General features: G+C 36.1%; 117 protein-coding genes, 1 pseudogene, 2 riboswitches and 3 other annotated features (1 of these 123 cut by a window edge). Of the genes and pseudogenes, 40 read left to right on the forward strand and 78 right to left on the reverse strand.

The genetic code is table 11. The features are described 5' to 3' along the window. On the forward strand, positions 1-419 hold the 3' portion of the coding sequence (locus tag CQ058_RS14280) for a YhcN/YlaJ family sporulation lipoprotein (protein WP_002191082.1). 160 nt of this gene lie to the left of the window's left edge; the window shows 419 of its 579 coding nt (coding positions 161-579); its start codon lies off the left edge, out of view; its stop codon occupies positions 417-419. A 37-nt stretch (positions 420-456) separates the two neighbouring features. On the opposite strand, the gene CQ058_RS14285 is transcribed toward CQ058_RS14280, so the two are convergent. After that, entirely contained in the window at positions 457-1,188 is a 732-nt protein-coding gene (locus tag CQ058_RS14285; protein ID WP_002191083.1) for a MerR family transcriptional regulator, read from the reverse strand. Between the two features lie 99 nt (positions 1,189-1,287). On the opposite strand from CQ058_RS14285, the gene CQ058_RS14290 reads away from it, so the two are divergent. Then, entirely contained in the window at positions 1,288-2,103 is an 816-nt protein-coding gene (locus CQ058_RS14290) for a YhfC family intramembrane metalloprotease (RefSeq protein WP_002191084.1), read from the forward strand. Positions 2,104-2,401: 298 nt separating this feature from the next. Here CQ058_RS14290 and CQ058_RS14295 read toward each other — a convergent pair. Beyond that, positions 2,402-2,716 (reverse strand): annotated as a pseudogene (locus CQ058_RS14295) (hypothetical protein); the annotation flags it as partial. Between the two features lie 133 nt (positions 2,717-2,849). Here CQ058_RS14295 and CQ058_RS14300 point away from each other — a divergent pair. Together CQ058_RS14300 and CQ058_RS14305 are read left to right on the forward strand one after the other, a co-directional pair. Next, entirely contained in the window at positions 2,850-3,404 is a 555-nt protein-coding gene (locus CQ058_RS14300) for a histidine phosphatase family protein (protein ID WP_105589775.1), read from the forward strand. A 74-nt stretch (positions 3,405-3,478) separates the two neighbouring features. Beyond that, complete coding sequence (locus CQ058_RS14305; RefSeq protein WP_105589776.1) at positions 3,479-3,958, forward strand: YbaK/EbsC family protein; 480 nt, start codon at positions 3,479-3,481, stop codon at positions 3,956-3,958. Between the two features lie 20 nt (positions 3,959-3,978). Here CQ058_RS14305 and lipA read toward each other — a convergent pair whose 3' ends face one another. Continuing rightward, positions 3,979-4,875 carry a lipoyl synthase gene (gene lipA, locus CQ058_RS14310; protein ID WP_002034580.1) on the reverse strand — a complete coding sequence of 299 codons (897 nt, stop codon included), beginning with the start codon at positions 4,873-4,875 and terminating at the stop codon, positions 3,979-3,981. 189 nt (positions 4,876-5,064) lie between these two features. Between lipA and CQ058_RS14315 the strand changes: the two genes are divergently transcribed. Next, the gene (locus CQ058_RS14315; protein ID WP_002034579.1) at positions 5,065-6,048 is read left to right on the forward strand and encodes a M23 family metallopeptidase; all 984 of its coding nucleotides are present in this window, start codon (positions 5,065-5,067) and stop codon (positions 6,046-6,048) included. 56 nt (positions 6,049-6,104) lie between these two features. Here the strand turns inward: CQ058_RS14315 and yunB are convergent, their stop codons facing one another. The 18 genes from yunB to CQ058_RS14405 form a co-directional block, all read right to left on the reverse strand. Beyond that, the gene (gene yunB / locus CQ058_RS14320) at positions 6,105-6,836 is read right to left on the reverse strand and encodes a sporulation protein YunB (protein ID WP_002129745.1); all 732 of its coding nucleotides are present in this window, start codon (positions 6,834-6,836) and stop codon (positions 6,105-6,107) included. A 55-nt stretch (positions 6,837-6,891) separates the two neighbouring features. Next, entirely contained in the window at positions 6,892-7,194 is a 303-nt protein-coding gene (locus CQ058_RS14325; RefSeq protein WP_002015926.1) for a YunC family protein, read from the reverse strand. Between the two features lie 65 nt (positions 7,195-7,259). Then, positions 7,260-8,675, reverse strand: coding sequence for a bifunctional metallophosphatase/5'-nucleotidase (locus CQ058_RS14330; protein WP_206764595.1), 1,416 nt, complete (start codon positions 8,673-8,675; stop codon positions 7,260-7,262). A 594-nt stretch (positions 8,676-9,269) separates the two neighbouring features. Continuing rightward, entirely contained in the window at positions 9,270-10,667 is a 1,398-nt protein-coding gene (gene sufB, locus CQ058_RS14335) for a Fe-S cluster assembly protein SufB (RefSeq protein WP_002015928.1), read from the reverse strand. A gap of 48 nt (positions 10,668-10,715) precedes the next feature. Then, on the reverse strand, positions 10,716-11,147 hold the full coding sequence (gene sufU / locus CQ058_RS14340) for a Fe-S cluster assembly sulfur transfer protein SufU (RefSeq protein ID WP_002089369.1): 432 nt from the start codon (positions 11,145-11,147) through the stop codon (positions 10,716-10,718). Further along, positions 11,137-12,357, reverse strand: coding sequence for a cysteine desulfurase SufS (gene sufS, locus CQ058_RS14345; RefSeq protein WP_002015930.1), 1,221 nt, complete (start codon positions 12,355-12,357; stop codon positions 11,137-11,139). Before sufS ends, sufU begins: the two co-directional genes overlap by 11 nt. Further along, positions 12,357-13,649: a Fe-S cluster assembly protein SufD gene (sufD, locus tag CQ058_RS14350; RefSeq protein WP_105589777.1), complete on the reverse strand. Its 1,293-nt coding sequence runs from the start codon at positions 13,647-13,649 to the stop codon at positions 12,357-12,359. Before sufD ends, sufS begins: the two co-directional genes overlap by 1 nt. A 15-nt stretch (positions 13,650-13,664) precedes the next feature. Beyond that, positions 13,665-14,450, reverse strand: a complete 786-nt coding sequence (gene sufC, locus CQ058_RS14355) for a Fe-S cluster assembly ATPase SufC (protein WP_002034576.1) — start codon at positions 14,448-14,450, stop codon at positions 13,665-13,667. A 237-nt stretch (positions 14,451-14,687) separates the two neighbouring features. Continuing rightward, positions 14,688-15,494 (reverse strand): methionine ABC transporter substrate-binding lipoprotein MetQ, encoded by an 807-nt coding sequence (metQ, locus tag CQ058_RS14360; RefSeq protein WP_002034573.1) that lies wholly within the window; start codon positions 15,492-15,494, stop codon positions 14,688-14,690. A 71-nt stretch (positions 15,495-15,565) separates the two neighbouring features. Beyond that, positions 15,566-16,378 (reverse strand): methionine ABC transporter substrate-binding lipoprotein MetQ, encoded by an 813-nt coding sequence (metQ, locus tag CQ058_RS14365; protein ID WP_002015935.1) that lies wholly within the window; start codon positions 16,376-16,378, stop codon positions 15,566-15,568. Between the two features lie 22 nt (positions 16,379-16,400). After that, positions 16,401-17,066: a methionine ABC transporter permease gene (locus CQ058_RS14370; RefSeq protein ID WP_002129754.1), complete on the reverse strand. Its 666-nt coding sequence runs from the start codon at positions 17,064-17,066 to the stop codon at positions 16,401-16,403. After that, positions 17,059-18,084, reverse strand: coding sequence for a methionine ABC transporter ATP-binding protein (locus CQ058_RS14375; protein ID WP_002015938.1), 1,026 nt, complete (start codon positions 18,082-18,084; stop codon positions 17,059-17,061). Before CQ058_RS14375 ends, CQ058_RS14370 begins: the two co-directional genes overlap by 8 nt. A gap of 308 nt (positions 18,085-18,392) precedes the next feature. Continuing rightward, a riboswitch (SAM riboswitch) is annotated at positions 18,393-18,500 on the reverse strand. Between the two features lie 125 nt (positions 18,501-18,625). After that, positions 18,626-18,970, reverse strand: coding sequence for a hypothetical protein (locus CQ058_RS14380; RefSeq protein ID WP_002192357.1), 345 nt, complete (start codon positions 18,968-18,970; stop codon positions 18,626-18,628). A gap of 152 nt (positions 18,971-19,122) precedes the next feature. Then, complete coding sequence (locus tag CQ058_RS14385; protein WP_105589778.1) at positions 19,123-19,431, reverse strand: thioredoxin family protein; 309 nt, start codon at positions 19,429-19,431, stop codon at positions 19,123-19,125. Between the two features lie 3 nt (positions 19,432-19,434). Further along, complete coding sequence (locus CQ058_RS14390) at positions 19,435-19,779, reverse strand: toprim domain-containing protein (RefSeq protein ID WP_000640865.1); 345 nt, start codon at positions 19,777-19,779, stop codon at positions 19,435-19,437. 495 nt (positions 19,780-20,274) lie between these two features. After that, entirely contained in the window at positions 20,275-20,658 is a 384-nt protein-coding gene (gcvH, locus tag CQ058_RS14395) for a glycine cleavage system protein GcvH (protein WP_000026895.1), read from the reverse strand. A gap of 41 nt (positions 20,659-20,699) precedes the next feature. After that, positions 20,700-21,065: an arsenate reductase family protein gene (locus tag CQ058_RS14400; RefSeq protein ID WP_002129756.1), complete on the reverse strand. Its 366-nt coding sequence runs from the start codon at positions 21,063-21,065 to the stop codon at positions 20,700-20,702. Positions 21,066-21,714: 649 nt separating this feature from the next. Further along, a complete protein-coding gene (locus CQ058_RS14405) occupies positions 21,715-22,242 on the reverse strand; it encodes a hypothetical protein (protein WP_002191092.1) in 528 nt (175 codons plus the stop codon). 144 nt (positions 22,243-22,386) lie between these two features. Here CQ058_RS14405 and CQ058_RS14410 point away from each other — a divergent pair, with 144 nt between their 5' ends. Further along, positions 22,387-23,034 (forward strand): phosphatase PAP2 family protein, encoded by a 648-nt coding sequence (locus CQ058_RS14410; RefSeq protein WP_002192356.1) that lies wholly within the window; start codon positions 22,387-22,389, stop codon positions 23,032-23,034. A 55-nt stretch (positions 23,035-23,089) separates the two neighbouring features. Here the strand turns inward: CQ058_RS14410 and CQ058_RS14415 are convergent, their stop codons facing one another. From CQ058_RS14415 to CQ058_RS14455, 9 genes are all read right to left on the reverse strand, one after another. After that, positions 23,090-24,103 carry a PTS sugar transporter subunit IIC gene (locus CQ058_RS14415; RefSeq protein WP_105589779.1) on the reverse strand — a complete coding sequence of 338 codons (1,014 nt, stop codon included), beginning with the start codon at positions 24,101-24,103 and terminating at the stop codon, positions 23,090-23,092. Positions 24,104-24,125: 22 nt separating this feature from the next. Then, the gene (locus CQ058_RS14420) at positions 24,126-25,076 is read right to left on the reverse strand and encodes an L-lactate dehydrogenase (RefSeq protein ID WP_002034621.1); all 951 of its coding nucleotides are present in this window, start codon (positions 25,074-25,076) and stop codon (positions 24,126-24,128) included. A gap of 247 nt (positions 25,077-25,323) precedes the next feature. Continuing rightward, positions 25,324-25,572, reverse strand: coding sequence for a spore coat protein (locus tag CQ058_RS14425; protein ID WP_002034620.1), 249 nt, complete (start codon positions 25,570-25,572; stop codon positions 25,324-25,326). A gap of 13 nt (positions 25,573-25,585) precedes the next feature. After that, positions 25,586-25,771: a hypothetical protein gene (locus CQ058_RS14430; protein ID WP_002112687.1), complete on the reverse strand. Its 186-nt coding sequence runs from the start codon at positions 25,769-25,771 to the stop codon at positions 25,586-25,588. Positions 25,772-26,015: 244 nt separating this feature from the next. Then, complete coding sequence (locus CQ058_RS14435) at positions 26,016-26,573, reverse strand: TetR/AcrR family transcriptional regulator (RefSeq protein WP_002192353.1); 558 nt, start codon at positions 26,571-26,573, stop codon at positions 26,016-26,018. Between the two features lie 3 nt (positions 26,574-26,576). Beyond that, complete coding sequence (locus tag CQ058_RS14440; RefSeq protein WP_105589780.1) at positions 26,577-27,299, reverse strand: MBL fold metallo-hydrolase; 723 nt, start codon at positions 27,297-27,299, stop codon at positions 26,577-26,579. 138 nt (positions 27,300-27,437) lie between these two features. Next, on the reverse strand, positions 27,438-29,222 hold the full coding sequence (locus CQ058_RS14445; protein WP_002089410.1) for an acyl-CoA dehydrogenase family protein: 1,785 nt from the start codon (positions 29,220-29,222) through the stop codon (positions 27,438-27,440). 139 nt (positions 29,223-29,361) lie between these two features. Then, positions 29,362-30,534: an acetyl-CoA C-acetyltransferase gene (locus CQ058_RS14450; protein ID WP_001206332.1), complete on the reverse strand. Its 1,173-nt coding sequence runs from the start codon at positions 30,532-30,534 to the stop codon at positions 29,362-29,364. Between the two features lie 21 nt (positions 30,535-30,555). Beyond that, positions 30,556-32,937, reverse strand: coding sequence for a 3-hydroxyacyl-CoA dehydrogenase/enoyl-CoA hydratase family protein (locus CQ058_RS14455; protein WP_002191102.1), 2,382 nt, complete (start codon positions 32,935-32,937; stop codon positions 30,556-30,558). 237 nt (positions 32,938-33,174) lie between these two features. Between CQ058_RS14455 and CQ058_RS14465 the strand changes: the two genes are divergently transcribed. Continuing rightward, entirely contained in the window at positions 33,175-33,321 is a 147-nt protein-coding gene (locus CQ058_RS14465; protein WP_002034611.1) for a YuzL family protein, read from the forward strand. A gap of 97 nt (positions 33,322-33,418) precedes the next feature. After that, the gene (locus tag CQ058_RS14470; protein ID WP_002143652.1) at positions 33,419-34,258 is read left to right on the forward strand and encodes a D-alanyl-D-alanine carboxypeptidase family protein; all 840 of its coding nucleotides are present in this window, start codon (positions 33,419-33,421) and stop codon (positions 34,256-34,258) included. 22 nt (positions 34,259-34,280) lie between these two features. On the opposite strand, the gene CQ058_RS14475 is transcribed toward CQ058_RS14470, so the two are convergent. The 4 genes from CQ058_RS14475 to CQ058_RS33070 all read right to left on the reverse strand — a co-directional run bounded on the left by CQ058_RS14475 (position 34,281) and on the right by CQ058_RS33070 (position 38,183). Continuing rightward, on the reverse strand, positions 34,281-35,198 hold the full coding sequence (locus CQ058_RS14475; RefSeq protein WP_002015957.1) for a proline dehydrogenase family protein: 918 nt from the start codon (positions 35,196-35,198) through the stop codon (positions 34,281-34,283). Between the two features lie 310 nt (positions 35,199-35,508). After that, positions 35,509-35,754, reverse strand: coding sequence for a YusU family protein (locus CQ058_RS14480; protein ID WP_105589781.1), 246 nt, complete (start codon positions 35,752-35,754; stop codon positions 35,509-35,511). Between the two features lie 48 nt (positions 35,755-35,802). After that, a complete protein-coding gene (locus tag CQ058_RS14485; RefSeq protein WP_001018862.1) occupies positions 35,803-36,105 on the reverse strand; it encodes an MTH1187 family thiamine-binding protein in 303 nt (100 codons plus the stop codon). A gap of 77 nt (positions 36,106-36,182) precedes the next feature. Next, complete coding sequence (locus tag CQ058_RS33070; RefSeq protein ID WP_012261940.1) at positions 36,183-38,183, reverse strand: methyl-accepting chemotaxis protein; 2,001 nt, start codon at positions 38,181-38,183, stop codon at positions 36,183-36,185. 208 nt (positions 38,184-38,391) lie between these two features. Here CQ058_RS33070 and CQ058_RS14495 point away from each other — a divergent pair, with 208 nt between their 5' ends. Further along, positions 38,392-39,150 carry a TrmB family transcriptional regulator gene (locus CQ058_RS14495; protein ID WP_002143655.1) on the forward strand — a complete coding sequence of 253 codons (759 nt, stop codon included), beginning with the start codon at positions 38,392-38,394 and terminating at the stop codon, positions 39,148-39,150. A gap of 181 nt (positions 39,151-39,331) precedes the next feature. Here CQ058_RS14495 and CQ058_RS31835 read toward each other — a convergent pair whose 3' ends face one another. From CQ058_RS31835 to CQ058_RS14510, 3 genes are all read right to left on the reverse strand, one after another. Next, on the reverse strand, positions 39,332-39,505 hold the full coding sequence (locus CQ058_RS31835) for a hypothetical protein (RefSeq protein ID WP_002034605.1): 174 nt from the start codon (positions 39,503-39,505) through the stop codon (positions 39,332-39,334). Positions 39,506-39,582: 77 nt separating this feature from the next. Beyond that, a complete protein-coding gene (locus tag CQ058_RS14505; RefSeq protein WP_002143657.1) occupies positions 39,583-40,878 on the reverse strand; it encodes an MFS transporter in 1,296 nt (431 codons plus the stop codon). After that, a complete protein-coding gene (locus tag CQ058_RS14510; RefSeq protein ID WP_002143658.1) occupies positions 40,878-42,191 on the reverse strand; it encodes an APC family permease in 1,314 nt (437 codons plus the stop codon). Before CQ058_RS14510 ends, CQ058_RS14505 begins: the two co-directional genes overlap by 1 nt. Before the next feature lie 65 nt (positions 42,192-42,256). Next, positions 42,257-42,493 (reverse strand) — a binding site (T-box leader). 165 nt (positions 42,494-42,658) lie between these two features. Between CQ058_RS14510 and CQ058_RS14515 the strand changes: the two genes are divergently transcribed. Further along, positions 42,659-42,886 carry a hypothetical protein gene (locus CQ058_RS14515; RefSeq protein ID WP_002015964.1) on the forward strand — a complete coding sequence of 76 codons (228 nt, stop codon included), beginning with the start codon at positions 42,659-42,661 and terminating at the stop codon, positions 42,884-42,886. 90 nt (positions 42,887-42,976) lie between these two features. Here the strand turns inward: CQ058_RS14515 and CQ058_RS14520 are convergent, their stop codons facing one another. The 3 genes from CQ058_RS14520 to CQ058_RS14530 form a co-directional block, all read right to left on the reverse strand. Further along, complete coding sequence (locus tag CQ058_RS14520; protein WP_078175893.1) at positions 42,977-43,939, reverse strand: hypothetical protein; 963 nt, start codon at positions 43,937-43,939, stop codon at positions 42,977-42,979. 129 nt (positions 43,940-44,068) lie between these two features. Then, the gene (gene yidC / locus CQ058_RS14525; RefSeq protein WP_002015966.1) at positions 44,069-44,851 is read right to left on the reverse strand and encodes a membrane protein insertase YidC; all 783 of its coding nucleotides are present in this window, start codon (positions 44,849-44,851) and stop codon (positions 44,069-44,071) included. Between the two features lie 28 nt (positions 44,852-44,879). Continuing rightward, positions 44,880-45,164 carry a hypothetical protein gene (locus tag CQ058_RS14530; RefSeq protein WP_002015967.1) on the reverse strand — a complete coding sequence of 95 codons (285 nt, stop codon included), beginning with the start codon at positions 45,162-45,164 and terminating at the stop codon, positions 44,880-44,882. Between the two features lie 274 nt (positions 45,165-45,438). Here CQ058_RS14530 and CQ058_RS14535 point away from each other — a divergent pair, with 274 nt between their 5' ends. Beyond that, entirely contained in the window at positions 45,439-46,332 is an 894-nt protein-coding gene (locus CQ058_RS14535; RefSeq protein ID WP_000530031.1) for a YitT family protein, read from the forward strand. Positions 46,333-46,672: 340 nt separating this feature from the next. Next, positions 46,673-47,059 carry a DUF3938 domain-containing protein gene (locus tag CQ058_RS14540; protein WP_002034640.1) on the forward strand — a complete coding sequence of 129 codons (387 nt, stop codon included), beginning with the start codon at positions 46,673-46,675 and terminating at the stop codon, positions 47,057-47,059. Positions 47,060-47,284: 225 nt separating this feature from the next. Here the strand turns inward: CQ058_RS14540 and CQ058_RS14550 are convergent, their stop codons facing one another. The 5 genes from CQ058_RS14550 to CQ058_RS14570 all read right to left on the reverse strand — a co-directional run bounded on the left by CQ058_RS14550 (position 47,285) and on the right by CQ058_RS14570 (position 50,445). Further along, the gene (locus CQ058_RS14550; protein ID WP_000404757.1) at positions 47,285-47,425 is read right to left on the reverse strand and encodes a DUF3985 family protein; all 141 of its coding nucleotides are present in this window, start codon (positions 47,423-47,425) and stop codon (positions 47,285-47,287) included. Positions 47,426-47,510: 85 nt separating this feature from the next. Continuing rightward, a complete protein-coding gene (locus CQ058_RS14555) occupies positions 47,511-48,563 on the reverse strand; it encodes a site-2 protease family protein (protein ID WP_142396356.1) in 1,053 nt (350 codons plus the stop codon). A gap of 42 nt (positions 48,564-48,605) precedes the next feature. Then, positions 48,606-49,313: a DUF3169 family protein gene (locus CQ058_RS14560; RefSeq protein ID WP_033728257.1), complete on the reverse strand. Its 708-nt coding sequence runs from the start codon at positions 49,311-49,313 to the stop codon at positions 48,606-48,608. Next, complete coding sequence (locus CQ058_RS14565) at positions 49,303-49,554, reverse strand: helix-turn-helix transcriptional regulator (protein WP_105589783.1); 252 nt, start codon at positions 49,552-49,554, stop codon at positions 49,303-49,305. Before CQ058_RS14565 ends, CQ058_RS14560 begins: the two co-directional genes overlap by 11 nt. A gap of 276 nt (positions 49,555-49,830) precedes the next feature. Continuing rightward, entirely contained in the window at positions 49,831-50,445 is a 615-nt protein-coding gene (locus CQ058_RS14570; RefSeq protein ID WP_002143668.1) for a DedA family protein, read from the reverse strand. Between the two features lie 414 nt (positions 50,446-50,859). Between CQ058_RS14570 and CQ058_RS14575 the strand changes: the two genes are divergently transcribed. From CQ058_RS14575 to CQ058_RS14600, 5 genes are all read left to right on the forward strand, one after another. Further along, positions 50,860-51,303 (forward strand): DUF3978 family protein, encoded by a 444-nt coding sequence (locus tag CQ058_RS14575; protein WP_033728196.1) that lies wholly within the window; start codon positions 50,860-50,862, stop codon positions 51,301-51,303. A gap of 30 nt (positions 51,304-51,333) precedes the next feature. Next, a complete protein-coding gene (locus CQ058_RS14580) occupies positions 51,334-51,795 on the forward strand; it encodes a L,D-transpeptidase (RefSeq protein ID WP_002191115.1) in 462 nt (153 codons plus the stop codon). Positions 51,796-52,158: 363 nt separating this feature from the next. Beyond that, on the forward strand, positions 52,159-52,824 hold the full coding sequence (locus CQ058_RS14585) for a response regulator transcription factor (protein WP_002191116.1): 666 nt from the start codon (positions 52,159-52,161) through the stop codon (positions 52,822-52,824). Next, entirely contained in the window at positions 52,802-54,229 is a 1,428-nt protein-coding gene (locus CQ058_RS14590) for a sensor histidine kinase (RefSeq protein WP_002191117.1), read from the forward strand. Before CQ058_RS14585 ends, CQ058_RS14590 begins: the two co-directional genes overlap by 23 nt. Positions 54,230-54,494: 265 nt before the next feature. Then, positions 54,495-55,397 (forward strand): EamA family transporter, encoded by a 903-nt coding sequence (locus CQ058_RS14600; protein WP_002015976.1) that lies wholly within the window; start codon positions 54,495-54,497, stop codon positions 55,395-55,397. 195 nt (positions 55,398-55,592) lie between these two features. On the opposite strand, the gene metG is transcribed toward CQ058_RS14600, so the two are convergent. Continuing rightward, on the reverse strand, positions 55,593-57,227 hold the full coding sequence (gene metG / locus CQ058_RS14605; RefSeq protein WP_105589784.1) for a methionine--tRNA ligase: 1,635 nt from the start codon (positions 57,225-57,227) through the stop codon (positions 55,593-55,595). A 50-nt stretch (positions 57,228-57,277) separates the two neighbouring features. Next, positions 57,278-57,548 (reverse strand) — a binding site (T-box leader). Between the two features lie 113 nt (positions 57,549-57,661). On the opposite strand from metG, the gene CQ058_RS14610 reads away from it, so the two are divergent. The 3 genes from CQ058_RS14610 to CQ058_RS14620 all read left to right on the forward strand — a co-directional run bounded on the left by CQ058_RS14610 (position 57,662) and on the right by CQ058_RS14620 (position 60,711). Beyond that, positions 57,662-58,480 carry a class I SAM-dependent methyltransferase gene (locus CQ058_RS14610; RefSeq protein WP_002191119.1) on the forward strand — a complete coding sequence of 273 codons (819 nt, stop codon included), beginning with the start codon at positions 57,662-57,664 and terminating at the stop codon, positions 58,478-58,480. Positions 58,481-58,938: 458 nt separating this feature from the next. After that, the gene (locus tag CQ058_RS14615) at positions 58,939-60,273 is read left to right on the forward strand and encodes a methyl-accepting chemotaxis protein (protein ID WP_087946936.1); all 1,335 of its coding nucleotides are present in this window, start codon (positions 58,939-58,941) and stop codon (positions 60,271-60,273) included. Between the two features lie 120 nt (positions 60,274-60,393). Beyond that, positions 60,394-60,711, forward strand: coding sequence for a metal-sulfur cluster assembly factor (locus tag CQ058_RS14620; RefSeq protein WP_000082522.1), 318 nt, complete (start codon positions 60,394-60,396; stop codon positions 60,709-60,711). Positions 60,712-60,755: 44 nt separating this feature from the next. Here CQ058_RS14620 and CQ058_RS14625 read toward each other — a convergent pair whose 3' ends face one another. The 7 genes from CQ058_RS14625 to CQ058_RS14655 form a co-directional block, all read right to left on the reverse strand. Further along, a complete protein-coding gene (locus CQ058_RS14625; RefSeq protein ID WP_002191121.1) occupies positions 60,756-62,405 on the reverse strand; it encodes a M4 family metallopeptidase in 1,650 nt (549 codons plus the stop codon). Between the two features lie 207 nt (positions 62,406-62,612). Further along, positions 62,613-63,311 (reverse strand): pirin family protein, encoded by a 699-nt coding sequence (locus CQ058_RS14630; protein WP_002191122.1) that lies wholly within the window; start codon positions 63,309-63,311, stop codon positions 62,613-62,615. A gap of 50 nt (positions 63,312-63,361) precedes the next feature. Beyond that, positions 63,362-63,772, reverse strand: a complete 411-nt coding sequence (locus tag CQ058_RS14635; RefSeq protein WP_002129828.1) for a MarR family winged helix-turn-helix transcriptional regulator — start codon at positions 63,770-63,772, stop codon at positions 63,362-63,364. Positions 63,773-63,885: 113 nt separating this feature from the next. Continuing rightward, positions 63,886-64,320, reverse strand: a complete 435-nt coding sequence (locus CQ058_RS14640) for a DUF3920 family protein (RefSeq protein WP_002015986.1) — start codon at positions 64,318-64,320, stop codon at positions 63,886-63,888. 136 nt (positions 64,321-64,456) lie between these two features. Then, the gene (gene uptA / locus CQ058_RS14645; protein ID WP_000900199.1) at positions 64,457-65,050 is read right to left on the reverse strand and encodes an undecaprenyl phosphate transporter UptA; all 594 of its coding nucleotides are present in this window, start codon (positions 65,048-65,050) and stop codon (positions 64,457-64,459) included. Between the two features lie 80 nt (positions 65,051-65,130). After that, positions 65,131-66,330, reverse strand: a complete 1,200-nt coding sequence (locus tag CQ058_RS14650) for a cation:proton antiporter (protein WP_002191123.1) — start codon at positions 66,328-66,330, stop codon at positions 65,131-65,133. Next, positions 66,331-66,828, reverse strand: a complete 498-nt coding sequence (locus tag CQ058_RS14655) for a cation:proton antiporter regulatory subunit (protein ID WP_001026068.1) — start codon at positions 66,826-66,828, stop codon at positions 66,331-66,333. Positions 66,829-67,237: 409 nt separating this feature from the next. On the opposite strand from CQ058_RS14655, the gene CQ058_RS14665 reads away from it, so the two are divergent. The 3 genes from CQ058_RS14665 to CQ058_RS14675 all read left to right on the forward strand — a co-directional run bounded on the left by CQ058_RS14665 (position 67,238) and on the right by CQ058_RS14675 (position 70,085). Continuing rightward, the gene (locus tag CQ058_RS14665) at positions 67,238-68,671 is read left to right on the forward strand and encodes an alanine/glycine:cation symporter family protein (protein ID WP_002129834.1); all 1,434 of its coding nucleotides are present in this window, start codon (positions 67,238-67,240) and stop codon (positions 68,669-68,671) included. A 239-nt stretch (positions 68,672-68,910) separates the two neighbouring features. Then, positions 68,911-69,351: a Dps family protein gene (locus CQ058_RS14670; RefSeq protein WP_002015990.1), complete on the forward strand. Its 441-nt coding sequence runs from the start codon at positions 68,911-68,913 to the stop codon at positions 69,349-69,351. 536 nt (positions 69,352-69,887) lie between these two features. Beyond that, entirely contained in the window at positions 69,888-70,085 is a 198-nt protein-coding gene (locus tag CQ058_RS14675) for a hypothetical protein (RefSeq protein WP_105589785.1), read from the forward strand. Positions 70,086-70,190: 105 nt separating this feature from the next. Here the strand turns inward: CQ058_RS14675 and CQ058_RS14680 are convergent, their stop codons facing one another. The 3 genes from CQ058_RS14680 to CQ058_RS14690 all read right to left on the reverse strand — a co-directional run bounded on the left by CQ058_RS14680 (position 70,191) and on the right by CQ058_RS14690 (position 72,090). Further along, a complete protein-coding gene (locus tag CQ058_RS14680) occupies positions 70,191-70,694 on the reverse strand; it encodes a DinB family protein (RefSeq protein WP_105589786.1) in 504 nt (167 codons plus the stop codon). 416 nt (positions 70,695-71,110) lie between these two features. Next, a complete protein-coding gene (locus CQ058_RS14685) occupies positions 71,111-71,392 on the reverse strand; it encodes a hypothetical protein (RefSeq protein ID WP_061673690.1) in 282 nt (93 codons plus the stop codon). Between the two features lie 119 nt (positions 71,393-71,511). Continuing rightward, positions 71,512-72,090, reverse strand: a complete 579-nt coding sequence (locus tag CQ058_RS14690) for an LOG family protein (protein ID WP_033707925.1) — start codon at positions 72,088-72,090, stop codon at positions 71,512-71,514. Between the two features lie 73 nt (positions 72,091-72,163). Here CQ058_RS14690 and CQ058_RS14695 point away from each other — a divergent pair, with 73 nt between their 5' ends. The 3 genes from CQ058_RS14695 to CQ058_RS14705 all read left to right on the forward strand — a co-directional run bounded on the left by CQ058_RS14695 (position 72,164) and on the right by CQ058_RS14705 (position 74,367). Continuing rightward, positions 72,164-72,487 carry a MazG nucleotide pyrophosphohydrolase domain-containing protein gene (locus CQ058_RS14695; protein ID WP_002089472.1) on the forward strand — a complete coding sequence of 108 codons (324 nt, stop codon included), beginning with the start codon at positions 72,164-72,166 and terminating at the stop codon, positions 72,485-72,487. Positions 72,488-72,540: 53 nt separating this feature from the next. Then, on the forward strand, positions 72,541-73,047 hold the full coding sequence (locus CQ058_RS14700) for a ferritin (RefSeq protein WP_002034655.1): 507 nt from the start codon (positions 72,541-72,543) through the stop codon (positions 73,045-73,047). Between the two features lie 147 nt (positions 73,048-73,194). Further along, a complete protein-coding gene (locus CQ058_RS14705) occupies positions 73,195-74,367 on the forward strand; it encodes a DUF418 domain-containing protein (RefSeq protein ID WP_078175886.1) in 1,173 nt (390 codons plus the stop codon). 19 nt (positions 74,368-74,386) lie between these two features. Here the strand turns inward: CQ058_RS14705 and CQ058_RS14710 are convergent, their stop codons facing one another. The 5 genes from CQ058_RS14710 to CQ058_RS14730 form a co-directional block, all read right to left on the reverse strand. Beyond that, positions 74,387-74,617 carry a hypothetical protein gene (locus CQ058_RS14710; RefSeq protein ID WP_078175914.1) on the reverse strand — a complete coding sequence of 77 codons (231 nt, stop codon included), beginning with the start codon at positions 74,615-74,617 and terminating at the stop codon, positions 74,387-74,389. A 95-nt stretch (positions 74,618-74,712) separates the two neighbouring features. Next, entirely contained in the window at positions 74,713-75,894 is a 1,182-nt protein-coding gene (locus CQ058_RS14715; protein ID WP_078175885.1) for a NupC/NupG family nucleoside CNT transporter, read from the reverse strand. A gap of 488 nt (positions 75,895-76,382) precedes the next feature. Beyond that, complete coding sequence (locus CQ058_RS14720) at positions 76,383-77,564, reverse strand: NupC/NupG family nucleoside CNT transporter (RefSeq protein ID WP_016121020.1); 1,182 nt, start codon at positions 77,562-77,564, stop codon at positions 76,383-76,385. A 299-nt stretch (positions 77,565-77,863) separates the two neighbouring features. Beyond that, positions 77,864-79,306 (reverse strand): alanine/glycine:cation symporter family protein, encoded by a 1,443-nt coding sequence (locus CQ058_RS14725; protein ID WP_033713841.1) that lies wholly within the window; start codon positions 79,304-79,306, stop codon positions 77,864-77,866. Positions 79,307-79,638: 332 nt separating this feature from the next. Then, positions 79,639-81,069, reverse strand: a complete 1,431-nt coding sequence (locus CQ058_RS14730) for an alanine/glycine:cation symporter family protein (RefSeq protein WP_002167417.1) — start codon at positions 81,067-81,069, stop codon at positions 79,639-79,641. Positions 81,070-81,369: 300 nt separating this feature from the next. Here CQ058_RS14730 and CQ058_RS14735 point away from each other — a divergent pair, with 300 nt between their 5' ends. Then, positions 81,370-82,008: an NAD(P)-dependent oxidoreductase gene (locus CQ058_RS14735; protein ID WP_105589787.1), complete on the forward strand. Its 639-nt coding sequence runs from the start codon at positions 81,370-81,372 to the stop codon at positions 82,006-82,008. A 42-nt stretch (positions 82,009-82,050) separates the two neighbouring features. On the opposite strand, the gene CQ058_RS14740 is transcribed toward CQ058_RS14735, so the two are convergent. The 3 genes from CQ058_RS14740 to CQ058_RS14750 form a co-directional block, all read right to left on the reverse strand. Beyond that, on the reverse strand, positions 82,051-82,989 hold the full coding sequence (locus CQ058_RS14740; RefSeq protein WP_002184692.1) for a thioester domain-containing protein: 939 nt from the start codon (positions 82,987-82,989) through the stop codon (positions 82,051-82,053). Between the two features lie 123 nt (positions 82,990-83,112). Then, entirely contained in the window at positions 83,113-83,952 is an 840-nt protein-coding gene (locus tag CQ058_RS14745; RefSeq protein WP_002068247.1) for an aldo/keto reductase, read from the reverse strand. A 16-nt stretch (positions 83,953-83,968) separates the two neighbouring features. Continuing rightward, positions 83,969-85,132, reverse strand: a complete 1,164-nt coding sequence (locus CQ058_RS14750) for an MFS transporter (protein ID WP_161939635.1) — start codon at positions 85,130-85,132, stop codon at positions 83,969-83,971. Positions 85,133-85,526: 394 nt separating this feature from the next. Between CQ058_RS14750 and CQ058_RS14760 the strand changes: the two genes are divergently transcribed. From CQ058_RS14760 to CQ058_RS14770, 3 genes are all read left to right on the forward strand, one after another. Continuing rightward, complete coding sequence (locus CQ058_RS14760; RefSeq protein WP_000760478.1) at positions 85,527-85,874, forward strand: winged helix-turn-helix transcriptional regulator; 348 nt, start codon at positions 85,527-85,529, stop codon at positions 85,872-85,874. Positions 85,875-86,304: 430 nt separating this feature from the next. Continuing rightward, positions 86,305-86,745: a DUF1641 domain-containing protein gene (locus tag CQ058_RS14765; protein WP_002016003.1), complete on the forward strand. Its 441-nt coding sequence runs from the start codon at positions 86,305-86,307 to the stop codon at positions 86,743-86,745. 44 nt (positions 86,746-86,789) lie between these two features. Then, entirely contained in the window at positions 86,790-87,968 is a 1,179-nt protein-coding gene (locus CQ058_RS14770; protein WP_002016002.1) for an NAD(P)/FAD-dependent oxidoreductase, read from the forward strand. A 264-nt stretch (positions 87,969-88,232) separates the two neighbouring features. Here CQ058_RS14770 and tyrS read toward each other — a convergent pair whose 3' ends face one another. The 5 genes from tyrS to CQ058_RS14795 all read right to left on the reverse strand — a co-directional run bounded on the left by tyrS (position 88,233) and on the right by CQ058_RS14795 (position 94,280). Beyond that, positions 88,233-89,495, reverse strand: coding sequence for a tyrosine--tRNA ligase (tyrS, locus tag CQ058_RS14775; RefSeq protein WP_002129849.1), 1,263 nt, complete (start codon positions 89,493-89,495; stop codon positions 88,233-88,235). 57 nt (positions 89,496-89,552) lie between these two features. Next, positions 89,553-89,769: a binding site (T-box leader), on the reverse strand. A gap of 107 nt (positions 89,770-89,876) precedes the next feature. Beyond that, a complete protein-coding gene (gene murB / locus CQ058_RS14780; RefSeq protein ID WP_105589788.1) occupies positions 89,877-90,794 on the reverse strand; it encodes a UDP-N-acetylmuramate dehydrogenase in 918 nt (305 codons plus the stop codon). A 386-nt stretch (positions 90,795-91,180) separates the two neighbouring features. Further along, positions 91,181-91,576, reverse strand: coding sequence for an SET domain-containing protein (locus CQ058_RS14785; RefSeq protein ID WP_002129853.1), 396 nt, complete (start codon positions 91,574-91,576; stop codon positions 91,181-91,183). A 108-nt stretch (positions 91,577-91,684) separates the two neighbouring features. Next, the gene (locus CQ058_RS14790) at positions 91,685-93,187 is read right to left on the reverse strand and encodes a DUF4077 domain-containing protein (RefSeq protein ID WP_105589789.1); all 1,503 of its coding nucleotides are present in this window, start codon (positions 93,185-93,187) and stop codon (positions 91,685-91,687) included. A 34-nt stretch (positions 93,188-93,221) separates the two neighbouring features. Next, a complete protein-coding gene (locus CQ058_RS14795) occupies positions 93,222-94,280 on the reverse strand; it encodes an endonuclease/exonuclease/phosphatase family protein (RefSeq protein ID WP_105589790.1) in 1,059 nt (352 codons plus the stop codon). Positions 94,281-94,578: 298 nt separating this feature from the next. Beyond that, positions 94,579-94,638, forward strand: a riboswitch (Fluoride riboswitch). A gap of 53 nt (positions 94,639-94,691) precedes the next feature. On the opposite strand from CQ058_RS14795, the gene crcB (CQ058_RS14800) reads away from it, so the two are divergent. Next, entirely contained in the window at positions 94,692-95,096 is a 405-nt protein-coding gene (gene crcB, locus CQ058_RS14800) for a fluoride efflux transporter CrcB (protein WP_078175879.1), read from the forward strand. After that, positions 95,093-95,449: a fluoride efflux transporter CrcB gene (gene crcB / locus CQ058_RS14805; RefSeq protein WP_002144957.1), complete on the forward strand. Its 357-nt coding sequence runs from the start codon at positions 95,093-95,095 to the stop codon at positions 95,447-95,449. Before crcB (CQ058_RS14800) ends, crcB (CQ058_RS14805) begins: the two co-directional genes overlap by 4 nt. Positions 95,450-95,481: 32 nt before the next feature. On the opposite strand, the gene CQ058_RS14810 is transcribed toward crcB (CQ058_RS14805), so the two are convergent. Next, positions 95,482-95,721, reverse strand: a complete 240-nt coding sequence (locus CQ058_RS14810; RefSeq protein ID WP_078175878.1) for a DUF3947 family protein — start codon at positions 95,719-95,721, stop codon at positions 95,482-95,484. Positions 95,722-95,886: 165 nt separating this feature from the next. On the opposite strand from CQ058_RS14810, the gene CQ058_RS14815 reads away from it, so the two are divergent. Continuing rightward, a complete protein-coding gene (locus CQ058_RS14815; RefSeq protein WP_002144954.1) occupies positions 95,887-96,165 on the forward strand; it encodes a hypothetical protein in 279 nt (92 codons plus the stop codon). 34 nt (positions 96,166-96,199) lie between these two features. Here CQ058_RS14815 and CQ058_RS14820 read toward each other — a convergent pair whose 3' ends face one another. From CQ058_RS14820 to CQ058_RS14845, 6 genes are all read right to left on the reverse strand, one after another. Beyond that, a complete protein-coding gene (locus CQ058_RS14820; protein WP_078175877.1) occupies positions 96,200-96,415 on the reverse strand; it encodes a DUF3955 domain-containing protein in 216 nt (71 codons plus the stop codon). Positions 96,416-96,613: 198 nt separating this feature from the next. Continuing rightward, positions 96,614-97,807, reverse strand: a complete 1,194-nt coding sequence (locus CQ058_RS14825; protein WP_078175913.1) for an MFS transporter — start codon at positions 97,805-97,807, stop codon at positions 96,614-96,616. Then, positions 97,800-99,362 (reverse strand): ABC-F family ATP-binding cassette domain-containing protein, encoded by a 1,563-nt coding sequence (locus tag CQ058_RS14830; protein WP_105589791.1) that lies wholly within the window; start codon positions 99,360-99,362, stop codon positions 97,800-97,802. Before CQ058_RS14830 ends, CQ058_RS14825 begins: the two co-directional genes overlap by 8 nt. Before the next feature lie 437 nt (positions 99,363-99,799). Next, entirely contained in the window at positions 99,800-100,315 is a 516-nt protein-coding gene (speG, locus tag CQ058_RS14835; protein ID WP_078175876.1) for a spermidine N1-acetyltransferase, read from the reverse strand. Between the two features lie 137 nt (positions 100,316-100,452). Next, a complete protein-coding gene (gene psiE, locus CQ058_RS14840; protein WP_002129862.1) occupies positions 100,453-100,857 on the reverse strand; it encodes a phosphate-starvation-inducible protein PsiE in 405 nt (134 codons plus the stop codon). Between the two features lie 71 nt (positions 100,858-100,928). Further along, on the reverse strand, positions 100,929-101,285 hold the full coding sequence (locus CQ058_RS14845) for a winged helix-turn-helix transcriptional regulator (protein WP_016121030.1): 357 nt from the start codon (positions 101,283-101,285) through the stop codon (positions 100,929-100,931). A 164-nt stretch (positions 101,286-101,449) separates the two neighbouring features. On the opposite strand from CQ058_RS14845, the gene CQ058_RS14850 reads away from it, so the two are divergent. From CQ058_RS14850 to CQ058_RS14860, 3 genes are all read left to right on the forward strand, one after another. Beyond that, positions 101,450-102,097: a nitroreductase family protein gene (locus tag CQ058_RS14850; protein WP_078175875.1), complete on the forward strand. Its 648-nt coding sequence runs from the start codon at positions 101,450-101,452 to the stop codon at positions 102,095-102,097. Positions 102,098-102,231: 134 nt separating this feature from the next. After that, entirely contained in the window at positions 102,232-102,471 is a 240-nt protein-coding gene (locus CQ058_RS14855) for a DUF896 domain-containing protein (RefSeq protein WP_105589792.1), read from the forward strand. A 282-nt stretch (positions 102,472-102,753) separates the two neighbouring features. Continuing rightward, complete coding sequence (locus CQ058_RS14860; protein ID WP_105589793.1) at positions 102,754-103,311, forward strand: cysteine hydrolase family protein; 558 nt, start codon at positions 102,754-102,756, stop codon at positions 103,309-103,311. A 40-nt stretch (positions 103,312-103,351) separates the two neighbouring features. On the opposite strand, the gene CQ058_RS14865 is transcribed toward CQ058_RS14860, so the two are convergent. Continuing rightward, the gene (locus CQ058_RS14865) at positions 103,352-103,786 is read right to left on the reverse strand and encodes an Lrp/AsnC family transcriptional regulator (protein ID WP_002099310.1); all 435 of its coding nucleotides are present in this window, start codon (positions 103,784-103,786) and stop codon (positions 103,352-103,354) included. Positions 103,787-104,215: 429 nt separating this feature from the next. Here CQ058_RS14865 and CQ058_RS14870 point away from each other — a divergent pair, with 429 nt between their 5' ends. Beyond that, positions 104,216-105,181, forward strand: coding sequence for a DUF4822 domain-containing protein (locus CQ058_RS14870; RefSeq protein WP_105589794.1), 966 nt, complete (start codon positions 104,216-104,218; stop codon positions 105,179-105,181). Positions 105,182-105,449: 268 nt separating this feature from the next. On the opposite strand, the gene CQ058_RS14875 is transcribed toward CQ058_RS14870, so the two are convergent. After that, a complete protein-coding gene (locus CQ058_RS14875; RefSeq protein WP_002016035.1) occupies positions 105,450-105,881 on the reverse strand; it encodes an Lrp/AsnC family transcriptional regulator in 432 nt (143 codons plus the stop codon). Between the two features lie 167 nt (positions 105,882-106,048). Between CQ058_RS14875 and CQ058_RS14880 the strand changes: the two genes are divergently transcribed. The 3 genes from CQ058_RS14880 to CQ058_RS14890 all read left to right on the forward strand — a co-directional run bounded on the left by CQ058_RS14880 (position 106,049) and on the right by CQ058_RS14890 (position 108,519). Continuing rightward, positions 106,049-106,630 carry a beta-class carbonic anhydrase gene (locus CQ058_RS14880; protein ID WP_002129867.1) on the forward strand — a complete coding sequence of 194 codons (582 nt, stop codon included), beginning with the start codon at positions 106,049-106,051 and terminating at the stop codon, positions 106,628-106,630. Between the two features lie 31 nt (positions 106,631-106,661). After that, positions 106,662-107,111, forward strand: a complete 450-nt coding sequence (gene cynS / locus CQ058_RS14885) for a cyanase (protein WP_001081567.1) — start codon at positions 106,662-106,664, stop codon at positions 107,109-107,111. A 127-nt stretch (positions 107,112-107,238) separates the two neighbouring features. Continuing rightward, positions 107,239-108,519 (forward strand): purine/pyrimidine permease, encoded by a 1,281-nt coding sequence (locus tag CQ058_RS14890; protein WP_105589795.1) that lies wholly within the window; start codon positions 107,239-107,241, stop codon positions 108,517-108,519. Positions 108,520-108,659: the final 140 nt, after the last annotated feature.

Genomic DNA, 108,659 nt, shown 5'->3' on the forward strand with positions numbered 1-108,659 from the left:
GAGTCGGTTATTCTTCTAAACAGAAGCATGAAGTATCTAATAAACAAGTAGGCGCTATTAACCGTGAGAAAGTCGCCGAAATGATTACGAGCATGACAGTCAAACTTCCTGACGTTACAAACGCTGCTACGCTCGTTACCGATGATGAAGTATTTGTCGTATACCGTGCAAACACAACGGATCCAAAACTCGTAGCGGATCAAGTATATAAAGCTGCTTTGTCCATCGTCCCTCGCTATTATAAAGCATATGTATCTACAGACCAAAAGTTGATTTCTCAAATTCAAGGGCTTCAATCTGGCGCGTTAAATGATACAGAATATACACAGAGCCTTGATATGCTAAAGCGAGAAATGAGCAAAAATCCTCATTTGAACAATACGGGGGATCAAACTTTGAATGATATGATTAAAAAATAAAGAAGATGGAGAAAACCTCCACCTTCTTTATTTTTGACTATTTCTTACGATCCGCATAAACCGCCATCGCATCACACATAAACTGCGCTAACCCCTCACCAAACTTATCGATATTTTTCGTGAAGCGCTCATCGGCGACGTACATTTGACCGAGTCCCTTAAAAGCATCTAATGAATATTCTCCGAAGTTTTGCAAGTAATCGTACCATACCCCGATTGCTTCTTGTGCCTCTTTAGAATTTGGTGCGCCGTGTCTAAGCGCCGCCAAATTTCTATAAATAGTATTAAACTCTTCTTGGTTGTCTTTTGACATACCTTTCGCGTATTCATTCGCTTTATCTACAGCTGCGTCTCCCCATCGTTCACGCGCTTCTTCTTCGTACGGATTATGGCTGAAATCGAAGCCTTCAAATTTCTCTTTATTCGTCATTTCAATCTCTCCTTTTGTATGCTGAATTGTTTTATCAATCGTCGCAATCACTTTATCTAACCTAGCACGCTTTTCAAGAAGCATTTTCTTATGAAGCTGTAGTGCTTCTTCGTGGTCAAATGATGGACTCATGATAATTTCTTTAATTTTCTTTAAAGGGAAGCCTAGCTCTTTAAAAAATAAAATTTGCTGCAATGTCTCTAAATTTTCATTGGAATATAGACGATATCCAGACTCTGTCGTCTCGTCTGGGGTTAATAACCCAATTTCATCGTAATGATGCAGTGTGCGCACACTAATTCCAACTAAATTAGCTACTTCTTTTACCTTCATTGTCATGTGTATCTCCCCCTTAGTACATACGATAAAGTATGACGCAACGTTAGAGTCAATAAGTAAATTCATTTTTTGTTAAAAGTTTCATCTCTCCCATATTTCATGCATAATAGATATGTACATATATTAGAAAGCGGTGAAAGTATGGTTTCAAATACTGTAATTGCCAGCATCATATTTCAACTCGTTGTTTCGGTTCTGGTCCCAATTATTGTACTCGTTTATTTCCGTAAAAAATATAATATTAATTGGAAAGTGGTCGGCGTTGGTGTTCTTATCTTTATTGGATTTACCCAAATTCTCGAAACACCGTTCCACCTATTTATGCGTGGTAATCCAGCAATCGCTCCATTTTTAGAAAATCCGTTTGTCTTTGCAATTTATGGCGGACTAACTGCTGGTATTTTTGAAGAACTAGGTCGTTTCGTTGCCTTTTACTACTTACTGAAAAAATATCGAGATTATAAAGACGGTCTTGCGTACGGAATTGGACACGGCGGTATTGAATCGATTTTAGTCGGCGGATTCGCGGGGCTTCAAACTCTTACCTTTGCAACATCTATTAATAATGGTAGCTTCGCTCAAATGGTTGAACAATACCCACAGCTGAGCCATATTAAGGACTTGTTAATAGAGCAACCTGCCTATTTATACTTACTCGGTAGCCTAGAAAGAATTATGGCACTCGTGCTGCAAATTGCCTTCACAATGCTTGTCTTATACGCTGTAAAACAGAAGAAATATATTTTCCTTATTTACGCTATATTATTCCACGCATTTGTAGACTTTTTCGCGGCACTTTACCAAACAAAAACAATTAACATCTTTGTTGCAGAAGGAATTACTCTTCTCTTCGCGATTGGTGGTTTCATTCTTATTCGTAAAATGAAAGAGAAATTAGTAAGTGTGCCAGAGTAAAAAATAACCCACCAGTTGGTGGGTTATTTTTTATATGGATTTTCGTAGTGATGATAACTTTTCCCCCCTTGCAGCTCCCTCTTTGTTTCCGCATCTATAACGATGTACTTATGAAACTCATCTACTTCATCTTGAGAAAAGGAACCAAAAAAATAAAGTGAAACTTTAATCAGTGGGGGTTTATCCACTGATTATTAGTTGAACCAATCGGGCTTTTACGGGCAGTTGATCTCCCATTTAACTACTTTTCTTTAAAACTGAATTTTGCGGTGGGAGTCTTACTGCCCGTTAATGCGGGGTAAACTTGGCGATCAGGGTGAATAAAAAAATCTTGAAACACCACGCTACTCCGACAACCCACGGCTGTTTTTTGTCTGAAAGAAAATTCTTCATCGGGCACTTCTTTAAATAAAATCTTTTTCCGAACACTATATGCTGCATTTTTATATTCTTTATACACCTTTTTATCTAACTGTTCGTAAAACACATCCTCACTCACAAATGGCTTATTTCGATTGCTTGGATTGTCTAATTTTTGATTTGATTGTGCATATGTTGTGGACAATTGCGCGAGAAAACAAATACTGAATACAATGCATATCATTTTTTTCATAATTGCACCTCAAATTTTCATTATCCACATTACTTTTCCACATACTTAGATCACTATTCCATTTCCAATAAAAAGGAATTATTTCCACATTTGTCGAAGTATATAGCGTCAACTTGAAAGATGGGGATGAATTATGAAGAAAATTATTTTAATACGACATTGTTCCGCAACTGGACAAAAACGTGATGCCGAATTAACGTTTGCCGGAAAAGATCAAGCTAACACCCTTGCTGCATTCCTCTTAGAAAATCAGCTACAAATAGATCATATTATTTCGAGCCCATTTGTCCGAGCTATCGATTCCATTCGGCCCTATGCGATTCAAGCTAACCTATCTATCGAAGAGGATGAACGATTAGCTGAACGTATATTAAGCAACGTTCCGATGGATGATTGGATGCAAAAACTAGAATCTACTTTTACAAACATAGATATTGCCTTTTCAGGCGGAGAGTCAATAAAACAAGCAACGGACCGTGCTATATCGCTTATCCAAGACGTTTTAAAGTTAAACCATACTACAACACTACTCGTTACACATGGAAACTTACTTACGCTCATTTTAAAGCACTTTGATCGTACGATCGGCTTTAGTGAATGGAGAACTTTAACGAATCCTGATGTTTACGAAATTACAATCGATGAACAAAGTTTCATAAAACGATTATGGGAAGCATCGTCCAAGTAGTATCCCTTTCCAAAACACTCAGTTGACGCCACGAGAAGAGACTGTATTAACAATAGAGAGGGGTATCATTCCATATGTATGAAGATGTACTTTCTTTACTACATAAAACAAATGCTTCTTATGAAAAATTTGAACACGAACCAGTACTTGACTATGAAACAGATCGTATCGTTCGTGAAAGACTTGGTTTGCAAGGCACTCCAAGTAAAAGCTTATTTTTAAAATCAAAATCCGGGGAGCATTACGTATTCTTTACGTTAGAAGGCACTCGCTTCAACCGAGGAGAGATGAAGGAAATAACAGGAGAGAGCTTATCTCTCTGTTCTCCTAATGAGCTAAGAGAAGAGACTGGTTGCACTCCTGGATGTGTAGCTCCTTTCGGTTATTCACAAGATGTAACGATTATTGTGGACAGTTCAATTTATACTTACGATAAAATTTTAATTACACCTGGTGTACCTGAATTTACAATTGAATTATCCACAGAGGAATTAAAAAAGATTTTATCCACATGTCAAAATAAAGTTTTAGAGTATAAGAAAAAAGAGAGCTAATGATTAGCTCTCTTTTTTCATTATTTCGCTTCTGCTGTTTTTTCTTTTGCAGAACGTACTTGCTCGTCCGCATGATAAGAAGAACGTACAAGTGGGCCAGCTTCACAGTGGCTAAATCCTTTGCTAAGTGCAATTTCTTTTAGCTCTGCAAATTCTGCTGGTGGGTAATATTTAATAACTGGTAAATGCTTCTTAGATGGTTGTAGGTATTGTCCAAGAGTTAAAATATCCACATTGTTTGCACGTAAGTCATCCATTGCTTCAATTAAATCTTCTCTCGTTTCACCTAAGCCCAGCATAATGCTCGATTTAGTTGGAATATCAGGCTGCATTTCTTTTGCTCGACGTAAAAACTCTAATGAACGGTCATATTTTGCTCTAGCGCGAACTCGGTTAGATAATCGACGTACTGTTTCAATGTTATGGTTCAAAATATCTGGTTTTGCATCCATTAACATTTTTAAGTTTTCTTCTACCCCACCCATATCAGATGGTAATACTTCGATAGACGTGAATGGATTTTCACGACGAACAGCGCGTACTGTTTCAGCAAAAACAGCTGCTCCGCCGTCCTTTAAATCATCACGTGCAACCGCTGTTATAACAACGTGCTTTAAGCCCATTTGTACTACAGAATCTGCTACGCGTTCTGGCTCTTGTAAATCAAGCTCAGTTGGTAAGCCTGTTTTAACCGCACAAAAACGACAAGCACGTGTACAAACCGCACCTAAGATCATAAATGTTGCTGTTTTCCTTACAGCCCAGCATTCATGAATATTCGGACATTTCGCCTCTTCACAAACTGTATGAAGATTCTTAGAACGCATCATTTTCTTTAAGCCTGTATAGTTTTCATTCGTGTTTAACTTAATTTTCAACCATTCGGGCTTGCGCTTATACTCTGTTTGTTTTGTCATGGTTATCAACTCCGCACAATATGAAATAGTTTACCGTGTTCGCTTCTTTCAATGTAACATATCTATTCTAACGTATGAAAGCGATTTGCTCAAATGAAGATTCTAAGATTTTTTCCAATCGTTCCCTATAATGAAATACTCCGTATATCCCACACTAAAAAGAGTGATGTTGTGAAAGGAGTCTATTTCATGCTTCGAAAAATTTCTCTTTTGCTTTCGATTTGCTTTCTTCTCCACCAAAACATCGCTTACGGTGAAGATAATCAGCAAAGCATATATGAAAAGCGCATGGCACTATATAAAGAAACTGAGCAATCTTCCGGTATTCCGTGGTATTACTTAGCCGCAATGGATCAATACGAAAGAAACATACGGAGCGTAAGAAAAGATATACCGAAAAAACCAGATGCCATCATTTCCCTTTATTTCAAACCTGAAATATGGGCTGGACCTGTTAATAGTAATGATACTCTCCCCCATACAATTTCTCTATTTGGCGGAATGGGTTTAGATGGTGACAAAGATGGATTTGCAAATGCAAATAACGACCGTGATCTTCTGCATACAGCAGCAACTATTTTAAAGAAACAAGGAACGTCGGAAGACCGTATTAACATTATGCTTTGGGAATATTATAGACGTGCAAAAACAGTTGAATTAATTACAGAATACGCCCGAATTTATAAACATTATGGACGCATTAATTTAGAAGGTAATGCTTTCCCTCTCCCGATTCGCAGTGACCATAGCTATCGTAGTACTTTCGGTGCTGGTAGAAGCTTTGGCGGCAGGAGGATTCATGAAGGAACCGATATTTTTGCTGGATATGGCGTACCAGTACGATCAACTTGCTATGGCGTTATTGAAACAAAAGGATGGAATCGTCTTGGTGGATGGCGCATTGGTATTCGTGACCTTCATAATAATTACCACTATTACGCTCATTTAGGCGGGTTCTCTAAAGAAATACAGCTCGGACAAATTGTCGAACCAGGAAAAGTAATCGGATTTGTCGGTAGTACCGGCTACGGTCCTCCTGGTACAGCTGGAAAATTCCCGCCCCACTTACATTTCGGCATGTATAAAGACAATGGCTATACAGAATGGGCTTTCGATCCATACATGCATTTAAGCCTTTGGGAACGAAAAGAACGAGCAAATACAAAACGATAACCGTAGCAAATTGCTACGGTTATTTTTATAAATATAAATCAATAGAACACTACTGACTAATTATCCGTTTTCTTTTTATCTGGTACAACAACTCCCCCGCTTCCGTAATAAGTAGGCACTTCACCTTGAACGATGCGCGTCGCAATCGGAATGTTTTGCTTCACTTTAATTTCTTTCGTGCGTAACGGAATCATAACTTGTAACGTCACTTCCACTTCCATAATAATTTTGATCGCTGTATTATTAATTCCTTGCGGCTCAACTAATTGTTTAATATCCGTATTCACATGACCAATTGGCGTAAAATTAATCGGAATATCTGGTCCTATATTACCAAGAAGCGCATTATCAGTTATGCGTCCAAAAGGAACTGACATAGATACCCCATTCTCTTCAAAAATACCAAGTGCTTTCGTATCCCCTTTTTCTACTTGTTGTAAATATTTTTCTATGTATGCAGTAGTCGATGTTAATATTTCATTTACTTGTTTTGTATTTAAATCAATTGTAGATACTTTCCCGTTCCTATCCGTTTGTACTTTCATTAATGAATCTACATCAAACCCTTCATTAATCCGGTCTTTTACCGCTTTCGTCATAACTGCTGTTGCCATTTTATGAGTCTCTGTTTCCCCATACTTAATTAACGTTGGCTGAATACTTTTATTTACAATCCATAAACCTTGAACTACCATTACGATAAAAATAATAAATGAAATAAGCAGTATATACCGAAAGGAAATCGGTCCCCTTCGAAACCGCGAATTTTTCGAACGAAATATGCCCATCAGAAAACCCTCCTTCTTATATTATTTCTATGCAAGAAAGAGGGATGATATATGCTTATCTCATTTTTAATAGTGCATCTTTTCCGATTGTGCCTACCGGAATACCTAAAGCTTCGGCTCCAGTCGTTACTGATTCCAGCGGTGCTTCAAGAAGTTGTTCAATCGTTCTTACACCAACCGCACGGCCAGCAATAATTCCTCGATCACCTAACTTCTCATTTAGAAGACCTACATCTAAAGCACCGCACATAATATATCCTTTATCGCTCATTACAGCTAGCAAATTTGTCTTTGGAAGTTTTACGCTAACAGCAATGAACGTATAGTTATCAATTATAATTGGCTCTACATTAACCATAGTTCACACTCCTCTCTTTCTTATCTTTATGACAAGAGAAAAATGAGTGTTACAAGTTAACTAGCCTATAGTTTGACTGAAGATGTATAAGTTATCAACATGTCTGTTAATACATCTCTAAGCAATTCCGGCATATAATATTGTTTGTCAGAAAGTGTGGATAGCTCTGGGTATAAGTATCCGAATGTAAACATATCAATCGTTCCTACCGTATATATCCGGTCTAATTCCAGCGATTCGCCGTTAATCAATACATCTTCTAGTAAAATTTTATTCCCTGGAATCGTATCTGGAATCACTTCCAAACCATCGTAAATCATTTTCCCCATTACTTTTCCACGAAATCCGAATCCTTTCACCTCTAGATTTTCCATATTCGGACGGCGCGCTTTCAAAATAACTTCTCTTAACGTTTTCCCTGGTACTTTTAACAGACATGGATTAATTGGATGTGGACAAATCCGATGAATATCTCCGCGCGTCACAACACCTTCATTTAATCCCTCAAGAAGTACACCAGCATTCACCATCCCAACATCCGCATTACACCACTCTTTAAGTGCACTTGCCAACATATGAGAAAACGTCGTCTCCTTAAACCAATCAACCGGCAATGATTCTTTTAAATGAACGACAGGCTCGGCCATTATCTGTTTACTTTCTTCCTTTAGCATTTCAATTGTGGATAACGGCTCGCTATAAGCACCTAACCGTTCTGTCTTAATCGCTCTACCGTCTTTTTTCAACAGTCTCTTCGTCTCTTTATCCACAGTAAGCTGAACGTGACCAACGTAATGTCCCCACTTTTCACAACAGCAAAGCAAAGTATTATCCACAAGAACGCCACGCTCAAATAAATGATGCGTATGTGCCCCTAAAATAACATCTATATCATAATGCTCCGCCATATACTCATCCATACTTTTTCCAAGATGAGAAAGCACAACAGTAATATGAGCTGTATCCTTAACTTCTTCTAAAATAGACTCTAAATGGATGATTGGATCTTCAATATGCCAATCTAACATATGATAAAACTCTGGATAAGCTACCGTTAATCCAATAAAGGCAATCGTAATCCCATCTGTCGTTGTATGTAATTTATAAGGCTGCGCCCACGCCGGACGTACACCCTCTTTTTCAAATAAGTTCGCTACGAGCACCTCAAACCCAGCATCATCATATAGACGATTCAAATGCTCTTTCGCCAATGTAATTCCTTCATTATTTCCGATCGTTACATAATCATATAACGCCTCATTTAATAATTTTGTATTCCCAAGTCCATTTGTCGCTTCCGAAATACTATGAAAACGATCCACATGATCGCCAATATCCACAGTTAAAACAGTCTCTCCCGCTTCCTGTCTTCGCCTTTTCTCCCCTTGTACAAACCGAGAAATTTGCGGCCAATTTTCAAAATGACTATGTATATCGTTTGTATGATAAAGGTGGATGATTGTTTCTTTATTTATATTCAGAGAAAAAACCTCCTCTCAGTTCCTTACTGCCATTTACGCTATACGTACGCAATAATCCTGTAAATACTTTTCGTCTTTTCTTGCTATTCTACATTGTACTCGCATTATAAGAAAAAGCCAAAGATTGCCCTTTTAATATGGAAAACTTTATATTACTTTTTCTAGTCTGTTGATTAGTTTGAGGGGGGAATTTTTGTGAAATGATTCTAGTTGGTGGGGGAGGAGATTTGTCAGTATCTTTGTCTTACTTCCATATAGGTGCTCCTCTCGTATTTAAATGTTGAGGGGGATATGAGGGATTTCTTTTGTCTTACTTTGTCGACAAATCGATATTCCTTGTCGAACCGCTGATATATTGAAATAATCGCCGATATATTTCATTAAACACCCACCCGGGTATCTTACAGTCGAACCCGAATATACAACATAAAAAAGCGCCCTGCTATGCAGGGCGCTTTCTTCATACATATATTATCCAGTTCCAGCGGATAGAATGTTCGGTGGCTTCACTTCTTCCTATGAGGCAAAAAGCGCCTCTACGTCAGAAGCTCCATCCCCCTCACATTCTGAACGAGCCGCTTCCACTTTTAAATATTAACCAATAGAACCTTCCATCTCAAACTTGATTAGACGGTTCATTTCAACTGCGTATTCCATTGGAAGTTCGCGAGTGAATGGCTCGATGAAGCCCATTACGATCATTTCTGTAGCTTCTTGCTCAGAAATACCGCGGCTCATTAGGTAGAATAATTGTTCTTCTGATACTTTAGATACTTTCGCTTCGTGCTCAAGTGAAACGTAATCGTTTTTGATTTCGTTGTAAGGAATTGTATCAGATGTAGATTGGTTATCCATGATTAACGTGTCACACTCGATGTTAGAGCGAGAGTTTTTCGCTTTTGGTCCGAATTGTACGATACCACGGTAAGTTACTTTACCACCATGCTTCGCAATCGATTTAGAAACGATTGTTGAAGACGTGTTTGGTGCTAAGTGAATCATTTTCGCACCAGCATCTTGGTGTTGGCCTTTACCAGCAATCGCGATAGATAATGTTAAACCACGAGCGCCTTCGCCTTTTAAGATAACTGCTGGGTATTTCATCGTTAATTTAGATCCGATGTTACCGTCAATCCATTCCATCGTTGCGTTTTCTTCACAAACCGCACGTTTTGTAACTAGGTTGTATACGTTGTTCGCCCAGTTTTGGATTGTTGTATAACGGCAATATGCATCTTTCTTAATGATGATTTCTACTACCGCACTATGAAGTGAGTTAGTCGTGTAAACAGGTGCTGTACAACCTTCTACGTAGTGTACGTGTGCGCCTTCGTCTACGATGATAAGCGTACGCTCGAATTGTCCCATATTTTCAGAGTTAATACGGAAATACGCTTGAAGTGGTGTATCAACTTTAATACCTTTTGGAACGTAGATGAATGATCCACCAGACCAAACTGCAGAGTTTAATGCAGAGAATTTGTTGTCTGTTGGTGGGATTACTTTTCCGAAATGCTCACGGAAAATATCTTCGTTCTCTTTTAATGCGCTATCTGTATCTTTGAAGACGACTCCTAGATCTTCTAGGTCTTCTTTCATGTTGTGGTATACAACTTCAGATTCGTACTGTGCAGATACACCAGCTAAATATTTTTGCTCAGCTTCAGGAATACCTAATTTATCAAATGTCGCTTTAATTTCCTCAGGTACTTCATCCCAAGACTTCTCAGATTTCTCAGATGGTTTTACGTAGTACGTAATTTCATCGAAATCTAAGTCGTTTAAGTCGCCGCCCCATTGTGGCATTGGCATTTCATAGAACTTATCCAGTGATTTTAAACGGAAGTCTAACATCCACTGTGGTTCTTCTTTCATACGTGAAATCTCTTCAACGATTTCTTTTGTTAAACCGCGTCCAGCACGGAAAATCGAAACGTCTTTATCCTTGAAACCATATTTATAATCGCCGATATCTGGCAGTTGCTTCGCCATGTTGGTGTGTCCCTCCTTATATAACCTCGTTTTTAGGAACCTTTAACATTACTTATCTTCGTTTAAGCCCTTTTCTAACGCTTTCCACGCTAATGTTGCACATTTAATACGTGCCGGGAACTTGCATACGCCTTGTAATGCTTCAATATCTCCTAAATCAATGCTGTCATCATACTCTTTTCCTAGCATCATGTCAGAGAAAATTTTAGAAAGCTTAAGGGCCTCTTCAATTTTCTTTCCTTTTACTGCTTGTGTCATCATTGAAGCTGAAGACATTGAAATTGAACATCCTTCGCCTTCAAACTTCGCTTCTTGTACAATACCCTCTTCTACTTTCATCGTAAGTTGAATACGATCGCCGCAAGTTGGATTGTTCAAGTTAACGGTAACACTATCTTCTAACACGCCATGGTTACGAGGATTTTTATAATGATCCATAATAACTTGACGATATAACGTATCTAAATTATTAAATGACATTTGTGAAATACTCCTTTGTCTTGATTAGTGATTCAACAAATGTATCAATTTCTTCTTTTGTATTATATAAATAGAAGCTCGCACGTGCTGTAGAAGAAGCTTTTAGCCACTTCATAAGCGGTTGTGCACAGTGATGTCCTGCGCGAACCGCAATGCCTTCTACATCTAATACAGTTGCTACATCGTGAGGATGTACGTCTTCAATATTAAATGTAACTAGACCAGCGCGATGCTTTGGACCATAAATTGTAACGCCATCTACTTCTGATAGTCTCTCTAAAGCGTATTGCGCTAATTCATGTTCATGCTTTTCAATATTATGAAGACCGATTTCTTCTAGGAAATCAATTGCCGCACCAAGTCCGATTGCATTACCGATAATCGGTGTACCTGCTTCGAACTTCCACGGAAGCTCTTTCCAAGTAGACTCTTGTAAGTCTACGAAATCAATCATTTCACCACCAAATTCAATTGGTTCCATATTGTTTAGCAATTCTTTCTTACCATATAATACGCCGACACCTGTTGGTCCGCACATCTTATGAGCAGATAATGCGTAGAAATCACAGTTTAAATCTTGTACATCCACTTTCATATGAGGTGCACTTTGTGCTCCATCAACGATCATGATTGCACCGTTTTCATGTGCGATTGCTCCGATTTCTTTTACAGGGTTAATCGTTCCAAGTACGTTAGAAACGTGCATGATAGAAACGATTTTTGTATTCGGTGTAACTGTTTGACGAACATCTTCTAAAGAAATTGTACCGTCTAGTTGAAGCGGAAGGTATTTTAAAGTTGCACCAGTTTTCTTCGCAACTTGTTGCCACGGAATGATGTTACTATGGTGCTCCATGTAAGAGATGACGATTTCATCGCCTTCTTTTACATTATCAAGACCATAGCTAGCTGCTACTGTATTTAATGCAGTTGTCGTTCCGCGCGTGAAAATAATCTCTTCCATTGATTTCGCATTAATAAACTTGCGAACTTTCTCACGTGCACCTTCATACGCGTCGGTAGCTTTCGTACCGAGCGTATGAACACCGCGATGCACGTTAGAATTATATTCTTTATAATAACGTTCTAACGTTTCAATGACTTGAATTGGTTTTTGAGAAGTTGCTGCACTATCGAAATAAACAAGTTGTTTGCCGTTCACTTTTTGATCAAGAATTGGAAACTGTTTGCGTATTTCATGAATATTCATTAGCGAACTTTCCTTTCAATTACCTCAACAAGCTGTGCCTTTACTCCTTCAATTGGAAGCTCATTTACTACAGGTGCTAAGAATCCATGGATGACTAAACGTTCTGCTTCGCGTTTTGGAATCCCACGGCTCATCAAGTAGTATAATTGGTATGGATCTACGCGGCCTACTGAAGCTGCGTGACCTGCCATTACATCATCTTCGTCGATTAAAAGAATTGGGTTTGCATCACCGCGAGCTTTCTCATCTAACATAAGAACGCGAGAAGATTGTTGTGCATTTGATTTAGATGCACCGTGTTCAATCTTACCAATTCCGTTAAAGATAGATGTTGCACTATCTTTTTGTACACCGTGTTTTAAAATCCAACCTTCAGAGTGTTTACCGAAGTGAACAACTTTAGTTGTAAAGTTTTGTGTTTGGTTACCACGACCAATTGTTACTGTTTTTGTATCAGCATATGATCCGTCGCCCATTAAGTTCGTAACGTTCTCTGAGATTGTATTTCCGTCATTCATAAGGCCTAGAGCCCAATCAATGCGGCCGTCGCGTCCAACAATTCCGCGGCGGTTAACGTAAGTTGTTACGTCTTTTGCTAATAGATCAACCGCACCGAATTTCACTTGTGCGCCTTGTTCCACGATTACTTCTGCTACGATATTTGCAATACCTTTAGCATTTTCATTTGCAACGTAGTTTTCTACATATGTTACAGTACTGTTCGCATCAGCTACGAATAATACGTGGTTATATACGTTAGCTTCTTCGCCGTCTACTAAGAATACAGCTTGAAGTGGAGTTTCAAGAACAACGTTTTTCGGAACATATACGAATGCACCGCCGTTGATTAATGCAGCATGAAGTGCAGTTAGACGATGCTCGTCTACTTTCACGCCGTCTTTCATTAAGTACTTTTGTACTAATTCAGCATGCTCTGTTGCAGCTGTTACGATGTCTGTAAAAATAACACCTTTTTCTTTTGCTTCTTCTGCTAAAGAAACGAAAGCAGTTGTACCAGTACGTTGTACTAATACGCTGTTATTTTCATCGATTAAGTTTTTCACTGCTTCTGGAAGCTCTGTTAAAGAACTTACAGGCTCTTGCTTAGCAGCGTCGCCTTTTCCGATAAAGTCCCATTTTTCAATTTTCGTTTTATCAGGCGTTGGCATTGGAAGTTCAGTTGCTTGTGCAAGAGCTTGTAAGCGGAACTCAGTCAACCAAGCAGCTTCGTTTACTTCGCTTGCGCGCTGACGGATTGTTTCTTGATCGAAAGGTAATGTACCGATTGTCATGTTTATGCTCCTCTCTTACGCTTCTTGCTCTGCTGTTTCGTCTTCAATACCTAATTCTTTTTTAATCCAGTCGTAACCTTCAGCTTCTAGACGTTGTGCAAGCTCAGGGCCACCAGATTTAACGATACGACCGTTCATCATAACGTGAACGAAGTCTGGAGTGATGTAGTTTAATAAACGTTGGTAATGCGTAATCATTAGGCAGCCGAACTCTTCGCCGCGCATTTGGTTAATACCTTTAGATACAACTTTTAATGCATCGATATCAAGACCTGAGTCGATTTCATCTAAGATTGCGATTTTTGGCTCAATCATCATTAATTGAAGAATTTCGTTACGTTTTTTCTCTCCACCAGAGAAACCTTCGTTTAAGTAACGTTGTGCCATTTCTGGATCCATTTCTAGGAATTCCATGTTTTTATCTAAAGTACGGATAAATTTCATAAGAGAAATTTCATCGCCTTCTTCACGACGTGCATTAATTGCAGAACGTAAGAAGTCCGCGTTTGTTACTCCGCTAATTTCACTTGGATATTGCATTGCTAAGAATAGACCTGCTAGCGCACGCTCATCTACTTCCATTTCTAATACATCTTCACCGTCGATGATGATGCTACCTTCTGTTACTTCATACTTTGGGTGACCCATAATCGCAGAAGATAAAGTTGATTTACCTGTTCCGTTAGGTCCCATAATTGCGTGGATTTCTCCACCTTTTACTTCAAGGTTTACACCTTTTAAAATTTCTTTGCCATCGATTGATACGTGTAAGTCTTTAACCGTTAATGTAGAACCAGCCATCTCAATACCTCCATTAATCCTCTATATACATTTTAAAAATTACTAAAACGTTCATATTCTCATTTTATTCTCATTCTAATCTTATATCAAATAAAATGATATCGCAAACACTAAGAAAATGTAACAATTTTTTCACAAATGTATATAAGTATTTCCTTTACATCCTCTTATGATACACCTTTCTTCTTATATATATAAAGAAAAAAGGACTGGGTTATTCCCAGTCCTTCCCAGCACCTATTCATTTACTGGAAGTACAGCACCTTTATATTCTTTATTGATAAAGTCTTGAATTTCTTTTGAATGCAATACGTCTACTAACTCTTTAATTTCTTTTTTCTTCTCGTCACCTTTACGAACTGCGATAATATTTGCATAAGGAGAGTCTGATCCTTCAATTGCAATTGCATCCTTTGTTGGATTTAATTTCGCATCAATTGCGTAGTTTGAATTAATAAATAAAGCATCACCTTCATTGTTTTCGTACAGCTTGGGTGAAAGTCCAGGTTCTACATCTGTTTTAAACTTTAAATTTTTCGGATTTTCTACAACATCTTTTACTGTTGCTTTAACAACATCTACACCGTCTTTTAATTTAATAACGCCGCCTTTTTGTAACAATGCGAGCATACGGCCACGCTCCGCTACGTTATTACTCATAATAACTGTTCCGCCATCTGGAAGTTCTTTTAAGCTTTTATATTTCTTAGAATAAATGCCCATTGGCTCTAAATGAATTTTTCCTGCATTTACAATTTTGTATCCTTTTTCTTGAATCTCTTTATCTAAATAAGGGATATGTTGAAAATAATTTGCATCGATTTCTTTATCAGCTAATGCCTTATTTGGTAAAACATAATCCTGGAATTTTTTTATCTCTAACTTAATGCCCTTTTTCTCTAATATTGGCTGTGCCTTTTCTAAAATAACAGCGTGCGGTATATTAGAAGCGCCAACGACAAGCTTATTCTCATCTTTCCCCCCGCAAGCAGCTAATGTAAATACAGACAGTGCTGTAACAACTGACAATAGAATCTTTTTCATATGATGTCCCCTTCTCCCCTATAGTTATGTAGTAAAAAAAGGACCGGCATACACCAGCCCTTTTTCCGCAATTATTCTTTTACAGGAACAACTGCCCCTTTATATTCTTTAGTAATAAAGTCTTCAATTTCTTTAGAATGCAGTACTTCTATAAGAGCTTTAATCTCTTTTTTATCTTTATCGCCTTTACGAACAGCTACTACGTTTGCGTATGGAGAATCATTTCCTTCAATTGCAATCGCGTCTTTTTCTGGGTTTAATTTCGCATCAATTGCATAGTTAGAATTAATTAGAACCGCATCGCCTTCTTTATTGTTATACACTTGTGGCAATAAACCAGGCTCGATATCTGTTTTGAACTTTAAGTTTTTCGGATTATCCGCAATATCTTTTGGAGTTGCTTTAACTGGCTCTACTCCGTCTTTAATTTTTAAAATGCCTTCTTTTTGTAAAATTGCTAAACCACGACCATGATCAGTAACAGAATTACTCATAATAATTGTCGCCCCGTTTGGAAGTTCTTTTAAGCTCTTATATTTTTGAGAATACACACCAATCGGTTCTAAATGAATTTTTCCTGCTATTTCAAAATCATATTTCTTATCTTTAATCTCTTTTTCTAAATACGGAATGTGCTGGAAGTAGTTTGCATCTAATTCCTTATCCGCTAACGATTTATTCGGTAATACGTAGTCTTGGAATTTTTTAATTTCTAACTCAATTCCTTTTTTCTCAAGTAACGGTTTTGCCTTTTCTAAAATTTCAGCGTGCGGTACGTTAGAAGCACCAACAACAAGTTTCTTTTCATCTTTATCTTTCCCGCCACAAGCAGCTAACCCAAAAATTGAAGTTGAAATAAGTGCTGTAAGTAATAATTTTTTCATTTGAAATATCCCCCTGTTTTCATTATCTTTTATCTATTCGAGTCGTTAAACTATCACCAATCCACTGAATTAAAAATACAACGAGTAATACACAAATTGTCGCAACGATTGTTACATCGTTATTTCCACGCTGGAATCCCTCTAAGTAAGCAAGTGTTCCAAGACCACCAGCACCAACAACACCTGCCATTGCTGTATAGCCTACTAAAGCAATTGTCGTTACCGTAATACCAGATACTAAAGCTGGTAACGATTCTGGAATTAACACTTTCAAAATGATTGTGCTTGTTTTTGCTCCCATTGCTTTTGAAGCTTCAATTACACCTTTATCAATTTCACGAAGTGCGATTTCAACCATTCTCGCGTAAAATGGTGCCGCTCCAATAATTAAAGCTGGCAGCGCTGCACTCGCTCCGAGAATTGTTCCAAGAAGAATCTTTGTGAATGGGATTAATAAAATAATTAAAATGATGAACGGTATAGAACGGAAAATGTTTACGAACGCTCCAATCACCGTATTAATCGCTTTATTTTCCCATAAATTATCTTTCGCTGTCATAAAGAGTAATAATCCTAAAATAAGTCCTAAAACAAATGTGGCAAGCGCTGCGATTGCCGTCATATATAACGTTTCACCAGTTGCTTCTAACATTTGATTCCAATCAATATTTGCGATTAACTTATCCATGTGCAATCACCTCCAGCTCTACTTGATCTTGATGAATCCCTTCTATTGCTTGCTGGATCGCTGTTTCTTCACCATTTAAATGAACGACTAAACTTCCGTAAGATCCGTTATTCGTTTGCGCGATATTTCCTTGCAAAATGCTAACTTCTATATCACCGCGCTGCATTAACCTTTGAAGTACCGGTCTTTCTACCGCTTCACCGACAAACTGCAAACGAATTACTTTTCCATCTGGATACTTTTCTATTAAACTTTCAATCGTTTCATTCGTATCTTCAGAATCAGTTAACTGCTGTACAAATCGTTTTGTAATGTCTTGCTGTGGATTACGGAATACGTCAAGTACTGGACCCGTTTCTACGATTTTCCCTTTCTCCATTACAGCAACTCGATTACAAATTTTGCGAATAACGTGCATCTCATGCGTAATCAATACAATTGTTAAGCCGAGACGCTTATTAATATCTAACAATAAATCTAAAATTTGATCTGTCGTTTCCGGATCAAGAGCTGACGTTGCTTCATCACATAAAAGTACTTGTGGATTATTTGCTAACGCTCTTGCAATCCCGACGCGCTGCTTTTGTCCACCACTTAGCTGAGATGGGTACGCGTCTCCTCTTCCTTCTAATCCAACAAGATGAATTAACTCATCGACACGTTTTCTTCTCTCCGCCTTATCGACACCTGCAATTTCAAGTGGGAATGCGATATTTTCACGCACAGTTCGTGACCAAAGTAAGTTGAAATGCTGAAAAATCATTCCGATTTCTTGTCTTGCCTTACGAAGTTCATTTCCAGTAATCGCTGAAATCACACGATTCGCAATTGTAATTTGGCCAGAAGTTGGTTTCTCTAACTGATTAAACAATCTGATTAACGAACTTTTCCCAGCGCCACTATATCCAATAACACCAAATATTTCACCCTTATCTACTTTTAAGTTGGCGTTATCTACAGCAGTGACATCACCGCTTTTTGCCTTATATATTTTCTTTACATTTTCTAATAAGATCATGATGTTCACCCCTTTTTTAAATAAAAAGCGCAAGCGGCTCGCTTAGAACAAGAGGGCGTTGGAATCCCAGACGTAGAGGCGCTTTTTGCCTCATAGGAAGGGATGAAACGACCGACTGTTCTAGCCGCTGGAGCTAGATTTCATAAAACTTTGGATAGACTCCGCATTTTTTTATTTTTCATGCGTGTAGTCCATCGTTATAGCTCCTCTTATTATTTGAATGTCCTCCGCATTCAAACAACAAAAAACCTTTCCGCTTCTAGAGAAGCAGAAAGGTTTATATGCGTATATAACAACATTATCCCTCTCTCTCATCTCTCAAAGCATTTGCTTTGCAGGAATTGGCACCATTTCAACATAAGTTGACGGTTGCCGGGCTTCACAGGGCACAGTCCCTCCACCTCTCTTAATAAGAGAAATCAGATTAAATTTTCGTCTGATTTAAAATTTATGAAATTGTCTATATTTTATGAATTGAATTGTATCAATATCCACACGCTCTGTCAACAGAAATTTTCGTAAAAAAAGAAACTTCAGAATTTTAAGCACCGACTGACATCGGTTTACATATATGAAACATCGATTCAACTAATAACATCGTTCGATACGTTCCAGAATATTGTACCCGTCCATCACTCATTAAATTTTGCAACCTCATATTTCCAGTCACTAATTTTTGTACATCCTCTTCCTCTAAACAAACGATTTGTTCCGTTCCTCTCGCCTCTTTCAAAAGTTCTATATAATCTCTTGAAATTTGTAACGAACAGCATTCATCTCCAAAACGAAAATTAACAGTTCTTTCTCCTTGCCTTAAAAGCGGTTCTAAATGATATTGACCATTAGCGTAATTTACAAATGATTGAAGCAAAGAATATAATTTCATCCTAAACCACATCCCTCATATCACTTTCTATTACATACCATTCCCTCTTATTAAAGGACAATCCTGTTATTTTCGCTCGACAAATACTGTATCTATCACGCATGTCGACATATTTCCCAAGAAATATGTCGAGGCGGCAAAAACTTTGCCGCCTACTTTAATTCCGTATATAAATATTCAACCGAATGAAATGCATATATTTTCTTCATCAGTATCCCATTTTCAAAAATAAGTAAACACGGTACACTTTCTATCCCATACTCTTTCGCTAAATGCGGGGCATAATTTAAATCTAACATTCCAATTTTCAAATCTTCAATCGTCATCTCAACGACCGTTAACATCTTCTTTGCCAATTGGCATGTTCCACACATTGGTGTATACACATATAACACTGTTTTTTCTTCATTTCCTATTAGGGCTGTAGCTTCGGCACCTGTCCAATCAATCACTTCTATCATTCCTTACCGTAAATATTCTGTATAAACGTCAATGTCTGCTCCCCATAATACATTTGCTAAATGTGAAGAAGGTGCAGTCGCCACCTCGCGATACGAGCGATCAATATAAATATGCTCTGCTTGCGGAAATTCTTTTCGGAATTGTTTCCTTAACTTTTCTCCTGCATCATCAGCATCCACTAGCACATATACGTCCTTATCAAAAAATTGATCAATGAGCTCATCCATTTTCGACAAACCAATTGTACCATTTGTACAAACAATTTCCACTGGTTCACGAATAATAGATTCAATCTTTCTTCTATCCGATTTACCTTCTACAATAATGACTTTTTCCACATAAATCATATGTCATCACCCGATCACCATATACTATACAACCTTTAACTTAGTATATAGTATATTCGTTATTTTCATGTTGTTTCCTGTTTATTTTTGCAAAAGAAAAGCGGAAGCGGCTCGCTCAGAACAAGAGGGCATTGGAACTCCTGAACTAGAGGCGCTCTTTGCCTCAAGTGAAGGAGTGAAATGACCGACTGTTCTAGCCGCTGGAGCTGGACAATAACGAAAAGCGGAACCGACTGTTTAGCCCTGTTGGCTAAGGTTCTTTCGTACAGAAGACGCTTTTTGTCTTCTCGTACGGAAGGTTCTTAGACATGAAGGGCTAGGAGGTGGAGCTAGACAATGAAAAGCGCAAGCGGCTCGCTCAGCATGAAGCCTCCATGAAAAAAGTTTTTCAAAAACGTTCTCCTACATAATAATTAATATATATGTTTTTAAATTCATTATGTACACAACATAAAAAAGGACAGCACAAAGGCTGTCCTTTTTCTTCGACTATAATTAGTCTTGGTTTGTCATTTCTGCATATTTTTCTGCAGTTAATAACTTCTCAACTTGGCTTGCATCAGAAAGTTCAACTTTAACCATCCATGCACCCTCGTATGGAGATTCGTTAACTAGTTCTGGTTGGTCACTTAATTCTTCGTTTACTGCTACAACTTTACCACTTACAGGTGCGTATAATTCAGAAACTGTTTTAACAGATTCTACGCTTCCGAATGGCTCGTCAGCTTGGATTGTTGCACCTACTTCAGGAAGTTCAACGAATACGATATCGCCTAACTCACCTTGCGCAAAATGAGTAATACCGATAACAACCGCATTACCTTCTGTTTTTACCCATTCGTGTTCTTCAGAGTAACGTAAATTATTTGGAATGCTCATGACTGTACCTCCAGTGAATGTATTAATTATGTAAAAATACCTTATTGGTACTTTTTCCACACACTTTCAAACTGCTCTTCGTTAAAACCAAGTGTTACACTCGTTCCATCTGTTACAATTGGACGTTTAATTAACATGCCATCAGATGCTAAAAGCTCATACATTTCGTCTTCGCTTGCATCCTTTAACTTATCTTTTAAACCAAGTTCGCGGTAACGCATTCCACTTGTATTAAAGAATTTTTTTAATGGTAATTCACTTTTCTCATGTAAATTACGTAAATCTTCTTTTGACGGTGGATTTTCAACAATATGAATCATCTCATATGCTACATCGTTTGCCTCAAACCATTTCTTTGCTTTTTGACATGTGCCACATTTTGGATATGAATAAAATGTTACTGTCATAAATTCACCTACTTTTTTACTAACCTTTACCTTTATCATATAGAAAACATTTTATTATTTCAAACGATTATTCGCTAAACTTTTACTTATTTCGTGATAATTTTTAATAATCCTGCTAATTTTTCTTATTTTTCCGCCATTTATTAAGAAAAAATAAATATATAATTTTTTAAAAATTTTTTCTCATCCCACGCCGAACATATATCTTAAACAAACGTTTGATTAATTTCATATTTTTCTACCTCAACCTTCGGAATACGTAGATTCTTTTATACCGAACATATACCTTAAACAAACGTTTGATTAATTTCATGTTTTTCTACCCCGCCCTTTGGAATACATGAATTCTTCCATACCGAACATACCTCTTAAACAAACGTTTGATTAATTTCATGTTTTTCTATATCACCTTTGGAATACATGATTTTCTATACCGAACATATATCTTAAACAAACGTTTATCCCGTATTAACGGGCAGTAAGACTCCCACCTCGAAATTCGGCAAATGCGAGGAAGTTAGGTGGGAGATAACTTCCCGTAAAAGCCTGATTGGTGCGGGCTAATAATCAGTGGGGAATGGACAAAACCCCCACTGATTAAAGTTTCACTTTATTTAAAAAATAAGAAGTCCTTTTACAGGCTCCTTCATCATCGACTTAAATAGTCCGAAATGGTTTGAAATACTACTATATACATATTATGAATACTTTCTTCTGTATTTCCACCATTCGATAAACCTACTCCCCATTGTTGCCCTTCGCCACTTCCAATATTTGCAAAACCTTGCGCGTACATAGCATTTACATCTTTTGGTGCACTGTTATACTCTATATTTTTTGTAATAAAAGTCGAATATGATTTATCTTGTAAGCCAATAAAAAACACTGGTTTCTTTAACGATAAAAATAAATCTTTATACTGCTCTTTCGAAGCTTCTTGAAAGTGCTCTTTCATTATTAGAAAACCATCTACTGCTCCAGATTCCTTTTTCAGTTCTTCTAACTTCACTTTTTCAAACTTTATATTTCTAAACGTATCTTTCGGCTTTTCACCAACAACTCCAATTACGAGTGCTCTCCCGTTGTATTCTAATTTCTCTCCTTCTTTATCCTTTGCACACCCAGTACTCACTAGGCATAACAATATAAAAACTAAGAAATAAAATGAACGCTTCATATAGCACCCTCCCCCTCTTTTAAGTCAAGTGACAAAAATGTAAGGTGAATTCAAGAAAATGTAAGTAAAATCGATAGCCCAATTGGATTTTCTATATTATAATCAATTGAATTTATTTACATTACTAAAACATAGGAGATTATCATGAAGAAATTTAAACTTTCATCTCTTCTTCCGTTAAGTTATATACTTCTACTCGTACTCGTAAGTCCCCTTTACGATGTATTAAATAAATCTACTGTTCACGCAGTAGATGTCACAACTGTAGTAGATGATTGGATTCCATTTGTGAAAGCATTTATTATTCCTTACTTACTTTGGTTTCCATACTTATACGGTGCACTTATTTATTACTGTTTTGCTGATCGAAAGCAATATTATGTCACTTTAAGTAGTGTAATTCTTGGAAAACTTGCTTGTTTTTCGATTTATTTTTTTTGGCAGACAACTGTACCACGCCCAACCGTCGTTGGAACAGACGTATTTTCCGAACTAGTCCGCTATATTTATAGTATTGATCAACCAGTAAACTGTTTCCCAAGCATTCATGTCCTTACGACATTTGTAATTATGTTAGCTGCCTTTAAGCGTAGAGAACAGCATACTTTGGAATATTACATCCTTACTTTCTTCGGTACGCTTATTATTTTATCAACATTATTTACGAAGCAGCATGCATTTGTAGACGCCATTTCTGGAATGACGCTTGCAAGCGTACTTTACTTCGGCGTTCAGTTGTTATTAGCAAAAGAAACCGTACGTGTTCCAGTAAAACAAAATCAAAAAATGTAAAAAGCAGACTGTGGCTTCCAGTCTGCTTTTCTCTATATAAAAGGAGATTTTCAATTTAAGATTGCGGTACAGTCATATCACCAGAATGAATACGACCTGCTTTTTTAAGAGCAATGTACAGTATATAAGAAACAGCTACTGGAATGATGATATAAGTGATTACCATCGCTGGGACAACTTCCCACCCTTGACTGGAAATTAAATTAATTGGTGCGATAAGAGAGCTTAATCCAAGACCTGCAATTTCTTTTCCTGCTTCCAGTTGGAAAATTAGTGCCGATACTGGGCCAACTATTGCACTGGCAACGACAGTTGGGACGAGAATCATTGGATTTTTAGTAATGTTCGGTAACTGCACTTTTGGAGTACAAAGTGCCTGGGCTAATATGCCACCTAAATTATTTTCTTTCGCTGAAATAACAGAGAATCCGATAAATTGAGCAACACATCCTGCAAGTGCTGCACCGCCTGCAACACCATCTAAGCTAAGCGCTATCGCTAACGCAGCTGATGAAGCTGGAGAGATAAGTAACAATCCCCAAACTACAGCAATCACAATAGAAGCGATAAACGGGCTACCAGCTGAACTATCTTTAATGAATGCTCCAACTGTATTTAAAACTGGGCTAATATTTTGAGCTAACCAAATACCGACTAAACCAGAACCTAATATTGCTGCAAATGGAACGAGCATCATATCTAAAGCAGTTTTTCCACTTAATCGTTTACCAATATAAACTGCTAAAATCGCTGTTAATAATGCACCGATTGGTTCACCTGTTTTAATGATGAGACCAGCTTCAGTAATTGAAATGGAACCTGCTCCAATTGCTCCAGCTACCATTGCTGAGAAAATTACGAGTCCGTTTGCACCGAGCATAAAGGCAATCCCGGCTCCAATTGCTGGTGCCATAAGTGATTTTGCAACAACTCCGATTGTAATAAGTAATGGGATATCAACAATTCTTCCTATATTTTCGATCAGTAAACCAATTCCAAGGGATACGAAAATACCCTGTGCGATTCCGGCAGAAGCTTTAAACACACGAGACATTATATATTCCTTCATTTGTTTCACCTTCTCCTATAATTTAGTAACCAATTGTTTTCATATAATCGCGTAAAACATCGTTTGATTTTGCAAAGCGACTTTCTTCATCTTCTGATAAGTTTAGTTCTACCACTTCTCTTACACCGTCTCTAGTAATAATTGCTGGTACTCCTGTACAAATATCGTATTCGCCATATTCACCATCTAAAATAGCTGAAACAGCGATAACACGGTGATCATCATTGAAAATTGAGCGCGCAATATAAGCTAAAGAATTTCCGATTCCGTAATAAGTAGTTCCTTTGCGCTTATAAATTTCCCATCCAGCTTTTGCAGTCTTCTCAACAATTTCATCTAAATCTATTTCACCAAATTGGTCTTTTTTCTCTTCTAAAATTTGTAAAATCGGTTTTCCACCAACAGTTACGTGAGACCAAGCAACCATTTGAGAATCACCATGTTCTCCTAATGAATACCCATGAATACTACGAGGGTCTACATGTAACATTTCAGATAAAATTGTTCTTAAGCGAGAAGAATCTAGTGATGTACCTGTACCAATCACACGATTTCTAGGTAATCCAGATAGCTTCCACACTTGATATGTAATAATGTCAACTGGGTTCGATGCGAGTAAGAAAATGCCATCAAATCCACTTTCCATTACGCCGCCAACAACACCCTCCATAATCTTAGCGCTTGCTCCTAAAGTGTCTAAACGACTTTGTCCAGGCTTCGGCGCTGGTCCTGCTGTAATAATGACAATGTCCATATCTTTGCAGTCTTCATAACTTCCTGCATATACTTTTGTTCTTGTATTTGTAAAGTTAATGCAATGTGATAAATCCATCGCTTCTCCAACTGCACGTTCATGATTTATATCAATTAACAATAGCTCTTCGCAAATCCCTTGGTTTACAATGGAATACGCACAGCTTGATCCAACTAATCCAGTACCGATAATTGCAATTTTTCTTGTGTTTCTATTCATAGCAATCTCTCCTAATTGATCATGTAGTCTATTTCTTTCGTTCTTTACACCCCTAATTATAGAGGTTCTCACGATAGAAACCATGGATACTTTGTGAAATATCGAGCAAAGTTTTTGTCCTTTTTGTGAATTGTTATATTTAATTTTCGTCATATTTGTTACAACTGAAAAAATATTTATTATGTATTTATTGACATATACCAAACAAAAAAACGAGCGAATCCATTCGCTCGTTTTTTTCATCACACTATTCCGCACTTAATTGACTTTTCAATTGCTGCACAATCATTGGATTAGCAGGTGCTGCCGGCTTATAATAACTTTTTTGCTTTGCATATTCATACATATTACGTTGACGGGATTCATCTTGATTACGAATTTGAATTAACGTTTGATGTAACTGTTCATTATCAGACTGAGAAATATAATTTGCATAACTTGTTAAACTTGAATTTAACCCTGCTAAATAATCATTTACCATATCTTTTTCATTCATTTCTCTTTTCCCCCTATCCTAAAAAAGTCATTAATTGCTGTTTCGTATTTCGTGCATCTTGCGCATCCTTTTGTAGCATTTGTTTCAACTCTGGATCTGTACAAGCCTGTGCATACTGGTCCAATTTGTTAATAATCGTCGCATGTCCACCAATTAAATGACGTAAATTTTCTACTTCAAGCTCTGTTAAGTTTTGCATAAAATACTCCTACCTTTCTTTGTTCATTCACGATTTAGTATTTATTTCTTTTAGGATTATATGCACTAAAAAAACCTTAGAATCGCTTCTAAGGTTTCCTCTTATTCATACTCAAGCTGCAACACCTATAATTAACGAAAGAATTAAGAACACAACTACCACTTGTAATTTTGCCTCCAGCAAACCGCAGCCTACTATACAAAAAGCATGATCAGTAACAAATTCACGTTTTTTTGCTTCCTATTCAATCTCTCATTACATGTAATCCTTTAATAAACGTTTCCAATAATACATGTAAACTTGTATCTAAATCTAGCGGCAAACCAAATCCACCTTGCTGTTCAATCGACGCAAATCCATGACAAATACTTCTGAATCCACGTGTCGCATGAAGTGCATTCTCTCCTTCTAAGCCGTATTGTTGTAAAACATGAAGACAAAGCTTTACAATTCCGTCACCTGCTTTTCTTACTTCTTCATCTCGTAAAAAAGTTGCTTCATACAATCCAGAATGTTTGCGTACGAATGCTACATACGCTTCTCCTAAAGCATGAACTGCTTCATCCATACGTTTACCCTCAGCCGCTTCTTCCAGTCTGTTATGCAGCTGTTTTATTCCGTACATACCGAGATTTTTCCGTACATCTTGTAAACCTTTCACATGATTATATAGCGAGGGTGAACGTACTCCTAATGTTTGCGCTAATGAAGCTAACGTTACTTCTTGTATTCCATTTGTATCTGCAATCTCTGCCGCTGTTTCTACAATTTTCTGTAATGTAAGTCCGATTCTCGGTGACATAAATTAACCTTCTTTCCTACTTTCTATATTCCGCTTAGCTTCCTTAATAGCAAGTTTTATGACAGTGCCTGGATCCTTTATCATTTTCCCATGTCCTGCCGCAAGTAAGGAAGGCTCATATTCGCTTAGCTTCTCTGCACTTTGTAATGATATTTCTTTGCTCCACGTTGCCATTGCAGGAAACGGAAAGCAAAATTTCATTTGCCCCGAAACAGCCATACCCCCTCTTGTTTGGAAGGCATCCCCGACAATAAGAGCTTTATTTCGTACATCAAGAAGCGACATGGATCCTGGCGTATGTCCCGGTGTCATAATCGCAAGAAGCGATCCAACTCGGTCGCCATCTTCCAATAAAACATCAGGTACCGTTTTTACCTTTTTAGGTACACCGCCTTTTATCGGTATATTTGGTTCATTCTTTTGTAACGACGTATCTCCTTCTAACAGCTTTGCGTCCCGCTTAGAAATATAGACTGGAACATTAGGAAGTACTTCCTTTAATGCGTCTAATGCACCAATATGATCATCATGCGCATGTGTTAATACAATCTTAGTAATGGGTTTCCCTATTTTCTCAGCCGCCTGTAAAATTCCTTTTGCGCTATATGGCAAAGCCGCATCAATTAAAGTTAAACCATCTTCTTCCTCGACAAAGTAACAATTCACAGGAAACACTCTTGGCAAAAATGACAATTGATATACCGTTTTTTCATGTATCACTCTCATATTTCCAGCTCCCTTTTCACGAAAACTAATACCATTAGTTTTATTATACTAATGGTATTAGTTTTTTGTCACTAAAAATTTCATTTTTACAAAAAAAAGAAAAGTAGCCGTTTATACGACTACTTTTCTTTACAGCTATTAAACTGTATAACGCTCATCTTCTAAAATTTTTGCAGCAATTTCACGCTTCTTCGGAATTACGTTAAGTGGTGTGTGGCGAGTTAATTTACGTAATGATGATAACATCATGCGCAGCATGTCGCCATTTTCAACTGCGATAAGTGTTTCTTTCGCATCTGCTTCGATTTCGTTGAATGCTTCTTGGCAGAATACTTCAGTGTATAACACTTTTTGTTTATTCTTTTCAAGACCAGTTGTTTTAATTGCTTTTTCTGTACGAAGAAGAGCTGATTCCATTGCGTAAAGATTGCTTACGATGTCAGCGATATTCACAAGAATTTCTTGCTCTTTATCTAATGCTTTACCGTATTTTTGAGCTGCTAATCCAGCTACCATTAAACCGATTTTCTTCGCGTTCTTTACTAAATATTTTTGAAGTGCTAATGGCTCATCGCCTACTTCTTCTGGCATCATCATCATTAACTCTTCTTGTAATTTTTGTGCTTTTTGTAGTAATGGTAATTCACCTTTCATCGCTTTACGTAAGAACGTACCTGGTACGATTAGGCGGTTAATTTCGTTCGTTCCTTCGAAAATACGGTTAATACGAGAATCGCGGTACATTCTTTCAATCTCGTACTCTGCCATAAATCCGTAACCACCGTGAATTTGAACACCTTCATCTACTGTATAATCTAACACTTCAGAACCGAATACTTTATTTAAAGAGCACTCGATTGCATATTCAGCGATAGAAGCTGCTACTGCTTTACCGTCTTTTACTTCTTCTTCAGATAATGTGCTCATGCGACTTTCGAATAAACCTACTGTACGATATACAGAGCTTTCAGCTGCATATGTTTTCGCTGCCATATTCGCAAGTTTCTCTTGAATTAATGGGAAGCGAGCGATTGGTTGTTTGAATTGTTGACGTTGATTTGCATATTGTGCTGAAATTTCTACTGCACGTTTCGCAGATCCAACTGTACCAACACCTAATTTATAACGACCGATATTTAAAATGTTGAACGCGATAATATGGCCTTTACCGATTTCACCAAGTAGGTTTTCTTTCGGTACTAACGCATCTTCTAAAATTAACGTACGAGTTGAAGAACATTTAATACCCATTTTCTTCTCTTCAGGGCTTGTAGATACACCAGCATAGTCTTTCTCTACGATAAATGCTGAGAAGTGCTCACCGTCTATTTTTGCATATACGATAAATACGTCAGCAAATGCAGAGTTTGTAATCCATTGTTTTTCACCATTTAATACGTAATGCGTACCTTCTGCATTTAAACGTGCAGTTGTTTTTGCACCTAATGCGTCAGATCCTGAACCTGGCTCAGTTAATGCGTATGCCGCTAATTTTTCACCAGTTGCAAGTAGTGGTAAATATTTTTTCTTTTGCTCTTCGTTACCGAATAATACGATTGGTAACGATCCGATACCAACGTGAGCACCGTGAGTGATTGCAAAACCACCAGCGCGCGAGAATTTCTCTGCGATTAACGCTGAGCTTACTTTATCAAGACCAATTCCGCCGTACTCTTCTGGTACGTCAGCGCCTAGTAAACCAAGTTCACCAGCTTCTTTTAAAAGACGCACAGAACGATCAAACTCGTGTTGTTCTAAATATTCAAGCTCCGGAAGAACTTCATTTACGATAAAGTCCTCTGTCGTTTTTGCAATCATTTTATGCTCAGATGAAAAATCTTCTGGCGTAAACACTTGATCAATTGTAATTTCCTCTACTAAAAAGCTACCGCCTTTAACCGCATTTCCTACTGTTTTTTCCATAAAAATTTCCTCCTTCATATTTTCATAAGCCGCTTTTCTCATTTTGAAAGAAGCTGGCTCTCATTTTTTTATAAACCTTTGTTGCTTCCATTCTTTGCTTTAGCGCCCTCACATTCTGAGCGAGCCGCTTCCACTTTTTTTATAGTAATTCAAACACTCCCGCTGCTCCCATTCCGCCGCCGATACACATTGTTACGATACCGAATTGTTGGTTGCGACGTTTCATTTCGTGAATAAGAGATAGTGTTAGTTTTGCTCCTGTACAGCCAAGTGGATGTCCAAGTGCGATTGCACCGCCGTTTACGTTTACTTTTTCTTCATCTAGACCAAGTTCACGAATAACTTGGATAGATTGAGAAGCGAATGCTTCATTTAGTTCAAATAGACCGATATCAGATAGCTCTAAACCAGCTAATTTTAACGCTTTCGGAATTGCAGCAATTGGGCCGATTCCCATTACTTCTGGTGGTACTCCAGCTACTGCGAATGAACGGAATTTTGCAAGTGGCTTCATGCCATCGCTCACTGCTTTTTCACGATCCATTAATAGTACAGATGCTGCACCGTCACTCATTTGTGAAGAGTTACCAGCCGTTACAGAACCGCGAACGTTAAATGCTGGACGTAATTTACCTAAAATGTCTAGCGTCGTCTCTGCTCTTACACCTTCGTCTTGTGCGAAAATGATTGTTTCTTCTTGCAGTTTGTTGTTTGATCCAACCGAGCGTAACGTCACATCTACAGATACTGTTTCATCCGCAAAGTTCCCTGCAGCTAATGCTTTCGCAGCACGTTGATGACTTCTTACTGCAAATGCATCTTGTTCTTCACGAGAAATTCCATATTTCACAGCAACTTGCTCTGCTGTATGCCCCATACCCATATAATATTCTGGTGCTGCTTCTACAAGGCGACTATTCGGACGAACAACGTGTCCCATCATTGGAACTAAACTCATTGATTCCGCTCCGCCTGATAATACAGCTTCAGAGTGACCAAGCATAATGCGCTCTGCTCCGTAAGCGATACTTTGTAAACCTGAAGAACAGTAACGGTTAATTGTAATAGCTGGAACATCGTAAGAAAGTCCTGCTAGCCCGCCGATATTACGAGCCATATTTAAACCTTGCTCTGCTTCTGGCATCGCACAACCGAAAATTAAATCATCGATTGGTCCTTCATAATTCGCACGCTTTAACGTTTCTTTTACTACTAACGCCCCTAGATCGTCAGGACGAACTGTTTTTAATGAACCCCTCTTTGCTTTTCCAATTGGTGTTCTTGCTCCCGCAACAATGACAGCTTCTCTCATGAACGATATCTCCCCTCGTTATTAGTTACGTAATGGTTTTCCTTTTACAAGCATGTGCTGCATTCTTGCTTGTGATTTCATCTCACTTACTAAGCTAATAAATGCTTCACGTTCTACATCTAATAAATACTGCTCATCAACTTCTGTTCCGTACGGCACTTTTCCGCCCGCAATGACATATGCCAGTTTCTTCGCAATGTGCAGATCATGTTCAGAAATGTAACCTGATAAATGCATTGCCTCTGCACCAAGTACAAGCGCTGCATATCCTGTCTCACCAACAACTGGTATCTTTTTGCGGATAGGTGCTTTATAACCTGCTTCATATAAAGAAAGTGCTTTTTGTTTCGCATCATATAGTAAGTGATCACCATTCACACTAATACCGTCTTTATCGCCTAAGAAGTTGTTCGATACAGCTTCTTGTGCTGATGTAGAAACTTTCGCCATCGCTACAGATTCGAATACTTTATTCGCAACTTTTTGTAAGTCAAATTCTACACCGTTTGCCATTTTGTTTAAGTGTTTAATGTATAACTCTTTGTTACCGCCTCCGCCAGGGATTAAGCCAACACCTACTTCTACTAAGCCCATATATGTTTCGCTAGAAGCTTGAATGCTCGCTGCTGGTAAACAAACTTCTGTACCGCCGCCAAGCGTCATACCATATGGCGCCGCTACAACTGGCTTAGAGGAGTACTTAATTTTCGTCATTGCATCTTGGAAGTTTTTTACAACCCACTCAATTTCAAAGTAGTTGTCATCTTGTGCTTCCATTAAGATCATTGCAAGGTTCGCACCAACGCAGAAGTTCTTCGATTGGTTTCCGATAACAAGACCTTTATAATTTTTCTCTACTTCATCAACAGCGTAGTTAATCATTTGCGTAATATCCATACCGATTGCATTGCTCTTCGAATGGAATTCTAAGCAAAGGATACCATCGCCTAAATCAATTAAGCTCGCTCCGCTATTTTTCTTTAACACACCGTTTTTCTCTTTTAACTGCTTAAGAGAAATTGCTTTTTTGTTACGTTCGATTAGCTTATATTCACCATTGTCGTAATAGTAGCTATCGCCGTTATCATGTTTATAGAAAGTAGTGAAACCTTTCTCTACCATTTCTTTCACCCAAGTAGGAACAACTGCGCCGTTTTCTTCCATCTTTTGAACAGACTTTTCAACGCCGATTGCATCCCAAATTTCGAATGGTCCTTGCTCCCATCCGAAGCCCCATTTCATCGCTTGGTCAATTGCAACGATATCGTCAGCAATTTCTTTATGAAGTTTTGCAGAGTATAAAAGAGTTGGTGTAATGATGTTCCATAACAACTCTCCTGCGCGGTCTTTCGCGTATACAAGCGCTTTCAATTTATTCGCTAATCCTTTTTCTTGCTTACTTAACTCGATAGATGCAGCTTTTAATTTTTTACGCGCTCCATATTCCATCGTTTCTGGATTTAATTCTAAAATTTCTTTTCCTTGTTTTAAGAAGAATCCTTGACCTGTTTTGCTTCCAAGCCACTTTTTATCAAGCATGTCATGCATAAAAGCAGGTACTTTAAATACATCACGCTCTTCTTCTTGTACATTTTCATATACGTTATTTGCAACGTGTACAAATGTATCTAAACCAACAACATCTAATGTACGGAACGTTGCGCTCTTCGGACGACCAATTAATGGACCTGTTACAGAGTCAACTTCTCCAATGCTATAGCCACGCTTAATCATTTCTTGAAGCGTTACAAGCAATCCATACGTACCGATGCGGTTTCCAATAAAGTTTGGTGTGTCTTTTGCGATAACAACGCCTTTTCCAAGAACGTCTTCGCCAAATAGTTTCATGAAGCTTAATACTTGTGGATCAGTTTCTTTCGTCGGTATTACCTCTAGAAGTTTTAAATATCGTGGTGGGTTAAAAAAGTGTGTTCCTAAGAAGTGTTTCTGGAAGTCGTCTGAACGACCCTCTGCCATTTTTTCAACGGAAATGCCTGATGTATTTGAGCTCACAATTGAGCCTGGTTTACGAACAGCATCTACTTTTTCAAATAGTTTCTTCTTTATATCTAAGTTTTCAACTACTACTTCAATAATCCAATCTACATCAGCTAGACGCTCAAGATCATCTTCTAAGTTACCTGCTTCAATCAGTGCTAAATTTCCTTTCACTGTCAGAGGAGCTGGTTTTTGCTTTAATAGTTTTTGCACAGCCGTATTACTAAAACGATTTCTCACACTTTTATGTTCTAATGTAAGTCCCTTCGCCTCTTCTTCTTTCGTAAGCGCAGGTGGTACAATATCAAGCAATAATGTCGGAATACCAATATTAGCTAAGTGTGCCGCAATCCCTGAACCCATTACGCCTGAACCTAGAACAGCAGCCTTTTTAATTTGGAACATCCATTTCTCCCCCTATTCTTGAATGAATGCTCATTCAATTTTTCGACATAAGTCGCAATCAATGAGTGAGCCTCTACTAATAAATATATGATACAGTTTGAATTTTCGCAATATATTTATTGATAAAATTTTCTGAAATAAATATATTTCTTTCATTTGGCTATGCTATACATGTGTATTTTCTTCATCAAAATGCACTTTTCCTTTTTATAATCTGACGAAACTGGAGGAATATATATGGCAAAACTTAAGAAGAACCCTTCAAAAGCTGGAATTAGCGCAGCAAGTGTAACTGGAAATGCAGGTCCGCATAATCACGGTGTTGAAAAAGGGCGTCAAAGTAATAACCAACAATATAAGAAGCATAATATGGGCGAAAAATAACGCTATATTTTTGGGCAGAGGACGTGGCATAATGATTAATGGCTGCTTTTTCTGCCCAATTTATTTGTACATATGGAAAACAAAAGAGGGAACGACGATGAAACGAACAATAATTATGATTGTAATGATTGCCACACTATTTACAGGGATGATTTTCTTCTCTTATGCACAAAGGCAACAAGTTGTAAGAGCAGATCAGCCTAACATTACTGGGCAATACGGGATTACAATCGATGCAGACACAGGTGAAATTTTGTATGGAAAACGGGAAGATGAACGCTCTTATCCGGCTAGTATAGGGAAAATGATGACTACCTTACTCTTACTAGAAAATGTGAAAGAAGATGAAGAAATTACGGTTACAGAGAATGCGATTAAAACGGAAAGTCAAAGTAAGAAGATTAAGCTTCGCGCGGGTGAAAAATTAAAACGTGATGAGGCATTAAAACTTATGCTTATTATTAGTGCAGACCCAATCGCTGAGTCAATTGCAGAACATATCGCAGGATCAAAAAATGAGTTTGTGAAAATGATGAACGCTAGGGCGAAGGAACTTGGGACAAAACATGCGACTTTCAAAAACGCAAGCGGTGCTGATGCACTTGGAAATAAAGTATCACCATATGACATTGCTATTATTACGAAAGAAGCCTTGAAGTATCCGATCGTTTTAGAATATATGAATTCAATACATACAACACTACATACTTCAGAGCGTTCTCCGAAAATCGCAAACTATGGACGGGAAGAACTATATGATGATTCATATGCGATTGGAAGTAAAAGCGGTTTATCAGCACTCGGAAAATACACAGTCGTAACAGTTGATGAAAAAGACGGTAAACGCGTCATTAACGTCGTGTTATCTTCTACTCGTACGCAGCTATATCCTGATACAAAGAAAATGGCGCACTACGCATTTCAGCAATTAAAATAACCAAGGAGTATTTTCTCCTTGGTTATTTTTTGATCATACCTTTTAATACGAACGCAACGTTTGCTGGACGTTCTGCTAGACGGCGCATGAAATAGCCATACCAGTCGTTTCCATAAGGCACGTAAACGCGCATTTTGTAACCTTCTTTTACTAGCTCAAGTTGACGCTCTGTACGAATACCAAATAACATTTGGAATTCAAATTGATCCCTTGGAATGTTGTGTTCTTCCGCAAGTTTTTTCGTATATTCAATAATCGCTTCGTCATGCGAAGCAATTGCAGTGTAATTTCCATTTAATAAGTGCATTTTAATAATTTTTTTATAATTGTCATCTACATCTTTCTTTTCCGGGAACGCTACTTCTTCAGGTTCTTTATAGGCCCCTTTTACAAGACGTAAATTAGGATTATAAGCGTTTAAATCTTCAATATCTTTTTCTGTACGATATAAATAAGCTTGAATAACAGTACCAATATTATCGTATTCAGATTTTAATTGTTTAAAGATATCAATTGTTTTTCCGCAGCGCGTATAGTCTTCCATATCAATTGTAATAAACACACCATTTTCTTTTGCAGCTTCTAAAATACGGCGCATATTGTTCATTACGATTTCGTCAGAAATATCTAATCCCATAGAAGTCATTTTTAAAGAAAGCTGTGAATTAAGACCTTCTCTTCCAATTGCACGAATCGCTTCAATCGATTCGCTAGCCATTTCATTTGCTTCCGCTTCGTTATCAACGAATTCACCTAAATAATCGATTGTTACACAAAGACCTTGCTTATTTAATGCTTTAATTGCAGCTGTCGCTAATTCAATCGTTTCCCCTGCGACGAAGCGACCTGCACCAAAGCGTAAACCGTACTTTTTAGCCAGTTTTGTTAGCGCTTTATTTTTAGATAAGAAAAGAAACGAATTTCGCATTAATTGTTCCATGTAATTCACCCCTACGACTATAATTTATCTGTTTTTTACCCCTCTTCAAAATTATATCACTGTTTAAAATTATTTGATACAAATAATTATTTAGATAATTTATAAAATACTATCAAAACATTTAAAACTCTATATTCTCGTTTATAAATATGAAGAAAATATTTTTCGACATTCAGAAAAAACGGGTTTACTAGGGAAAAAATGAGCATGCCGAAAATATTCGACATGCTCACAAAACCATTTATATTTCATGTAAATTATATAAGGATATTAATAACAAAAACTTGAGGTAACATTATCTCAAGCCTTCTTACTTCTCATTTCGCTTCTCATCATTCAGCTTTTTAATATTCGTAATTAACTGTACCATCTCTTCTTTTGCATCTGGATACGTCTCATTCCAATGTTTCACTAAAGCTGGCATCGTCTTAGCCATATAAGAATAAAGTGCCCATTTCTGTACCTGCTCTTTTCGCTCTTCGTTGCTCTCTCCAAGTAATAGTTCCGTGTATTTCTCTAGCAAGTCATCAAACTGCTCATTAAACTTTTCACTCATCTTATTTTCCTCCTATATGAAAAAAGCAGCGAAGATCGCTGCTTTTTCTTATAATTTTGATCGAACAGAGTTTAATTTCTTCTCCATCGTACTTACTTTATCACGGCGATCATCGATACGAATTGTTGTCGCAACGCGCTGTGCACCTTTCGTGTATGGAACTTCATGCATTTGTTGAATGACTTCTAAAATGACAGGAAGATCTCCTTCAATTACTGTATTCATCGGTGTTAATTGATACTTCACGCGATCAGCATTTTTCTCTAGTACCTTTTGTACTTCTGCTACATATTCACTAACACTTGGATTACCTGTTCCTACTGGAATAATCGATACATCAACAATTGCCATAATAATCTTCCTCCTATTACTGCTTCTTATATATCCATTGTCTATTTTACCGAAATTCTCATCATTTTACTAATACGTTACTCTTCTACTTTAAACTGCTCAACCAATCTTTCTAAGTCCTGCATATTCTCTGTCAAACTTTCCATCGTATGAGCTACTTTTTCTAAATGATTCACTTGTGACTCAGTTGCTGCATTTACCTCTTCAGAAACAGCCGCACTCTCTTGACTCGTGCTACCAATTGTTTGCATAACTTCTGTAATTTCTTCTTGCTCGTGACCTATGTTATTTACCTCTTCTACAATTTTTTCAACTGAGGTACTAATAGTATTTACAACTGACATAATTGTGCGGAATTCTGTCTCCGCCTCTGTCGTAACTTTATTTTGTATATCCGCAATGTCTTTCAATTTACTTACAACTTCTACAACTCGTTTTACTTCTAACTGCACATCGCTAATCATTATTGTAATCTCACCCGTTGCCTCTTTTGATTGTTCAGCTAATTTCCGAACCTCTTCAGCAACAACAGCAAAGCCCTTACCTTGCTCACCTGCACGTGCTGCTTCAATTGAAGCGTTTAAAGCCAGTAAATTCGTTTGATCCGAAAGACCTTTTATAAGTTCTACCACATTTTGAATCGATCCAACCCTTTGCTCTAACTTACCGGACGCTTCTTCCGTATGAACAACGATAGAAGATGATTGTTCTCTTGTACGAACTAAATTACGCATCGTATTGAGTCCCTGCTTAGATGCCTCTTCAGCTTTGCCAGCCACTCCTTTTATTTCACCAACGGAGTTATTCATTTGTTCCACTGACTGCGCCATATTCTCGAGCTGTTCTGAAACTTCATCTACACTATTAGCAAGAGTAGACGCGCCTCCGCTCACATCATCCATTGCACCTGATACTTCTCTACTAGCTGCTACAGTTTCATTCGTTAAATAATGCAGATTGTGAGTCGATTTCTGTACTGTCGATACACTATTTTTAATTTTACTTACCATTTCATTCATTTGCTCAACCATATCATTAAAGTGAGTCGTAAGCATACCAACCTCATCTTTACTTGTCACCTTCATTTGTAGTGTTAAATCACCTTCCGCTACTTTTTGAACGTGATTTGTTAATAGTTGTAATGGTCTTGCTAATCTTCTTGAGAATAAATATGATGCTACTATTCCAACTAATAAACTAATACACGCCATTATAATAACTGTATTTCTCGTACTACTTAACAATCCATCAATCGTTTGTTTCGGATAAAAGATTCCTATCTTCCATTTCATCGCATCAAATGACTGACTATAAACAACTACATCTTCACCTTTTAATGTAGTGACAGCATATTTTGTTACCTCTTTATTTAAACTCTTCATAAGTGGCTCTTTAGAAACATCTTTCCCTACTTTTTCTGGATAAACAAGAGCCATATTTTTATCATTTATAATAAACATTTCTCCGTCATTATTGTATTGAATATTGTGAAGCAATTTCTGAATTGTTCCGAGCGATACATCCATCGCAACAACGCCTAATACAGATCCATCTTGAGCTGTAATTGCTTTAGAAACCCCTACACTTAACTTTCCTGTCGCAATTTCATAAGAAGGTTGTCCCCAATGAACCCTTTTCACATCAGCCTCTGAATCTTTATACCACGTTCTTGTCGTTGGATCATATCCTTCTGGCACTTGCCCACCTTCAGCAAGATTGGCACTTAATGTTTTTTTATCTTTCGTACCAATATATAAATCTAAAATACCGGGATGATTCTTTTTATACTCTGCAAACTCTTTCGTTAAAAACGCTTCCTCTTCTGGAGTAACCCCATCTTGAATCATATTACGAATCATCTCACTGTTCGCATAATACCCCATATCTTCATCAGTTCTTTGAACAAATGTCGTAAGTTGCTCTGTCACAAGGTCCATCGTATTTTGAGAATACTGGTCTAAGGAACGCACTTCCTTTTCTTTCTGTAATTGATACATAGCTGTACCTAATATTACGAACATCATAGAAATAAGTACCGAAAATACTACTGTAATTTTTAAACGTAAACTTCTCAACATCTTCCCTCAAGCATCCCCTTCTCGATGAAATTCAATCATACTAATCACTATATTAAGTATAATGGATAAATCAGAAAGCTCAATCTATATAGTTTAAAAACTTAAAATTTATTCTCATTTCAATCAACTTACTTGTTATCTCAACACTTGTGTAAAAACAAATAGTTCATTATCCTTAACATATAATCTCATTCGTTCGGAGGGAACTATGCTACAAAAATTCGGTTTCTCACAATATGAAAGCCAAGCTTATGAAGTTGTCGTATCAAGCAATGACCCATTAGATGCAACAACTATCGTTAAACATTCAGGTGTTCCAAAAGCAAAAATATACGAAGTGTTAGCACGACTCATTGATAAAGGGATGGTAATGGATTCTGTTTCTGAAAAGAAAAAATTGTATACAGCATTACCACTCAAGCTAGCAATTGAAAAGTTAACGACAGAATTCCAATCTAATATTAAAGAACTTGAAAATAATATTTCTAAAAAATCATTTACAGATGACCGCGTTTGGAGTTTAAAAATGCAGTCTTCTATTAAAGTACAAAGTAGGCAACTTGTAGAAGATGCGAAAGAATCCATACGCATCTCCGCATGGAACGATACCCTTTTAGAATATCTTCCTTTACTAGAACAAAAAGCAAAACAAGGCGTCCAAGTCGAGTCCCTCATAGTTGGAAAAGTGGAAACTGACTTAGAAAACATGCATTTTTTAATCCCAGCTCAAGAACCTAACGCATTAGAGCGTTATTTACTACTCATCGTTGACGATAGTGAAATTTTATTTGCTGGTGTAGAGCAAGAATCATGGCAAGCGATGAAAACAATGTCACAACCTTTCGTGAAGTTCTTTACGGAGTTCTTCTATCATGACGTTGCACTTGCGAAGATTACAGAGAAGCACCATGATCTCTTTATGCAGGATGAGGAAATTAAGGAATTGTTGATGAAGTTGAGGTATTAACAAATCCCAAAATCGATTCTACCATTTGAATAGATAATATAATTTTTTATACAAAAAAAGCTGTACCAAACGGAGTTTTACATACTCATTTGGTACAGCTCTTTTTTTACGCTTTCGCTAATTTAATTTTATGTAGTTGGTTTTTCGGATGGTTTTGATTTGTAAATACAGAGCGTTCATTTTACGATTTTTTTTGCTCCTTTATCTCCATCAAAAGCTCAATAATCTTCTCATTTTGCTCTACTTGTTTCTCAGAATTTTGATAGATGAAACGAATCCATCTAAATACAAAAATAATAAGAAATAATGGGACTAAAGAAATTAGAAAACCAATAATTGAAAAATTAGACTCCATATACTATCACCTCGCTATATACTCCCTTCTCCATTTCTCTACTAACCCCTGCAATTTTTCACACAAAAAAGAACCTATCAAATGATAGATTCTTCTTTCGTAAGCTGATTCGAGCGTCCTCTCGTAATAGAGAAAACCGCACAAAGCAGTGCCAATATAATGAAAACGCCGCCTACCCAAGCGTTATATATAACAGATGATTTCTCAATAACAACTCCGCCTACTGTTGAACCGAGCGCAATTCCTAAATGAAGTGCAGAGTTATTTAAACCTTGCTGAATACCAGCTGATTCTGGTGCAATTTCAATTAAATAGTTTTGCTGTGCTGGCGAAATCGCCCAGCTCAGCATACTCCAAAGCCCCATCATAATAATGAAGAGCGGGAATGAGAATGTCATCATCGGCAACATAAAGATTGCACATGCAAATACGATAATGATGGAAATAATACTTTTCTTCGATCCCCATTTATCAGCAAGCCAGCCGCCAAGGCCACCTCCAAGTACCGCTGCAATTCCGAAAATGAAGTAAAACACACTAATCCAATTTGCTTCAACATGCATCACATCTTTTAAAAACGGTGTTAAATATGCGTATAGCGTTAAATGACCTGTTAAAAATAAAAATGATGTTAACTGTGCGCTTACAATTTTTTTATCCTTTAACGTAGCAATTTGTTCTCTTATTGATAATACCGATGTCGCTGGTACTTTCGTTAAGAACAACGAAATACAAGCAATCGCCATAACCGTTAATATTGAAATTAATACAAATGGTGCACGCCATCCATATGCATTTCCGAGCACAAGACCGAGCGGTACTCCAAGTACGAGTGATCCACTAATACCCATGAAAATGATTCCAATTGCACGCGCACGGAAATGCGGCTCTACTACACTAGAAGCAAGTGTTACCGATAGTGCAATAATAAGCGATCCACTCGCTGCACAAATTACTCTCGAGAACATTAACATCCCGTAATTCACACTAAATGCCGAAATGATATTTCCAATTAAGAAAATTGATAATGCCACAACATACAATTTCTTTCTTTCAAACTTGCCTGTTAATGCTAATAAAACTGGCCCTGATAGAGCGAATACTACTGAAAATATTGTAATAAGCTGACCAGCTGCACTAATCGACACACCTAAATCATTGGCAACTAAATCAAGCGTTCCTCCTATAATTAGCTCAACCGTTCCGACTACGAAAGCCGCAATAGCTAAAATATATACACGAAAATTCAAGTCTTCCCCCACACTTTCTCTTTTGGTTACTACCATTATAGTAACCAAAAGAGAAAGTGGACGCAAGTACAATTTTTTTACAGCGAAAAAAGCAGGCGTATTATACGCCTGCCCTTCAATCATTAAACTCCAGTTTCTTTCTTCTTATTTAAGTACCAATACACCGGAAGTCCAGTAAATACCATTCCAATTGATAAGAAACAACTTACCGGATCGTTAATAATCGCACTTCCAAGTACAAACAATGACCCTAAAATCGCAACGATTGGTACAATCGGGAATAACGGTACACTATATGCACGCTCTTTATCCTTGTTACGTCTTCGTAAAATGAAGACACCAATAAACGTCATTACGTAGAAAATATAAATAATGAATACGGAAATCTCAGATAGCTTATTCGGATCACTAATAAGCATTAAAATAATTCCTAAAATGATTTCAACAGTAATCGCATTTGCTGGTGTTTTAAATCTCGAATTTTCTTTTGCAATAAACTTAGAAAACGGAAGGTGTCCACGCTCTGCCATCGACATCGGAATACGTGGGAACGTTAAAATCTTTCCATTTAAACAACCGAAAATAGAAATGATAATACCGATACTAATAATTTTCCCGCCATATTCTCCAAGTAACATACCCGCAGCTGTCGCTGTTGCATTTTCTCCAAGGTCTACAATTTTCGCTGCTGGTAATACATTTAATAACGCTAAGTTAATTAACACGTAAGCAGCTGTTACAATTAAAATCCCAACTGTCATTGCCTTCGGTAATAACTTTGTTGGGTTCTTCATTTCTCCGCCAATAGAAGCGAGTAAAATCCAGCCATCATAGGCAAATAAAGTTGCTAAAATTGCCATCCCGATACTTTGATTTTCTGATATCGGTACAACTACGTTGAAGATATCACTATTCCCTTTCCAAAACCCTAGCACAACAATTAATATAATTGGAATCATCTTCCCAACTGTCGTAACCGTTTGGACGATGCCCCCATATTTTGTTCCCAAACTATTTATAACGCCTAGGAACACAACTGTTCCAATTGCGATTGGTAAATTCCAGACTTTATCTAAATAGAAAAAATTGATCATTAAAGAACTAAAATACAAACCTAACGTTCCAATAATAGCTGGTCCATAAACAATTGTTTGCATCCAGCCAGATAAATACCCCCAAAAACTTCCGTAAATCTCCTCTAAATACGTATACAACCCACCATTTTTCGGAATTTGCGCTCCAATTTCGGCTACTGTTAAACCACTTGCTAACGTCAACAGACCACCAATTACCCAAGCAAGAATAGCCATATTAGAACTCCCTGAGTAATCTAATACGCTCCCTGGTTTCATAAACACACCAGACCCAATAATAGTTCCTACTACGATAGAAAGTGCTACTGTTAAACCAATTTTGTTTTTCTCATCATGATGCATGCTGCGTATCCTCCTTCCAATTCTAGTGTGATGCAAAAATGAAATAAAAAAACACTCCTCCCTAAAAAAGGGACGAGTGTTGTATTCGTGGTTCCACCCTTGTTTCAATTAGTAAAGTGACACACTTCACCAATTTCTCAAGTCTAAATAACGGTTTTTGCCGGCATGCAATTACTAGATATCCGTTCACTGCTGCAGTTCAGAGGTGGTAATCGATTTTCCCGTATTAGGAAGCTCACAGCCAAAGGCCTCCCTCTCTGATAATCGTAAAAAACTGATCATATCCTCATCATCACTTCTTGATGTCGAATTTTGTAGTTGTTTCCCATTATATTGAATTGTTATAAAAAATCAATATATTTTTTATATAACATAAGAAACATTTCTCTTCTTATATTATAACAGAAGTTCCGACACTTCTCTAATTCCCTAAAAATGGTACAATCCATGTAGGAGGTGTACTAATAATGATTGCTATTTTTTGTATCATCGCTACGGTTCTTTCTTTTATATTCGCTATCATGTATCGATATAAGTATCCTGGTTATAGCATTTTAGCGGTAGCTATTATACCAGCTGCTTCCTTCTACGTATTAGGTAAATACCAATATACTGAAGTGTTTATCGGTTTTGCAATCTTCTACTGCATCTTTGGATACATACTAACAATGAAAAGAATTTCAATGAATCATTAAAAGGGACCGATTTCTGCTTACAGAAATCGGTCCTCGCATTTGTCGTATGTACCTTTCGGTTGCCCACACGAAAGATACTACATAGTTCAATTATTTATCATCTTTTTTCATAAAAAATTTATGATTTGGAAGATCCACATTTAAATCTGCTAATTGTTTCTTTTCCTTTTCTAGAATCGCTTTCGCTTTTTCTTTTGTCACCTCATCTAAGTTTGCAAAGATGTCTTCATGCTTCCCTTTCTCTGGAAGATTCACACCTAGTTTTGTCAATTCTTCTTTCGCTTGCTCGCGAGTTAATTTCCCGGACTTTTCTTGCTCAAAAATAGACTTCGCTTTTTCTTTTGTCGCCTCATCTAGATTCGCGAACATATCACCGTGCTTCCCTTTCTCTGGGAATTTCACACCTAGTTCTTTCAACTTCGCTTTCGCTTGCTCACGAGTTAGTGTTCCAGACTTTTCTTGCTTCAAAATTGCTTCCGCTTTTTCTTTTGTCGCCTCATCTAAATCCGCGAACATGTCACCGTGCTTCCCTTTCTCTGGAAGCGTTACGCCTAATTCTTTCAATTTCTCTTTCACTTGCTCATGCGTTAATGCTCCGGACTTTTCTTGCTCAAAAATGGACTTCGCTTTTTCTTTTGTCGCCTCATCTAAATTCGCGAATATATCTTTGTGCTTCCCTTTCTCTGGGAATTTCACGCCTAACTTTGTTAATTCCTCATTTGCTTGTTCGCGAGTTAATTTCCCGGATTTTTCTTGCTCTAGAATCGACTTCGCTTTTTCTTTTGTCGCCTCATCTAAGTCCGCAAGCATGTCTTTGCGTTTCTCCTTCTCTGGAAGTTTCACACCTAATCCCCCTAACTGTTTCTTTGTATCATCCATAATCGTTTTTACTTTTTGTTTTGTCGCTTCATCTAAATCCTTCTTCGCAGTTTTTGTAACTTGCTCGGCCGCTGGAGTATTCGTTGCCGCAAACGCTGGTATGCAAGCTCCTCCTATAATTCCAAATGATAAAGCACCTGCAATTGCTACATACCCAACTGTTTTCTTCTTCATAGGAAATTTCCTCCTTCATATTTCTAAAGCATGTACACTTTCGTATACAATGCCAATAGTAATGTTGGTTTCTTAAAATTTCCTTAACGATTTAAATAAAAAACACCGCTCATCACGAGCGGCGTTTTTCTAAGCTTTTTGTAATTGTAATTCTTCACGTTCCATTACTTTTCTTAATACAATTGTTTGTGTCATTGTAAATAAGTTACCTGTAATCCAATACAGCACCAGTCCTGATGGCGCCGCAAATCCCATAAATAGAATCATTGCAGGCATCATAATTTGCTGTATTTTCAGCATTTGAACTTGTTCTCCAGGCGTTACATTTGATTGGAACACCTTCATTTGAATAAATGTTGTTAACGCTGCGATAATCGGTAATATATGATATGGATCTGCATGTCCTAGGTTCACCCATAAAAATGAAGATGTACGAATCTCTTCAGTTCGGCTAATCGCATAATACAAAGCAGAGAAAATCGGCATCTGTATAAAGATTGGCCAGCACCCAGCTAACGGATTCCAACCGCCTGATTTCATTAGTTCTGACATTTCTTTTTGATACTGCTTTTGTTTTTCAAGATCTTTACCCACATCACCATATTTCTGTTTCAGCTTCTGTAATTCAGGTTGCATTTTTTTCATTTTCGCTTGGCTACGATATTGCGAAACAGCTAATGGAATCATTGCTGAACGAATAACGAGCGTCATGATAATGATGGCAATCCCGAAGCTAGCTCCAGGTATATGATGAGCAACAAATTGAATCATAAATGAGATTGGATATACGAAATAATGGTTCCAAATTCCCGTACTATGTGAATCAATTGTGCCTGCATTACTGCAGCCAGATAAAACAAAAACAAGTAATAATGATAAACTAATGAGCCTAGCTCGGTATGATTTTAACATGTTCATTCCTCCAATGTTTCGTAATTAATTAGCGAAACATTGGTGTATACGGACCTACCTCGTCACTCTCTCCACTCGATTCTTGTCTGCGGACAGAACGAATCATTCCATATTTATAAAAAATAGAAAATAGCGGTACATTTCTTGTACCCTCTTCACACGTATCTACTAGTTTAAAAGCTCTCTGTCTACCGCTCGATGCTTGCTGACGCACAAAGCGAGAAACGTTAGCAAGAAAAAAGACTTCTAATACACAAAGCGCTGTCGTTACAAACGATATATATAGAATTGCATCCTGCAATAAAAATTCCATCGCTTCACATCCTTAATAAAGTCATTTTAGCATATTCAGCAAACATTCTCTATTTCCTTTTGTTCTCAAAAGTTTTTTTGCATATTTTCTCAAAAAATTATGCTAGAAAACCAATGTATTCGCTTTCTTCAGTATATTCACACGTATCTTTGAATAGGTTTAATTTGTTAGAAATTTATAAAATTTTTGCATTATAATAAAACTATTGCCAGTTTTTGAAAAAAGCTTTATTCTCTTCTTGTAATCAAAAATGAATATGGAGATGAAACATACTATGGGTCAACTAGGAGACGCCGATTACGTTCCCGACACCGCCTTTTTATCCTTCCCAGCAGCTAAAACATTTCATTTAGAATTCATCATACAGTTAGTTGTTATTTTTATAGCTTCTATTTTGTATGCAATTTCTATGAATATGTTTTTTATCCCGCATAATATGATTAGCGGTGGGTTCGCTGGTGTAGGGATGATTATCGGTTATTTAATGCACTACAATATCGGAGCACTTATCTTTTTACTAAACATTCCGCTTCTTATTTTAAGTCACTTTTACTTAGGAAAGAAGACAACCTTTTTAACGGCATACTTTGTGGCTGTATCATCTTTAGCGATGAACATTATCCCAGTACACCAAGTTTCAGATGATATTTTGCTGTCTTCTGTATTCGGTGGTGTCATCTGCGGTGCTGCCTCAGGAATCATATTCCGATTTGCTTCTTCAACAGGTGGTTTTGATGTTGTTGGATTGATTGTAGCGAAACATCGCGATGTTTCAATTGGAGCAATCATCTTTGGATTCAACTTAATCTTACTTGTTGCAGCAGGATTTATTTTCGGATGGGATATTACGCTTTATACGTTAATTAGTCGGTTTGTAGTCAGCAAAGTAATTGATGCTGTGCATACAAAACATATTAAATTAACGATAATGACAATTACAGAAAAAGGTGAGGAAATAAAAAGCTCACTATTACATCACGGCATACGTGGCGTAACAATGGTAGATGCTGTCGGCGGCTATACAAACCATAAGAAAAAAATGATTTACACTGTCGTAACTCGCTACGAGTTGGGCGAAATGAAACGTATTATCCGCCAAGTGGATAATAAAGCATTTATGAACATTACTGAAACAGTTGAAATTGTCGGCCGTTTCAAACGTATATAAAAAAGCGCAAGGAACTACAATTCCTTGCGTTTTTTATTTTTTACACTTATTACAAAATCAGATAATTCTATTATTGTATCACTAAATATGTTATAATAAAACTAGACTTACAAAAAAGAGTATATAGACTTGGAAGTTTCTCTTATTTTTATAAGCAAAAAGAAACGAGCAGTCGGGTATATTTCAGACACCATACACGTAACGGTTTAAAAAAACCGATCACCTTAGTTATTCTTCACTGATCTTTTTATAAAAGATACGTACAACTAAAATTCACTTCAATATACTATACCTACCTTTTTGACTTCCAAATCATCTTATTACATAAGGAGATGAACATATGAATCAATATATACGATACACACTAGCTGTCCTATTTGCGATCGTCGGCGGCGTGATCTGTTTCTGGACAAACACAGAGCTTGGAGAGAATATCATTTTTAATGGAATCGAAACCCTTGTAAGCGCTTCAATTTTAGGCGGATACATTTTCTTCCTCTTCAATCCAGAAGAAAATGCTCAAAAAACAATGTTATTAACAATGATCGGAATCGTTGGTGGATGTATTTCCTACTCAATGACAAACTATACATTACCACTTCAATTAAGCTCAGCTTTCTTCCACGGTCTATGGACTTGGTTTATCGCATTCTGCCTAGCAGATGTATTCAATCTATTACAGGACACTGAAGAAGAAAATGGTCGTCAAATTGAAAGTAACTCGTAAGCTGGAAGATATTCTTCCAGCTTTTTTGTTTACTGTTCTTTCCTGTTCATACCCCATCACCAAAATAAAAAGAAGTTACCTCCACGGTAACTTCTTTCCCATATACCCCACTTAGTATTCAATTAAATATATCAACGATTTTTAAAATATATCGATCGTTTCTCCACTTATATCAGCGATTTTTTCATTATATCGACGGTTCGACACTCAAAACGCACAACATGCCTATCCCCCAAGTAACTTACTGCCGAACTCAACGATTAAAAAGATAATTAATAGGATCGCGAGTATCTTTAATGCTACATACGCCACTTTAAAAACAGCATAAATGAGCAAGACTATCAAAATAATCGATAAAATTTCCATATGTATCTCCTCCAATCTCTTTTATTCTACCTGTACTTCATTTTTTATGAAATCGAATAAGATGACATATAAAAAAGAGGATACCTCACCCATCGTAAGATACCCTCGCCTGTAGCTGCTCAAACCATTCTCTCTCTACTTGTAAATATCCCATTCCACTCTTCTCAGCACTCTCCAATTCTTTATCAGCTTTCTTCATATAAATGTGGGAAGCTTCCATATCGTCCTCCAAATATTTAATAATTCCTTGTGTACGGTAATATCCGTTTAAATCCATTTTGGTAATGGCCTTTGCATGTTCCTTTGCTTCTTGCAGAGAAAGGCTATCCATCTGATAAAGAGCTTTATATAAAAGATACCAACTATGAAAACTACCAACGAAAAATTTATTTTCCTTCGTTACAGATAGCTGAACAATTTGTTCTATATACGGTATCGCTCTTTCCATTCCCTTTTGATCAGCTCGGGCATAAAAGACGAGCATAAGTCCGCTCATTATCTCTCTTATACTTTTATCCTCTTTTAATTTTTCCTCACTAAGTTCTACTAATCTCTCATCCCAATCTTTCGGTCTTTTATAACTAAATAACTCACTCGATATTTGAATCGTATATAAATGTTGCTTAGCTTTTTTATCATCTTTAATTAAAATGAGAAATTGCATGCCATCACTCAGAAGCGTTCCTTTTATCGGCACGATTGTAACTGCAAAAATCACAAAGTGGAAAACGGAAAAATATAAAAGATATTGATAATAGCTCACCATGTATATGTAACCTGAAGTAATACCGAATAATAAACTCATAATTGGTCCGCCTAAAGTCATCCACGCCCATTTCTTTGAAAGGTTCGGTGTCTCTATAGAAGACGGTGCTAACATCACCACGCCACCAAAGTACGCCCATAATTTATTTTCTCGAATGCGTAATTTCCCCTTTTCTTTTTGAACAGTGATAGGTCCTACTGTCATAAATTTAAAATTCAAACCACCTATCAAACCAAATACTACGTGCCCTAGCTCATGAATGGCTAACACTAATAATACAATTCCAAATACTGCCGATATATTCAACATTACTTCTAATTTCCCAGTTCGAATTACTCCGTATAAAATGGACAGAACTAGCGCCGCCGTCATGGAACCAGCTGGCCTTCTTAAAATATCCACCTTTTTCTCCCCTTAATAAATCATTTTTCTCTGCATTTCGTACATGAATTTTCCGAGATGCAATATCCAAATAAATGAGATTAAGCCAATTAATACAAAATCGATATCACTAGCCGCTGTATATATAACGGCAGCCCACCATACATATGCCAATATTGTATTCGTAAATTCATATGCTTTATATCCAGCCTCATGCACAATGTGCTTTAATCCTTCATCTGCGTTTTTCGTCCACATTTTCATAGATTCCATATATGTTACACCTTGTTCAGGATATAGCTTATTATAACGATTTTTTGTTATGAGCCCGATAACCACTACAATAGTTAAACAGACAATAGAAGCTACTAAATTCCACACTGCAAATGACACATTTGTATCCTGTAACAGTGCACGTCTACATGTAATAACTGCATATACAAACCATGCCTGCGTAACTATATCACCTACACGTAAATATATACTTATAATGCCTAATTTTCTGCCTTGTACGCTCTCTTCTTCATCGCGTGCCTCCGCTAACATACGTGTATTCTTCCAAGTGTAGTACATCATTAAGATTCCAAAAATAGTACATACACCTATAAATGTATTAGATGATAATTCTCTCGGTTCATTCGAGAGTAAATTTAAAGCTATATAAGATGTTAAAAAGCCACCCATCATACTTAATGCTATTTTCCCCACAAAATCAAATTGTTTTTTTCGTTTACTCTTCATCTTCATCGTCCTCTTCCTCTTCCCCCTCCACCAACATAAATATCTCCTCCACTGGCGCTCCAAAAATTTGTGCGATTTTTAGCGATAACACAATAGATGGTGCATAATCTCCGCGCTCGATTAAACTAATGGTTTGCCGTGATGAGCCAATCGCTTTCCCTAAATCCCCTTGTGATAAACGTTGCTTTGCTCGAAATTCCCTCACTCGATTTTGAAGCTTCATGTCTTCCCTCTTTTTCATTTATTTAATTAAAATTGTAAATAATATCCTTATCTTTGTCAATTATAATTGTCATTTTGACTTATATACATGTCAAAAATAAATCTATATTCTCCTAAATATATAACTTAGATAATAGATTTTAATAATCACATACGGAAAAAAAATAGGAACGTATTATATACCAGCCACCGGTGACGGTATCGATGGAAAAATAAAAGCAAACTGGAAAATACAATAAAAAAGGCAGTGCTTTTGCACTGCCTCCCTAAAATCTGACATAGAATGGATTCCATATTAACTTGCGTTTTGTAAAAATACTCGTTTTAGTTGTTTGCGGAAACGAATGCTTAACGTAATTGCTACAATGACAATCGCTCCGAAAATGATTTTGCCGATATGATCTCCCAGTAATCCGAAAATATCATGTAAGTTACCACCTAACCAGTAGCCGCCAATTAAGAAGAACGATACCCAGAATAAAGCACCTGAATAAATTGTAATTGCAAAGCGGCGAAACGGTAAGTTAATGATACCTGCAAAGTATCCTGTAAAATGACGTACACCAGGAATGAAGAAGCCAATAAAGATAAGGAAATATCCATATTTATCGAACCACATTCTCGTTAAATCAATTTTTCTTTGTGTTAAAAATACGTACTTCCCGTATTTTTGAACAAAAGGCATACCAAGCTTATTCCCTAAAAAGTATTGAATCGTCATTCCTACACTTGTCCCAATAAAGGATAGGATAATTAAAATAGGTAAACTTAGATCACCCTTCTGTGCTAAAAACCCCGCATATGCTAATGTTGGCTCTCCCGGAAACGGAAGTGCAATATATTCTAACAGCAGGCCTACAAGTACTACATAATACCCATATTGCTGAAATAATTCATGAACCCATTCCATGTCATCTCCCCTTTCATTCACGTACAACTTGTTACTATTATTGTATAAAAAAATTGTCGAAATAACTATCACAATAGCTTACATTTTTATTACATTTTTGTAAGGCTCACACTAAAGTTTTTTGTTCTCTATTCACTTATATCTATTAGCATTTAAAAACAAGCTAACAACTATATATCACGCGAAGGAAATCCATTAATATACATTTTTCATCCAGTTTTTAACACTCGAAAACCACCTTATTTTGTTCTCTATAAAAAACCACCACAAACTCATATGAACTTCATATTAGCTTCATATACGTATTGTAAGATTATATCGGAATTTGTTGAAAAATTTAGCTAATATATGACTAAACATTAAACTGAATAAATATAAATCGCTTTTCGAAATTGAAAAAAGGGTGAATAAGAAATGGAAGCTTATAAAATGCACGATTTTATTAATACGAATGTTGAATCTCATCAAAATGAAACCGTTTTTAATTTACAAATATGTGAAACAAATGAATTTGACGTAAGTTTAACAAAATCTACAACGCTATCTTTTGTCGTTTCTAAAAAAAATATTAAAATTGTCACGAAAAAATGGACTAACTCTAATCATGAAAGCATGATTGGAAAAAGTTATATCATTCCAACGAAAGCGTTTCACTATTTCTTACCTATGATTTCTGAAACAGAAGATGAAATGAGTATTCAAGTACAGAGCTTCGGACTACACGGCGAGCTTTTACTAAATGAAAGATTGCTCATTGATAAAAACAACAAACATAATACAAAAATCACCACTTTTTTTGAAGCGCTAAATGAAAATGTACACCAAGCATTACGAGTATTACAAATTCATTGTATGTAATACTACTAAAATAGTAAAAGGAGAATATCAATGAAAAAATTACTAGTAACTATTATGTTATCGTTAGTTTTTTTAACTGTTCCATATATGTCTGCAGAGGCAGCTTCAACTAACGATCAACTTATCGTTGACACGAAATTAAATAAAATGGATTTCTATCAAAATGGAAAGCTTATAAAAAGCTTCACTGTCGCTACTGGCAAAACAGCAACACCTACACCTAAAGGTACTTTTCAAGTGGTAAACAAAATTAAAAACCGTCCTTATTATAAAGGACGTATTAAAGGTGGCGATCCACGTAATCCACTTGGTGATCGTTGGCTCGGATTAAATATGGCAGGAACATATGGCACAACGTATGCTATTCATGGGAATAACAATAATCAAGCGATTGGCAAAGCTACAACACTTGGCTGTATTCGCATGTATAACAATGATATACATTGGTTATTTGAACGTATTCACGAACGTGCCACTGTCACTGTAAAATAACCTATGAACAAGATTTACATGTAGCCAAGAATTTTATATCTTGGCTTATTTTATTTATTCATTTACAGTAGCTAAACAACTCTACTTGCATATATAATGAAAGTAGACTGCACTAAATAGCATAAAAACATTAATAAACATAGATATTTAAATTATACAGTTATAATATTTTATAAATTTCACATTGCATACTATACTAGAACTACTGTAATCCTGAAATATTCAGTCCAATAAACAATTCCCCTTGCTATTTTTATGATTATTTTATAGCGGGGGCTTATTATATGTATATACAACCTGAGTCATCAAAAAAATGATGAATTCGAATATTGCAGTAAAAAGCGTTATTTAGGAGGTGTTACTATGACGCATATACTGGTGATTGAAGACAACCCAGATATACAAGAACTTATTCGTGAATTTTTAACCGCCCAAAATTTTACCGTTGATGTAGTTGGCGCTGGAACAGAGGGGATTCTTCTTTTCCAAAAAAATTCATACGACCTTGTCCTCCTTGATGTAATGTTACCAGATATAGATGGTTATAGTATTTGTAAAATTATGCGAGGACAGTCTGATGTACCAATCATTATGTTAACAGGCTTACATAATGAAGAGAGTGAAATTAAAGGGTTTGAATTGGGTATTGATGACTATATTACGAAACCGTTCCATTATACGGTATTTATTAAACGTGTAGAAGCTGTATTAAGAAGGACAACAACGAAGGAAGCCGAAACTGCAACTATACTACAATTCCATGAATTGATGTTAAATTCTACAGCATATGCAGCTTATGTTCATGGTAATCAAATTGAACTAACAACTAAAGAATTTGAGATTATATATACGTTGTTACAAAATCGAGGAAAAGTATTATCAAGAAGTGATTTGTTAAATAAGGTATGGGGCTATGAACATTATGGTGATGTAAGAGTTATAGATACACATATTAAAAATTTAAGGAAAAAATTAGGTATTACTTATATTAAAACGGTGAAAGGCATTGGCTACAAAATCGAATCGTAACAAAGACAACATCACCAAAAATATTTTCATCAAAACCCTATTGTTTTGTGTTCTTTTATCAATTTGTCTTTATCAAATCATTTATTTTCTAGCTTTAAACTATGATAAAGAGCGTTATGCGAAAAACCCTGAAAATCAAACTGCGGAACATGCGGATTCAGTTACGAAAAATGAACAAAATAAAGCTATTTCAGAGAGTAGTATCTCAAATTTCCAATCATCTATTATAGATTTCAAAACACTCTCTACTGCTATTAATCATCTTTTGCAACCTAGCCAAACTACAAAAGCAAAAGAAAATGTAGCAAATCTTTCGGAGGAAAGTAACAAAACTGAATCACATACTAAAGCAGAACAAACAGCCGCTAACACTGATTCCTTACATACACAAAATGCAGAAAAGAAAACAAACGAAACACATGATAATCCTAGTTTAGCAGATGCCTTGCAACAATTAGCTCCAAATATTGGTGCAACAATGCTTGCATTATCTCTGCTCGGTTCTTTATTTTATGCCAAACTAATTGCCAAACCTTTTCAATATATGAGTGATACTTTAAAAGATATTATAAATCTGGACTTTTCAGATCAACAATCACCTAACAAAAATACAGATCAAACAGATTTTAATTTGCAAGTAGCCGCTTCACAAGTCCCAACCATTGTGAAGAATCTACATGAAACAAATAAAGATTTACGAACTGAGCTCAAGAAAGAACAACAATTAGAACAATCTCGCAAAGAATTTATGTCTATGGTATCCCATGAATTAAAAACACCTATCGCAGCCGTTATGGGCCAACTAGATGGCATGATTCATGGAATCGGTGCATACAAAGATAGAGACAAATACTTAAAGCGTTCCTACGAGATGATGCAGGACATTAACATATTAACGGAAAAGATGTCAGAATTATCCAAAATACAAAATCCTCAATTCAAACCGAATTTAGAAGTTATTTCACTATCTAACATCATTGAGAACGTTATGAAGAAAGTAGATTATTTTATATCTGTAAAGCAATTAAATGTTCAATCTAATATTAAACAAGACGTACAAATTTTAGCTGATTCTAAATTTATTCAAACTGCTATTTTTAATATTATTTCAAATGCAATTCACTATACAATCGATCATCAGCATGTATATATAAAGCTTTATGAAAAACCAAACGGTTACGCATTAGAAGTATTAAATACAGGTTCACAAATTGATGAGGACAAACTCGCTCATTTATTTGAGCCTTTCTATCGCGCTAATCCTGGAAACAACGGTTTAGTACAAGGTAGCGGTCTTGGATTATATATTGTAAAACAAATACTAGATAAACATCAGTTTCCTTATGGAATACAAAACACACCTCAAGGTGTAAAATGCTCAATTATCTTTCCAAAAGCAATGTAAACTACTACTATAATTTCATACCCCAAACTCATACTTCGTATGAGTGGCGGAATTTTGTAGAGTCTCTGACTCTGTTTCGTTCGCCCGTTTTCCTTATTAGGATAACGGGCGTTTTTTATTTATCCCGCTATTTGTGGGCAGTAAAACTCCCACCTCAAAATTCGGCTGGAGCAAAGAAGTTAAGTGGGAGTCGGGCTAATAATCAGTGGTGGATGAAGAAAACCCCCACTGATTAAAGTTTCACTTTATATAAGGAGGTTTTCACATGGAGAAATTTAAGTATTCATTACTAGTTTTATTCGGCGCTTGTAGCTACGGCGTACTTTCAACTATTTTTAAACTCGGATTCATCGACGGATTTTCCGCACACCAACTACTAGGAGGGCAATATGTCTTCGGATGGATTGGACTCCTTTTACTCGTTCTGTTCTTTTCACGTCATAAAGTATCAAAAAAACAATTCTTTTCGTTACTAACAGTCGGAACAACAATGAGTATGACAGGTATTTTCTATGCTATTTCCGTAGAAGAATTGCCAGCCTCTATCGCTGTCGTTTTACTCTTTCAGTTCACTTGGATTGGTGTAGTCATCGAAGCGATTGCCAACCGGACATTCCCAAGCCGTGAGAAAGTTATATCTATTATTATTTTATTTACTGGTACATTGTTTGCTGGTGGAGTATTTGAAGGTCTTGGACAAAACTTTTCTACGAAAGGTATTATTTTCGGACTATTAGCTGCCGTCTCTTTCTCATTCTATGTATTTGTAAGCGGGCGCGTTGCTACAGATGTTCCGCCTTATACGAAAAGCTTTCTTATGACAACGAGTGCTACTCTTATTGTATGCTTATTTTTCCCGCCTACCTTTTTAACGGACGGCGCTTTACAAGCAGGCCTATGGAAATATGCTTTCTTCCTTGGACTGTTCGGGGTTATTATACCTGTCATTTGTTTTTCAATTGGGGTACCAAAAGTCGGAACAGGACTTGGTACAATATTAGGTGCAGCTGAATTACCAACAGCAATTATCGCTTCTATTACACTTGTTCATGAAGTTGTATCGCCAATGCAGTGGATTGGGATTGTGGTTATATTACTCGGTATTTTCACACCACAACTACTTACTGCTAGGAAAGAAAAAAAACATAATCGTGTTCATAGTGCATGACAACATCAACTTGTATATAAATGTGAATAAAGTTACGATATGTTAAACTTTATTACTACCTTCAAAATAACATATGATATTGCGGCTATTATTCTCGTAATCCTTGCTGTGCTTTTCTTTTTGAAAGATAAGAAAGAGGGTTATACAGCATAACAAAAGACCTTTCATTTATTTGAAAGGTCTTTTCCTTATATTTCACTTTACCGCTCCATATAACTTCTCTACCTCATGTTCAATTTGTTTTACCTCGATTCGCTCAAATAATGGCTGCACATTATCAATTCGGTTTGGCAACGTATTTTGAGGTTCCCAATTTACTTTAACACTCGATAATGTATTTCTAACTCTTTCACTTGAAAACGGTAAAAATGGTTCAAGCAGTTGTGCAAAGTTTGCTATTAGGCAAACACAATTATAAATTGTTTCCTCACATGAAACTGGGTCGTCTTCTCTTTGTTTCCAAGGCTGCTTTTCATCAAAGTATTTATTTGCAAAGCGTACTGCATCAAATATTGTTTCTAGTGCCACCTTAAATTTAGTTTGTTCAATCGCCTCTCCTACACTTTTATATAATCCTTCTACTTTATCTTTCAGCTCTACATCGATACTTCCCTTCGGTACAGTACCACCATAATATTTTTCAATAAACTTTAATGTCCGGTTCACAAAGTTCCCGTATGCACCTAACAATTCACTATTATGACTGTAAATGAATTCACGCCATGAAAAATCAGTATCACGATTTTCTGGTGCGTTAACTGTTAAAAAGTAACGAATAGAATCTGGATTGTAGCGTTCCAATATATCAGGTACCCATACTGCCCAGTTTTTACTTGTCGATAATTTTCTTTTTTCTACTGTTAAATACTCATTCGAAACGATATGACGCGGGATCGCTTCTTCTCCTATTCCAAGTAATACCGCTGGCCAAATGATTGAATGAAACGGAATATTATCCTTACCATGTACATAATACGTTTTCGCATCTCTATCCCAAAACTCTTGATCATCTTTCCCTGTTTCTTCAGCCCAATGTTTACTCGCCGAATAATATCCTGTCACTGCTTCAATCCATACGTAAATTTTCTTATCTTCATATCCTGCCACTGGAATTGGTACCCCAATTGGTAAATCACGTGACACTGCCCTATCTTGTAATCCTTCCTTTAAATATCTCTCTGTTAATTGAATTGCATTGTCGCGCCATATTCCTTTCTGCTTTGCAATTTCTACCGCCTCTTTAATTTGCTGCTGAAATTTATGCAATGCAAAATAGAAATGCTCTGTTTCCTGTACTGATGGCGTACTACCACATAACTTACATTTCTTTTCTAACAAATCGAGTGGATCTAAAATAGCGGAACAAGCATCGCATTGATCGCCCCTTGCTGCTTCATGACAATGCGGACAAATACCTTCTACATATCGATCCGGTAAAAATTGCGTACATGTTTCGCAATAAGCTTGTTCAACTACTTTTTTATAAATATAACCTTCCTCTAATAGTCGCAAAAAAACTTTTTGAACAGTTTCATGATGATGCTTGCTATCTGTACGTGTATAGCAATCATAAGTAAAACCAAGGCTACGAAAACATCGCTCAAACTCTTCGTGATACTTATCAGCAATTTCTTTCACCGTCACACCGTCTTGCTTTGCTCTAATTGTAATCGGTGTTCCATTACAATCACTTCCTGAAACATACAACACATGCTCACCTTTTGCCCTGTAATAACGTGCTAAAATATCTCCTGGTAACAAACTAGCAATGTGTCCAAGGTGTAACGAACCATTTGCATACGGCCAAGCGCCTCCAATAAAAATACTCATCTTATATTCCTCCTTTAAAATATAAAAAGCCCCGCCCTTATCTTAAAAAAGATAAGGGCGGGGCTGTATAAACAGTCGCGGTACCACCTTATTTCGTCAGTCATTCGCATAACTAACCTTAACAAGTACGGAGCTATATGCTCTTATACTGTGGTTTTGATAACGAGTACCAACTCTCGTCGCCGCCTACTATTATCATTTGATAAGTTCAGGACGAAGCTCAAAGGCCATTGTTCAAATGAATATTCTTGCTTCTTCTCAGCTACCGAAGCTCTCTGGAAAGAATGGTTCCATTCTACTTTTCCTTTTCAACGCTTTTATGTATAAAACGTATTTTACGACTTAACAACAGAAAAATCAAACTTTTATTCAAAAAAACAGGAAATCCTACTCATTCACCGAATAACTATACGTTCACAAAAGGAGTGATAAAATTGAATCAAAAACAACTGAGTACTATTAATGAAAAAAGTTGGAACGCAGCTGCTTATGAAGCTTGGACAAATCGCCACGGGGCGCCAGAGGATTATGCGAAAAAGCTCATGGAAGATCCCGTGCGCGAGGTAAATCATTATTTACCTTACATACAATCTCCAAAAGGAAAGCGTATTATTAATTTACTCGGATCAAAAGGAAATAAAGCAGTTGCTCTTGCTCTTTTAGGAGCCGATGTAACAGTTGTAGACATTTCAGCAAGTAATGAAAAATACGCAACCGAACTAGCCGAAGCTGCTGGTGTCTCTATTCAATATATCATTTCCGATGTACTAGATTTAAATCTATCCCAATCATTTGATATCGTGTTACTGGAACTTGGCGTGCTCCATTACTTTTTAGACTTAAAGCCACTCTTTCATATAATCTCTCACTTACTAAAACAAGATGGGACCTTTATACTACGTGACTATCATCCCGTTTATACAAAATTATTAGGAGTAGATCATCCATCATTTCGAGCAAATGGAAATTATTTCGACGAGGAACTTATTGAAGATGACGTAGCTTATAGTACTCTCCTTACGGGATCACAGAAATACGCTTTACCGAGAACAAAAATTAGGCGCTGGACACTAGGAGAAATAATTACATCAATGGCAGAAACAAATTTCAAGGTTGAAAAATTGATTGAAGAACACGGATCTCATCAAAAGTGGGTTTTCCCTTCTACTGCACCAGAGGGAATTGAAGAGCGTATACCCGGTCTATATACATTAATTGTGACAACATGCAAAAAAGGATCCCTTCACGGATAGGATCCTTTTTTTGCATGCTTACGCATATAAGTTGAGGTTGGAGATTACCATAATTCTGTAGAATAGGACACAAGATATTTCAACATTCGTCTCTGACTTACGTCGTCAAAAAGGGGTATGACCAACATAACGAAGAGTAATGTTTAGTTGATAGTGATAATCGTTATCAACTAATTAGAAGTATACAGGATGTTATTTCTAATTACAATAGTATTTCTTATTTTTATTTAAGAATTTTTGATATATAAATATATCCATTTTAATTCTACTCATCCGCCTCTTTCCATTATCTTCTATAATTTTTTTAAACAAAATTCATAATAAAGAGGGATTACTTTTCAGCCCTCTTTTTTCACTTTAAAATATATCTTTCTCTCTCTTCCTCTGTCTGCTATAATGCCAAAAGGAAAGAAGAAAGCTTTGTTCCTTTTGGCGTAAGGTTTTCTTTTAATTTTTTAATTGAAGAAAAAGTTTTCTCTCTTGCAAAAGAACAAAAATGGGAAGAAGCATTACAACTTGCTTCTTCAGAAAATGGTACTGTTTATAAAGTTATTGGTGACTTCACAAACTATAGCAACGAACAAGCTAAGTTACGTGAACAATCCATTGAAAAAATTGATCAATCGTCACTGCTAATTGAATATATTGTTTTCTTATCACTTGTTATATGTATTATTGTTGCACTCATTCTTACATGGTGGTTCTCTGGTAAGCTTGTTAAACCAATTGAACAAATTGATAAGAAATTAAAAGAATTAGCTTCTCACGAAGGTGATTTAACAGCACGTCTACAAGTAAATAGCAATGATGAAATCGGTGCAATTGCCAAATCATTTAATAACATGTTAGAAAACTTGCAGCACATCATTAATCGTGTTCAAAAAACTTCTGTGGAAGTACAAAATGCTTCTGAAAATATGCTAGAAAAGACCAATACATCGCGTGATGCAACAGTAAAAGTTCAAAGCTCGATGTCCAATTTAAATGCCAGCATCCAATCACAAACTTCTAGTATGGAAGAAAGCTCGACTGCAATGGATGATATGGCAATGAGTGTTCAACGTATTGCAGAATCAGCTTCGTCTGTAGCCGAACTAGCTGTAGCCACGTCAGAACACGCTAACGACGGAAGTACTGTAATTCAAAAATCTATTTCACAAATGACCACGATACACGAAGCTGTGAATTCTACATCAGAAGTAGTCGAACGTCTAATCACTCATACAAAATATATTGATACAGCTGTACAATCTATTTCTAATATCGCTGAACAAACAAATCTACTTGCTTTAAATGCTTCTATTGAAGCTGCTCGTGCCGGTGAACAAGGAAAAGGATTTGCTGTCGTAGCTGATGAAGTTCGTAAACTTGCTGAACAATCAAAAACAGCAGCAACAGATATTAACCAATTGCTGCACCAAATTCAAAATGATACTGAAACTGCTAGCTCTATGATGTCTCAAGGGCGTTCTGAAGCATTTGAAGGTATTAACGTCATTCGTGAAGCGGGCTCTTCCTTCACAACAATCGTCGGTCAAGTGAATACAGTGTCTACTCAAATCCAAGATATATCAGCAACTGCTGAAGAAATGGCCGCAAGTGCTGAAGAAATGAATGCTTCACTTAATAACATCGCTTCAATTTCTAATGAAGTTTCAAGTGAGACTGTCGTAACAGCACAATCCGCTGCACAGAAAGTCATTGTTATGAATGAAATGACCCTAACTGCAAAACAAATGAAACAAACAGTTGAAGAATTAGATCAGCTTGTATCTCATTTTAAAACTGAATAGCTTTTCAAAAAAATATTCCTCTCTCAGGGAGGAATATTTTTTTGAGCTCATTTCCTGCACTTATCCCGCATATCCGTTATAATGAGAACCGATATCATTAATATTTAGGGGGTGCTACACATGTCACAACAAGCATTTGAAGAAAAGTTATATGCAAACTTAGAAGCTGTTATTGACCCTGAGCTAGGTGTTGATATTATCAATCTCGGATTAGTTTATGACGTTACAGCGGATGAAAATAATAATGCTGTCATTACAATGACGATGACTTCTATCGGTTGTCCAATGGCTGGCCAAATCGTATCAGACGTTAAAAAAGTATTATCAACGAACGTACCTGAAGTAAATGAAATAGAAGTAAACGTTGTATGGAATCCGCCATGGACAAAAGAACGTATGTCGCGTATGGCGAAAATCGCATTAGGTATTCGTGACTAAATAAGGAAAAGACCTGACAATCCAGTCAGGTCTTTTTTCTCTTATTATTTTACTCCTACAGCGTCATAAGCTTTCGTTACAGCTTGTACCTCTTTAGAGTTTTTACCGAATAAATCTTCTGCTGATTGAAGTGCAGCTTGACGCATCATTTTGAAATCAGAGTTTGCAGTTAAATATTTTGTAAGAGCACGATAGTAAATTTTTTCTGTCGCTTCACGGCCCACTCCAGTTACTTTCACATTGTAATGCGTGCCGCCCTCAGACACTAAATACGCCGCCTTATTATTAATACTACTGTTAATATGAACGCCGCCATTATCAGCTGTTCCAGTATAACGTTTATTATAGTGATCTGGGTAACCTTCACCTGGTTTTAATGGGTTTGGAATAGATGCTGGATCCTTTAGAGAACGAAGTGCATCTCCAGGTTTACCAGGTGTATAAATATCAGCACCTAAATCCCAGCTCTTCTTCTCAACCATGACGCCCATAATATCAGATAACGATTCATTTAACGCTCCTGATTCATTTTTATATACAAGGTTTGCTGTATGTTCAGTTACAGCATGCGTTAATTCGTGGCCAATAACATCTAGCCCTGCTGATAATGGAATAAATGTCTTACCATCTCCATCACCATACATCATTTGCACACCGTTCCACGCTGCGTTATTCCAAGATTCACCTACGTGAACAGCAGAAATAAGTTTTGCACCTTTATCATCGAAAGAGTTACGGTTAAATGTCTTTTTATAATAATCATATACTTTTCCTGCATTCACATGCGCATCAACTGCCGCTTTATCTTCGAAGAACTTAGATTTACTTCCAATTTCTTCTCCTGTATATCCAAGAATTTGTGAGAATAAATTAAACCAGTCTTCGTTCATATTCTCTGCATCAAATGTATGGACACCTTGTCCTCGTGTACCATCAAATAAGTTGAACGCTCCTGTTTTCGTATCTTGAGCAATTTCAAATGATTGTCTAGCACCTAATACTCCGTAACCAAATCCAGTAATGTTATCTACAGCATTATATTTCTCAATAACATTTCCATTTGTTGCATCAACAAAGTAATGCCAATATCCTGGAGCTGGTTTCGAAACCGACGCTTTTACAAGATATGCAAGATAGTATTGACCATCTTTTTCATACACATATAAATCTTTTTTCACACCATCATAATTCTTTACTTTACCAATTTCTTTCTCAATATTAGCTTTTGCAATCGTTTCTGCTTGTTCCGCACTAATACTTGCAGATGCAGGAATATTTTTATTATCTAAATTCGGAATAACTTGTCCGAAAAATGCTTTTACATTATTCTCTTTATCAAGCGTAACTGTTTGATCTGAACCATACACAGGAATGTTATTATGCTTCTCAACTAACTTCACATGTGTTGTACCAGAATCAGCATCTTTTTCTTCACCAACGATATTGAAATGTTTGTCAATATTTCCCGCTAGTTTAAACATATCCTTTTTACTCTCTAAATATTGAAAGACCGTCTCTTTTTTATCTAGTCCTTCCGGCGCTTTCCATTCTTCACCTATGTAAGCTGGTGTTTTAAACTCTTGGTGATACTGGATTTTTTGCTCTTCTGCTTTCGTCGTAGTTGCTCCAAATGCCCCAAACCCACTTGCGATAACAGTTAATGCTAATGCTGATGAAATTACTTGCTTTTTCAATCTAACACTCCCCATTTCCCTAAAAGTTTTTAACACCTTTATAAATATTCTGAATAATCTTTCCAATACCTGCTCTCAAAAATTGAGAAAGTTTTTTCTGTTAATTTAACTCACACAAAAAAGGATATCGTTTTCGATATCCTCTTCCCTATAACTTTTCATCTCGCTATTCACATACTTAAAACCGCCATGGGTTAAAGTTTCACTTTATTCCATTTTCATTTCAATCGCTAAGTAGTGAGAGTTTTCTTTCGCTTGAATGTGAATATCTTCTTCTACAGCCTCCGCTGCATCACGCATTACAAGTGTTTCACCGTTTACAACGCTGCTACCTTCAATTTGTACAAGGTACAATTGACGTCCTTCTTTAACAGGAAAATGAATTTCTTTACCAGCTTCTAATGATAAAGAATATAAATTTGCATCTTGGTGAATATGAATTGGTGCATCTCCATCAGAAGGAGATACCATATGGAACCACTCATTTTCACGTTTACTCCAATCAAATTTAAACTCACCATAGTTTGGTTTATGACCGTCGCGGTCTGGTAAAATCCAAATTTGCAATAAACGTAATGTTTCACTTCCTAAGTTATGCTCACTGTGAAATACACCAGTACCTGCACTCATATATTGAACATGCCCACGCTCAATTGTCCCGCGGTTCCCCATACTATCTTCATGTGTTAATTCACCATCTATAACGTAAGAGATAATCTCCATATCACGGTGCGGATGCATATCAAAACCAGTTTGTGGCGCTATTAAATCATCATTCATAACACGTACTGCTCCAAAATTCATGTTGTTTGGATTATAATAATTTGCAAAGGAAAAATGAAAATGTGTATTTAACCAACCGTGATTTGCTCTTCCCATATTTTTATGATCAACTTTTCTAAACATGTCCTTCACCTCATATTATCTCGAAATCGAGATATTTATTTTTAATTTTATCACTGCAACTTCTTCAGTAATTCTAATAATTGTTTTTGTTCTTCTCTATTTAACTTATCAAATTGCTCTGCTTGAAATGTTTCTTGCGGCGGGACTATTTCTTCATATAGAACCTTTCCCTTTTCTGTTAATGAAATATATTTCGTAGTACCTTCTTGTTCACGCTGAATCCAATCTAGTTGCTCCATCTTATTTAAAAGTTGAGTAACATTTCCTTTCGTAACAAACAACTTATTTCCAAGTTCTTGCTGCGTTAAACGATCGTTTCCTCCAATTTGAACTAATACATCAAACTGAGCGGCAGATACATTCCACTTTTTCAAATGCTGATTCGTCTCACGAATACTTCTATTATAAAAGCGTGATAAACGAAACCATAATAGTACTCCAAGTCTTTCCCCTGCTTTCATTCCATCACCTCGCTCATTTGATACTATTAGTTTAGAACTAAACTTATTAAAGGTCAACTACTTATTTTTAATTAGCAATAAATAAAAGCACAGTGATTTTCCTCCACTATGCTTCAGATTAAATTTCTATTTTTATATTCATCTAGCTTCCTCTCCGCGAAATGCCTCGCATCTTTCTCGATCCATCTTTCTTCGTATAGTTCATTTCCAACATATAGTACATCGTCCTTATGCTGCATCGCATGCCTGAATTCATGCAATAGCGTTTTGAGCACTTGCTCATACTCTTCCCACATACAAACGAAAATTAATTGTTTTTCTTTATGATAAAAACCACCTACTGGGAATAAAAACTCCTCTTCTTCTTCTCCTAATGATAAAAGTACATGATTCGCATCACACGTATCACAAAAAATAACTGGCGTTGCACTTACTTCAATAAGAGAAAACAAATCATTTCTTAACTTTTTGACATCCCAAGGAAGCTCCGAATCCAACACATACCAATTCTCAACTTGTTGATATACATTTTGAAACTGGAGTTCCATTTCTCAATAATCCCCTTCCTAAACTCCCTTTCCCTATATATATGCCACAATATGGTAAATATTAAACATACACTTTCATCCTTTAAAAAATGACGATAAAAAAGAATCTATGTCAGCATAGATTCTTTTTCCGTAATCACTTTTTTTTCATCATTTTTTTTAATATAAAATAACCAATTGCACAAACAATAGCAGCAAGTGCAAAGTATTTCACATATGGCCCAGCTACTTTATTAATACTTTCCCACTCTGTTCCTAATTTAAAACCTAAATATACAAATACAATTGACCATGGAATAACAGCTAGTGTAGTTAGCGTAATAAACTTAGCATGTGACATTTTCGCAATACCCGCTGGTATCGAAATAGCATGACGCACAACAGGAATAAAACGCGCTGTAAAAATAACACCAGTTCCGTAACGATTAAACCACGCTTCAGCATAATCAATATGTTTCTTCTGAATCAAAATATATTTTCCATATCGCTCAAGAACAGGTCTTCCTCCGTATCGACCGATCCAATAAATGAATAGTTGTGCGATTACACCACCAATTGTACCGAACGCGACAGCCCCCCAAAATGTAATGCTTCCTGTTGATACTAAATAACCTGCATAAGATAATACGATTTCACTTGGGATAACCTCTATCATTAATCCCAGCATAATTCCCCAATAACCAAGTCCTTCTAGAAAAACTAAAACTGAATGAATCAACTCTCCTAACATCATTTACCTCTCTTTACTGTTTTCATTGCAAAAAATAAAAGTACAAGCAGTAAATATCTTGTACTTTTATTTTTCAAAATTTATCTAGTCTTCGTATCCCACTTAAAGATTTTATTTAAAAGTTTATATACATTCTTTGACTCTTTCGTTAGAAGGGGACCTAAAATGGATAGTATAAGCACATATAGTGCTGAGAATGGTTTCAATACCGACATTAACCCACCCGCGATGCCGATATTAGCCATAATGATTGAGAATTCTCCCCTTGAAACGATTGTTAATCCAATATTTGTTGATGCTTTATGAGATAATCCAGCTTGTCGTCCCGCAATCATCCCTGCTACAAAGTTTCCGATTATCGTCAGAAGTACAGCACCTAACGTTAACCATATTGCTCCGCCCAATGAAAACGGATCGATACTTAATCCGAAACTGAAGAAGAAGATAGCTCCGAAGAAGTCTCTAAATGGAACAACAAGATGTTCAATTCGATCACTATGCTCTGTCTCAGAGAAAACTAACCCTAAAAGAAGTGCCCCGATTGCTTCTGCAACGTGAATTGTTTCTGAAAAACCTGCAATAAAGAACAACGAAGCAAATACTACAATAATGAAAATTTCATCTGAACTAATATTGAGCAATCTATTTAATAACGGCGTTGCTTTTCTAGCCACAATAAAGAATAGAAGCATATATCCTAAAGCAATTCCAATTGAAGTAAGGGCACCTAAGAAGGAAGCGTGATCCCCAAGAACTAAGCCAGAAACTACTGATAAATATACAGCAAGGAATATATCTTCAAACATAATAATTCCTAAAATTAATTCGGTTTCATTATTACCAGTTCTTCTTAAATCAACTAATACCTTTGCAACGATAGCACTAGAAGAAATCGTAATAATACCCGCAATAATTAAGATTTCGAGTAACGGGAATCCCATTATAAATCCGTATAATAATCCTAGTGAAAAGTTAATCAAAATATAGATTGTTCCGCCAATCGCGATAGAACGTCCAGATTTAATTAGTTTTTTCATCGAAAACTCTAATCCCAGATAGAAAAGAAGGAACAGAACACCAATCCTTCCAAGGAAGGATATCACACTTGCACTTTCAATAAATTTGAGGTCGATAACACCTATTGTCGGCGCATGCGGACCTACTAACATGCCAAGAACGATTAGAAAAGGAATTACTGAGAATTTAAACTTTCCAGCAATTACCGCCGCAATTGCTACTAAAACTAAAGCTGTACCAACTTCAAAAATTAAAGTATCCATCTAGTCAGTCCCCCTATTCGAAAGTAATTCATTAATAATCTTTTTAATTTCTTCTCTCTCACCAGAAACTACAAGCATATCTCCTTCTTCAATCACCGTGTCTGGACCTGGATTAAATAGCTTTTTCATATTCTTTTTCATAACTGCAATTATCGTTACGCTATATGTTTTTCTTATTTCAAGGTCGCCAATTGTTTTTCCGATTGCCGGAGCTGCATTCTCCACTTTAAACCACTCAATTGCTAAACCTTCAAAGACCATCTCAACATTTTCTAATGCTCTAGGTTTGTATACCATTCCACCTAATATTGCTGCAATTTGTCTCGCCTCTGAGTCACGTAATGAAATACTTGAGATGCTTTCTTCATGATCTGAATCAAAATGATACATTTCTCTACGCCCATCATCATGAATGACGATCACCATCTTTTCGTTACCTTTCGTAACGATTTGAAATTTATAACCAATACCCGGAAGTTCACTTTCTCTAATATTCATATTTAGCTCCTCCATAACTTCTTTATTTTAATTTTCTGTTTTTCTGTCTTTTGTTCATCCAATCAATTTTAGAAATTCTAACCATTCAGGATACCTATGACTTGGAAATCTTTTATTGTAATAATAAGTGGCTCCTAAAAAGATACTTAAAGATGTAATGATAAAAAATAAATTACTTCTTATTTTCAAACTCTTAAGACTTACTTTCAATAAAGATTCTTCTTTCAAATTATCCCCTCTTTTTCGCTTTAAATTTAGTTTTTTAAAATGTAAATAATTCTAAAAATATTACGATGTAACATAATCATAACACAAAACACATTTAAGTAACGTGATTTTTTAGAAAAATTGATTCTGGTATATTTTTTGCATATAATTTTCTTATTATGAAAAAAAGGAAGTGTATTATATGGTTGATATCTTTAGCAGATTCCTTGAGGTAACGAATAATATTTTATGGTCATATATTCTTATTGCAATGTTAATCGGCTTCGGTCTTTATTTCTCTTTCAAATTAAAATTTGTCCAAATTACTCATTTCCGTGAGATGGTCAGTTTAATTAGTAAAGGATTTAATCGAAAAGAAAAAAAGAAAGATAGCATCTCTCCATTCCAAGCATTTTGCTTAAGTGCAGCAGCACGTATTGGTATCGGGAACTTAGCTGGTGTAGCATTAGCCATTTCAATGGGTGGACCTGGCGCAATATTTTGGATGTGGTTTATCGCTATCCTTGGAGCAGCTACTAGTTTTGTAGAATGTACGCTCGCGCAAATTTATAAAGTAAAAGATGGAAGCAGATTCCGTGGTGGACCAGCGTATTACATGGAAAAAGGGTTAAACAAACGCTGGATGGGTGTTTGGTTTTCACTTCTTATTACAGTTGCGTACGGATTAATTTTCAATTCTGTACAAGCAAACACGGTAACAATAGCATTTGAAAATGCTTTTGGACTAGAGCGAACGATCGTAGGAGCTCTATTAGCTTTATTAGTTGCAGTTATTATTTTTGGTGGTATCAAGAGCATTTCACGTATTACAGAAATGATTGTTCCTCCAATGGCAATCATTTATATCGGCGTAGCTGTTTTTGTCGTAATTAACAACTTCACTATGTTACCAAGCATTTTTACAGAAATATTTAACAGCGCATTTGGTTTAGACCAAGCTATCGCTGGTGGTATTGGAGCAGCAATCAAATTCGGAATTCAGCGCGGTTTATTCGCGACAGAAGCAGGTATGGGTAGCTCCCCTAACGCAGCAGCAACATCAGATGTATCTCACCCTGTAAAACAAGGACTTGTTCAAGCATTAGGTGTTTTCGTAGATACATTCTTAGTATGTACATCAACAGCGTTTATCGTATTATGTTCTGGACTTTACAAAGGATCGAATTTAGAAGGTATTGAATTAACACAACAAGCATTAAGTTCACAAATTGGACCGTGGGCAAGCACTTTCTTAGCGATTATTATTTTCCTATTCGCTTTCAGTTCTTTACTAGGAAACTACTATTATGGTGAAACAAATATCGCATTCATTAAAGAAAGCAAAACATGGTTACTGATTTATCGTGTTGCAGTTGTCGGAATGGTGTTCTTCGGATCTATCGCTGCCCTTCAAACGGTTTGGAGTTTAGCTGATTTCTTTATGGGACTAATGGTATTTACAAACTTAATTGCCATCTCATTCCTTAGCAAGTTCGCCTATGCGGCATTAGTAGACTATATAAAACAAAAGAAACAAGGAAAAGATCCTGTTTTCATTGCAAGTTCTATCCCTGGCTTAAAGAATACAGAGTGTTGGGATGGGCAAGATTTAGAAGAGAAGAAACAAGTTGGATAACAACTAAAAGCGGAAGAGGCTCGTAGGAAAAAGCGAAGCCACCGAATATTCTAGCCGCTGGAGCTATATAATAAAAAATCCCTATTACTTCATAGTAATAGGGATTTTTTATTTACAACAGTTCATAATTTGTTCAAATTAATTCCAGCAAAAGGGTTGATTTATACAAATTACTAGATTATAATAATTATAAATTAGTAATTTGTATAAAATAATAACTCAAGAGGAGATTGATCATAATGAATACACAAGTAATCGAAGCATTAAACAAACAAGTAGCAAACTGGAGCGTTTTATTTACAAAACTACACAACTTCCATTGGTACGTAAAAGGACCTCAATTCTTCACACTACATGAAAAGTTTGAAGAGCTTTACACAGAATCAGCTACTCACATCGATGAAATCGCAGAACGTATTTTAGCAATTGGCGGCAAACCAGTAGCAACAATGAAAGAATACTTAGAACTATCTTCTATTCAAGAAGCAGCTTACGGAGAAACTGCAGAAGGGATGGTCGAAGCAATCATGAAAGACTACGAAATGATGCTAGTCGAACTAAAAAAAGGCATGGTAATCGCTCAAGAATCTGACGACGAAATGACATCTGACCTACTACTAGGCATCTACACAGAACTAGAAAAACACGCTTGGATGCTACGTGCATTCTTGAATCAATAATATATTTAAAAGCGGAGGTGGCTCGTTCAGCTCTGACTGGCTAAGGTTCTTTCACATAGAAGGCGCTTTTTGCCTTCTTATGTGGAAGGTTCTTAGACACGAAGAGCTAGCCACCGGAGCTGGATAATATTAAAAGCGGAAGCGGCTCGCTCAGAATCGCAGGACATTGGAGCTCTCGACCTTGAAGCGCTTTTTGCTTCGAGCGAGAGAGCGAAATGACCGGAGATTCTAGCCGCTGGAGCTAGATACCACTTAAAGCAGAAGCGGCTCGTTCAGAGTCGCTTTTTTCTATTGATTGGTCGCACTTGATAATACATAAAATTATATCGATCGCAACTCACGATATATCAACGTTTCGACAAAGAATATCGCTTTACCAACAAATCACGACAATAATAGCACTCCCCTCCTCTACTTTTATCAATATATTACAATCCCTTTTATGTTAAAATATAGGTAACACCCTTTAGTAAAATAGATCCAAAAAAGCTTTTCCATATTCATCATTTACTACTTAAATGGCGGGAGTGGTTCAGTTGAAAGACTACTTAATTAGAGCATTTTTTGCGTTAATAACAGTTGGGATTCTCTTACTCATAGCTAATATTTTCAATATACGTGTCGAGGTTAAAGACTATGCTTTCCTCGTTGTTGTAGCTATTGGTGGCGGTTGGGGTGGCTGGTACCTGTATAAAAAACAAGGTAATCAAAATGATAAAGGCATTCCGAAATAATATGGAATGCCTTTTTTCTCTAATACATAATTAAGCTTAAACCACTAATAAAAGCAGTCCCCAAAAACATCATACAACCCATATTCTATAGTAAATAAAAAGAATTCATTTTGAATATAGAAATAGTCCAAAATCTTGCATAACAGAGGTATGCCCCATTTGCCGCAACATTGTGGCTATATTCCCACGGTGATATGCTCCGTGGGTGACGACGTGTAGTATTGTTTCAGAAACCGTCGTATCCAGGAGCCCAGCATACGGATTATCAACCTCAAACACTTTTTCATAATCTTGTTGACTACTTAAAAGTTCTTTATATCGTTTAGATAATTCATAAAAACTAGTTTCCATTTCCTCAATATTTTTTGTTTCTAGCTGTTCTTTCAATTGGTCTGTGTGTACCATTGCATCACTCATACTTTTACCAAAAATAATCTCAAGCCAGGCTAAATCTGTGAGGTATATGTGAGACATTACTTTTGCCACCGAAGAAAAACCACTCTTAACTTCCTTATGGAAAATGTCTTGCGGTAGTTCTTTTAAGCGATTTAAAATAACTTCATTTGCCCATAAGTGGTAGTTATACATTTTTAATACCGAACGCCCCATGCTCATTTCTCCTCCAATTTTCATTTTACTGATTAGATTATGATACATAGCTGCTTAAAAATTCCCAAAGGATTAGATTTATAAAATTTATTCTGATTCCGATTAGAAAAACCTCTATTAACTTCATAAAAAACATTCGCCATCTTCCACAATCTGACCCTTTAACGGAACAATTCTATATCACTCGATAATTTCTTACTCACCTTTTATTCAGATGTTCTTTTTTAAATCAGCAAAACATACCTCCATCTACTTCCCCTCTTGGAACGATTTCACATCTCACTATCAATATATTTAACCAAATTAAAAACACATGTCTTTTTGCGATAAAAAGACATGTGTTTCCAAAAATCTATATAAAAAACAAAGTAATCAAAGTGATAAAGGCATTCCAAAGTAATACGGAATGCCTTCTTTTATTGCCGTCTATAATAAATAATAAAATTCAAACCGCTAATACAGCCAAGTGCAATAAACATGCCAAAACTCTGTGCATCCCCAGCTAGATTATACTCATCAACGATAAACCCAGACATAAACAACGTTATCGCGGCAACACCGATACACAATATCGAAATAAACCAAAGCGAAAATTCATTAATTAGCTCTTTCTTCTGTGTTGAAACAATGAGCATAACAAGAATAGATGCTGCTAATATACTTTTAAAAACAGGCCGTAAATACACAAACTCCTCCATCTATTTCTCCTTCCTCAAAAAACATTATATCTCAATATTAACATATTTAACCAAATTAAAAACACATGTCTTTTTGCGATAAAAAGACATGTGTTTCCAAAATCCACTATAAAAATGTACTATGATAACTGCTTCCACTTCGTTCCCAAAACAGGACGCTCGTAATTTTGTATTTCATGAATTAATTTAGCTGCCGTCTCAGCTGAAACAATCAACTCTTTATTCGACGGGTTCATAAAGCCTTCTTCAGCTGCGCGATCAACCATTTGCAGAATTGGTCCGTAGAAGTCTTTAATGTTTAATAAACCAACTGGCTTATCATGTATACCAATTTGTGACCAACATACAACTTCAAATAGCTCTTCAAATGTTCCGTATCCGCCTGGTAATGCAATGAAAGCATCCGCAAGCTCTGCCATTTTTGCTTTACGTTCGTGCATCGTTTCTACTTCAATTAATTCTGTTAATCCTGTATGAACGATTTCACCACGGAATAAACCACGCGGCATAACACCTGTTACACGTCCACCTAAACGAAGAACTTCATTCGCTACTTCTCCCATTAATCCAACGCATGAACCGCCGTATACAAGCTCATAATCGTTCTCAACAAACATTTTCCCTAGCTCTATTGCCTGCTCTTTAAATTCTGGTCTTCCCCCTAAATTTGAACCTGCAAACACACAAATCTTTCTCATTCCTACACCCCGAAACTATATATTGTTATGATACAATGAGTATTGTACAACATATTGAAGGGATGAGGAAGAAATGGATATCGTCGCATTTCAAAGATGGGTGGAGGAATTTTACGAAAAACGAAGCTGGTCACAGTACAACTCCTTTATTCGCTTAAATTTCTTAACTGAGGAAGTTGGGGAAGTTTCACGCGTTGTTCGCGCAATTGAAATCGGTCGTGATCGCCCTGATGAACAAACGAAAACACAAGAAGAGCTAAAACAAGAACTAAAAGAAGAACTTGGTGATGTACTATCTAATCTTATTGTTCTTTCACAAAAATATGATTTGGATTTACAAGACATTATGGAAACACACGTTACAAAGCTTTCAAAAAGATTCGAAACATCTAAATGAGAACATTATCAATTGTGATATAATGTTCTTGTCAAAATAATAAGGGGGATTTTATGTTATCTAAAAAATTGCACGACGCACTAAATGAACAAATGAATTTTGAATTTTACTCTGCCCACGCTTATATGGCAATGGCTGCTTACTGTACAGCGGAAAGCTACGATGGATTCGCTAACTTTTTCCTTGTACAAGCTGAAGAAGAGCGTTTCCACGCAATGAAACTTTACAACTACATTAATGACCGCGGCGAGCGCGCTATTATTACTGGATTTGATCATCCTAATAACGAATATGATTCTGTATTGAATGCTTTTGAAGTAGCACTTGAGCACGAGCGTGAAGTAACGAAGCGCATTTATCACTTATCTGATATCGCTTGGGATGAGCGTGAACACGCAACAATTACCTTCTTAAAATGGTTCGTTGACGAGCAAGTAGAAGAAGAAGCTTCATTTGATAGCATCATCCAAAAATTAAAACGTATTACAAGCGATTCAAACGCATTATTTATGCTAGATGCTGAATTAGAGAAACGTACATTTACGCCTCCAGCTGAATAATATTTCAATCACCTTAATGAATGTATTAAGGTGATTTTTTCTTTTCTCTCTAGCTTAAAATCACCTTAAATTTCCTCGTATTTGACATAACAACAGTAAATAAATGGTATTATTTTCAATATAAAACAATATACGAGGAGAGAAAAAATGAACCAACGTGTAGAATTTGTTGACGCCATTCGTGGTTTCGCTTTATTTGGCATTTTACTTGTTAATATAACATTAATTCAATTCGGGTTATTCGCTAATGAAAAACCCACTTATATTTTTGGAAAACTCGATGAAAGTGCTAATTGGTTTATTCAATTTTTCGGCACACAGAATTTTATTTCCCTATTCTCTTTTTTATTTGGGCTTAGCATTATTTTGTTACAAAAAAGTATTATCGCAAAAGGAAAAAAGTTTTTCCCTACATATATAAGGCGTATTAGCATTCTTTTACTACTAGGCTACATTCACGGCACTTTTGTTTGGGAGGGAGATATTTTATTTGCCTACGGGATTGTCGGGATTTTCTTAATGATGTTCATCAATCGAAAACCAAAAACGTTACTCATTTGGGCATCCATTTTATTAGCACTCATTATGTTCGCATCTTATCAATCTGAACCAACATCAAACACATTCAATGATGTCGCACCTTATATTGAAAAAGAGCATAAAGTTCATGAAACTGGAAACTATATGGATCATATCAACTTTAGATTAACTGAAAATCCTTTTGATTACATGGGAATTAACGGTGTCTTCGGATTAGTTATCCTGTCAATTTTCGCATTAATTTTTATGTCTCCACTCTTCTTACTCGGCATGTACGTAGGAAAAAAGGGATGGCTATTTGAGATTGATAAACATATACCTGCTGTCAAAAAGATCTGGCTTATTACTGGTATTTTTTCTTTTACAATCAAAATTTTAACCATGTTCGTAAAACATCCGATTTTAATTATGTTACAAGATGGCCTTACACCCGTAACCATGACCTTCCTTTACGGAAGCACAATTACTTTATTGTTCCATTACAAAAAAGCATCGCGCTTACTAACATACATGGCGAACATGGGAAAAATGTCAGTTAGTAATTACTTAGCACAATCTATTATTGCAACAACCATTTTTTACGCATATGGGTTTGGCTTATACGGTAAAATCGGCTATTTCTTCGGTATTCTTTTAACCATTGGAATTTATACGATTCAATTATTCGTTAGTACCTATTGGCTACAGAAATACCGAATGGGGCCTGTAGAATATGTGTGGAGACTGGGAACTTATTTAAAAAGACCACGATTTAAAAAAGACTTGGATAAAGTAAGTTAAACAAGCAATGAGCTTAGACTCATTGCTTGTTTATTTTTTCTCGAAGCTTAATGAGCTTGGGCAAATCCTTCTTATAAAGACTTGAAATTTTTTCGACAAATTCACTGTTAGTAAAGGTTCCATCTCCATCCTCTACTATGCTCAAATATCCGTGTATCAATTTCAAAAATGCTCTAGCATCTTCTCCGGTTAACTTATCAATATTCTCAATAACCTCATCAAGCTCTTTTAAGTTGTCTCGCTCTTTCATCATAATTCCGCCCACTGCCTTATTATATTTATCATACCAAAACAAAAAAGCCGTTCATCCTCTAGGCGAGAGATAAACGACTTCTTTGTTATTTATTAAAGCATAACCCCAACGATAATCGCTGATAATATGCTTACTAACGTTGCACCGTATACAAGTTTTAATCCGAATGAAGATACAACGTTTGCTTGTTTTCCATCGATACTCTTCGTTGCACCTGCGATAATTCCGATAGATGAGAAGTTCGCAAATGATACAAGGAAGATTGATAAAATACCTACTGTACGAGCTGATAAATCGCCAGCTACTTTTCCAAGATCAAGCATCGCAACAAATTCGTTTGTTACTAATTTCGTCGCCATAATTTGTCCCGCTGCTAGCATCTCTGATGTTGGAATACCCATTACGAATGCTAATGGTGAGAAGATGTATCCTAAAATGCTCTGGAATGTGATTCCGAAAATAGAATCGAACACACCGTTAATTGCTGTAATTAATGCTACGAAACCGATTAACATCGCCGCTACTGTTACAGCGATAGAGAAACCTAGCATAATATATTCGCCTAACATTTCAAAGAATGTTTGTTTCTTATCTTCTTGTAATTCTAAAATGTCATCTTCTTCGTTCACATCATACGGATTAATAATATGAATGATAATAAATCCACTAAATAAGTTTAGTACAAGTGCTGTTACTACATATTTTGGATCAATCATCTTCATATAAGAACCAACGATTGACATCGAAACTGTTGACATTGATGATGCACAAAGTGTGTATAAACGATTTTTCGGTAATTTGCTTAATTGATCTTTTACTGTAATAAATACTTCACCTTGGCCGACAATTGCCGCTGCTACTGCATTATATGATTCAAGTTTTCCTAAACCGTTAATTTTACTTAATACGAAACCGACTGCACGAATGATAATCGGTAAAACTTTAATATGTTGTAAGATTCCAATTAGTACTGCTAAGAAAATAATTGGTAATAATACTGTTAAGAAGAATGGTGCTTGTCCATCATTTGCTAGACCACCAAATACGAAATTAACCCCTGCTTCCGCAAATTTTAAAATAGCGCCAAATCCATCTGCAATCCCTTTTACTAATACAAATCCGACCTTTGTATTTAGTAAGAAATACGCAAGTACCAATTGAATTACAAGCATAACTGCAATTGGTTTATATTTAATTTTCTTACGATCTGAACTTATAAGGAACCCTAGTACAAATACTACAAGTAAACCGACTAGAAACATTACTAACTTCATATGTGAATCCTCCACTTCCATGAGTTATCAGTCGTATAACGAATGACGTCTGACCATTAATGTTAAAAAATATGAACCCCTAAAATATTTTGAACTGTCTTCTAAAATAGGTAAGCGTTTACATAAATTGCAATTTATAACAGGTAGTCTCTTCTTCTCTACCGTATTTAACGTCTGAAATGGATACCACCTACAAATCAAATTGTAAGCGTTATCTAATCGAAATGCAATATAAATTTTAAAAGATTTTTATATGTTAATATATTCCTAACCGATTGGTTTTTTTATGTAAATTCACCATAAAAAATAGCCCTAGATATGAGCTAGGGCCACCCTTTTTACCCCGCTTTAACGGGCAGTAAGACCCCCACCTCAAAATTCAGCGAAAACAAAGAAGTTAGGTGGGTGATTAACTGCCCGTAAAAGCCCGATTGGTGAAGGCTAATAATCAGCGGGGGATAAAGCCCCCCACTGATTAAAGTTTCACTTTATAACATAACACCAACGATAATCGCGGATAAAAGACTTACTAATGTCGCACCGTATACAAGTCGTAATCCGAATGATGAAACAACGTTTGATTGGTTTTCATCGATCCCTTTCGTTGCACCTGCAATAATTCCGATAGATGAGAAGTTCGCGAATGATACAAGGAATACAGAAAGAATACCAACTGTACGAGCTGATAAATCACCAGCTACTTTTCCTAGATCAAGCATCGCAACAAACTCGTTTGATACTAATTTTGTTGCCATAATTTGTCCCGCTGTTACCATTTCTGCTTGCGGGATACCCATTACGAATGCTAATGGAGAGAAAATATATCCTAAAATAGCTTGGAATGTAATACCGAACACTGAATCAAACAAGCTATTGATTGCTGTAATTAATGCTACGAAACCAAGTAACATTGCTGCTACCGTAATCGCAATCGTGAAACCAAGCATAATATATTCGCTTAACATTTCAAAGAATGACTGTTTTTTCTTATTTTCTAACTTCAGTGTATCTTCTTCTTCCGTAATATCGTACGGATTAATAATATGAATAATAATGAAACCACTAAATAAATTTAATACAAGTGCTGTTACTACATATTTTGGCTCAATCATTTTCATATAAGAACCAACGATCGACATCGATACTGTCGACATGGAAGATGCACATAATGTATATAAACGATGTTTTGGGATTTTACTTAATTGATCTTTTACTGTAATAAATACTTCTGCCTGCCCAACAATTGCGGCCGCTACTGCATTATATGATTCTAATTTTCCTAAACCATTTACTTTACTTAGCAGAGTACCAATAGCACGAATAAATATCGGTAAAATTTTAAAGTGTTGCAGAATTCCGATTAACACTGCAAAGAATACGATTGGTAATAAAGCTGTTAAGAAGAATGAAACCTCTCCTTTATTAACAAGACCACCAAATACGAAAACGATTCCAGATTCCGCATATCCAAGAAGTGCTCCAAATCCATCTGAAATTCCTTTTACTAAAATATAACCAATTGGCGTATTTAATAAGAAATACGTTAACGCTAGCTGAATAACAAGCATAATTGCGATTGGTTTATACTTGATTTTCTTACGATCTGAACTTATAAGAAAGCCGAGTACGAATACAACTAGTAGTCCTACAAGAAACATAACAAACTTCATTAATAAAATCCTCCATTTAACTCTTCATTAACGTTGAACGTCTGACTACTCAAAACAAGGAATAATCCGAACTTTCCATTTCTCCTCCAAAATCTTCAATCGGATATGAAAAACCATAAAATCTCTTGTCTCAAAGCCATTTTCCATTCTAACACAAATTATAACTCACATCCGCACTTTTCTTAAAAAAATACATTTTATTATAAAACACTCATTAATGTTCGTATTTTCCCTCTTCCTTTAGTTTATCACCATAAAAAAAACGAGCATCAAATTTCTCTGATGCTCGTTCCTTTTTATTATACAGCTTTTTCTTTATCTGCTACTGCTGGCTTATCCCAGCACTCTGTATTGTTTAAACCTGGAATAGACTCCGCATAAAAGACTGGATCTTTTCCTTGTTTCTTTTGTTTTACGTAATCTGATAATGCCGCGAAAGCATACTTAGAAAGGAATACAATCGCCACTAAGTTAATAATAGCCATGATACCCATGAATAAATCTGCTAAGTCCCAAACAATTTGAATTGTTGCTACAGAACCTAACATAACCATACCAAGTACCGCGATTCGATAAACATTTAGTAAAACTTTACTTCCATTTAAAAACTCAATATTTGTTTCACCATAGTAGTAGTTACCTACTAATGAACTAAATGCAAACAAGAAGATTGCAACTGCTACAAATATAGAAGCCCACGGTCCGATATGTTGACTTAATGCTTGTTGCGTTAATTGAATTCCGTTTAAATCAGCCGCTCCAGGCACATCTGATAATAAAATGATAAATGCTGTACAACTACAAATTAATAATGTATCTGTAAATACCCCTAAAGTTTGAATGAAACCTTGTTTAACTGGGTGCGTTACGTTTGCAGTCGCAGCTGCGTTTGGCGCACTACCCATACCTGCTTCATTTGAGAATAATCCACGTTTTACCCCTAGTAAAATCGCAGCTCCTAATCCCCCGCCCACTACTTCTTTAATTCCGAAAGCATGTAAGAAAATTTCTTTAAATACATATGGAATTGCCGTAATGTTTGTTACAACAACGAATAATGCCACTGCTACATATATAATTGCCATTACTGGAACAATCATTTCAACCGCACGTGCAATACGTTTTACTCCGCCGAAGATAATGATTGCAAGTAAACCAGCCATAAACAGACCTACAAACTTACCATCTGTGTTAAATGCTCCATCAAAAGCCGCGGCTACTGTGTTTGACTGCACGGCGTTGAAAATTAATCCGAAACTAACTGTTATTAGAACAGAGAAGACAACTCCTAGCCAGCGCTTCTTTAAACCCTTTTCCATATAATACGCTGGACCACCGCGGAATGCGTTCCCATCTTTCACTTTATAAATTTGCGCTAATGTGCTCTCTACAAATGCAGAAGCTCCTCCAATTACCGCGATTAACCACATCCAAAATACAGCTCCTGGTCCTCCTGCTGAAATCGCAATTGCCACACCAGCTAAGTTACCAGTTCCTACACGAGATGCTGTACTCATACAAAATGCTTGGAATGACGATACACCACTTTTTTCTTTTTGCGCTTTTCTTGTTTTTGAACTCGCTCCATCCCCAAGTAAGCGAATCATTTCTCCAAAGTAACGTATTTGAACAAACTTTACTCGGAAAGAAAAATAAAGTCCAAGTCCAATTAGCATTGCAATAATAATATATGACCATAGAACATTATTTATATCCCCAATAACCTGAGTTAAAAAATCCATCATTGCGTTCCCCCTCTTCATGACAATAAGAAAATTATATTCTAAAAACTTTTAGTAATCAAGAACTTTATGTTAGGTTTCATTACATGGATACGTGAAGATTCCTAACATACATGTTTTTTTACGTGAAAATATAACTAGTACGTGCATTTATCCAATACTCAATCACTCATCCTATTCGACCAGTCATACTTTTAAGACAGTACGTTCCCTACAAATAACGAGAGGAATGAACAAACAAAAATTATATTAATAATTACCTCTCACCCTTTTTATCATTTACTACAACAAAAAAGGCGAGCATCGAATTTATCTCGATGCTCGCCTTTTTATTATACTGCTTTTTCTTTATCTGTTACCGCCGGCTTATCCCAACACTCTGTGTTCGTTAAACCAGGAATAGAATCTGCACTGAATACCGGATCTTTTCCTTGTTTCTTTTGTTTCACATAGTCCGCCAACGCAGCATACGCAAATCGGCCAAGAAGTGTAATCGCAATTAAGTTTGTGATTACCATTAGACCCATAAATAAGTCTGCCATATTCCATACAACTTGAAGCGTCGCAACAGAGCCGAATAGTACCATTCCTACAACCGCAATACGATAAATCGTTAACCAAGTTTTACTTCGTTTAATAAATTCAATATTCGTTTCACCATAATAATAGTTTCCTAGTAATGAGCTGAAAGCAAATAAGAAAATGATAATCGCTAAGAAGCTACTTGCCCACGAACCGATTTGTGAACTTAGCGCGACTTGTGTTAATTCAATACCTTCTAAATTTGTTGCCTTATACGCACCAGAACATAGTACGATAAACGCTGTTGATGTACATACTAAGAATGTATCCACTAATACTCCAATTGTTTGAATAAATCCTTGTTTAGCTGGATGCGTTACATCAGCTGTTGCAGCCGCGTTTGGCGCACTACCCATACCTGCTTCATTCGCAAATAATCCGCGCTGAATACCAAACTTCATTGCAGCACCAATACCGCCACCTACAGCTGAATCTAAACCGAATGCACCTTTAAAGATTTCTGTAAACATATCCGGTATTAAATAATAATTTTTAATAACAACGAACACAGCTACTGCAATATAAATAATTGCCATCGGTGGAACAATCATTTCTGACATACGCGCAATACTTTTCACACCACCAAAAATAATAACCGCAACCAATACCGCAAGCACAATCCCTACAACATAACGCTCAATACCAAATGCATTTTTAAATGCTAATGTCACTGTATTTGCTTGTACTGAGTTGAAAATTAAACCGTAACTAATTGTAATAAGGATAGAGAACCAAATTCCCATCCAACGTTTATTTAAACCTTTTTCCATATAATAAGCAGGACCACCACGGAAGCCACTGCCATCTTTTATTTTATAAATTTGCGCAAGCGTACTTTCTACGAAACTTGAAGACGCCCCAATAATCGCAATAACCCACATCCAAAATACAGCTCCAGGTCCTCCCATAGAAATAGCTAGCGCTACACCAGCTAAGTTCCCGATACCAATACGAGCTGCTGAACTCATACAAAATGCTTGGAATGACGATACACTTCCCTTTTTACGTGTCTTTCCAGTTAATCCATCACTCATTAATCGAACCATTTCCCCTAAATGAGTAATTTGTACGAATTTCAATTTAATAGAAAAATAAAGACCTAAACCAATTAACATTGCAATAAGAATATATGACCAAAGAATTGTATTCGTTGATGAAACAAATTGCTCTAAAATATCCATACAATTAACCCCTCCTTTTCTCCATAAAACGAATTATATTTAAAAAACATTTAAAAATCAACATTTTTCGACAATTTGCATTTTCCAAATATTAGCCAGACACGAAGTAACAATATCTTTATGACTCTCCTCCCTCTAACTGTGCATACTAAAACAAAAAGTAAATCTACAAACTACCCCATTGACAAAAACACCAATCTGTAACTATAATGATTACATCAGGTTGTAACAAACCTTATTACAACAAATTCATTTACTTTCAGATATACACTTTAACAAAACACTTTGGAGGGATTTATTATGAAAATCGGAATCATCGGAGCAACTGGTAAAGCAGGAAGTCGTATTTTAAAAGAAGCATTAGATCGCGGACATGAAGTAACTGCAATCGTAAGAAGCGCTGCAAAAATTACAGAAGAAAATGTAAAGATTTTAGAGAAAGATGTATTCACTCTTACATCTAACGACCTACAAGCATTCGATGTAGTTGTAAATGCATTCGGTGCTCCATCCGGACAAGAACACCTTCACGTAGATGCAGGAAACGTACTTATCGAAGCTATGAAAGGTGCACCTAATACAAAATTACTTGTTGTTGGCGGCGCTGGTAGCTTATTTGTAGACGAAGAGAAAACAACACGTGTATTTGATACGCCAGGATTCCCAAATGAATATCTTGCAACAGCTCAAAACCAAGGTAAAAACTTAGAAATCCTAAATCAAACAAATGATATTACTTGGACATTCATTAGCCCTTCTGCACTATTCGCATTAGGAAAACGCACTGGCTCTTATACAGCTGGCAAAGACAACCTTCTTGTTAATGCGAAAGGTGATAGCTACGTAAGTTACGAAGACTTTGCGGTAGCAGCACTTGATGAAATCGAAAATCCAAAACATGTAAACGAACGCTTCACAGTTGTTTCTGAAGCTGAGTAATAGAAAAAGCTCGTAAACATAATGTTTACGAGCTTTTTTTCATCATCTGTTATATTGATTCGGTTTATGTGGTTCATTTGGTGTATAGGGTTTATTTGGTTTATTATCATGACCATTTGCTTTTTTCCAACTTACCGCTAACTCTGGACTTGTTTTCTCTTCACTACGCTCTAATAATACAACCGCATTTTGAATAGTCGGTGTACCTTTATGTGCAATTCCTTGTAGTTTCGTTAAATTCCCTGATACTTTAAAGCTAAATCCACCCGATGGTGTTTGTTTCGGAATTAAAATGCGGAACTTTTCTCCTACATTAAATTCTGTTTTTCCCTCGCCTTTTTCATTTACGAACTTCGCGCCTTCTGGTGCACCTGTCGCTTGCACTTTATACGTTCCACTTTTTGCATTTGTTTGCACTGTGTATAAACCTGTTTCAAAAAACTCATTTTTTAATACTGCCTCTTGTTCTTCTGATGGTACTACACTCATCGTAATTTCTTGTAGTTCCTCACTAGCGCTTGCTTTTGCAACTATATCTTTCGTTACTTTTTCTACATTTTTATTACGGAAATCTAAATCGTTAATATCAATTTGTTTTAACGCATTCCACACCGCAAGCTGCGTTGCGTAATGTGCCTCTCTCCAATCGGAAACACCTAATTCTTGTGGGCTCTTCTGCGGATACCCGTTTAATAGTACACGGTATACGTTAATATCTACTTTACCCATTTCAGGTAAATCTTGGCCGCTCGGAGATTTCAAATCCACATTTAAGCAAAAAGCAATTTTGCCATCTGCTGTTTTAATAAGCTCTGTTCGAATTGGTTTTTTCTTTGACTTACTATAACTCCAATCCATTTGATACTTCGTGTGATCCATAACCTCTGCGGATGCCTTTTGAAGTGGGAATAATAAGTTCGCAAATACAAATAAAACACTCAAAAAAGCGGCCATTAGCTTGAACGATCGTTTTATATTCATGTCTACAACCCCTTATAAAATAACAAATTTACTACTATGTATTATTTAGTTAGAAAAGTTTTTTATGCATAGACAAAACAAAAAAGAGTGCAAACTTTTTTGCACCCTTTGAACTTACCTCTATTAGAAATCAAAGTTATCAGGATCTGGACCAACGCGGTGGTTCTGATTTAAAGCATCAATCTTTTCCATATCTTCTTTTGTTAATTCGAAGTCGAATATATTAGCATTCGCAATAATACGCTGTTCTTTCGTTGATTTCGGAATCGTTACAACTTCATTTTGAAGATCCCAACGTAAAATGATTTGCGCTGTTGTTTTACCGTACTTATCAGCAACTTCTTGTAAAGTTTCATTATCTAATAATTGCCCTTGCATAAGTGGTGACCATGCTTCCATTTGGATTCCTTGTTCTTTACAGAAAGCTTGTAGTTCTTTCTGCGTTAAACGCGGGTGATACTCTACTTGGTTAATCATCGGCTTAATTTCCGCACCTTCCAGTACGTCTTTCAGATGATGGATTTGGAAGTTACTTACGCCAATTGCACGCACGCGTTCTTCTTTATAAAGTGTTTCTAACGCTCTCCACGAATCTTTATATTTCCCTTCAACAGGCCAATGGACAAGATATAAATCTAAATAATCTAGTTCTAATTTTTTTAAGCTCTCTTCGTATGCAGCAAGTGTCGTTTCATATCCTTGATCTGCGTTCCACACTTTTGAAGTAATGAATAAATCTTCTCGAGAAATTCCTGCTTCTTTTATACCAGCGCGAATGCCTTCTCCAACTGCTTTTTCATTTCCATAAATCGCAGCTGTATCAATGCTACGGTATCCTTCTTTAATGGCTACTTTCACAGCCTCTACAAGTTCCGGTCCATCTTCTACTTTAAATACACCTAAACCGAACCAAGGCATTTCCACACCGTTATGCAATGTTGTTTTACTTTGTAAATTTTTCATTATATTTTTCTCTCCTTTATTTTGCTTGATCTCTTTTTTCTAAGTTCATACTCCAAGCTGTTAAAATAACAGCGCCTACTACCATAATGCCGCCTACCCAAGCTGTATGAATTAATCCTAACGAGTTCGTTACAATACCGCCCAAATAAGCCCCAAGAGCAATTCCTGCGTTAAATGCTGCAATATTCATTGCTGATGCGATATCAACGGCACTCGGCACGAAACGCTCAGCCAATATAACGACATACACTTGTAGTCCTGGAACATTCATAAACGCGAATAGCCCCATAAAAATAATTGTGATAAGCCCCGCCACTTGAAACGGCGCTGTAAATGTTAGTACGAATAATACAATTGCTTGAATAAAGAACATGTAAAATAGTGCACGAATTGGATTATGATTCGATAATTTTCCGCCGACCATATTCCCAATCGCAATTGCAATCCCGTACACTAACAAAATGATTGTAACGGTACTCGATTTAAATCCTGTTACTTCTTGTAATAGCGGAGATAAATACGTAAATGTTACGAATGTTCCTCCATATCCTAATGCAGTAATGACGAAAACAAGTAAGAGTCTTCCGTTCGTGATAAGTTTGAATTGATCACGAAATGATACTCGTGTACCCTTTTTTAAGTTAGACGGAATTAACATGCTGTTTGCGACTAAGGCAACAATTCCAATGACCACAATCACCATAAAAGATGCTCTCCAGCCAAATTGTTGACCAATAAACGTTCCAATTGGTACACCTGTAATCGTCGCAACAGTTAAACCAGTAAACATAAATGCAATTGCACTTGCACGTTTATTCTCTGGTACAAGCGCAGCCGCAATTGTGGATCCTATCGACATAAAAACGCCGTGTGCAAACGCAGATACAACCCTCGCCATAAGCAACACAGTAAAACTTGTTGCCACTGCCGCAATTCCATTACCAATAATGAAAATAATCATAATCCACATTAATAACGTCTTTCGCGACATACTAGCTGTTAATGACGTTAATACTGGGGCACCAAACGCTACCCCTAATGCATATAAAGAAACGGTTAAACCCGCTGTTGTAACAGAAACATGTAAATCCTCTGAAATAGATGGTAATAAACCGACACTAATAAATTCGGTTGTACCAATTCCAAATGCACTAATTGCTAGCGCTAATAAAGCAAACATACTTCTTCGATTCGTCTGAACAGCCGAAGAAGATACTGTATATGAATTCAATTGAACTCCTCCTTAATACGAGAAATCCAATCATAATAGTGTGATAAAAAGGCCTTTTTATCTTCTACAAAAATAATGTTACTGCTGATATATGCTATTATGAATGGCTTCACTCTTTTTTTGAAGAACGCACTTTAAAGTACGATAGGTACCAAAAAGTAACATAGGCACTTTTTAGTACCGTACTACTCATTTCCCTCTTACGTATGCTATTATGGAACATATTCAACATGATAAAAAGTACGTACTTTAAAGTGCTATAGGTACTTTTTAGTAACATTTAAATTATTTGGCTTCTTTTGTTGGAGAACTGAAATCTACATTCATCAAAGGAGATTTTTATATGAAGAAATATAATATTCCCGTTGAAGCGACTTTAGAGGTTATCGGCGGAAAATGGAAAGTCGTTATTCTTTGCCACTTAACGAAAGGTACAAAGAGAACGAGTGAATTAAAACGTCTCATGCCTGGTATTACACAAAAGATGTTAACACAGCAATTACGCGAATTAGAAGAAGACGGAGTTATTCAAAGAAAGGTATACAATCAAGTACCACCGAAAGTAGAATATTCTCTTACAGACTACGGTTGGTCTTTAGAATCCATTCTTGATTCTCTTTGTACTTGGGGCGAATGCCACCTTGAAAAAAGCGGTAACACATCAATGCTAATTACAGAAGGTGAACAATAAAAAAAGGAAAAAATGAACATAAATTTGTCCATTTCCTCCTTTTTTTCTTTATATATATGTACATTTTTAAGATAGATAAAATAATTTATGCGCTTTCATGCCTTGTCAGTACTAGGTTACAGAATCAATATCAAATAATTAGGAATCATTTTTATGTTAACATACGTGTATATAGTATATAATATAGGATATATATTATATACACTTTCCGATAAGGGAACTTTCCATTATGCGGACAAGCCATGTATCGGACAGTTCATAAATAATAGGTAGGACATTATGGTTTTGGATTTATGATTTCAGCTTACTTGCTGTCATAAATTTAAAGGCATTTTATTGTGCTTTGTGAAACTTTGTATAAAGTTTCGCAAGTGTTTACTATCTTATCTATCAAAAATAAGAGTATTGCTATCGTAAAGGAGAATTGGAGATGCCAGAAACTATGACTCAAACAAAGCCAGAACAAGAAACTGTACAAATTTCTGCTAGCCAAGGACAACTTGATGTACTTGATCAGTTGTTAAAACCTGAGGTACAAGAATCATTAACAACACTAGTAGAACAGCTTCCAAAATTAACTGAGCTTGTTAACATTTTAACTAAGTCTTATGACTTCGCTCAAACTGTTGCTACTGATGAAGTATTAAAAAGCGACACTGTTAGTGCAATCACAGAGCTTGTAGAACCTGTAAAAGATACAGTGAAAAGCATGGCTGCAACTGCTATCGAAGCGAAAGATCGTGCTGATGAAAGCAACGAAGTTATCGGCCTGTTCGGTCTATTAAAATTACTAAAAGACCCACAAGCACAAAAAATGTTCCGCTTTGTGAACGCATACCTTCAAATTAGTGCAGAACGTAACAATAAATAATTTAACTTATAACAACAATTAGTAAAGACGGGGGATATCATACTATGTCAAAACAAATTGTCATCTTAGGCGCTGGTTATGGCGGTCTTCTTGCCGCTTTAAACGTACGTAAATATTACAGCAAATCAGAAGCACAAGTTACAGTGATTAACCAATACCCAACGCACCAAATCATCACTGAACTACACCGCCTTGCAGCTGGTAACGTTGCTGAGCAAGCAATTGCAATGCCACTTACAAAGCTTTTCAAAGGTAAAGACATCGATCTTAAAATTGCAACAGTTGAGTCATTCTCAGTTGATAGCAAAGAAATCAAACTAGCTGGTGGCACTACGCTATCTTACGATGCACTTGTAGTTGCTTTAGGAAGTAAAACTGCTTACTTCGGTATTCCAGGACTAGAAGAAAACAGCATGGTATTAAAATCTGCTGCTGATGCAAACAAAATCTACAAACACGTTGAAGACCGTATTCGTGAATACGCTAAAACGAAAAACGAAGCTGATGCTACAATCGTAATCGGTGGTGGCGGATTAACTGGCGTTGAGCTAGTTGGTGAGCTTGCTGACATTATGCCTAAACTTGCAAAAAGCCACGGCGTAAATCCAAAAGAAGTTAAACTTCTTCTTGTTGAAGCAGGTCCAAAAATCCTTCCAGTATTACCAGACCACTTAATCGAACGTGCAACTGCTAGCTTAGAAGCACGCGGTGTTACATTCTTAACAGGTCTTCCTGTAACAAACGTTGCTGGTAATGAAATCGACTTAAAAGACGGTCAAAAAATCGTTGCTAACACATTCGTTTGGACAGGCGGCGTACAAGGTAATCCATTAATTGGTGAATCAGGTCTTGAAGTAAACCGCGGTCGTGCAACTGTTGATGCACATCTACAATCTACTTCTCACAAAGACGTATTCGTTGCTGGAGACAGCGCTGTTGTCTTCTCTCCAGACGGTCGTCCATACCCACCAACTGCACAAATCGCTTGGCAAATGGGTGAGTTAATTGGATACAACTTATACGCAGCACTAGAAGGCAAAGCATTCGAAGAGTTCGCACCTATCAACTCTGGAACACTTGCTAGTCTAGGACGTAAAGATGCTGTTGCTACAATCGGAGCAAGCAATACTCCGCTTAAAGGTTTACCAGCATCATTAATGAAAGAAGCAAGTAACGTTCGTTACTTATCACACATTAAAGGTCTATTCAGCTTAGCATACTAATCTGAATATAAGCCCGAATCATGCCCTGCATGGTTCGGGCTATTTTTATCCCGCTATTTGCAGGCTGATAATCAGTGGGGATGTACAAAACCCCCCACTGATTAAAGTTTCACTTTATCCGTAATTTTCTCTAACTTATTTATTCGACAAAAGAATAATATAACCTCTTTAATTATCAAAATATACTGACTTTTTTATGTCGAAATTGTGTATATGAAAAGAGCGGAAGTAGATATCTTCCCTACTTCCGCTCTTTCACAAGAACTATTCTCCTAATTCCACTAAGCTGTAGTTCTTCTTCCCTTTACGAATAATGATGAATCGTCCATCAAATGAATTTTCTACAGTAACATCTGTACCCACATCCGTTACTTTTTCACCATTCATAGATATAGCCCCATTATTAATATCTTCACGCGCTTGACGTCTAGAAGGTTCAATTCCTAAATCAACTAGCCACTCTACGATATTTTTCGTCTCTTTTGAAGATTGGAATGTCGGCATCTCTTTAAAGCCTTGTTCAATTTCATCAGCTGTTAACGACTTAATATCTCCGCTAAATAACGCTGCTGTAATTTTCACTGCCTGTAAAAATGCTTCTTCTCCATGAACGAATTTCGTCATTTCTTCCGCTAATACTTTTTGTGCTTCACGTTTATGAGGCTCTGTTTCTACCTTCGCTGCTAATTCATCAATTCGCTCTTTCGTTAAGAACGTAAAGTATTTCAAGTATTTAATTACATCACGGTCATCTGTATTCACCCAGAACTGGTAAAATTCAAACGGTGTTGTCTTTTCCGGATCAAGCCAAATAGCACCACCTGCTGATTTACCAAACTTCGTACCATCTGATTTTAATAATAATGGAATCGTTAATCCGAATACTTTCGCTTCATGACCTTCTAACTTACGAATTAAATCTAAACCACTCGTAATATTTCCCCATTGATCACTACCACCAATTTGCAATTGAACATCTTCTTTTGTGTATAAATGATGAAAATCCATCGCTTGCAAGATTTGGTACGTGAATTCTGTGAAAGAAATCCCTGTATCTAAACGACTTGCGACAATATCTTTCGCTAACATGCTATTTATGCTAAAGTTTTTTCCGTAATCACGTAAAAACTCGATAATGTTTATTTTATGTGTCCAGTCATAGTTATTTACCATCTTCACTTCGCTATTCCCGCCAAAGTCAAATAGCTTTTTCATTTGCGCTGTTAACGCATCTACATTATGCTGCACCACTTCTAAAGTTTGCAGTTGACGCTCTGATTGACGTCCACTTGGATCACCAATTGTTCCTGTTGCCCCGCCAATTAAAATAACCGGATGATGACCAGCTAATTGGAATCTCTTCATCATCATAAACGGAATCAAATGTCCGATATGCATACTATCACCAGTCGGATCAACTCCGCAGTATAGTGAAATCTTTTTCTCTTCTACTAACTTACGTAAACCTTCTTCATCTGTCTGCTGATTCACAGCACCGCGCCATTCTAATTCATCAATAATATTCATCTTTTGTCATCCCCTTTATTTTTTTGAAAACAAAAAAGCCCCTATGTCTACAATAGACATAGGGACGATTATTCACCGTGTTACCACCCAGTTTGCATAAATAGCATAGCTATTCATACCACTCTTAGCAATAATATCGATTGCTAGTCCGCTTAGCGTTACCTAAGATACTCCAGAGTGTAATTCACAAGTTTGTTTGTGCTAGGTTCCAGCAATCCCTAGCTCTCTTTAATAACAGTGACAAACTGCTACTGGGCTCTTTCAACGTATATTTTATTTGTTAAATTATTAGCCATTATATTGAATCCAAATCAAATTGTCAACAATACCCAAATGTTATTTCGAAATAATTCATACTTTTATACGTTTTTTATTCAAAGATTACTGTAGATCTTCTCCAATAATCCTTACTTCTCTCTCTAATTTCACACCGGATTTTTCTTCAACAGTTGTTTGTACGAAATGAATTAAATCGATATAATCTTGTGCAGTTCCGTTATCAACATTCACCATAAATCCAGCGTGTTTTAAAGAAACTTCAACTCCGCCAATTCGCTTACCTTGCAGTCCTGATTCTTGAATAAGCTTACCCGCAAAATTATTTGGTGGACGCTTAAATACACTGCCACATGAAGGATACTCTAAAGGTTGTTTTGATTCACGCTTATACGTTAAATCATCCATCTTTTCCTTAATCTCTTCACGCACACCTTCTTCAAGTTCAAACCTCGCTTCAAGAATAATGTAATGATTGTTCGCAAATACACTCTTACGATATCCAAATTCAAATGCATCTTTCGTTAAAGTACGTAGCTCTCCATCACCTGTCATTACGACAGCTTCTGTTAGCACATATGCAACCTCACCGCCATATGCACCAGCATTCATATATAACGCTCCGCCAACTGAACCTGGTATACCACAAGCAAACTCAAGTCCTGTTAAACAGTGATCTAATGCAATTCGTGACACATCAATAATTGCTGCACCACACCCCGCAACAATCGCTGTCCCTGTTACAGTAACATTTGTAATATGAATTAAACTTACTGTAATCCCGCGCAGACCACCGTCTTTAATAATAACATTAGAGCCGTTTCCTAAAAACGTAACTGGAATATTGTATTGATTCGCATACTTTATAACTTCTTGAATTTCATCATAATTCGTAGGAGAAACGAACACATCCGCTTTCCCGCCCACTTTAATATGCGTATGATTCTTTAACATTTCATCTTGCTTCACATGACCTTCAGGCAATACTGTACTTAAATATTTATAAACCTCGTGCATATTCATTTTACGATTCCTCTATTTCTATAATCTTTTTATCCCGCTATATACGGGTCCATAATATCCCCACATAAAAATGCATTACAAAACAACAGCTAACGTGGTGAATACAGTGTACATAAAGCACACCTATAAACCTCTTAAATTATAAGAGGTTCCACTCATATTAAAATATATATCGCATAATAAAGCAACCCAAATGGGCTACTAAACTTGACATGTAACCATATAGACAACAATTTGTAAAATATATAGGTTTTTCAAAGTAATACCCTTCAATATCTTACTATACCATACGAAAGAAAAGTGGTATTTTTTTGTAATCTTTACTTTATTTTCATCAATAAAAAAGAGCACATCCCACAGAATGTGCCCTTTCTATACTTTTTAACTTATTTTTCGTTCTCTTCTTTTTCCTTATCAAACCATAATAGCTCATCGTCATCAACTTCACCATTATAATTGATTAGAATCTCTTCTCCAACTTTTATATCTTTGTAAGCAAAGAAGTTAAACGTATGATTCTCAAAGACAATATCATACGTTGCATTCGGCTTATATGAATGATTAAATAACATGCCGTATCCTAAAAGGAATGCCGTATGATTTACCCCATACTCAAATGCGTAGTCAGCAAGTAACGTTTTCTCAATGTGTTCATGCTGTTCATTCGGATAAGAGATAACTGGTGCTGAGTGTATCAACTCACCCTTTTTAATATCACGAGTTGCAAATACACCTCTATTAAATTCTCCATCACTAAGTTCAGAAGTCTTAACTTCAATCATATGCTTCACCTATATATTTCTTTCTTCGAAGTATTTTTCTCCTTAAGCTTGGCAGAAAACTCGTAGAAAAGCAATTAAATTCCTATCAAGTGCTCTTTTTCATCGACATTATTTTTCTAGAATATCTTCTAGCAACTTCACTTGCTCGCTAACAGTATGTAACGTCTTCACCGATGTATCATTTCGATGCTTTTCTTCTTCAACACTCGCTAACACTTCTTCCGTAGCTGCAGAAGTTTGTTGAATTACGTTAGAAGCATGTGTAACGTCCTTTACGATATTCGTCGTTTTAGCTTGGAAACTTTCTTGATGACCAACAATCTCCCTCATTACATCATTAATCGCATCAATAAACTTCCCTAAATCCGTTACATTCGTCAAAACACTTGCTAACATTTCGTTACATTCTTCTTGTACTCTTTCTGACTTCTCTACCTGCACTTCTACTTTACTTGCTTGATTACTAAACTCCTTCAAAATCCCTTGAATTCTCCCCGCAGAACGATTCGATTCTTCAGCAAGCTTTAATACTTCATTCGCTACAATAGCAAAACCTTTTCCATGCTCGCCTGCCCTTGCAGCCTCAATATTTGCATTTAAAGCTAGCAAACTCGTCTGACTTGAAATATTCGTTATTACATCTACAATTTCATTAATTTGTTTCGATTGTGTCATTAATTCTCTAAATATCGTTCCTGATTGTGAAACAACATCATTTAAACTTCTCATGTTAGCTTCAAAATTTCTTAAAGTATTTACACTACCCTTTGAGATTTCCAAACTTTTATCAACACGCATCGACGCATTTCTTACTTGAGAGATGATTTGTTCAATATTTCCCTCCATATCATTCAATACTTCTACTGAACGAGACATCATCTCTGATTGCGATTGGGTTCCCACTGCTACTTCTTCAAAAGCAAAGTTAATTTCACTCATTGACTCCATCGATGTATTCATATTTTGTCTTAAATGATTGAAATTACTATCTAGTTCCACAACTGTTCTCTCAATAAGCCTTTGCGTTTCTTCTAACTCCTGAGCTTTCTTCATCACCGCTTGCTTCTCATCACTTAAACGAGCCAACAGATTAGAACCAATCTTCGTTACACCCCACATTGCAATCGTTACAATCGCTAACAAGCTTGCGAAATTTGCAGCTTCAGATGACGCTGTATACGCAAAAAATTGATTTGGCCAATAACTACAAAGTATAAATGTAACAACAACTGCTACCCCGCCAAGAATTAAAATAAGACGTTCACTCAAATAAATAAGTGAAACCGCTAATGTAAAATAGACCATTTGAAATACAGCTGGGCTTTCATTAAATGCTTGTACCATAATGAAAGACATAATAAGTAGCATACATGTCATGATGTATTTATACATTGCTTCCATACTTTCTATAAAAGTAAGCAGCGTTCCAAATACTACGATAGAAATACCACACATCCAAAATGCTATTGCTCTCTCTGTAAAAATATATCCGTAATACCCAATCGCGATTATCCCAAGGAAGAAACTACAAATCGTGATAAATAGCAATAAATGATTTTTCTGTGATTCTTTCTCAAGGTTAGAAAAACAAGTTCTCTTTAACCACTCCATATATGAAGCCCCACCTTCTACTCATACGTATCGATTACTTCAGCTTGAATACCGCACTCACTGGGTTATGATCGCTATTTTCAAACTTCAAATCTTTCCCTTGTACATTTACAATTTCAACATTCGGTGAAACGATAAAGCCATCAATAATCGTGACGAAATTTTCACCTTCCACATATTTCTTCACATCATCTCTCACAGTCATAACAGACGGATCTACAGCCCACTTAAAGCCACCATCAGTAAAGTCCTTTGGTAACTCTACTAACCACTCAGGACGCTCTTTCACGAACTTCGGATCACTTAACTGAGCGTTAGAAATTAATTGATTCCAGTCTCCGCCCATTATTACATAATCACCATTTTTATAATGCTTGTTCATATATTCTTTTAAATACTCCACTTGCTGCTTTCTAATTTTTCCGCCTTCATCATAAGCAGACAAATGTAAATTTACGAGTCTAACAAATTTCCCATTATTAACAGGAATTTTATGTTCAACAATCGCTCGGTCTAAATCAAATAAACGCTTTGGCCATGGCTCCATTCCAGGAAGCTGAAATCTCTTCGCTGTTTGAACCGTATATTTAGAAAATGTACTTAATCCAGCTTCAGCATATCCCATTGGACTTGTGATTGGTACAGGAACCCATTTTGTATCATAGTTCTTTCCGAACGAAGAAGCATAATCAGGTAGTCCTTTTTTCAAAAATTCATGCCCATTTACATCAAATGATCGCATTGATTTTATATCTATTTCTTGTAATAGCGCAAAATCACTATGCTCATTTTGTAAAAACGAAAGCATATTCTTTAAGTTAGTTTCCGTTTGTTCTTTACTACTTGAACCAGACCCTTTTCCCCCATCCATAAAGAAGTCTTGATCCTTATCTAGTCCAGCATATCCAATATTAAATGTTGTAACTTTAAATTCATTTCCAGGCGCAATTACGCGCTCCTTATTGTTTTCCACCTTCAAGCTTATAACATCAGCCGGCTGTTCTTTTGTAAGTGTCATATACGCTAAAAATCCACCTAGAATACAGGCCACTATTAAAATAAATACTAATACTATCTTTAAAAATTTCTTCAAAATAAATGACTCCTTTTTGTAAAATATCAACTAATTTTTCTTTATTTTCAGTAAACTAAAAACACATTAAAGACATACAAAATATTTTATCACAAGAAAAACTTTATATCATTATATTTAGTTAATAAATAATTATTACATCTCTTAATATAATCATCTTAAAATTCAATCATAAACATTTAAGAAGGTGAGCTTGTGAAGAAATTGCAGATTCAAAGAATATACAGATCCTCCTTTCAACACTTCTCATTAACATATTTATTGGCAATCCAAAATAATATTTAGTAAACTATACATAGAACTTATAGGCGATGGAGTTCGCCATAACCGCGAATTAGCTAATGACTCCTACCAGTATGTACACTGGTAGGAGTCTATTTTTTTGAATAAACTATTAGAGAGGTGAAGAAATTGATATATATTATTGTTGGCATAGCTGGTATATCAGGAGCCCTTTCTCGTTATTATTTAGGCCTTACTATCGATATGTTTTGGCATCATTCATTACCATTCGCTACATTAATGATTAACTTAATTGGCTGTTTCTTACTAGCTTGGTTGACCACCTATATCGCTCGGTTAAACATCTTACCTTCCGAAGTTATCACAGGGATTGGAACCGGCTTTATCGGTTCATTTACGACGTTTTCAACATTTAGCGTCGAAACTGTAAAACTAATCAATCATTCTGAGCTAGGTATCGCCTTTTTGTATGTATTATGCAGCATGCTAGGTGGTCTAATTATGTCTGGACTTGGCTATAAACTTGGTGATCTTTCACTACAAAAACGCCTTGGGGAAGGTGAAAAATCATGATTAACACTTTATTAGTAGCAGTCGGCGGATTCTTCGGTGCCATCACACGATTTGCGATTAGCAATTGGTTTAAAGAAAGAAACAACACTTCATTTCCCATTGCTACATTTCTCATTAATATAACGGGAGCATTTTTACTCGGATATATAATTGGCAAAGGGATAACTACAAGTTGGCAACTATTATTAGGTACTGGATTCATGGGTGCCTTTACTACATTCTCAACGTTTAAATTAGAATCCATTCAGCTTTTCAACCGTAAAAACTATCGCGTACTACTTCTATATTTAAGCACTACTTATATAATCGGTATCACATTCGCATTCCTTGGGATGAAGTTAGGCGGAATATAAAAAAGAAAGCGACTCTTATCAGTCGCTTTCTTTCATAAAAAGTATGTTGCACCATACGGAATTGAAAATAAACCAGCTGGATACACATTATAATGTACGATTTGCATCGGAGGCTGTGTATACGGTATATGCTGACTCTGCATCATTTGCTCTACCTGTGCTTGTTGTTGCATCTGAATAGCCTGATGCACTGCCTGAATTGTCCCCTGTGCCCCGGCCAGTGTAATAGCCGGACCTACTTGTCTTCCAGTGTAAAAATGATGGTTCATCATTATTCAGCTCACTTTTTATACAGAATGAATTCCTTTTATATGTTATGTTCACATACAATGCAAGTGTTTTAAATTTACATAAAACATGTTTTTAGCCCAACCCATACATCAAACACCTTCATAGAGTATATAAATGCCCACAAATATATGAAAAGGAGTGAGAATATGAGTTTCTACGAACAACAGCCTTTTACTCAAGATAACTATTATCGAGATCAACATTGGCATCCCCAAAATCCACTAAAACACCAAACAATCGCTATAATTGGTCCTGCTGTTTCTCACGGATTACGTGAAGCTGCTCATCTCGGCTATCAACACGCATTAACCGAAGCTGTCGCTATCGGCTACTTACTTGGAAGAGGTTACGATTATAACACCGCTTGGAAAACCGTTGAATCTTGGTGGAGACCACCAGGATCCCCGCTTCCTACTCCATACTAAAGTGAAAAGACCGTAAATATACGGTCTTTTCACTTTAGCATGCTTTCTTTTTTTGAAGCATCGAGAAAATAGCCATGAACAAAATCGCAATAATTCCAGTAAAAACAAATAAATAGGCTAATGGAATTAAGAAAAATGGTTCCACTAAAGTTCCATCCGGCTTCACTTCCGAACCAATTATATTAAACATAATTATACATAACACTCCTAAAAACATCGGACTAGCCGCTAATAAATATTTGTTTTTCATAATATATTCCCCTTCAATTTCATAATTAATTTTCTGTATTCCTTTTCACTATTCTTACTACCATCATAATAAATTCAATTACATTACAAGTCAACAATTATTTATTGTTTAACGATAAATAGTTGTTGACTTGAGTGAAATAAAAAAGGTCTACGAAGCATCTTAAATTGCCTCACAAACCTTTTAAATCATAAATATTTACACTTCAAATCTCCTACTTAATACAACATAAATTGCGCACAATAGTACGAATATCCCCGCATAAATTAACAAAATTTCTACACTAAACGCATCAGCCAAAGGACCAAATATAATCATCCCCAAAGGCAAAGCACATGAATTTGCAATTTGTACAAGGCTAAACATCCGCCCGTGCATAGAAGGCTCTACTTTCTCCTGCAATAGCACGTTAACTGGTGTATTAAAGCAGGGCATTGTTATACCAATTAAAAAATTAAATGTTAAATACATAATAAATATTGGTGCACTCCCGAGTCCAACCATAAGCAGTCCATACAATGCACAAGCTAGTGCAGTTGTCTGCATGCGGTTACGAAAGCCACCCCACGCTGCAATCAGTACGCCACCAGCTGCTGCACCAGCACTAAAGGTCATCTCACTAGCAGTAAGTCTCCACATTTCTGCTCCGAAGGAACTAGTTACCATTAAAGGTGTTAAAAAGGCAGCTGGACTTATTAAAATCATGATAATGATTAATAAAACGAGTAGCCTTTTAATAAATACATTTTCTTTTAAATAAACAAACCCTTCTTTTATACCTTGTAGATTAGATTTTTGCTTACTCTCTACATTCACATGTCCTTCAACTTGAATGATAAACATAATACTAATTCCGATTATAGCCGTAATAACATCAATAAAAAATGTCGTTTCAATGCTGGCAATAGAAAGAATTGCAGCACTTACTGCTGGAGAAAGAAACATAATTATAGATGTAATACTGCTATTTATCCCATTTACTTTCATAAGATAATCTTTCGGAACAATTTGTGGGATTAACGCATTCACAGCCGGTGTTTGTACCCCTGTACCAGCTGAGCGAATGAGTAATACTATAAAAAACATCCAAATACTTTTATATCCTGTTAAAAATAAAATTGCCAAAACTAACGTAGCAATCGCTATAATCCCATCCGATAACATAATCATCTTTTTACGGTCATAACGATCAATCCACACACCAGCAAATAAAGATATCGCAATTTGTGGTAGAAAACCGCAAACAGTTGAAATGGTCAACATCACTCCTGATGATGTTGTAAGGGTGATATACCATATGATCGCATACTGTACGAGAGATGAACCGAACAACGAAATCGTTTGAGCGGTCAAAAACATTATTATTTTCACTTTCCAATCATTATCATTTATCATCTTTTTTACTCTCCTCAATTAAACCGCTCTCTATGTTGAAAATACTATCTGCCCAATCATGATACAGACGTGCTTCGTGAGATACGAGTATGATGCTACCCTTAAACTGAATTAATGCCTTTTGCAAAGATTCCTTCGCTTCTGCATCTAAATGATTCGTCGGCTCATCTAAGATTAAAAAATTACACGGTGATAATAATAATCCGCACAGTTTCACCTTCGATTGTTCACCACCACTTAACGTATGAATTTCTTGCGAAACATGAGTATCCTTCACACAACACGCAGCTAAATGATGACGTATTTCCTTCATATTCAGTTTAGGAAACTGTTCTGAAATAATTTGAAGCGGCGTTAAAGAATCATTGCTCCAATTTAAATCTTGTTCATAATATCCAATCTTTATTTGCTCTGAGAAGTGAAATTCTCCAGAAATACTAGCAATAGTGCCAACGATTGTTTTTAATAAAGTAGATTTCCCTACTCCATTGAACCCTGTAATAACAAGTTTTTGCTCACCCATTACTGAGAAATTCAATTTTGGTAAGAGAGCAAAGTCATAACCAACTTCAAGGTTATTTACCTCAAGAACTGTTTGAACTGAAATAGGAAGTTCCCGAAAATGAATAGACGGTTTATAAGTAAAACTTGGTAGCGCAATTCTTTCCATACGTTGCAACTGCTTTCTACGTCCTTGCGCTATTTTGGAATTCACTCCAGCAATATTTCTACGAATATACTCTTCCGTTTTTTCAATTTTCTTTTGTTGTGCATGATATTGGCGAATATAATCTTTTCGCAAATGCTCCTTTTGTCTTACAAAATCTGAGTATTTTCCGTAATACTTCTTCACCGTTCCAAACTCTACATCACAGATGCAAGAAGTCACTTTTTCCAGAAAATCAAAATCATGTGACACTACAATAAAAGCCCCTTCAAAATTCATTAAATAATTAGCAAGCCACTCCACATGCTCTTTATCAAGGAAGTTCGTCGGTTCATCTAGTAATAAAATATTAGGCTCTTCTAATAAAAGCTTCGCTAAAATTACTTTTGCACGTTGTCCCCCGCTTAGTTCAGCGATTATACGATTCATGCCAATAGCATCAATACCTAAGCCAGCTGCAATTTTATTAATTGTGCTATCTACCGAATAAAAATCACGAGCCTCAAGTTGTTCTTGATATGCGGCCGCTTTTAACAATTTGTCAGGATCACCTGTCATAGCACTTTCTTCATACAATTTGTTCATTCTATCTTCCATTTCAAACAAATCATAAAAAGCTCTCTTTAAATATTGTGAAATGGTATAAATTCCATCAATTTCTGCATATTGATCAAGATGCCCAATTTGAATATTAGGCTGCCACTTTATGTCTCCCTTATCAGGAATTATTTCTTCAATCAATATTTTCATTAACGTACTTTTCCCCGCACCATTCTGTCCAACAATCCCCATATGTTCTCCTTTATGCAAATCAAAAGAAGCATTTTCATATAAGGCTTTATCTATAAAACTATGTGATAAACTTTCAACTTTAAGTAAACTCATTCGTATTCCTCTTTTCCTGAAATTAAAAAAAGCAGAGAGATAGCGTCATTCGACACTAGCCCTCTGCTTCGTGGTTTTTTCCTATACTACTCCAATTTATTGTAAAAATTCATCGGAATAATATACACAAAGAGCCATAGACAAAGCATTGTCTATGGCCCCTTAATCTATTTTATACATCAGCTAAAAACCAAAACCAAATAAGCATAGATAAACTATACTTTTTTAGAAAAGTTATTCAGCCGATGAATATCGGGGATTTATACCCCTTGATTAAGCTCCGTACAACGCTTCACCGTATACATTTGTGCGGAGCAAAGTTTTCTAATGAGTTTTACAAATTTTATATAAAGCATGTTCTGCACCTTCCTTAATACTTAAAAGGGATTTTAGCATACGGTTTTATGAAGCGTCAAGATTACTTCCAAATAATTCAACTACTTATTTTCAAAATATTGCTTCTGGAACATACACATTCTTATCGCATTATGATAGTTACCATCAACGAAAAACTCGTCTTGTAACTCACCCTCCACGATAAATCCAACCTTTTTATAAACATGTACAGCCTTTTCATTCTCTTTATCAACAACTAAATAAAGTTTATGCATATTTAATACAGAAAAAGCGTAATCCATCGCTAAACGCGTCGCTTCCGCTGCATAACCATGTCCTTGATAATTCGGATCAATAATAATTTGGAATTCAGTTCTTCGATGAATATAATCGATTTCCACTAATTCGACTAATCCCACCATCTCATTATCTTTCTCAACGATAAATCGGCGCTCACTTTGATCATGTATATGTTTATCGTATAAATCCTGCAGCTCCACAAATGCTTCATAAGGCTCTTCAAACCAATACGACATAATATGCGCGTTATTATTAAGTTCGTGTACAAACTTTAAGTCTTCCCGTTCTAAAGGACGTAATTTCAATTCCTGACTCATTTCTATAACCTCCAAGTAAAATAACCTCTTCACTTAATTTCTCAATTTTTTTCGATTTCAAACGCCCTAATTACATTGTAAACCTTCAAGTAACTTGAAGGTCAAGGTACAAAAAGTAGTGCAAACTTATGTCTGCACTACTCTTTTCTCAAATCTCTCATATTCGATATGTATAAAGCAATAACTAAAACAAGAATGGATCCCGCATATAATAACGTCTCCATTGGTTCCTCATGAGACACAATAATTAAACGAATTAACGCCGTAATTCCGATATAAATAAAATAACGTAACGGAAAATGATAATTCGACTTAAAATACTTAATAATTAATGCGATGAACTCGAAGTATAGGAAATAGACGATGATACTCTCAACTAATTTATAAGATGTATACTTCTTCGCTGAAAATATGTATTGAATAAAAGTAATTGTTTCGTTAATTAAAAAAATCGATAAAACAATGGATAATATGATTAATGCTATATTTAATATCCACTGTAAAACGCTAGCTATATAATGATCGATATTAAATGACTTCATTTTCTCTTTTAGCTCCCCTTCGTGTAAGTACTTATTCATTATAGCAAAATTATACTTACAGAAATGTTAAATCATATATGATCGTCCTCTTTCACGATTACTTCACCATTCGGATATTTATGCTTAATATAATCGCTTCCCCAATCGCAAAGCACCTTCAAACCCTTTTTTAATGATTCTCCCTGTTCTGTAAGAGAATACTCAACTTTCGGTGGTACTTGATTATATACTTTTCTAGACACAAGCCCATCTTTTTCAAGCTCTTTCAATTGCTCAGTAAGCATTTTTTGTGTAATACCAGTTACCAATCGTTTTAACTCACCCGTTCTTGTCGGTCCGCTTGTTAAATGATATAAAATGTGGGATTTCCACTTACCTCCGATCACATCCAAAACGACTTCAATTCTATTGTTATACTCTTTTTTCATATTGAATTCCTTCTGTATTTTGATAGGCACTTTCTCGTGCCTATGTCACGAGATGGTGTCTATATCACGGAAAAGTGCGTACTTTTCATAATATCTGTACTATACCATAATGATGCATGTAAGCAACTTATAACAGAGCATTAAATTAGTGGAGGTATTTTAAAATGAAAAAAGAAAATCGTACTGCAAATTTTTATGATGTGATTCGTGAGCGCCGTTCCGTTCGCTCTTATGATCCTTCAGTTACAATCTCTGATGAAGAAATTAAAGAACTTTTAGAAGAAGCAATGCTAGCACCAAGTAGTTCCAACTTAAACCCATGGCGTTTCATGGTAATTACAGATCAAGACTTAAAAGAGAAACTTCATCCAGTTGCTTTAAATCAACCACAAGTGCTAGAAGCATCCGCTATGATCGTAATTTTAAGCGAAAATAATGCCCATGAATTCGAACATATCAATAAAGTGAATGAACGTGCAGTAACTGCTGGATTCATGACAGAAGAAATTAAAAACAGACTGAACAACAGTATTCGTGAGTTTTATGCACCTGTAAGCGAACAAGGAAAAAGAGAATGGCAAATGCTTGACGGTGGTTTGCTAGCTATGCAATTTATGCTTGCTGCAAAAGCGAGAGGATACGATACAGTCCCAATGCTTGGCTATAACGTTGAAGAATTCCGCAAAGCATTTAACGTTCCAGAAAACTTAACTGACGTCTTAATGATTGCATTAGGCAAAGCAAAAGAGCCAGGATTCCCAACAGTACGATTAACTGTAGATGAAGTAACGTCTTGGAATGGTGAGTTTTAATCACAGTGTTTATCGTACTTTTATTCCTAAAGTACGATAAACACTATTAACGAAACTATGATGGTAGCAACCATAATCATAATGCAAAACTACAATCTAATCGAATAATACAAAAAAGAAAGGCGGAGAAAACAATGCTTGAAGTTTTAAATCGAATTAATGAATTAGCTAAAAAACAAAAAGAAGAAGGTTTAACAAAAACAGAATTAAATGAGCGCACAGAATTATGCGAGAAGTATCTTCAAATTATTCGCGGTCAAATCAACACCACTGTTACAGGATTAAAAATATTAGATCCTTTAGGAAATGACGTGACTCCTGAAAAATTAAAAGAGCAACAAAAGCTATCACTAAACACAGATAACAACGCATGAAAATACCCAGCTCCTTTGTTACTTAATGATTCATCTAATAGTACGTTTGCTTAGATGCATCATTAAGTTAATATCTACTTCCCCATCCACTTTCTGTTTCTAAATCAAAAAACCACAAACAAATTGTCCCCATCTTTTCTTTGCATCCTTTAGCTTTTTCACAATGAAACCATATACGTCAAAATCTTTTCATGACGTTATTACTTCCATATAGTTGCAATTTATATAATAACGGTACAGTACAAATAACTTGCTGTATAAATAATTGTGGGGGGATTAATGATGAACGAAGCGTTACTATTAGTCGACATACAAAATGATTACTTTGAAGGCGGCAATATGGAATTACATCAACCTGAAAAAGCCGCACAAAAAGCGAAAGAAGTCTTGAAAGTATTTCGTGAAAAACATAAAACAGTTATTCACGTACAACATATTGCGAACAATGAAGGAGCTACTTTCTTCTTACCTGAAACAGTAGGTGTTCAAATTCATGATGATGTACAGCCAACTGCTAACGAAAGAGTCATACAAAAACATCACCCTAACAGTTTTTTAAGAACCAATTTATTTGAAACATTAAAGAAAGAAAAAATAGATCAACTAGTCATTTGCGGTATGATGACTCATGTATGTATTGATGCAACAGTACGTGCTGCCAGTGATTTAGGATTTCAATGTGTTGTAATTGAAGATGCTTGTACAACAAGAGATTTAGAATTTCAAGGAAATCTGATCCCCGCAGTACACGCTCATCAATCGTTCATGAGTTCGTTAGAGTTTGGTGATATTTATGCGAAAATCATGTCGGCAAACTGTTTTATAAACAAGAGCAAATAAAGAATTACAGTTCCATATAAAAAAAGAAAGAATAAATCTCTTATTCTTTCTTTTTTTCGATTGTCTTAATGACAGTATTTATACGATAATCACCATAATGTAAAACATCTGCAAGAGTCTCTTCTAATTGCTGGTGCGAAGATGTGTGAAGAATCATGATATAACACCCATCGCCACTTATACGATACATTTCAGTAATTAAGTCCGTTTTTTCAAAAAAAGTTTGAATTTGATTATGATAATGTGGTGCATGCAGAAATAGTGTAACAAACGTCATAATAGACCCTTCTAACTTAGCCCTGTCGATATCTATCGTATATTTTTGAATGACACCCGCCTCTTCTAATTTATTAATTCGTTTCCCAACAGCCTGGCCAGTCAAATGTACTATCTCTCCAATTTCCTTCCAGTTCATTCTAGCGTTTTCTTGTAGTAACTTTATAATTTTAAAATCTGTTGAATCAAACATGGACATCCCCTTCCTATAGGAATCACCTTCTATAAGATCATCATTTCCCCTACAATTCATCTTAAAAACTTTTACAATACACTCGATTAACTCTATTAAGAATTACATTACTGTTAACAGCTTTCCTTCTTCCTTTACTATGTATTTTTCGATTACTCGTAGGTATCAGAAAAAAATTGATAAGCGTTCGAAAGGGCCATCCAGTAAGCCAGCGATTGTTTTTTATAAATATGAAAATTTTTTAGGAATTAGTTTATCTTTTTTTAATGATTTATTTAGAGGGAGTTTATACTCGGGGATTAACATGATAAACGTAGTAACTAAGTTCGTTGCTCCCACCTGAATCTTTTCATATAACAAAAATTTAAAAGGACGAACTGCTACTATAATCGCAAACCGTACTAACTAAAATCATACAATAAGGAGACGATAAAAATGAATAAAAAAACAAAAGTACTATCATCCATACTGCTAGGATTCACATTAGCATTAACAGGTTGCGTTGGCACGAAAGCTGAAGAAAATCATAGTAAACAAAAACAAGAACAAGCTGCGAAAGATACTAAAAAGGAAAATAAGTTAACTAAAGGGCAAAAAATGGCTAATATTCTTAGCGAGACAAATTGGCAAGGTACAAGAGTGTATGACAAAGATAAAAATGACTTAACGAAAGAAAATGCAAACTTCATTGGTCTTGCAAAATATGATGCGAAGTCAGGAAGATATGAATTTTTTGATGCTAAGACTGGTGCAAGCCGTGGCGATAAAGGAACTTTCTTTGTCACAAATGATGGGAAGAAAAGAATATTAATTTCAGAATCAATGAAGTATCAAGCTGTTGTTGACATGACAAAGCTAAATAAAAATGTATTTACCTATAAAAGAATGGGGAAAGATGCTAACGGTAAAGATGTAGAAGTTTTCGTTGAACATGTTCCATATAAAGAAAAAGAGCTTTCTTTCACGGATCCGGATAAGCAGCTAAACTCTACTACAGGTGATATCGTTAAAAACGTGGATGGAGATAAAATTTTAGGCGGAACCCTTTGGCATGGAACAAAGGTATTAGATGAAGCCGGTAATGATGTAACGCAGTTTAATTCGAATTTTATAAGTCTAGCAAAATTTGATGACAAGTCTAATAAATACGAGTTCTTCAATAGCGAAACAGGTCAAAGCCGCGGTGATTATGGCTACTTCGATGTTGTACATGAAAATAAAATAAGAGCTCATGTTTCAATTGGAAATAATAAATATGGTGCGGCTCTTGAACTTACTGAACTGAATAATAAGAAATTTACGTATAAAAGAACTGGTAAAGACCAAGCGGGTAAAGACATAACTATATTCGTTGAACATGAGCCTTATAAAGGTGATATAAAACCACAATTTAGCTTTTAAAAACGTTTGATTACAAATCCTGTACTGAGCTGCAGGATTTTTTTAAAGAAAAATCATTTATGATTCCCTTGAAAAAAATTGTCTTATATCCCCCTCAACAATTCAGCACGATTATTGAATATAATATCTCTCATTTTTTTAACAGCTTTAAAAAGCCTTACTACACATAAATTGTAGTAAGGCTCCGACTATTTAAGATAAAAATTTTATTATCTCTATACAAATAAGGTTTAGCAAATAATGTTACTATAACCTCAAAAAAGAAATCTTATTTTAACTTTCCTATTGATAAGTTAACACGATAATTCCCATACTTTAATAGTCGCCCCAGAAAGTTATCCAATTCTTCATTAGAAGCAAAATGTGTTTTTAATAAATAACATCCCTCACCACTTATACGGTCTACTTCAGAAATCCCTTCTTCTTTTTGAAAGAAATTCATAAACTCTTGATGATTAGCTGTTGTTACGAATAAAGTAACAAATGCAGTCACTACTTGTCCTAATTTGATTCGGTTTATTGCGATTGTATATTGTTCAATAATCCCTAAATCCTCTAATCTTCGAATTCGATTTCCTACAGCCTGCCCCGTCATATGTATTTTCTGACCAAGTTCTTTCCATTGTATTCTTGAGTTTTCTCCTAATAATTTCAGTATCTCAAAATCTGTTTGATCAATGATATAAACCAATCCTTTCACCGTGAAAGTAGAAAGCCTGAAAGTGTTTCGTCAACTTATTCTGCTTATCGATACAATTCACTATACTTAGTTTATCCTCTTACATCACATTATTTATCAGTTATATTTACTTATAACATAGAGGACGTAACAAAAAAATACATCTAGATTTAAAGGAGGTTACAAATATGTTATTACAAGAGATTTTATCGTTCAATGAACAATTTGTAGAAAATAAAGAATACGCTCCTCGTGAAGCGACAAAACTGCCTAAAAAACGTATGGTTGTTGTTTCTTGCATGGACGCTCGTTTAATTGAGCTACTTCCAAAAGCTTTAGATATACACGATGGTGATGCAAAAGTTATCAGAAATGCAGGTGGTAAAATTGCTTCTGCTTTCGATAGTGTTATGCAAAGTGTTGTCGCATCAGTATATGATCTAAATGCAGATGAAATCTTCCTTATCGGACACCAAAGATGTGGTGCGAGCCAAACTAATCCAAAAGGAACACTTCAAAAAATATTAGATCGTGGAGTAGCTTCACCAGAAATTTTATCAGCGATTGAATATGCTGGTGTTGACCTTGAAAAATGGTTATTTGGATTCGATGATGTCAACGGTTCAACTCAGGCTAATGTTGATTTAGTAAGAAATCATCCACTTATTCCAAAAGATGTTCCTGTACATGGTTTAGTTATTGATCCTCACACAGGTAAATTAGACTTAATAGTTGATGGATATAAAGCATTAAATGGTATGAAAAATTAATTATTACTTAAATGAAGGGAAGTTATTAGATATGAATAGACAAGAAGCTACGCAAAAAATTATGGAAGCAAAAATTGCAAAAGGTTTAACATGGGAAGAAATTTCAAAAGTAAGTGAAAACTCTGAGACTTGGGTTGTAACAGCGTTATTAGGACAAGCTACAATGACACGTCCAGAAGCAGAAAAAATCGGTAAACTATTAGAATTAGATGAAGAAGTAGTTCAAGCATTAACAGTAGTTCCACTTAGAGGTCAAGTAATGCAAATGCCTCCTACTGACCCAATCTTATATCGATTATATGAAATGATGTTACAATACGCACCGACTCTTAGAGAATTAATCCTAGAAAAAGCTGGCGAAGGTGTAATGAGTGCAATTAACTTCAATCTAGGTGTGGACACACAAGAAGATCCAAAAGGTGGCGACCCTCGTATCGTGATTACACTTAACGGGAAATTCTTACCGTTCCGTACATGGTAATTAATTAAAAATCTATATATATAATTAAAGTGATTTTATAGATTTATAAGATCCATCCTTTTTAATCTAGCTGTATAGAAAGGATGGATTTTTACTATGAGATTCTTTTTATACAAGGGAGAATAATATGAATAAAAAATACGTCGATACGAGCTTTAGTATTCTACAGTGGTTTGTGTTTTTATTAGCAAATGCAATTGCATTGCCTATCATTATTGGTGGCATATTCCATTTATCAATAGAAGATATCTCAACATTAATGCAACGAACTTTTTTAGTTGTAGGAGTAAGTTCATTTATACAAGCATGGTTTGGACATCGCTATCCCATAGCGGATGGGCCAGCCGGTTCATGGGTAAGTATATTTGTCATATTGGGACAAGTCGCTATGCATCAGGGACAAAGTGCAAAGGATGTATTACAACTTTTAGAAGGTGGATTAATTATTGCAGGTATATTACTCTTCCTCCTTGGTATAACAGGGCTTGTTCATCGAATTCTACGTTTATTTACACCCTTGGTTACAGGCACTTTTCTTTTAATATTATCTCTTCAGCTTAGTGGTGTGTTACTAAAAGGAATGATGGGATTACAAGGAGCTGTAACTCATCCTGATTATACAACGGCTACTATTGCGCTCTTTGTTTTTGCGCTTATTACTTTCTTATCAATTAAAGGGAAAGGATGGATGAAAAGTTACGCTGTGTTACTTGGAATTTCATGTGGTTGGCTTTTGTATGCTGTATTAGGAAAATCATCTCATATACCTTCACACACACCGTTAGTTAAGTTACCAGAGCTATTTTCTTGGGGCACACCTAGATTAGATATTGGAATGGCTCTAACTGCAACTTTATTTACATTTCTTTTAGTTGCAAATACAATCGCTGCTATTTCGGCTGTAAAACAAGTGGCTCCGTTATCTAAAGAAAATGAAAAGCAAATACTGAACCGCGGCGTGTGGGCCGGAGGTATATCGCATATTATCTCGTCGTTGTTTTCTACAATTGGAATTGTACCATTACCTGCATCAGCAGGATTTATTCAACTAACAGGACAAAGAAAAGTGAAGTCGTTCCTTATAGCAAGTCTTATATTAGCAGGAATTTCTTTTATTCCTTCAATTGTAAACTTTATATCCTTGCTACCAGGTCCTATTGCTAATGCCGCACTTTTAGCAACATTTGTCCAAGTAATAGGCATTTCATTTCAATCCATTTTACGTGAAGAATTAAATCAACGCCGATTAACTATATTAGGAATTTCATTATTAATCAGTTTGGGAATAATGTTTCTTCCAGAAAGTGCATTTAGCGGAATTCCCTCTTCCTTACAATATGTTTTAAGTAATGGATTACTTGTGGGTACCATGCTTGTCATTCTATTGGAACAGTTTTGGAAAGAGTAAAATTTGTGACTAAGTAAAAAAGCGCCCTGCTTACAGGGCGCCTTTTTATACCTAATGACTAATACTAGCAGTTGGGTATAATGTTGTTCCTCCAATTGAAACTTTTATTTCATTTGTTAATGGAACATTTTGTTCATTAA

It is taken from the genome of Bacillus sp. MYb56, from assembly GCF_002976445.1.
GTDB lineage: Bacteria > Bacillota > Bacilli > Bacillales > Bacillaceae_G > Bacillus_A > Bacillus_A mycoides.

What these genes read in the sequence shown, in the direction of transcription:
- yidC (WP_002015966.1), bottom strand. Translation starts at nt 44,851, where the DNA reads ATGTTAAAATCATACCGAGCTAGGCTCATTAGTTTATCATTATTACTT.
- CQ058_RS14285 (WP_002191083.1), bottom strand. Translation starts at nt 1,188, where the DNA reads ATGACAATGAAGGTAAAAGAAGTAGCTAATTTAGTTGGAATTAGTGTG.
- sufC (WP_002034576.1), bottom strand. Translation starts at nt 14,450, where the DNA reads ATGGCTGGTTCTACATTAACGGTTAAAGACTTACACGTATCAATCGAT.
- CQ058_RS14455 (WP_002191102.1), bottom strand. Translation starts at nt 32,937, where the DNA reads ATGTTCCAAATTAAAAAGGCTGCTGTTCTAGGTTCAGGCGTAATGGGT.
- CQ058_RS14820 (WP_078175877.1), bottom strand. Translation starts at nt 96,415, where the DNA reads ATGAAAAACAAATATTTATTAGCGGCTAGTCCGATGTTTTTAGGAGTG.
- CQ058_RS14865 (WP_002099310.1), bottom strand. Translation starts at nt 103,786, where the DNA reads ATGTCCATGTTTGATTCAACAGATTTTAAAATTATAAAGTTACTACAA.
- CQ058_RS14705 (WP_078175886.1), top strand. Translation starts at nt 73,195, where the DNA reads ATGAACCAACGTGTAGAATTTGTTGACGCCATTCGTGGTTTCGCTTTA.
- CQ058_RS14565 (WP_105589783.1), bottom strand. Translation starts at nt 49,554, where the DNA reads ATGAAAAAGAGGGAAGACATGAAGCTTCAAAATCGAGTGAGGGAATTT.
- CQ058_RS14520 (WP_078175893.1), bottom strand. Translation starts at nt 43,939, where the DNA reads ATGAAGAAGAAAACAGTTGGGTATGTAGCAATTGCAGGTGCTTTATCA.
- CQ058_RS14400 (WP_002129756.1), bottom strand. Translation starts at nt 21,065, where the DNA reads ATGACAGTAACATTTTATTCATATCCAAAATGTGGCACATGTCAAAAA.
- CQ058_RS14855 (WP_105589792.1), top strand. Translation starts at nt 102,232, where the DNA reads ATGCTTGAAGTTTTAAATCGAATTAATGAATTAGCTAAAAAACAAAAA.
- CQ058_RS14700 (WP_002034655.1), top strand. Translation starts at nt 72,541, where the DNA reads ATGTTATCTAAAAAATTGCACGACGCACTAAATGAACAAATGAATTTT.
- CQ058_RS14535 (WP_000530031.1), top strand. Translation starts at nt 45,439, where the DNA reads ATGGGTCAACTAGGAGACGCCGATTACGTTCCCGACACCGCCTTTTTA.
- CQ058_RS14570 (WP_002143668.1), bottom strand. Translation starts at nt 50,445, where the DNA reads ATGGAATGGGTTCATGAATTATTTCAGCAATATGGGTATTATGTAGTA.
- CQ058_RS14665 (WP_002129834.1), top strand. Translation starts at nt 67,238, where the DNA reads ATGGTTGATATCTTTAGCAGATTCCTTGAGGTAACGAATAATATTTTA.
- CQ058_RS14505 (WP_002143657.1), bottom strand. Translation starts at nt 40,878, where the DNA reads ATGATTGAAGGGCAGGCGTATAATACGCCTGCTTTTTTCGCTGTAAAA.
- CQ058_RS14620 (WP_000082522.1), top strand. Translation starts at nt 60,394, where the DNA reads ATGTCACAACAAGCATTTGAAGAAAAGTTATATGCAAACTTAGAAGCT.
- CQ058_RS14325 (WP_002015926.1), bottom strand. Translation starts at nt 7,194, where the DNA reads ATGGTTAATGTAGAGCCAATTATAATTGATAACTATACGTTCATTGCT.
- CQ058_RS14635 (WP_002129828.1), bottom strand. Translation starts at nt 63,772, where the DNA reads ATGAAAGCAGGGGAAAGACTTGGAGTACTATTATGGTTTCGTTTATCA.
- CQ058_RS14385 (WP_105589778.1), bottom strand. Translation starts at nt 19,431, where the DNA reads ATGATAGAAGTGATTGATTGGACAGGTGCCGAAGCTACAGCCCTAATA.
- CQ058_RS14530 (WP_002015967.1), bottom strand. Translation starts at nt 45,164, where the DNA reads ATGGAATTTTTATTGCAGGATGCAATTCTATATATATCGTTTGTAACG.
- CQ058_RS14880 (WP_002129867.1), top strand. Translation starts at nt 106,049, where the DNA reads ATGTTATTACAAGAGATTTTATCGTTCAATGAACAATTTGTAGAAAAT.
- gcvH (WP_000026895.1), bottom strand. Translation starts at nt 20,658, where the DNA reads ATGAGCATTCCAAATAATTTACGTTACTCTGAAGAACACGAATGGGTA.
- CQ058_RS14670 (WP_002015990.1), top strand. Translation starts at nt 68,911, where the DNA reads ATGAATACACAAGTAATCGAAGCATTAAACAAACAAGTAGCAAACTGG.
- CQ058_RS14415 (WP_105589779.1), bottom strand. Translation starts at nt 24,103, where the DNA reads ATGAAGGAATATATAATGTCTCGTGTGTTTAAAGCTTCTGCCGGAATC.
- CQ058_RS14445 (WP_002089410.1), bottom strand. Translation starts at nt 29,222, where the DNA reads ATGGAAAAAACAGTAGGAAATGCGGTTAAAGGCGGTAGCTTTTTAGTA.
- CQ058_RS14450 (WP_001206332.1), bottom strand. Translation starts at nt 30,534, where the DNA reads ATGAGAGAAGCTGTCATTGTTGCGGGAGCAAGAACACCAATTGGAAAA.
- CQ058_RS14845 (WP_016121030.1), bottom strand. Translation starts at nt 101,285, where the DNA reads ATGAAAAAAGAGTATAACAATAGAATTGAAGTCGTTTTGGATGTGATC.
- psiE (WP_002129862.1), bottom strand. Translation starts at nt 100,857, where the DNA reads ATGAAGTCATTTAATATCGATCATTATATAGCTAGCGTTTTACAGTGG.
- CQ058_RS14560 (WP_033728257.1), bottom strand. Translation starts at nt 49,313, where the DNA reads ATGAAGAGTAAACGAAAAAAACAATTTGATTTTGTGGGGAAAATAGCA.
- CQ058_RS14750 (WP_161939635.1), bottom strand. Translation starts at nt 85,132, where the DNA reads ATGTTTGCTTTATTAGCGCTAGCAATTAGTGCATTTGGAATTGGTACA.
- CQ058_RS14580 (WP_002191115.1), top strand. Translation starts at nt 51,334, where the DNA reads ATGAAAAAATTACTAGTAACTATTATGTTATCGTTAGTTTTTTTAACT.
- metQ (WP_002034573.1), bottom strand. Translation starts at nt 15,494, where the DNA reads ATGAAAAAGATTCTATTGTCAGTTGTTACAGCACTGTCTGTATTTACA.
- CQ058_RS14550 (WP_000404757.1), bottom strand. Translation starts at nt 47,425, where the DNA reads ATGGAAATTTTATCGATTATTTTGATAGTCTTGCTCATTTATGCTGTT.
- CQ058_RS14785 (WP_002129853.1), bottom strand. Translation starts at nt 91,576, where the DNA reads ATGATTGAAGTTAAGACTTCTGAACTTAGTGATGGAGAATTTAATAGA.
- CQ058_RS14860 (WP_105589793.1), top strand. Translation starts at nt 102,754, where the DNA reads ATGAACGAAGCGTTACTATTAGTCGACATACAAAATGATTACTTTGAA.
- sufD (WP_105589777.1), bottom strand. Translation starts at nt 13,649, where the DNA reads ATGACAATCGGTACATTACCTTTCGATCAAGAAACAATCCGTCAGCGC.
- CQ058_RS14760 (WP_000760478.1), top strand. Translation starts at nt 85,527, where the DNA reads ATGAAGAAATATAATATTCCCGTTGAAGCGACTTTAGAGGTTATCGGC.
- CQ058_RS14290 (WP_002191084.1), top strand. Translation starts at nt 1,288, where the DNA reads ATGCATAATAGATATGTACATATATTAGAAAGCGGTGAAAGTATGGTT.
- sufB (WP_002015928.1), bottom strand. Translation starts at nt 10,667, where the DNA reads ATGGCGAAGCAACTGCCAGATATCGGCGATTATAAATATGGTTTCAAG.
- metQ (WP_002015935.1), bottom strand. Translation starts at nt 16,378, where the DNA reads ATGAAAAAATTATTACTTACAGCACTTATTTCAACTTCAATTTTTGGG.
- CQ058_RS14745 (WP_002068247.1), bottom strand. Translation starts at nt 83,952, where the DNA reads ATGAAAAATTTACAAAGTAAAACAACATTGCATAACGGTGTGGAAATG.
- CQ058_RS14435 (WP_002192353.1), bottom strand. Translation starts at nt 26,573, where the DNA reads ATGTCACCGAGAATCGGACTTACATTACAGAAAATTGTAGAAACAGCG.
- CQ058_RS14890 (WP_105589795.1), top strand. Translation starts at nt 107,239, where the DNA reads ATGAATAAAAAATACGTCGATACGAGCTTTAGTATTCTACAGTGGTTT.
- lipA (WP_002034580.1), bottom strand. Translation starts at nt 4,875, where the DNA reads ATGACAAAACAAACAGAGTATAAGCGCAAGCCCGAATGGTTGAAAATT.
- CQ058_RS31835 (WP_002034605.1), bottom strand. Translation starts at nt 39,505, where the DNA reads ATGGAGTCTAATTTTTCAATTATTGGTTTTCTAATTTCTTTAGTCCCA.
- CQ058_RS14695 (WP_002089472.1), top strand. Translation starts at nt 72,164, where the DNA reads ATGGATATCGTCGCATTTCAAAGATGGGTGGAGGAATTTTACGAAAAA.
- CQ058_RS14495 (WP_002143655.1), top strand. Translation starts at nt 38,392, where the DNA reads ATGCTACAAAAATTCGGTTTCTCACAATATGAAAGCCAAGCTTATGAA.
- CQ058_RS14370 (WP_002129754.1), bottom strand. Translation starts at nt 17,066, where the DNA reads ATGGATAAGTTAATCGCAAATATTGATTGGAATCAAATGTTAGAAGCA.
- CQ058_RS33070 (WP_012261940.1), bottom strand. Translation starts at nt 38,183, where the DNA reads ATGTTGAGAAGTTTACGTTTAAAAATTACAGTAGTATTTTCGGTACTT.
- CQ058_RS14575 (WP_033728196.1), top strand. Translation starts at nt 50,860, where the DNA reads ATGGAAGCTTATAAAATGCACGATTTTATTAATACGAATGTTGAATCT.
- CQ058_RS14420 (WP_002034621.1), bottom strand. Translation starts at nt 25,076, where the DNA reads ATGAATAGAAACACAAGAAAAATTGCAATTATCGGTACTGGATTAGTT.
- murB (WP_105589788.1), bottom strand. Translation starts at nt 90,794, where the DNA reads ATGAATATGCACGAGGTTTATAAATATTTAAGTACAGTATTGCCTGAA.
- CQ058_RS14515 (WP_002015964.1), top strand. Translation starts at nt 42,659, where the DNA reads ATGATTGCTATTTTTTGTATCATCGCTACGGTTCTTTCTTTTATATTC.
- CQ058_RS14425 (WP_002034620.1), bottom strand. Translation starts at nt 25,572, where the DNA reads ATGAATGAAAAAGATATGGTAAATGATTATTTAGCAGGGTTAAATTCA.
- CQ058_RS14720 (WP_016121020.1), bottom strand. Translation starts at nt 77,564, where the DNA reads ATGAAGTTTGTTATGTTTCTTGTAGGACTACTAGTTGTATTCGTACTC.
- crcB (WP_002144957.1), top strand. Translation starts at nt 95,093, where the DNA reads ATGATTAACACTTTATTAGTAGCAGTCGGCGGATTCTTCGGTGCCATC.
- uptA (WP_000900199.1), bottom strand. Translation starts at nt 65,050, where the DNA reads ATGTTAGGAGAGTTGATTCATTCAGTTTTAGTTTTTCTAGAAGGACTT.
- yunB (WP_002129745.1), bottom strand. Translation starts at nt 6,836, where the DNA reads ATGGGCATATTTCGTTCGAAAAATTCGCGGTTTCGAAGGGGACCGATT.
- CQ058_RS14405 (WP_002191092.1), bottom strand. Translation starts at nt 22,242, where the DNA reads ATGAAGCGTTCATTTTATTTCTTAGTTTTTATATTGTTATGCCTAGTG.
- CQ058_RS14790 (WP_105589789.1), bottom strand. Translation starts at nt 93,187, where the DNA reads ATGGAGTGGTTAAAGAGAACTTGTTTTTCTAACCTTGAGAAAGAATCA.
- CQ058_RS14640 (WP_002015986.1), bottom strand. Translation starts at nt 64,320, where the DNA reads ATGGAACTCCAGTTTCAAAATGTATATCAACAAGTTGAGAATTGGTAT.
- speG (WP_078175876.1), bottom strand. Translation starts at nt 100,315, where the DNA reads ATGAGTCAGGAATTGAAATTACGTCCTTTAGAACGGGAAGACTTAAAG.
- CQ058_RS14555 (WP_142396356.1), bottom strand. Translation starts at nt 48,563, where the DNA reads ATGACGGCGGCGCTAGTTCTGTCCATTTTATACGGAGTAATTCGAACT.
- CQ058_RS14305 (WP_105589776.1), top strand. Translation starts at nt 3,479, where the DNA reads ATGTATGAAGATGTACTTTCTTTACTACATAAAACAAATGCTTCTTAT.
- CQ058_RS14685 (WP_061673690.1), bottom strand. Translation starts at nt 71,392, where the DNA reads ATGGAGGAGTTTGTGTATTTACGGCCTGTTTTTAAAAGTATATTAGCA.
- tyrS (WP_002129849.1), bottom strand. Translation starts at nt 89,495, where the DNA reads ATGAATATTATTGATGAATTAGAATGGCGCGGTGCTGTGAATCAGCAG.
- CQ058_RS14300 (WP_105589775.1), top strand. Translation starts at nt 2,850, where the DNA reads ATGAAGAAAATTATTTTAATACGACATTGTTCCGCAACTGGACAAAAA.
- CQ058_RS14710 (WP_078175914.1), bottom strand. Translation starts at nt 74,617, where the DNA reads ATGAAAGAGCGAGACAACTTAAAAGAGCTTGATGAGGTTATTGAGAAT.
- CQ058_RS14740 (WP_002184692.1), bottom strand. Translation starts at nt 82,989, where the DNA reads ATGAATATAAAACGATCGTTCAAGCTAATGGCCGCTTTTTTGAGTGTT.
- cynS (WP_001081567.1), top strand. Translation starts at nt 106,662, where the DNA reads ATGAATAGACAAGAAGCTACGCAAAAAATTATGGAAGCAAAAATTGCA.
- CQ058_RS14650 (WP_002191123.1), bottom strand. Translation starts at nt 66,330, where the DNA reads ATGGATACTTTAATTTTTGAAGTTGGTACAGCTTTAGTTTTAGTAGCA.
- CQ058_RS14680 (WP_105589786.1), bottom strand. Translation starts at nt 70,694, where the DNA reads ATGGGGCGTTCGGTATTAAAAATGTATAACTACCACTTATGGGCAAAT.
- CQ058_RS14815 (WP_002144954.1), top strand. Translation starts at nt 95,887, where the DNA reads ATGAGTTTCTACGAACAACAGCCTTTTACTCAAGATAACTATTATCGA.
- CQ058_RS14810 (WP_078175878.1), bottom strand. Translation starts at nt 95,721, where the DNA reads ATGATGAACCATCATTTTTACACTGGAAGACAAGTAGGTCCGGCTATT.
- CQ058_RS14585 (WP_002191116.1), top strand. Translation starts at nt 52,159, where the DNA reads ATGACGCATATACTGGTGATTGAAGACAACCCAGATATACAAGAACTT.
- CQ058_RS14315 (WP_002034579.1), top strand. Translation starts at nt 5,065, where the DNA reads ATGCTTCGAAAAATTTCTCTTTTGCTTTCGATTTGCTTTCTTCTCCAC.
- CQ058_RS14770 (WP_002016002.1), top strand. Translation starts at nt 86,790, where the DNA reads ATGTCAAAACAAATTGTCATCTTAGGCGCTGGTTATGGCGGTCTTCTT.
- CQ058_RS14630 (WP_002191122.1), bottom strand. Translation starts at nt 63,311, where the DNA reads ATGTTTAGAAAAGTTGATCATAAAAATATGGGAAGAGCAAATCACGGT.
- CQ058_RS14470 (WP_002143652.1), top strand. Translation starts at nt 33,419, where the DNA reads ATGAAACGAACAATAATTATGATTGTAATGATTGCCACACTATTTACA.
- CQ058_RS14735 (WP_105589787.1), top strand. Translation starts at nt 81,370, where the DNA reads ATGAAAATCGGAATCATCGGAGCAACTGGTAAAGCAGGAAGTCGTATT.
- CQ058_RS14850 (WP_078175875.1), top strand. Translation starts at nt 101,450, where the DNA reads ATGAAAAAAGAAAATCGTACTGCAAATTTTTATGATGTGATTCGTGAG.
- CQ058_RS14830 (WP_105589791.1), bottom strand. Translation starts at nt 99,362, where the DNA reads ATGAGTTTACTTAAAGTTGAAAGTTTATCACATAGTTTTATAGATAAA.
- CQ058_RS14725 (WP_033713841.1), bottom strand. Translation starts at nt 79,306, where the DNA reads ATGGATTTTTTAACTCAGGTTATTGGGGATATAAATAATGTTCTATGG.
- CQ058_RS14485 (WP_001018862.1), bottom strand. Translation starts at nt 36,105, where the DNA reads ATGGCAATTGTTGATGTATCGATTATTCCAGTAGGAACAGGTAATCCA.
- sufS (WP_002015930.1), bottom strand. Translation starts at nt 12,357, where the DNA reads ATGAATATTCATGAAATACGCAAACAGTTTCCAATTCTTGATCAAAAA.
- CQ058_RS14600 (WP_002015976.1), top strand. Translation starts at nt 54,495, where the DNA reads ATGGAGAAATTTAAGTATTCATTACTAGTTTTATTCGGCGCTTGTAGC.
- CQ058_RS14540 (WP_002034640.1), top strand. Translation starts at nt 46,673, where the DNA reads ATGAATCAATATATACGATACACACTAGCTGTCCTATTTGCGATCGTC.
- metG (WP_105589784.1), bottom strand. Translation starts at nt 57,227, where the DNA reads ATGAGTATTTTTATTGGAGGCGCTTGGCCGTATGCAAATGGTTCGTTA.
- CQ058_RS14690 (WP_033707925.1), bottom strand. Translation starts at nt 72,090, where the DNA reads ATGAGAAAGATTTGTGTGTTTGCAGGTTCAAATTTAGGGGGAAGACCA.
- CQ058_RS14870 (WP_105589794.1), top strand. Translation starts at nt 104,216, where the DNA reads ATGAATAAAAAAACAAAAGTACTATCATCCATACTGCTAGGATTCACA.
- CQ058_RS14380 (WP_002192357.1), bottom strand. Translation starts at nt 18,970, where the DNA reads ATGAAATTATATTCTTTGCTTCAATCATTTGTAAATTACGCTAATGGT.
- CQ058_RS14430 (WP_002112687.1), bottom strand. Translation starts at nt 25,771, where the DNA reads ATGCAAAACTTAACAGAGCTTGAAGTAGAAAATTTACGTCATTTAATT.
- CQ058_RS14440 (WP_105589780.1), bottom strand. Translation starts at nt 27,299, where the DNA reads ATGAGAGTGATACATGAAAAAACGGTATATCAATTGTCATTTTTGCCA.
- CQ058_RS14465 (WP_002034611.1), top strand. Translation starts at nt 33,175, where the DNA reads ATGGCAAAACTTAAGAAGAACCCTTCAAAAGCTGGAATTAGCGCAGCA.
- CQ058_RS14475 (WP_002015957.1), bottom strand. Translation starts at nt 35,198, where the DNA reads ATGGAACAATTAATGCGAAATTCGTTTCTTTTCTTATCTAAAAATAAA.
- CQ058_RS14375 (WP_002015938.1), bottom strand. Translation starts at nt 18,084, where the DNA reads ATGATCTTATTAGAAAATGTAAAGAAAATATATAAGGCAAAAAGCGGT.
- CQ058_RS14480 (WP_105589781.1), bottom strand. Translation starts at nt 35,754, where the DNA reads ATGAGTGAAAAGTTTAATGAGCAGTTTGATGACTTGCTAGAGAAATAC.
- CQ058_RS14765 (WP_002016003.1), top strand. Translation starts at nt 86,305, where the DNA reads ATGCCAGAAACTATGACTCAAACAAAGCCAGAACAAGAAACTGTACAA.
- CQ058_RS14410 (WP_002192356.1), top strand. Translation starts at nt 22,387, where the DNA reads ATGAAGAAATTTAAACTTTCATCTCTTCTTCCGTTAAGTTATATACTT.
- CQ058_RS14390 (WP_000640865.1), bottom strand. Translation starts at nt 19,779, where the DNA reads ATGATTTATGTGGAAAAAGTCATTATTGTAGAAGGTAAATCGGATAGA.
- sufU (WP_002089369.1), bottom strand. Translation starts at nt 11,147, where the DNA reads ATGTCATTTAATAATTTAGATACGTTATATCGTCAAGTTATTATGGAT.
- CQ058_RS14730 (WP_002167417.1), bottom strand. Translation starts at nt 81,069, where the DNA reads ATGGATATTTTAGAGCAATTTGTTTCATCAACGAATACAATTCTTTGG.
- CQ058_RS14510 (WP_002143658.1), bottom strand. Translation starts at nt 42,191, where the DNA reads ATGCATCATGATGAGAAAAACAAAATTGGTTTAACAGTAGCACTTTCT.
- CQ058_RS14655 (WP_001026068.1), bottom strand. Translation starts at nt 66,828, where the DNA reads ATGAATATTAGAGAAAGTGAACTTCCGGGTATTGGTTATAAATTTCAA.
- CQ058_RS14715 (WP_078175885.1), bottom strand. Translation starts at nt 75,894, where the DNA reads ATGAAGTTAGTAATGTTTCTAGTCGGTTTACTTGTAGTATTTGTACTA.